The 115,343-nt window shown below is 70.8% G+C and carries 94 protein-coding genes and 4 tRNA genes (1 of these 98 running past the window's edge); 22 read left to right on the top strand and 76 right to left on the bottom strand.

The features are described 5' to 3' along the window. The 4 genes from ACIQPT_RS20115 to ACIQPT_RS20100 form a co-directional block, all read right to left on the bottom strand. Positions 1–113 carry the 5' portion of a hemolysin family protein gene (locus ACIQPT_RS20115; RefSeq protein WP_401157233.1) on the bottom strand. Its footprint begins 1,186 nt before the window's first position, so 113 of the gene's 1,299 nt are visible here — the first part of the coding sequence; the start codon lies at positions 111–113; its stop codon lies beyond the left edge, outside the window. Next, a complete protein-coding gene (gene ybeY, locus ACIQPT_RS20110) occupies positions 110–607 on the bottom strand; it encodes an rRNA maturation RNase YbeY (RefSeq protein WP_003969265.1) in 498 nt (165 codons plus the stop codon). The genes ACIQPT_RS20115 and ybeY overlap by 4 nt, the downstream gene beginning before the upstream one ends. 12 nt (positions 608–619) lie before the next feature. After that, a complete protein-coding gene (locus ACIQPT_RS20105) occupies positions 620–2,764 on the bottom strand; it encodes a PhoH family protein (protein ID WP_401157232.1) in 2,145 nt (714 codons plus the stop codon). A 163-nt stretch (positions 2,765–2,927) separates the two neighbouring features. Next, complete coding sequence (locus ACIQPT_RS20100; RefSeq protein WP_401157231.1) at positions 2,928–4,157, bottom strand: carbohydrate kinase family protein; 1,230 nt, start codon at positions 4,155–4,157, stop codon at positions 2,928–2,930. A gap of 401 nt (positions 4,158–4,558) precedes the next feature. Between ACIQPT_RS20100 and ACIQPT_RS20095 the strand changes: the two genes are divergently transcribed. Next, entirely contained in the window at positions 4,559–5,923 is a 1,365-nt protein-coding gene (locus ACIQPT_RS20095; protein ID WP_401157230.1) for an MFS transporter, read from the top strand. Here the strand turns inward: ACIQPT_RS20095 and ACIQPT_RS20090 are convergent. The 7 genes from ACIQPT_RS20090 to hrcA all read right to left on the bottom strand — a co-directional run bounded on the left by ACIQPT_RS20090 (position 5,887) and on the right by hrcA (position 12,439). After that, positions 5,887–6,879, bottom strand: coding sequence for an adenosine deaminase (locus ACIQPT_RS20090; protein WP_401157229.1), 993 nt, complete (start codon positions 6,877–6,879; stop codon positions 5,887–5,889). The genes ACIQPT_RS20095 and ACIQPT_RS20090 overlap by 37 nt on opposite strands. Before the next feature lie 47 nt (positions 6,880–6,926). Next, positions 6,927–7,841: a ribonuclease Z gene (locus tag ACIQPT_RS20085; RefSeq protein ID WP_401157228.1), complete on the bottom strand. Its 915-nt coding sequence runs from the start codon at positions 7,839–7,841 to the stop codon at positions 6,927–6,929. A gap of 26 nt (positions 7,842–7,867) precedes the next feature. Next, positions 7,868–8,227: a histidine triad nucleotide-binding protein gene (locus tag ACIQPT_RS20080; RefSeq protein WP_401157227.1), complete on the bottom strand. Its 360-nt coding sequence runs from the start codon at positions 8,225–8,227 to the stop codon at positions 7,868–7,870. A 101-nt stretch (positions 8,228–8,328) separates the two neighbouring features. After that, entirely contained in the window at positions 8,329–9,075 is a 747-nt protein-coding gene (locus ACIQPT_RS20075; RefSeq protein ID WP_401157226.1) for a 16S rRNA (uracil(1498)-N(3))-methyltransferase, read from the bottom strand. Then, positions 9,072–10,145: a nitronate monooxygenase gene (locus ACIQPT_RS20070; RefSeq protein WP_401157225.1), complete on the bottom strand. Its 1,074-nt coding sequence runs from the start codon at positions 10,143–10,145 to the stop codon at positions 9,072–9,074. The genes ACIQPT_RS20075 and ACIQPT_RS20070 overlap by 4 nt, the downstream gene beginning before the upstream one ends. 134 nt (positions 10,146–10,279) lie before the next feature. Continuing rightward, positions 10,280–11,422 carry a molecular chaperone DnaJ gene (gene dnaJ / locus ACIQPT_RS20065; protein WP_401157224.1) on the bottom strand — a complete coding sequence of 381 codons (1,143 nt, stop codon included), beginning with the start codon at positions 11,420–11,422 and terminating at the stop codon, positions 10,280–10,282. After that, positions 11,423–12,439, bottom strand: a complete 1,017-nt coding sequence (gene hrcA / locus ACIQPT_RS20060; RefSeq protein WP_361868511.1) for a heat-inducible transcriptional repressor HrcA — start codon at positions 12,437–12,439, stop codon at positions 11,423–11,425. 174 nt (positions 12,440–12,613) lie between these two features. Between hrcA and ACIQPT_RS20055 the strand changes: the two genes are divergently transcribed. The 3 genes from ACIQPT_RS20055 to ACIQPT_RS20045 all read left to right on the top strand — a co-directional run bounded on the left by ACIQPT_RS20055 (position 12,614) and on the right by ACIQPT_RS20045 (position 17,224). Next, on the top strand, positions 12,614–13,345 hold the full coding sequence (locus ACIQPT_RS20055) for an MBL fold metallo-hydrolase (protein ID WP_401157223.1): 732 nt from the start codon (positions 12,614–12,616) through the stop codon (positions 13,343–13,345). A gap of 16 nt (positions 13,346–13,361) precedes the next feature. After that, positions 13,362–14,180, top strand: a complete 819-nt coding sequence (locus ACIQPT_RS20050) for a DUF3097 domain-containing protein (RefSeq protein ID WP_401157222.1) — start codon at positions 13,362–13,364, stop codon at positions 14,178–14,180. A 167-nt stretch (positions 14,181–14,347) separates the two neighbouring features. After that, entirely contained in the window at positions 14,348–17,224 is a 2,877-nt protein-coding gene (locus tag ACIQPT_RS20045; RefSeq protein WP_401157221.1) for a hypothetical protein, read from the top strand. Between the two features lie 18 nt (positions 17,225–17,242). Here the strand turns inward: ACIQPT_RS20045 and hemW are convergent, their stop codons facing one another. Beyond that, positions 17,243–18,484 (bottom strand): radical SAM family heme chaperone HemW, encoded by a 1,242-nt coding sequence (gene hemW / locus ACIQPT_RS20040; protein WP_401157220.1) that lies wholly within the window; start codon positions 18,482–18,484, stop codon positions 17,243–17,245. Between the two features lie 31 nt (positions 18,485–18,515). Continuing rightward, on the bottom strand, positions 18,516–20,492 hold the full coding sequence (locus ACIQPT_RS20035; protein ID WP_401157219.1) for a SpoIIE family protein phosphatase: 1,977 nt from the start codon (positions 20,490–20,492) through the stop codon (positions 18,516–18,518). Positions 20,493–20,725: 233 nt separating this feature from the next. Here ACIQPT_RS20035 and ACIQPT_RS20030 point away from each other — a divergent pair, with 233 nt between their 5' ends. After that, positions 20,726–21,364 (top strand): dihydrofolate reductase family protein, encoded by a 639-nt coding sequence (locus ACIQPT_RS20030; protein ID WP_401157218.1) that lies wholly within the window; start codon positions 20,726–20,728, stop codon positions 21,362–21,364. A 135-nt stretch (positions 21,365–21,499) separates the two neighbouring features. Here ACIQPT_RS20030 and ACIQPT_RS20025 read toward each other — a convergent pair whose 3' ends face one another. Both ACIQPT_RS20025 and lepA read right to left on the bottom strand, forming a co-directional pair. Continuing rightward, positions 21,500–23,389, bottom strand: coding sequence for an AMP-dependent synthetase/ligase (locus ACIQPT_RS20025; RefSeq protein WP_401157217.1), 1,890 nt, complete (start codon positions 23,387–23,389; stop codon positions 21,500–21,502). A gap of 293 nt (positions 23,390–23,682) precedes the next feature. After that, entirely contained in the window at positions 23,683–25,557 is a 1,875-nt protein-coding gene (lepA, locus tag ACIQPT_RS20020) for a translation elongation factor 4 (protein WP_401157216.1), read from the bottom strand. Between the two features lie 228 nt (positions 25,558–25,785). Between lepA and rpsT the strand changes: the two genes are divergently transcribed. Continuing rightward, positions 25,786–26,052, top strand: a complete 267-nt coding sequence (rpsT, locus tag ACIQPT_RS20015; RefSeq protein ID WP_397762877.1) for a 30S ribosomal protein S20 — start codon at positions 25,786–25,788, stop codon at positions 26,050–26,052. Positions 26,053–26,382: 330 nt separating this feature from the next. Here rpsT and holA read toward each other — a convergent pair whose 3' ends face one another. After that, entirely contained in the window at positions 26,383–27,369 is a 987-nt protein-coding gene (gene holA, locus ACIQPT_RS20010; protein WP_401157215.1) for a DNA polymerase III subunit delta, read from the bottom strand. Between the two features lie 102 nt (positions 27,370–27,471). Between holA and ACIQPT_RS20005 the strand changes: the two genes are divergently transcribed. Next, entirely contained in the window at positions 27,472–27,723 is a 252-nt protein-coding gene (locus ACIQPT_RS20005; protein ID WP_401157214.1) for a hypothetical protein, read from the top strand. Positions 27,724–27,756: 33 nt separating this feature from the next. Here the strand turns inward: ACIQPT_RS20005 and ACIQPT_RS20000 are convergent, their stop codons facing one another. Together ACIQPT_RS20000 and ACIQPT_RS19995 are read right to left on the bottom strand one after the other, a co-directional pair. Further along, entirely contained in the window at positions 27,757–28,638 is an 882-nt protein-coding gene (locus tag ACIQPT_RS20000) for a YceI family protein (RefSeq protein WP_401157213.1), read from the bottom strand. 243 nt (positions 28,639–28,881) lie between these two features. Next, complete coding sequence (locus ACIQPT_RS19995; protein ID WP_401157212.1) at positions 28,882–29,760, bottom strand: arylamine N-acetyltransferase; 879 nt, start codon at positions 29,758–29,760, stop codon at positions 28,882–28,884. A gap of 109 nt (positions 29,761–29,869) precedes the next feature. Here ACIQPT_RS19995 and ACIQPT_RS19990 point away from each other — a divergent pair, with 109 nt between their 5' ends. Beyond that, positions 29,870–30,328 (top strand): pyridoxamine 5'-phosphate oxidase family protein, encoded by a 459-nt coding sequence (locus tag ACIQPT_RS19990; RefSeq protein ID WP_401157211.1) that lies wholly within the window; start codon positions 29,870–29,872, stop codon positions 30,326–30,328. Positions 30,329–30,413: 85 nt separating this feature from the next. On the opposite strand, the gene ACIQPT_RS19985 is transcribed toward ACIQPT_RS19990, so the two are convergent. From ACIQPT_RS19985 to leuS, 5 genes are all read right to left on the bottom strand, one after another. Next, positions 30,414–32,981, bottom strand: coding sequence for a ComEC/Rec2 family competence protein (locus ACIQPT_RS19985; protein WP_401157210.1), 2,568 nt, complete (start codon positions 32,979–32,981; stop codon positions 30,414–30,416). Then, complete coding sequence (locus ACIQPT_RS19980; RefSeq protein ID WP_401157209.1) at positions 32,978–33,718, bottom strand: helix-hairpin-helix domain-containing protein; 741 nt, start codon at positions 33,716–33,718, stop codon at positions 32,978–32,980. Before ACIQPT_RS19980 ends, ACIQPT_RS19985 begins: the two co-directional genes overlap by 4 nt. A gap of 623 nt (positions 33,719–34,341) precedes the next feature. Beyond that, on the bottom strand, positions 34,342–35,187 hold the full coding sequence (locus ACIQPT_RS19975; protein ID WP_401157208.1) for a DegV family protein: 846 nt from the start codon (positions 35,185–35,187) through the stop codon (positions 34,342–34,344). A 130-nt stretch (positions 35,188–35,317) separates the two neighbouring features. Next, positions 35,318–36,088 (bottom strand): hypothetical protein, encoded by a 771-nt coding sequence (locus tag ACIQPT_RS19970; protein ID WP_401157207.1) that lies wholly within the window; start codon positions 36,086–36,088, stop codon positions 35,318–35,320. A gap of 136 nt (positions 36,089–36,224) precedes the next feature. Beyond that, on the bottom strand, positions 36,225–39,092 hold the full coding sequence (gene leuS, locus ACIQPT_RS19965; RefSeq protein ID WP_401157206.1) for a leucine--tRNA ligase: 2,868 nt from the start codon (positions 39,090–39,092) through the stop codon (positions 36,225–36,227). 542 nt (positions 39,093–39,634) lie between these two features. Between leuS and ACIQPT_RS19960 the strand changes: the two genes are divergently transcribed. Beyond that, positions 39,635–41,035, top strand: a complete 1,401-nt coding sequence (locus tag ACIQPT_RS19960; RefSeq protein WP_401157205.1) for a hypothetical protein — start codon at positions 39,635–39,637, stop codon at positions 41,033–41,035. Continuing rightward, complete coding sequence (locus ACIQPT_RS19955; protein ID WP_401157204.1) at positions 41,032–42,609, top strand: NADH-ubiquinone oxidoreductase-F iron-sulfur binding region domain-containing protein; 1,578 nt, start codon at positions 41,032–41,034, stop codon at positions 42,607–42,609. Before ACIQPT_RS19960 ends, ACIQPT_RS19955 begins: the two co-directional genes overlap by 4 nt. Positions 42,610–42,711: 102 nt before the next feature. Here the strand turns inward: ACIQPT_RS19955 and ACIQPT_RS19950 are convergent. The 4 genes from ACIQPT_RS19950 to ACIQPT_RS19935 form a co-directional block, all read right to left on the bottom strand. Continuing rightward, positions 42,712–42,784, bottom strand: a tRNA-Ala gene (locus tag ACIQPT_RS19950). A gap of 132 nt (positions 42,785–42,916) precedes the next feature. After that, complete coding sequence (locus ACIQPT_RS19945) at positions 42,917–43,150, bottom strand: hypothetical protein (RefSeq protein ID WP_003969224.1); 234 nt, start codon at positions 43,148–43,150, stop codon at positions 42,917–42,919. A gap of 3 nt (positions 43,151–43,153) precedes the next feature. Then, the gene (locus ACIQPT_RS19940) at positions 43,154–43,342 is read right to left on the bottom strand and encodes a hypothetical protein (RefSeq protein ID WP_401157203.1); all 189 of its coding nucleotides are present in this window, start codon (positions 43,340–43,342) and stop codon (positions 43,154–43,156) included. Between the two features lie 106 nt (positions 43,343–43,448). Beyond that, the gene (locus ACIQPT_RS19935; RefSeq protein ID WP_401157202.1) at positions 43,449–43,826 is read right to left on the bottom strand and encodes a winged helix-turn-helix transcriptional regulator; all 378 of its coding nucleotides are present in this window, start codon (positions 43,824–43,826) and stop codon (positions 43,449–43,451) included. Between the two features lie 102 nt (positions 43,827–43,928). Here ACIQPT_RS19935 and ACIQPT_RS19930 point away from each other — a divergent pair, with 102 nt between their 5' ends. After that, positions 43,929–44,315, top strand: coding sequence for a nuclear transport factor 2 family protein (locus ACIQPT_RS19930; protein ID WP_401157201.1), 387 nt, complete (start codon positions 43,929–43,931; stop codon positions 44,313–44,315). Positions 44,316–44,328: 13 nt separating this feature from the next. Here the strand turns inward: ACIQPT_RS19930 and ACIQPT_RS19925 are convergent, their stop codons facing one another. Next, entirely contained in the window at positions 44,329–44,685 is a 357-nt protein-coding gene (locus ACIQPT_RS19925) for a nuclear transport factor 2 family protein (RefSeq protein ID WP_401157200.1), read from the bottom strand. Between the two features lie 59 nt (positions 44,686–44,744). Next, positions 44,745–45,545 carry an oxidoreductase gene (locus tag ACIQPT_RS19920; RefSeq protein WP_401157199.1) on the bottom strand — a complete coding sequence of 267 codons (801 nt, stop codon included), beginning with the start codon at positions 45,543–45,545 and terminating at the stop codon, positions 44,745–44,747. 87 nt (positions 45,546–45,632) lie between these two features. Here ACIQPT_RS19920 and ACIQPT_RS19915 point away from each other — a divergent pair, with 87 nt between their 5' ends. Continuing rightward, positions 45,633–46,118, top strand: a complete 486-nt coding sequence (locus ACIQPT_RS19915) for a winged helix-turn-helix transcriptional regulator (protein WP_401157198.1) — start codon at positions 45,633–45,635, stop codon at positions 46,116–46,118. A gap of 67 nt (positions 46,119–46,185) precedes the next feature. Here the strand turns inward: ACIQPT_RS19915 and ACIQPT_RS19910 are convergent. From ACIQPT_RS19910 to ACIQPT_RS19880, 7 genes are all read right to left on the bottom strand, one after another. Continuing rightward, positions 46,186–46,258 (bottom strand) — tRNA-Ala (locus ACIQPT_RS19910). A 127-nt stretch (positions 46,259–46,385) separates the two neighbouring features. Next, complete coding sequence (locus ACIQPT_RS19905; RefSeq protein WP_401157345.1) at positions 46,386–47,039, bottom strand: histidine phosphatase family protein; 654 nt, start codon at positions 47,037–47,039, stop codon at positions 46,386–46,388. Next, positions 47,036–47,467, bottom strand: coding sequence for a ribosome silencing factor (gene rsfS / locus ACIQPT_RS19900; RefSeq protein ID WP_050360133.1), 432 nt, complete (start codon positions 47,465–47,467; stop codon positions 47,036–47,038). The genes ACIQPT_RS19905 and rsfS overlap by 4 nt, the downstream gene beginning before the upstream one ends. A 170-nt stretch (positions 47,468–47,637) precedes the next feature. Then, positions 47,638–49,452 carry a LytR C-terminal domain-containing protein gene (locus tag ACIQPT_RS19895; protein WP_401157197.1) on the bottom strand — a complete coding sequence of 605 codons (1,815 nt, stop codon included), beginning with the start codon at positions 49,450–49,452 and terminating at the stop codon, positions 47,638–47,640. Positions 49,453–49,471: 19 nt separating this feature from the next. Further along, entirely contained in the window at positions 49,472–50,089 is a 618-nt protein-coding gene (gene nadD / locus ACIQPT_RS19890) for a nicotinate-nucleotide adenylyltransferase (protein WP_030077827.1), read from the bottom strand. A gap of 37 nt (positions 50,090–50,126) precedes the next feature. After that, positions 50,127–50,288, bottom strand: coding sequence for a hypothetical protein (locus ACIQPT_RS19885; RefSeq protein WP_032786345.1), 162 nt, complete (start codon positions 50,286–50,288; stop codon positions 50,127–50,129). Between the two features lie 84 nt (positions 50,289–50,372). Next, positions 50,373–50,525, bottom strand: a complete 153-nt coding sequence (locus ACIQPT_RS19880; RefSeq protein ID WP_164873493.1) for a hypothetical protein — start codon at positions 50,523–50,525, stop codon at positions 50,373–50,375. A 110-nt stretch (positions 50,526–50,635) separates the two neighbouring features. Between ACIQPT_RS19880 and ACIQPT_RS19875 the strand changes: the two genes are divergently transcribed. Continuing rightward, positions 50,636–51,784 carry a M48 family metallopeptidase gene (locus ACIQPT_RS19875; RefSeq protein ID WP_401157196.1) on the top strand — a complete coding sequence of 383 codons (1,149 nt, stop codon included), beginning with the start codon at positions 50,636–50,638 and terminating at the stop codon, positions 51,782–51,784. Here the strand turns inward: ACIQPT_RS19875 and ACIQPT_RS19870 are convergent. The 12 genes from ACIQPT_RS19870 to rplU form a co-directional block, all read right to left on the bottom strand. Beyond that, entirely contained in the window at positions 51,702–52,847 is a 1,146-nt protein-coding gene (locus ACIQPT_RS19870; protein ID WP_401157195.1) for a hypothetical protein, read from the bottom strand. The two genes, ACIQPT_RS19875 and ACIQPT_RS19870, sit on opposite strands and share 83 nt — an antisense overlap. Before the next feature lie 209 nt (positions 52,848–53,056). Then, positions 53,057–53,644 (bottom strand): hypothetical protein, encoded by a 588-nt coding sequence (locus ACIQPT_RS19865; protein ID WP_401157194.1) that lies wholly within the window; start codon positions 53,642–53,644, stop codon positions 53,057–53,059. 136 nt (positions 53,645–53,780) lie between these two features. After that, positions 53,781–55,064, bottom strand: a complete 1,284-nt coding sequence (locus tag ACIQPT_RS19860) for a glutamate-5-semialdehyde dehydrogenase (protein ID WP_401157193.1) — start codon at positions 55,062–55,064, stop codon at positions 53,781–53,783. Between the two features lie 142 nt (positions 55,065–55,206). Next, positions 55,207–55,698, bottom strand: a complete 492-nt coding sequence (locus ACIQPT_RS19855; RefSeq protein WP_401157192.1) for a hypothetical protein — start codon at positions 55,696–55,698, stop codon at positions 55,207–55,209. Positions 55,699–55,826: 128 nt separating this feature from the next. Beyond that, positions 55,827–56,981 carry a glutamate 5-kinase gene (proB, locus tag ACIQPT_RS19850; protein ID WP_401157191.1) on the bottom strand — a complete coding sequence of 385 codons (1,155 nt, stop codon included), beginning with the start codon at positions 56,979–56,981 and terminating at the stop codon, positions 55,827–55,829. Between the two features lie 136 nt (positions 56,982–57,117). Beyond that, on the bottom strand, positions 57,118–59,886 hold the full coding sequence (locus ACIQPT_RS19845) for a CDP-glycerol glycerophosphotransferase family protein (RefSeq protein WP_401157190.1): 2,769 nt from the start codon (positions 59,884–59,886) through the stop codon (positions 57,118–57,120). A gap of 149 nt (positions 59,887–60,035) precedes the next feature. Then, positions 60,036–61,316 (bottom strand): glycosyltransferase family 2 protein, encoded by a 1,281-nt coding sequence (locus ACIQPT_RS19840; RefSeq protein WP_401157189.1) that lies wholly within the window; start codon positions 61,314–61,316, stop codon positions 60,036–60,038. 165 nt (positions 61,317–61,481) lie between these two features. Then, entirely contained in the window at positions 61,482–63,560 is a 2,079-nt protein-coding gene (locus tag ACIQPT_RS19835; RefSeq protein WP_401157344.1) for a hypothetical protein, read from the bottom strand. A 205-nt stretch (positions 63,561–63,765) separates the two neighbouring features. After that, positions 63,766–65,265 carry an SDR family NAD(P)-dependent oxidoreductase gene (locus ACIQPT_RS19830; RefSeq protein WP_401157188.1) on the bottom strand — a complete coding sequence of 500 codons (1,500 nt, stop codon included), beginning with the start codon at positions 65,263–65,265 and terminating at the stop codon, positions 63,766–63,768. 264 nt (positions 65,266–65,529) lie between these two features. Further along, complete coding sequence (obgE, locus tag ACIQPT_RS19825; protein ID WP_401157187.1) at positions 65,530–66,966, bottom strand: GTPase ObgE; 1,437 nt, start codon at positions 66,964–66,966, stop codon at positions 65,530–65,532. Between the two features lie 144 nt (positions 66,967–67,110). Next, positions 67,111–67,368 (bottom strand): 50S ribosomal protein L27, encoded by a 258-nt coding sequence (rpmA, locus tag ACIQPT_RS19820; protein ID WP_015608479.1) that lies wholly within the window; start codon positions 67,366–67,368, stop codon positions 67,111–67,113. 14 nt (positions 67,369–67,382) lie between these two features. Continuing rightward, a complete protein-coding gene (gene rplU / locus ACIQPT_RS19815) occupies positions 67,383–67,703 on the bottom strand; it encodes a 50S ribosomal protein L21 (protein WP_003969204.1) in 321 nt (106 codons plus the stop codon). Between the two features lie 305 nt (positions 67,704–68,008). Here rplU and ACIQPT_RS19810 point away from each other — a divergent pair, with 305 nt between their 5' ends. After that, the gene (locus tag ACIQPT_RS19810) at positions 68,009–68,611 is read left to right on the top strand and encodes an acyltransferase (RefSeq protein WP_401157186.1); all 603 of its coding nucleotides are present in this window, start codon (positions 68,009–68,011) and stop codon (positions 68,609–68,611) included. Positions 68,612–68,674: 63 nt separating this feature from the next. On the opposite strand, the gene ACIQPT_RS19805 is transcribed toward ACIQPT_RS19810, so the two are convergent. From ACIQPT_RS19805 to ACIQPT_RS19770, 8 genes are all read right to left on the bottom strand, one after another. Next, positions 68,675–69,961, bottom strand: a complete 1,287-nt coding sequence (locus tag ACIQPT_RS19805; RefSeq protein WP_401157185.1) for a nucleotide sugar dehydrogenase — start codon at positions 69,959–69,961, stop codon at positions 68,675–68,677. 4 nt (positions 69,962–69,965) lie between these two features. Then, entirely contained in the window at positions 69,966–71,588 is a 1,623-nt protein-coding gene (locus ACIQPT_RS19800; protein ID WP_401157184.1) for a glycosyltransferase family 2 protein, read from the bottom strand. Beyond that, positions 71,585–73,165: a glycosyltransferase family 4 protein gene (locus tag ACIQPT_RS19795; RefSeq protein WP_401157183.1), complete on the bottom strand. Its 1,581-nt coding sequence runs from the start codon at positions 73,163–73,165 to the stop codon at positions 71,585–71,587. The genes ACIQPT_RS19800 and ACIQPT_RS19795 overlap by 4 nt, the downstream gene beginning before the upstream one ends. Further along, positions 73,155–74,174, bottom strand: coding sequence for a Gfo/Idh/MocA family protein (locus ACIQPT_RS19790; RefSeq protein WP_401157182.1), 1,020 nt, complete (start codon positions 74,172–74,174; stop codon positions 73,155–73,157). Before ACIQPT_RS19790 ends, ACIQPT_RS19795 begins: the two co-directional genes overlap by 11 nt. Beyond that, positions 74,171–75,289, bottom strand: a complete 1,119-nt coding sequence (locus tag ACIQPT_RS19785; protein ID WP_401157181.1) for a DegT/DnrJ/EryC1/StrS family aminotransferase — start codon at positions 75,287–75,289, stop codon at positions 74,171–74,173. The genes ACIQPT_RS19790 and ACIQPT_RS19785 overlap by 4 nt, the downstream gene beginning before the upstream one ends. 350 nt (positions 75,290–75,639) lie before the next feature. Beyond that, positions 75,640–79,926 carry an Rne/Rng family ribonuclease gene (locus ACIQPT_RS19780; RefSeq protein ID WP_401157180.1) on the bottom strand — a complete coding sequence of 1,429 codons (4,287 nt, stop codon included), beginning with the start codon at positions 79,924–79,926 and terminating at the stop codon, positions 75,640–75,642. Positions 79,927–80,154: 228 nt separating this feature from the next. Continuing rightward, positions 80,155–80,937: a TIGR03936 family radical SAM-associated protein gene (locus ACIQPT_RS19775; protein ID WP_401157179.1), complete on the bottom strand. Its 783-nt coding sequence runs from the start codon at positions 80,935–80,937 to the stop codon at positions 80,155–80,157. Positions 80,938–81,060: 123 nt separating this feature from the next. Next, positions 81,061–82,263: a hypothetical protein gene (locus tag ACIQPT_RS19770; protein ID WP_401157178.1), complete on the bottom strand. Its 1,203-nt coding sequence runs from the start codon at positions 82,261–82,263 to the stop codon at positions 81,061–81,063. A gap of 184 nt (positions 82,264–82,447) precedes the next feature. Between ACIQPT_RS19770 and ACIQPT_RS19765 the strand changes: the two genes are divergently transcribed. The 5 genes from ACIQPT_RS19765 (at position 82,448) to ACIQPT_RS19745 (ending at position 88,770) form a co-directional block, all read left to right on the top strand. Further along, on the top strand, positions 82,448–84,022 hold the full coding sequence (locus ACIQPT_RS19765) for a recombinase family protein (protein ID WP_401157177.1): 1,575 nt from the start codon (positions 82,448–82,450) through the stop codon (positions 84,020–84,022). Positions 84,023–84,488: 466 nt separating this feature from the next. Further along, complete coding sequence (locus tag ACIQPT_RS19760) at positions 84,489–85,451, top strand: AAA family ATPase (protein WP_401157176.1); 963 nt, start codon at positions 84,489–84,491, stop codon at positions 85,449–85,451. Between the two features lie 1,142 nt (positions 85,452–86,593). Next, entirely contained in the window at positions 86,594–87,250 is a 657-nt protein-coding gene (locus ACIQPT_RS19755; RefSeq protein WP_401157175.1) for an MBL fold metallo-hydrolase, read from the top strand. Continuing rightward, positions 87,232–87,927, top strand: coding sequence for a recombinase family protein (locus tag ACIQPT_RS19750; RefSeq protein WP_401157174.1), 696 nt, complete (start codon positions 87,232–87,234; stop codon positions 87,925–87,927). Before ACIQPT_RS19755 ends, ACIQPT_RS19750 begins: the two co-directional genes overlap by 19 nt. Positions 87,928–88,272: 345 nt before the next feature. Then, on the top strand, positions 88,273–88,770 hold the full coding sequence (locus ACIQPT_RS19745; protein ID WP_401157173.1) for a hypothetical protein: 498 nt from the start codon (positions 88,273–88,275) through the stop codon (positions 88,768–88,770). 219 nt (positions 88,771–88,989) lie between these two features. Here ACIQPT_RS19745 and ACIQPT_RS19740 read toward each other — a convergent pair whose 3' ends face one another. The 14 genes from ACIQPT_RS19740 to ACIQPT_RS19675 all read right to left on the bottom strand — a co-directional run bounded on the left by ACIQPT_RS19740 (position 88,990) and on the right by ACIQPT_RS19675 (position 106,894). Next, positions 88,990–89,157: a hypothetical protein gene (locus ACIQPT_RS19740; protein ID WP_401157172.1), complete on the bottom strand. Its 168-nt coding sequence runs from the start codon at positions 89,155–89,157 to the stop codon at positions 88,990–88,992. Between the two features lie 356 nt (positions 89,158–89,513). After that, a complete protein-coding gene (locus ACIQPT_RS19735; RefSeq protein ID WP_103516208.1) occupies positions 89,514–90,362 on the bottom strand; it encodes a helix-turn-helix transcriptional regulator in 849 nt (282 codons plus the stop codon). A gap of 18 nt (positions 90,363–90,380) precedes the next feature. After that, complete coding sequence (locus tag ACIQPT_RS19730) at positions 90,381–90,905, bottom strand: DUF6879 family protein (RefSeq protein ID WP_401157171.1); 525 nt, start codon at positions 90,903–90,905, stop codon at positions 90,381–90,383. Between the two features lie 564 nt (positions 90,906–91,469). Further along, a complete protein-coding gene (locus tag ACIQPT_RS19725) occupies positions 91,470–93,398 on the bottom strand; it encodes a TIGR03960 family B12-binding radical SAM protein (RefSeq protein WP_401157170.1) in 1,929 nt (642 codons plus the stop codon). A 52-nt stretch (positions 93,399–93,450) separates the two neighbouring features. Continuing rightward, positions 93,451–94,977 carry a CHAD domain-containing protein gene (locus ACIQPT_RS19720; RefSeq protein WP_401157169.1) on the bottom strand — a complete coding sequence of 509 codons (1,527 nt, stop codon included), beginning with the start codon at positions 94,975–94,977 and terminating at the stop codon, positions 93,451–93,453. A gap of 30 nt (positions 94,978–95,007) precedes the next feature. Next, positions 95,008–96,201 (bottom strand): rod shape-determining protein RodA, encoded by a 1,194-nt coding sequence (rodA, locus tag ACIQPT_RS19715; protein WP_401157168.1) that lies wholly within the window; start codon positions 96,199–96,201, stop codon positions 95,008–95,010. Then, complete coding sequence (mrdA, locus tag ACIQPT_RS19710) at positions 96,201–98,420, bottom strand: penicillin-binding protein 2 (protein ID WP_401157167.1); 2,220 nt, start codon at positions 98,418–98,420, stop codon at positions 96,201–96,203. The genes rodA and mrdA overlap by 1 nt, the downstream gene beginning before the upstream one ends. Before the next feature lie 34 nt (positions 98,421–98,454). Beyond that, the gene (mreD, locus tag ACIQPT_RS19705) at positions 98,455–99,120 is read right to left on the bottom strand and encodes a rod shape-determining protein MreD (protein WP_401157166.1); all 666 of its coding nucleotides are present in this window, start codon (positions 99,118–99,120) and stop codon (positions 98,455–98,457) included. Positions 99,121–99,131: 11 nt separating this feature from the next. Then, positions 99,132–100,181 (bottom strand): rod shape-determining protein MreC, encoded by a 1,050-nt coding sequence (mreC, locus tag ACIQPT_RS19700; protein WP_401157165.1) that lies wholly within the window; start codon positions 100,179–100,181, stop codon positions 99,132–99,134. Positions 100,182–100,358: 177 nt separating this feature from the next. Then, a complete protein-coding gene (locus ACIQPT_RS19695) occupies positions 100,359–101,378 on the bottom strand; it encodes a rod shape-determining protein (protein ID WP_007448937.1) in 1,020 nt (339 codons plus the stop codon). Positions 101,379–101,666: 288 nt separating this feature from the next. Beyond that, complete coding sequence (gene ndk, locus ACIQPT_RS19690; RefSeq protein WP_030077767.1) at positions 101,667–102,080, bottom strand: nucleoside-diphosphate kinase; 414 nt, start codon at positions 102,078–102,080, stop codon at positions 101,667–101,669. 181 nt (positions 102,081–102,261) lie between these two features. Continuing rightward, the gene (locus tag ACIQPT_RS19685; protein ID WP_401157164.1) at positions 102,262–102,615 is read right to left on the bottom strand and encodes a DUF4233 domain-containing protein; all 354 of its coding nucleotides are present in this window, start codon (positions 102,613–102,615) and stop codon (positions 102,262–102,264) included. Positions 102,616–102,623: 8 nt separating this feature from the next. Beyond that, the gene (locus ACIQPT_RS19680; protein ID WP_401157163.1) at positions 102,624–104,147 is read right to left on the bottom strand and encodes a bifunctional folylpolyglutamate synthase/dihydrofolate synthase; all 1,524 of its coding nucleotides are present in this window, start codon (positions 104,145–104,147) and stop codon (positions 102,624–102,626) included. 125 nt (positions 104,148–104,272) lie between these two features. Then, positions 104,273–106,894 (bottom strand): valine--tRNA ligase, encoded by a 2,622-nt coding sequence (locus ACIQPT_RS19675; protein WP_401157162.1) that lies wholly within the window; start codon positions 106,892–106,894, stop codon positions 104,273–104,275. Positions 106,895–107,192: 298 nt separating this feature from the next. Here ACIQPT_RS19675 and ACIQPT_RS19670 point away from each other — a divergent pair, with 298 nt between their 5' ends. Continuing rightward, complete coding sequence (locus tag ACIQPT_RS19670) at positions 107,193–108,203, top strand: hypothetical protein (protein WP_401157161.1); 1,011 nt, start codon at positions 107,193–107,195, stop codon at positions 108,201–108,203. 74 nt (positions 108,204–108,277) lie between these two features. Here ACIQPT_RS19670 and clpX read toward each other — a convergent pair whose 3' ends face one another. The 5 genes from clpX to ACIQPT_RS19645 form a co-directional block, all read right to left on the bottom strand. Then, on the bottom strand, positions 108,278–109,576 hold the full coding sequence (clpX, locus tag ACIQPT_RS19665) for an ATP-dependent Clp protease ATP-binding subunit ClpX (RefSeq protein WP_228922617.1): 1,299 nt from the start codon (positions 109,574–109,576) through the stop codon (positions 108,278–108,280). 156 nt (positions 109,577–109,732) lie between these two features. Further along, positions 109,733–110,416, bottom strand: a complete 684-nt coding sequence (locus ACIQPT_RS19660; RefSeq protein WP_030077756.1) for an ATP-dependent Clp protease proteolytic subunit — start codon at positions 110,414–110,416, stop codon at positions 109,733–109,735. Positions 110,417–110,498: 82 nt separating this feature from the next. Next, a complete protein-coding gene (locus tag ACIQPT_RS19655) occupies positions 110,499–111,104 on the bottom strand; it encodes an ATP-dependent Clp protease proteolytic subunit (RefSeq protein WP_030077754.1) in 606 nt (201 codons plus the stop codon). Positions 111,105–111,370: 266 nt separating this feature from the next. Beyond that, positions 111,371–112,771 carry a trigger factor gene (gene tig, locus ACIQPT_RS19650; protein ID WP_401157160.1) on the bottom strand — a complete coding sequence of 467 codons (1,401 nt, stop codon included), beginning with the start codon at positions 112,769–112,771 and terminating at the stop codon, positions 111,371–111,373. Positions 112,772–112,921: 150 nt separating this feature from the next. After that, positions 112,922–112,998: transfer RNA gene (locus ACIQPT_RS19645), tRNA-Pro, on the bottom strand. Positions 112,999–113,197: 199 nt separating this feature from the next. Here ACIQPT_RS19645 and ACIQPT_RS19640 point away from each other — a divergent pair. Further along, a tRNA-Gly gene (locus ACIQPT_RS19640) sits at positions 113,198–113,271 on the top strand. 61 nt (positions 113,272–113,332) lie between these two features. Here the strand turns inward: ACIQPT_RS19640 and ACIQPT_RS19635 are convergent. Beyond that, a complete protein-coding gene (locus tag ACIQPT_RS19635; RefSeq protein WP_026290750.1) occupies positions 113,333–113,527 on the bottom strand; it encodes a hypothetical protein in 195 nt (64 codons plus the stop codon). A gap of 510 nt (positions 113,528–114,037) precedes the next feature. On the opposite strand from ACIQPT_RS19635, the gene ACIQPT_RS19630 reads away from it, so the two are divergent. Next, positions 114,038–115,216, top strand: a complete 1,179-nt coding sequence (locus ACIQPT_RS19630; RefSeq protein ID WP_401157159.1) for an acyltransferase family protein — start codon at positions 114,038–114,040, stop codon at positions 115,214–115,216. The last annotated feature ends 127 nt before the right edge of the window (positions 115,217–115,343 follow it).

The following is a 115,343-nucleotide window of genomic DNA, read 5'->3' as shown; positions in this document are numbered from 1 at the left end:
ACGGCTTCGTCCGCCCGGAAACTGGAGGTGCGGGCGATGCCGGCCTCCGCGCAGGCGGCCAGCCAGCCGACGACGACCAGCAGGACCGCGCCGACGATCAGGGGCGCGCTCACGAGACGGTGGGAGCGGGGGACGCGCCGGTGAGCCCGTGCTCCCCGCGCCAGCCGTCCACGATGGCGGCCTGGAGACCGAACATCTCGGCCTTCTCGTCCGGCTCCTCGTGGTCGTACCCCAGCAGGTGCAGCACTCCGTGGACGGTCAGGAGCTGGAGCTCCTCGTCCATGGAGTGCTGCGTCGGGGCCTCTTCGCCCTGCTTCTTCGCGACCTCCGGGCAGAGCACGATGTCACCGAGGAGCCCCTGCGGGGGCTCCTCGTCGTCCTTGGCCGGCGGACGCAGCTCGTCCATCGGGAAGGACATGACATCGGTCGGACCGGGAAGGTCCATCCACTGGATGTGCAGCTGCTCCATGGCGTCGGTGTCCACGACGATCACCGAGAGCTCGGACAGCGGGTGGATCCGCATCCGGGCCAGTGCGTAGCGGGCGATGTCGAGGATCGCCTGCTCGTCGACCTCGGTTCCGGACTCGTTGTTGACGTCGATCGACATGGTGCGCTGCGACTACTTCCCTTTACGGCGGTCGCGTCGGCCGTCTGCACGGCCTTCCGCCTGACCGTCCTGCTGACCGTTTCGGCTGTCGTACTTCTCGTACGCGTCGACGATACGGCCGACGAGCTTGTGCCGGACGACATCCTGGGAGGTGAGGCGCGAGAAGTGCACGTCGTCCAGGCCCTCCAGGATGTCCTGGACCTGCCGCAGCCCGCTCTTGGTTCCGCTCGGCAGGTCGACCTGGGTGACGTCACCGGTGATGACGATCTTGGAGTCGAAGCCGAGGCGGGTGAGGAACATCTTCATCTGCTCGGCGCTGGTGTTCTGCGCCTCGTCGAGGATGATGAACGCGTCGTTGAGCGTGTTGTGCGTCAGCAGATAGTCCTGGGTGACATACAGCGAGTCCTCCGCCGCCACCTGGATGCAGACCGCCTCTTCCCGGCCCGCCGGCTCGATGCTGTCGATGAACCGCATCGGACGTCCGCCGCCGCCGGCCGCGTGGTACTTCTCGGCCTTGCGGGTGAGACGGAAGGGCTCGATGCCCTCGGGGAGGCGGATGTCGACGACGTGGGCGTCGTACCGGTGGTGGACCGGCCTGCCCTTGGCGAGGCCCGGGGCCCGTCCTTCCGCGGGCCGACGGCGGGTGTACGCCACGCCTCCGAGCGACTGCACCAGCGCGATCACGTCGTCGCGCAGGACGATCGAAGAGGTCGAGTACTGAACGCGGCAGGTGCGGTCCGACTGCGTGACAGGACCGCCATCGGCATCCAGGAGGCCCTGGAGCACTCCGAGGCGAACCTCGGCGGAGTTGTGCAGATAGTCGTCGGGAACGAACTTCGAGTGGGACCGGGACCCGAGGAGATCCAGCTGTCGCAGGATCGCGGTGACCGGGTTCTCCAGCGTCACCACATCGCCCGGCGCCTTGGTGCGGTTCAGCACGTAGTCCGGCCCGCCCCTGTGCCGAAGGGTGACGCCCGTGAGTGCTCCCTCCAGGGCCTCGGCAAGCTCCTGATCCTCGGTGGCGAACGACGGTGTGGTGGAGCCGGTGAGGCAGCCGTCGCCCAGCAGCAGGCCCAGTGCGTACGGGTCCATCGGGACCTCGCGCTCCGGGAAGCTGACCGGCGCGGTCAGCATCGGCAGCTCGTAGCGGCGCGCGTGCGCCGCCCGGAGATTGCCGATCATCTCCTTGGTCTCCAGGACCCGCCACGGCTTGTCCCGGCGGCGATCGGAGGCAGTCCTGACCGTCCACAGGTGCTCACCGCAACACAGTGTCCATGAGCCGTCCTGGGCACTGACGCGATAGATGTCCTTCTCGCCCTGCGGGTAGACGCCGAGGACGGGAGTCGGCTCGCCGTTGGAGCCGATGACCAGGTCACCCACCTCAAGACTGCCGATGGGTCGCCAGCCGTCGGGGGTCAGCACGTTGGTAAAAACGGGCTGGGCCCTGCCACGCATGTACGCCAGCGGCGCGACCTCGATCGTGCCCGCCGCCATCAGCCGCGGGATCGAATCGGGGTCGAGCATGTCGTGCAGGGCGTCGTAGAGCGGGCGCAGATACGGGTCGATCTTGTCGAACAGGGTGCCCGGCAGGAAGCCGAGCCGCTCGCCCGCCTCGACCGCGGGCCGGGTCAGGATGATCCGGCTGACCTGCTTGGACTGCAGGGCCTGGACGGCCTTGGCCATGGCGAGGTAGGTCTTGCCCGTGCCCGCCGGGCCGATTCCGAAGACGATCGTGTGCTGGTCGATCGCGTCGACGTACCGCTTCTGATTGAGCGTCTTGGGGCGGATGGTGCGGCCGCGGTTGGAGAGGATGTTCTGTGTGAGCACCTCGGCGGGCGTCTCGCCCTGAGGGTCTCCCCCGCCGTTGCCGGCCGCCCTGAGCATGGCGATCGACCGTTCCACTGCGTCCTCCGTCATCGGCGCTCCGGTGCGGAGCACGAGCATCATCTCGTCGAACAGGCGTTGGATGAGAGCGACGTCGGCGGCCTCGCCCGTGGCACTGATCTCGTTGCCCCGGACATGGATGTCGGCCGCCGGGAAAGCCTCTTCGATCACGCGCAACAGCGAGTCACCCGATCCCAGGAGCATCACCATGGGGTGTGCGGCCGGGATCCTGATCTGGGCACGCGCCTGCGGCTGTGTGGGTGTCTGAGTCATGGGCCGGCCCTCGGGCCTGCGCATACCTCCCGTTGCAGGGTTCTCGCTGCTCGACAACCTCTGGATTACCAAGCCTACGACCTGGCGGTGACAACGCAGAGTGCTTTTACCGGCCGTGTGTACGACCCGGGCCGCCACGGTGTACGGCCCGGCCGACGCCCGGTCACTGGCGGAAGCCGATCGTGGGCACCGCGCGCCGCAGCGGCCAGGCGCGGGCCGTGGTGGGCAGGAGGTCGTCCAGGAAGGAGTAGCGCTCCAGGGCGGCGGGGTCCTGGTCCGCGCAGGTGCGGATCCGCTGCCACCAGGCGGCGACCTCGGCCCAGCCGGGGGCGGAGAGCGAGCCGCCGAACTCCTGGACCGAGAGGGCGGCGGTGAGCCCGGCGAAGGCGAGCCGGTCGGCGAGCGGCCAGTCGGCGAGGGTGCCGGTCACGAAGCCGGCGACGAAGACGTCCCCGGCGCCGGTGGGGTCGAGGGCCTCCACCTCGATGGCGGGGACCGCCGCGGCGACGCCGGTGCGGCCGTCCACGGCGTACGCGCCCTCGGCGCCCAGGGTGACCACGGCGAGCGGGACGCGTTCGGCGAGCGCGTGGGCGGCGGCGCGCGGGCAGTCGGTGCGGGTGTAGCGCATCGCCTCCTCGGCGTTGGGCAGGAACGCCTCGCAGTGCGCCAGGTCGGGCAGGGCGTCCAGGTCCCAGCGGCCGGTCTCGTCCCAGCCGACGTCGGCGAAGATCAGCGCGCCGTTCCGGGCGGCGGTGGCCACCCAGGGCTCGGCCCGGCCCGGGGCGAGCGAGGCGATGGCGGCACGGGCGCGCGGCGGGCAGTGCGGGAAGGCCGGGGCGGGGGCGGGGGCAGTGGCAGGGGTTCCGGCGGCGGTACTCCCGCCGGACGCCGGGCTCCCGCCGGACGCCGGGCTCCCGCCGGACGCCGGGCTCCCGCCGGACGCCGGGCTCCCGCCGGACGCCGGGCTTCCGGCGGGTCCAGTAGGGGCCGGGGCCTCGTGGCCGTGGGAGACCATCGTGCGCTCGCCCTCGTACGCCATCGAGACCGTGACCGGCGAGTGCCAGCCGGGGACGGTGTGCGACATCGACAAATCGATTCCCTCGCCCTGTTCGAGGGCGTCCCAGCAGTACTCCCCGTAGTGATCGTCACCGAAGGCGGCGGCGAGCGAGGTGCGCAGGCCGAGCCGGGCGAGGGCGGTGGCCATGTTGGCGACGCCGCCGGGGCTGGAGCCCATCCCCCGGGCCCAGGACTCGGTGCCGCGCACGGGGGCGCTGTCCAGGCCGGTGAAGATGATGTCGAGGAAGACCGGGCCGGTCAGGAAGACGTCGCAGGCGGGGTCGCGGGGGGCGCGCAGCGCCAGCAGCGGGTCGATGCCCGGAGTGTCTGTGCTCACCGTGCGCTCCCGGGGTCGTGCGGCGGATCCCGGCAGGATCCGGACCGTGTGAGATGCGGCCAGTCTGCCCGATCCGCCCGGCGGGAACGCGGTGTCCGCGCCCATGCGTTCGCGCCACCCTGACCTGCATAAACATGCGCTAGTACCCGGGGTTTCCCTGCATAAACGCATAAGTGATCCAGATCACATCGGGGCAGCTTTCGGGGGGCCGGGAGCGCTTGATACAAATTGCCCCGCGAGCACCTTCGGGGGACCTTCTCCGACGAGAGCCGCATTTCTCAGCATCTCGCTGTAAATCACTGCAATACCTCCATGCCTTCGCATGTCTCCGCATGCCCCCGCTCGCTTTCCCCCCTCTCCTCCCCTCCCCTGCCTGCTCAGGCATGTCTTCAGGAACGCCCATGTCCTCGCGCCCCGGTGCCGCGTGGCCCCTGGTTGCCGTGTTCACCGCCGGTTACCTCGCCGCCTATCTGCTCCCCACCGTCGTCGGCCGGCTCAGCGCCCATCTCGGGCTGAGTCCCGCCCAGGCAGGTCTGGTCGGCAGCGCCCTGCTCCTCAGTTCGGCCGGTGCCGGCTTCGCCCTGGCGGGCCGGGTCGAGCGGTACGGGGCGCGTACCCCCGCCCGCGCCGGTCTGCTGCTGGCCGCCGTCGGTTACGGCTGTGCCGCGCTCGCCGGGTCCGTCCCGCTGGTGGTGCTCGGTGTGGTGGTCGGCGGCTTCGGTTCGGGCACGGCGACGGCGGTCGCGGCGGCCGGGATCGCCGCCCGGCGCGACCCGCACCGGACGTCCTCGCTCGGGCTGCTCACCGTGTCCGCCACGGCGGGCGTCCTCTATCTGACGATTCCTCACCTCGGCGGCGGCCACCGGCTCCCGTTCGCCGCGATCGCCCTGGTCGCCCTGCTCGTCTGGCCCGCGACCGCCCGGCTCGGCGGTGCCACGAGGGCGGAGGAGGAGACCGCCTCAGCGGTCACCGGCCGGCTCCCGCACCGCCGTTCCGGGCTCGTCCTGGCGGGCGGCATGCTCGTCTGGTCCATGGCGCAGAACGCGCTGTGGGGCGTGAGCAGCCGCATCGGCCTGGTGCAGGCGGGGCTGTCCGAGGTCACCGTCGGCGCGGTGTTCGCCGCCGCGCTCGGTGCGGGGCTGCTCGGGGTGACGGGCGCCGGGCTGCTCGGCGCGCGGCTCGGCCGGGCGGTGCCGATCGGGCTGGGGACCGTGGTCATCGCGGCGAGCATCGTGCTGAGCTCCTCGGCCCGGGATCTCGGGTCGTTCGCGACCGGCGAGGTGCTGTGGAACACCTTCTATCCGGTGGTCCTCTCCTACCTCATCGGTCTGGCCGCCTCCCTGGACGTACGCGGCCGCTGGGCGGTGCTGGCGGGCTCGGCCTCCTCGGTGGGGGTGGCCTGCGGTCCGCTGCTGGGCAGTGTGCTCTCCGAGGAGGCCGGCTATCCGGTGATGGGGCTGATCCTGGGGGCGGCCACCCTGCTGGTCGCCGTCCCGGTGACCGCGGTGGCGCTGCACACCGGCGGCCGTCCGCTGGTGCCCGGTTCGGTGCGCCGCCGCGGTGGCGCACCGGCCGCCCTGCTCGCCGCCACCACCGGAGGCCTGCCCGGCGCGGTGCCGAAGCTCGGTTCACCCGAGCAGGCCGTCACGGAGCTGCGCGTACCGGCCCTGCGGCGCAGGCGGCTGGTGCGCAGCGCGATCCGGACGGCCGGTCCGGACGGCGGTTCCGGTCAGTCGAACGCGTACGCCTCGACCTCGGACAGGTAGCGCGCCCGGCGCTCCTCGTCGTGGTCGAGGAAGGCCGCCTCGAAGGAGTTGCGGGCCAGGGTGCGCAGTTGCTCCGGTTCCAGGGCGAGGGCGTCCCGTACGGCGTCGAAGTTGTCGCCCGCGTACCCGCCGAAGTAGGCGGGGTCGTCGGAGTTGACCGTGCAGAGCAGGCCCGCCGCCATCATCCGGGGCAGCGGGTGGTCGGTGAGCTTGTCGACCGTGCGCAGCCTGACGTTGGAGAGCGGGCAGAGCGTGAGCGGCACCCGGTCGGCAACCAGCCGGGCCACCAGTTCCGGGTCCTCCATGCAGCGCAGTCCGTGGTCGACGCGCTCGACGCCGAGGATGTCCAGGGCCTCCCGGATGTACTCCGGCGGGCCCTCCTCCCCCGCGTGGGCCACCTTGCGCAGGCCGAGGGCGGTGGCTTCCTCGTACACCGCGCGGAACTTGGCGGGCGGGTGGCCGACCTCGGCGGAGTCCAGGCCGATCGCGGTGATCCGGTGCAGATAGGGCTTGGCCGCGTCCAGGGTGCCGAGGGCCGCTTCGGCGGACAGGTCGCGCAGGAAGCACATGATCAGCTGGGTGGAGATGCCGTGCTTCTCCTCGCTGTGCTCCAGCGCCCGGCCGATCCCTTCGACGACCGTGCCGATCGGGACGCCCCGGGCGGTGTGGGCCTGCGGGTCGAAGAAGATCTCGGCGTGCCGGACGCCCTGGGCGGCGGCGCGGGTGAGGTAGGCGTCGACGAGTTCGGCGAAGTCCTCCTCCGTACGCAGCACGGCCATCAGCGCGTAGTAGAGGTCCAGGAAGGACTGGAGGTCGTCGAACGCGTAGGCGGCGCGCAGTTCGTCGGTGGTGGCGTACGGCAGGGCCACTCCGTTGCGCTCCGCGAGGGCGAAGGCCAGCTCGGGTTCGAGGGTGCCTTCGATGTGGAGGTGGAGTTCGGCCTTGGGGAGGTGCACGGTGTCTCGCAAACGGTGGTGCGGTTGTTGACGGTGGTCCGGTTGTTTCAGTGGTGGTGCCGGGTGGGGACCGGGACCCGGATCAGGTCCTGGGCGACGGTGAGTTCGCCGTCGAACCCGGCGGCGCGGGCCTGGGTCTCGAAGAGTTCCGGGTCGCTGTAGCGCTGGGAGAAGTGGGTCAGCACCAGGTGGCGTACGCCTGACTCCTTCGCCACCCGGGCGGCCTGTCCGGCGGTCAGGTGGCCGTGGTCGGTGGCCAGCTTCTCGTCCTCGTCGAGGAAGGTCGATTCGATGACGAGCATGTCGCAGCCCTCGGCGAGCGCGTACACCCCGTCGCAGAGCCGGGTGTCCATGACGAACGCGAACCGCTGTCCGCGCCGGTGCTCGGAGACCTGCTCCAGGGTGACGCCGCCGAGGGCGCCTTCGCGCTGGAGGCGGCCGACGTCCGGTCCGGCGATGCCGTGCTCCTTCAGGAGGGCGGGCAGCATGCGGCGGGTGTCGGGCTCGGTGAGGCGGTAGCCGTACGACTCGACGGGGTGCGAGAGCTTGTGGCTGTCCAGGGTGTACGCGGGGGTGGTGGCGAGGACACCGCCGGGTCCGGCGACCGGGGCCTGGGTCAGCTCGACGGTCTCGCGGTAGGCGGTGGCGTACCGCAGCCGGTCGAAGAAGTGCTGTCCGCTCGCCGGGTAGTGCGCGGTCACCGGGTGCGGCACCTGGTCGAGGTTGATCCGCTGGATCACCCCGGCGAGGCCGAGGGAGTGGTCGCCGTGGAAGTGGGTGACGCAGATCCGGTGGATGTCGTGCGCGGCGACGCCGGCCCGCAGCATCTGGCGCTGGGTGCCCTCGCCGGGATCGAAGAGGATGCCCTCGCCGTCCCAGCGCAGCAGATAGCCGTTGTGGTTGCGGTGCCGGGTGGGGACCTGGCTGGCGGTGCCGAGCACCACCAGCTCGCGTACGGACATGGGGAAGGGCTCCTACGGGGCGGGCGTTATCCGGGCGGCCACTGGAGGCCGCGGCCGCCCAGGACGTGGGCATGCGCGTGGAAGACGGTCTGGCCGGCGCCGGAGCCCGTGTTGAGGATGATCCGGTAGCCGGTGGAGTCGATCTTCTCGTCGGCGGCGACCGCTCCGGCCTCGCGCAGCACGTCCGCGGCGATCCGCGGTTCGGCGGCGGCGAGGGAGGCGGCGTCCGGGTAGTGGACCTTGGGGATGACCAGGACGTGGGTCGGGGCCTGCGGGTTGATGTCGCGGAAGGCGACGGTGGTCTCGCTCTCACGGACGATGGTCGCCGGGATGTCTGCCGAGACGATCTTGCAGAACAGGCAGTCGGACTGCGGCTCTCCCGCCATGGCCGGGCCTCCTCGTTCGCTGGTGATCAGTACAGGTGCATGCTAACGCCGGGGCCCGGCGCCGACGGCGGGCCGCCCCGGCGGTCCCCCGTCGGGACGGTTCACCCCCAGCGTCCCGTGCGTCCCAGCAGCAGCGCGGTCGCGGCCGTCCCGGCGGTGGAGGTGCGCAGCACGCTGCGGCCGAGGCGGTAGGGGCGGGCGCCCGCCTCGGCGAAGGCGGCCAGTTCCTGCGGGGAGACGCCGCCCTCCGGTCCGACGACGAGCACGATCGTGCCGGTGGCGGGGAGTTCGGCGGTGGCGAGGGGGGTGCTGTCGTGGTCGCGGTCCTCGTGGAGGACCCCGGCGAAGTCGGCGGTGGCGAGCAGGGCGGCGACCTGCTTGGTCGTCATGGCCTCGGTCACCTCGGGGAAGCGCACGCGGCGGGACTGCTTGCCGGCCTCGCGTGCCGTGCTGCGCCACTTCGTCAGGGCCTTGGCGCCCCGGTCGCCCTTCCACTGGGTGATGCAGCGGGCCGCCTGCCAGGGCACGATCGCGTCGACGCCGGTCTCGGTCATCGTCTCGACGGCCAGTTCGCCCCGGTCGCCCTTGGGGAGGGCCTGGACGACGGTGATCCGGGGTGTGGGCTCCGGCTCCTCCTGGACGCCCGCGCGGACGGTGACGGTCAGGCGGTCCTTGCCCTCGGCGGCGTGGACGACGCCGTCCGCCCAGTGGCCGAGGCCGTCGGTGAGGACGACGTCCTCGCCGGGTTGGAGCCGCTTGACGGAGACGGCGTGCCGTCCTTCGGGTCCCTCCAGGACGAACTCCGGCCCGGTGGGCATCCGTTCGACGACGAAGACCGGTGCGGTCACCGGGGGCTCCTCATGCTCAGGGCCGACCGGGCGGCCTCCAGTTCGGCGGCGAGCAGCTCGATCAGCTCGCCCGCGGGCAGTTCGCGGGCCATGCGGTGGCCCTGTCCGGCCCACAGCGCCATGCCCTGGGCGTCCCCGGCCTTGGCGGCGGCCCGGCGCAGCCCGGTGGTGACGTAGTGGACCTGGGGGTAGGCGGCGGGGGCGTACGGACCGTGTTCGCGGACGAAGCGGTTGACCAGGCCGCGGGCGGGCCGCCCGGAGAAGGCGCGGGTCAGTTCGGTGCGGGCGAACAGCGGGTTGGTCAGGGCCTGCTTGTGCAGCAGGTGGGCCCCGGACTCGGGGCAGATCAGGAAGGCGGTGCCGAGCTGGGCGGCGTCGGCGCCCGCCGCGAGGACGGCGGCGATCTGGGCGCCGCGCATCAGGCCACCGGCGGCGACGACCGGGATCTGCACGGTCTCGCGGACCTGGGTGATGAGGGAGAGCAGTCCGGTGCCGGCGTGGCCGGCCTCCGGGTCGTCGCGGTGGGTGGACTGGTGGCCGCCCGCCTCGACGCCCTGGACGCAGAGGGTGTCGGCGCCCGCCCACTGGGCGCTCTGGGCCTCCTCGGCGGAGGTGACCGTGACGATGGTGTGCGTCCCGGCCCTGGCGAAGGCGTCCAGGGTGTCGCGGGTGGGGCAGCCGAAGGTGAAGGAGACCACCGGGACCGGGTCCTCCAGCAGGATCGCGACCTTCGCCTCGTAGCCGTCGTCGCCGCTGCTGTCCGGGTCGCCGAGCGGGGTCTCGTACCAGGTGGCCTCGCCGGCGAGCTGGTGGCGGTAGACCTCGACGGCGCTGGGGTCGGCGAGCGCGGGCTGCGGCATGAAGAGGTTGACGCCGAACGGCCCGCCGGTGAGCCGGCGCAGCTGTTTGATCTCGTTGTACATCCCGTCCGCCGTTTTGTACCCGGCGGCCAGGAACCCGAGCCCGCCGGCATCGGCGACGGCCCCGGCGAGCTGGGGTCCGGACGCGCCGCCCGCCATGGGGGCCTGCACGATCGGATACCGGCAGAGATCGGTCAACTCGGAGGACATGACCGCATCGTGCCACGTGCCCGTGCACGGGGCCGAATCAGCCAGCCGACGTCCTGACCGGTTCTCCCTCCGTACACGGCACCGCCCGCCGGTACGGAACCGGCGGGCGGTGCGGTGAAAGGGGAGGAAGCGGTTCAGCGGCCGTTGAACGCGTCCTTCAGCCGGGAGAAGAGCCCCTGCTGACCTGGCTGAAACTGGCCCAGGGGCCGCTCCTCGCCGCGCAGCTTGGAGAACTCCCGCAGGAGCCGCTCCTGTTCCGCGTCGAGCTTGGAGGGGGTCGTCACCTCGACGTGCACGATCAGGTCGCCCCGGCCGCCACCGCGCAGATGCGTGATCCCGCGCCCATGCAGGGGCACGGACTGGCCGGACTGGGTGCCGGGCCGGATGTCGATCTCCTCCAGGCCGTCCAGCGTCTCCAGCGGGCACTTGGTGCCGAGGGCCGCGGCCGTCATGGGGATGGTGACCGTGCAGTGCAGGTCGTCGCCGCGCCGCTGGAACACGGCGTGCGGCAGCTCGTGGATCTCCACGTACAGATCGCCGGCCGGGCCGCCGCCGGGGCCGACCTCGCCCTCTCCGGCGAGCTGGATGCGGGTGCCGTTGTCGACGCCCGCGGGGATCTTGACCGTGAGCGTGCGCCGCGAGCGGATGCGGCCGTCGCCGGCGCACTCCGGGCAGGGGGTGGGCACGACCGTGCCGAAGCCCTGGCACTGCGGGCAGGGTCGCGAGGTCATGACCTGGCCCAGGAAGGACCGGGTGACCTGCGAGACCTCGCCGCGGCCGCGGCACATGTCACAGGTCTGGGCGGAGGTCCCGGGGGCCGCGCCCTCGCCGCTGCAGGTGTTGCAGACGACGGCCGTGTCGACCTGGATGTCCTTGGTGGTGCCGAAGGCCGCCTCGTTGAGGTCGATCTCCAGCCGGATCATGGCGTCCTGGCCGCGCCGGGTGCGCGAACGGGGCCCGCGCTGCGCGGCGTTGCCGAAGAACGCGTCCATGATGTCGGAGAAGTTGCCGAAGCCGCCGGCTCCGAAACCGCCCGCGCCACCGCCGCCACCGCCACTGGCGGAGAGCGGGTCGCCGCCGAGGTCGTAGACCTGCTTCTTCTGCGGGTCCGAGAGCACCTCGTAAGCGGCGTTGATCTCCTTGAACCGCTCCTGGGTCTTCGGGTCCGGGTTGACATCCGGGTGCAGCTCGCGTGCGAGCCGACGGAATGCCTTCTTGATCTCGTCCTGAGATGCGTCGCGGCGCACGCCGAGTACGGCGTAGTAGTCCGTGGCCACTTACGACTCCGCCAGGATCTGTCCGACGTAACGTGCCACTGCGCGTACCGCTCCCATCGTTCCGGGGTAGTCCATGCGGGTCGGTCCGACCACGCCGAGTTTGGCGACTGCCTCGTCGCCCGAACCGTAGCCGACCGCGACGACGGACGTGGAGTTGAGCCCCTCGTGGGCGTTCTCGTGCCCGATACGTACGGTCATGCCCGAGTCCGTTGCCTCACCGAGCAGCTTCAGCAGGACGACCTGTTCCTCCAGTGCTTCCAGCACCGGCCGGATCATCACCGGGAAGTCGTGTCCGAAGCGTGTGAGGTTGGAGGTGCCGCCGATCATCAGCCGCTCCTCCGTCTCCTCGACCAATGTTTCGAGGAGGGTGGAAAGGACCGTGGAAACCGTCCCCCGGTCCTCGCTGTCGAAGGATTCCGGCAGCTCCTGCACCAGCTGCGGGACATCCGCGAAGCGGCGTCCGACGACCCGGCTGTTGAGCCGGGCCCGCAGATCCGCGAGCGATGCCTCGCCGAACGGTGCAGGGCAGTCGATCATACGCTGTTCGACCCGGCCGGTGTCCGTGATCAGGACGAGCATCAGCCGGGCGGGGGCGAGCGCCAGCAGTTCCACGTGCCGCACCGTCGAGCGGGTCAGCGAGGGGTACTGCACGACGGCGACCTGCCGGGTCAGCTGCGCGAGCAGCCGCACCGTCCGGCCGACCACGTCGTCGAGGTCGACCGCGCCGTCGAGGAAGTTCTGGATGGCCCGGCGCTCGGGCGAGGACAGCGGCTTGACGCCCGCGAGCCTGTCGACGAAGAGGCGGTACCCCTTGTCGGTGGGGATGCGGCCCGCGCTCGTGTGGGGCTGGGCGATGAAGCCCTCGTCCTCCAGCACCGCCATGTCGTTGCGGACGGTGGCCGGGGAGACCCCCAGCCGGTGCCGCTCGGTCAGCGCCTTCGAGCCGACGGGCTCCTCGGTGCCGACGTAGTCCTGGACGATGGCGCGCAGCACTTCGAGTCTGCGTTCGCTGAGCATCGCGCACACCTCCAGCTGTGTTTCTCCGGATTCCTCCGGTGTCCGGCTGGCACTCGGTGTGTTCGAGTGCCAGCAATCCCCCGGTCAGTGTACGGGGGTGGGGTGGGGCCGGGGCAAGGGCGACCGGCCACGCTCCCACGAGACTGCGCAGGTCGTTGCCGATAGCGTCGTTGTATGGACGTCGCTTGGGAAGACTTCGGCTGGGAGCGGTTGGGCAACGGTATCGGCAGGCGGCGGCTCCCGGGCTGGGATGCCACCGCCGGGCTGGTCGCCGGGCCGGACGGCGTATTGCTGTACGACACCGGCGCCACGCTGCGCGAGGGCGTCGAGCTGCGGCGGCAGGCCGAGGCGCTGCTCGGGCGGAGGGTGACGCATATCGCACTGAGCCACCCGCATTTCGATCATGTGCTGGGCACGGCGGCGTTCGCCGGGGCGCAGGTGTACGGGGCGGTGGGCGTCGGGGCTCTGCTGCGGGACGAGGCGGAGGGCCTGTGCGTCTCGTCGGTGCGTCACGGGGTCGCGGAGGACGAGGCGGCCCGGTCGGTGGACACGCTGGTGGTCCCGCACCACGAGGTGTGCGGCGACTGGACGCTCGACCTGGGCGGCGGCCGGCAGGTGCTGCTGGCGAACGTGGGCCCGGGGCACAGCGGCCATGACCTCGCGGTGCTGGTGCCGGGGGTGGACGGCGGGCCTCCGGTGGTGTTCTGCGGTGATCTGGTCGAGGAGTCGGGCGAGCCGCAGGCGGGCCCGGACGCGATCACCTCGCGCTGGCCGGCCGCGCTGGAGCGGCTGCTGGCGCTGGGCGGCGAGGACGCGCTGTACGTGCCGGGGCACGGGGCGGTGGTGGACGCGGGCTTCGTCCGGGCGCAGCGGGCGTCGTTGGAAGAGCGGTTCGCGACAGTGTGACGATTATCGTCGGTCCATGCGCAGCTACCAGCCGGACCTGACCCCGCCGTGGAAGCGGTCCGCCCCCGTGCCCGAGGTGCCCGCCGAACCCGATCTGGTCGTGGAGGAGGTCGGCAGCGGTTTCTGCGGGGCGGTGATCCGCTGCGAGAAGACGGCCCAGGGCCCGACGGTGACCCTGGAGGACCGGTTCGGCAAGCACCGGGTGTTCCCGATGGAGCCGCGCGGCTTCCTGCTGGAGGGCAAGGTCGTCACGCTGGTGCGCCCGGGGACCGGCGGTCCGGTGCGTCCCACCCGTACGGCTTCCGGTTCGGTGGCGGTGCCCGGGGCGCGGGCCCGGGTGGCGCGGGCCGGGCGGATCTATGTGGAGGGCCGGCACGACGCGGAGCTGGTCGAGCGGGTGTGGGGCGACGACCTGCGCATCGAGGGCGTGGTGGTCGAGTATCTGGAGGGCGTCGACGACCTCCCGGCCATCGTGGGCGAGTTCGCGCCGGGGCCGGACGCCCGGCTCGGCGTGCTGGTGGACCACCTGGTGACCGGCTCCAAGGAGTCCCGGATCGCGGCGCGGGTCTCGGACCCGCATGTGCTGGTGGTGGGCCACCCGTACATCGACGTGTGGGAGGCGGTGAAGCCGTCCTCGGTGGGGATCGACGCCTGGCCGGTGGTGCCGAGGGGCCAGGACTGGAAGACGGGTGTGTGCCGGGCGCTGGGGTGGCCGGAGAACACCGGGGCGGCCTGGCAGCACATCCTGTCCAAGGTGCGCAGCTACAAGGACCTGGAACCCCAACTCCTGGGCCGGGTGGAGGAATTGATCGACTTCGTCACTCTTCCGGACTGATGTCCCCCGGCTGATGCCCGTTCGTCCCGGACGATCACGTGCCGATCCCTATGAATGCCTGCGCCCCACACGCACCATCGGTTATTGAGGGGGGAGAACGGGCAGGCGGTTCACGGGCCGAAGGGTTCGAGGGAGCCGAAGGGTCCACGGGGGAAGGACACGGGGCGATGGCGCGCGAGGTCTGGCGGGACAGTGCGGACAACGAGGCGGCCTCGGCCGTCTTCCATCTGATGCAGCAGCTGATCGACCGCTACCGGGTCAACCGGCCCGTGATGCCGCTCGTGGTGGCCCAGGCGGCGGACGCCGGGGCCGGGCCGGAGATCGACGCCCGGGTGGAGCGGGTCGTCCACCAGGTGCACCGGGCCAACGCGTTACGCCGGGTGCCGGTGCGGCTGCTGGACGGCGAGGGCGCCACCCCGTACGAGGCGGCGCTCGCCATGGTGCGCACGCTCTCCGAGAAACCGTGGGAGACCCGCGAGAACACCCAGTACAAGACCTTCTCCTTTCCCCGCTCCCGGCTGCTCGGGGCGATCGAGCAGGCCACCGCGACGGTGGTCGAGCAGTCCGACGGGAACACCTCCGAGGTCCGCGAGGAAAGGATTCTGGAGCAGCTCAGCCGGCTGCGCTGGCGGTCCGGCCGGCCGCGCCGGGGCAGCTGGTGGGAGTCGCTGCGGGATTCGGTGCGGCCCGAGACGTTCGTCGGCGCGCTCTTCATCGCCCTGCTCAGCGTGCTGCTCGGGGAGATCGACTGGCTGCTGACGGCCCTGGTGGCGGCCGTCGCGCTGCTGGGGCTCGCCGTGGTGGGCCTGGCGAGCCGGGCCGCGCCGCCGCTGCTGTGGCTGCGCCGGGCCAGCCGGTGGTTCGCCACCACCTCGTCGCTGGCCGCCTCCAGCACCGGCTATCCGTCGGACGGCTGGTCGTGGTTCTCGCCGAGCGGTTCGTGGCGGGTGATCCGGGCGCGGGCGGCGGCGGTCGCGGAGCGGGTGGCGGACGCGGGGGCGGGCGACGAGCACGCGCGCCAGTTCCATCTGGAGCTGCGGGTGCAGGCGCTGCTGGAGGACCTGCGGCACAACTACCGCCCGCACTCCCTGGACTGGCGGCGCGGCAAGCGCACGGTCCCGCCGGTGGTGTTCCTGCCCCGGGCCACGCAGGACAACGGCGGCATCCTGCTGATCAACGCGATCAACAACGTACGGTCGCGGCGCAGCGAGGTGGATCCGCTGCTGCTGCTCGCCTCGCTGCCGGCCCCGGAGATCATGCGGCACACCCCGCCGCTGCCCCCGGAGCGGCCGGGGCCCGGTGCGCCGGCCGGCTCCTCGGGGGCCCGGGCCCGCTACGAGCGCTGGGTGGACGATCTGAGCCTGGGCCAGTCGCCGGTGGCGGCGGCGACGCTGGCGTGGGTGCTGCTGCTGCCGCTGTCCACCGAGAAGCTGACCCATGAGCACGCGCACGCGCAGCTCGTCACCCACCGGGTGCGGCGGACCTGGGCGTGGTGGGTGATGTCGCGGGCGAGCATCGCCGTGCTCGTCGTGGGCTCGCTGCTGGGGGCGTTCCTGTGGGCCGGGCACTGGCGCGATACGTACTGCCACGGGCCGCTGACCGACCGCAACACGGACGGGATCTGGGCCGGGGAGGGGGACGACCGGGAGTGCGTGGGGGTGGCGACCGCGCCCGAGGTGCTCTTCGCCCGGGGCAACGGCCTGGAGCTGAACGGGGCCGGGAAGGGCATCACGTTCGAGCGGATCGAGCAGGCGATCCGTGAGGAGAACGCCGACATCGAGCCGGGCGACGCGTATGTGACGGTCGTGTACGCCGGGCCGCTGACCGCCACGGGCAAGGACCGGGAGCGGACCCGCAAGGGTCTGGAGGAGCTGACCGGCGTCTACCTCCAGCAGCGGGCGGTGAACAAGACCGTGGGCCGGTCAGTGAAGCTGCGGGTGCTGACCGCCAACGGCGGCGAGGACATGTTGCGGCAGCTCACCGCCGTACGGAAGATCATCGAGGTGGCCCGGCGGGATCCGTCGGTGGTCGGGGTGGTCGGTCTCGGCCGCAACACCGACGAGAGCGACGACGCGACGCGGCTGCTGCGCGATGCCGGGCTGCCGCTGGTGAACACGACGAACTCCAGCGGCGAGCTGCCCCGCCGGTTCCCCAACTACTTCGGGCTCGCGGCGACGGACGAGGAGCAGACGTACGCGCTCGGGCTGGTCGCCCGGCAGATCGCGCAGGGCCTCGACCGCCCGCACGCGATCGTGCTGTCGCGCGGGGACCGCAACGGCGACCTGGACCGGTACACCGCCGAGCAGCGGGCCGCGGGCAAGGAGATGCTGCGGACGTCGGGCTTCTCGCTGGGCCAGGACGTGAGCTACGACCTCGCGGGCGGGGCGAGCCTGAATGACCCGCTGACCACCATCTGCCAGGCCGATCGGGTGCCGGACGCGCTGTATTTCGCGGGGCGGGTCGAGGACGTGCCGACGCTGATGGCGGGCCTGTCGGGCACCACCGGGTGCTCGGACCGGCGGATGACGGTGTTCACGGGGGACGATCTGACGAAGGGCACCTTCGACGACAGCACGTCGATCGCGGCCAACGTCACGCTCTACCACAGCTCCCTCGCCCCGCTGGACCGGGGAAAGAACCTCGGCTTCTACGGGGACGCGTACCGCACGCTGCGGGCGCTGCACCCCGACGGGGAGGTCGCCTCGCTGGCCTCGGGGCGTCCGGCGTACGAGGACGAGCTGTTCGCCAGCGGGCAGACCGTCATCTCCTACAGCGCGACGGCGGCCCTGTACGACGCCGCGGCGCGCGGCGACAAGCGGCGGAGCGCGGCGGAGACGTGGGCGACGCTGCACACGGTGGACCTCAACAACATGCCCACGGGGACGATCTCGTTCAGCCGGGCGAAGTCCTCGGTCTCGGACCATGTGCACGGTCTCAACATCGTCAAGGTGGTCCGGCCGGGGCCGAGCGCCGAGCGGACCCTGGTGTGCGGCAAGCCGGCCGGGGTCGCGCCGCCGCTGACGGCGAAGGAGTGCAAGCCGTGAGGCAGCCGTCCCGGGGACTCAGTCGACCAGGTCGCGGACGACGGCGTCGGCCAGGAGCCGCCCGCGCAGGGTGAGGACCGCACGGCCCTCCTCGTACGGTGCCGGGTCCAGCAGTCCGTCGGTCAGGGCGCGCCGGGAGGCGGCGAGGCCGTCGGGTTTCAGGAGGTCCAGCGGGCAGCCCTCGCGGAGCCGCAGCTCCAGCAGGATGCGCTCGACCCGGCGGTCCTCGTCAGCGAGGATCTCGCGGCCGGCGCCGGGCGAGCGGCCCTCGGAGAGCGCCTGGGCGTACGCGCCGGGGTGCTTCACGTTCCACCAGCGGACCCCGCCGACGTGGCTGTGGGCTCCGGGGCCCGCGCCCCACCAGTCGGCGCCGCGCCAGTACAGCTCGTTGTGGAGGCAGCGGCCGGCCTCGGTGGTGGCCCAGTTGGAGACCTCGTACCAGTCGAAGCCGGCGGCGGCGAAGGCCTCGTCCGCGATGAGATAGCGGTCGGCGTGCGCGTCGTCGTCGGTCATCGGGATCTCGCCGCGCCGGATGCGGCGGGCGAGCTGGGTGCCCTCCTCGACGATCAGGGCGTACGCGGAGACATGGTCGGGGCCCGCGCCGATCGCGGCGTCCAGGGTGGCCCGCCAGTCGTCGTCGGACTCGCCGGGGGTGCCGTAGATCAGGTCGAGGTTGACGTGGTCGAAGCCCGCCGCCCGGGCCTCGGCGACGCAGGCCTCGGGGCGGCCGGGGGTGTGCGTACGGTCCAGGATCTTCAGGACGTGCTGCTTGGCGCTCTGCATGCCGAAGGAGACCCGGTTGAAGCCGCCCTCGCGCAGGGCGGAGAGGTAGGCCGGGTCGACGGACTCCGGATTCGCCTCGGTGGTGATCTCCGCGTCCTCCGCGAGCCCGAACTCATCCCGGATCGACGCCAGCATCCGTACGAGATCGGCGGCGGGCAGCAGGGTGGGCGTGCCGCCGCCGACGAAGACGGTGCGGACCGGGCGCGGATCGTCGCCGAGGACCTTGCGGGCCTGGCGGACCTCCTCGATCAGATGCGCGGCGTAGTTGTCGCGGGAGGCCAGCGCTCCGCCGGAGCCGCGCAGCTCGGTGGCGGTGTAGGTGTTGAAGTCGCAGTAGCCGCAGCGGGTGGCGCAGTACGGCACGTGCAGATAGAAGCCGAGCGGGCGGTCGGCTGCGCCTTCCAGGGCGTGGCGGGGCAGCGCCCCGTCGTCGGGCACGGGCTCACCATCGGGCAGTACGGAAGGCATACCGACCATTGTCGCTCGCCGCGGAGGCGTATTGCTCCGCTCACTCCGCGTGCAGCACCAGCAGGGCCACGTCGTCGTCCGGCGGCTGCTCGGCGAACTCGTGGACCGCCCGTCGGATCCGCTCGGCGGTGGCGTCGGCGGGCAGCCCGGCGCACCCGGCCAGCACCCGGGCCAGCCCGTCCCCGTCGTCGAACATCAGCGGGCCCGACCGCCGCTCGGTCACCCCGTCCGTGACGCAGAGCAGGGTGTCCCCGGGCGCGAGGTCGAAGACCTGGCTCTCGTAGGCCACGTCCTCGACGACCCCGAGCAGCACCTGGGGCTCGGCGGCCGGGCGTACGGAGCCGTCGGGGCGCAGCAGCAGCGGCAGCGGGTGCCCGGCGCTGGCCACCGTGCAGCGGACCCCGCCGTCGGGGAGCGGCACGACCTCCCCGTACAGCAGGGAGAGGAACCGTGACTGGGTGCCGTCGTGGAGCTGCTGGCCCCCGGCGGCGGCGACCATCAGGGCGGCGGCCTCGGCGGCCTCCATGGCGTCGTCGAGGAGCAGCCGGTTCAGCCGGTCCAGGACCTCGCCGACGCCGAAGCCCTCGCGGGAGAGCAGCCGCAGCCAGGGGCGGGCGAGGCCGGTGACGACGGCGGCCTCGGGGCCGGAGCCCTGGACGTCGCCGAGGACGAAGCACCAGCGGTCGCCGGGGCACGGGAAAATGTCGTAGAAGTCACCGCCGACCACGCCGTCGTCGCTCGGTTCGTAGACGAGGGCGCTCGTGACGCCGGGGATCTCGGCGACCTTGCTGGGGAGCAGGCCGCGCTGGAGGATCCGGCTGATGGTGGCCTGCCGGGTGTAGGCGCGGGCGGCGCCGACGGCGAGGCCGAGGCGGCGGACGAAGTCCTCGATGAGCGAGGCGACGGCCTCGGGCACCTGGGTGACGCCCTCACGGCCGACGAGGACGGTCCCGAGCGCCCGGCCACCGGCGGTGATCCGGAACGCGAGCGCGGCCCCGTCGCGGCCGCCGGGGTGCGGGGGCGGGGCGTCCTCGGCCTGCCCGGGCCGGCCGGCGGGGTGGGCCGGCCAGGGCACGGGGACGGGCACGGGGCCGGGGCCGACGCCGGCGGGGAGGCGGAGAGGCTCCCGCTCCAGGGCGGTGCGCAGCGGCTCGGTGCCGGTCTCGTCGCTGTGCCAGACGCGGGCGAGCCGGGGTTCGGCGGCCGGTCCCCCGCCCTCGGTCTCCAGCCAGATCGCGCACCAGTCCGCCAGCCGGGGCACCAGGAGCTGACCCGCTATGGCGGCCACCAGGTCCTCGTCGAGCTGTCCGGCGAGCAGATCGGAGGCCTCGGCGAGGAAGGCCGGGGCGCCCCGGCTGTCCCAGACCGCGTCGTCGCGCTCGGTGCGCCGCGCGGCGGGGGCGAGGATCTCGGCGGCGCGCAGGCCGCGTCGGAGGGCCTCCCCGTCGGGCGGGGCGGGCGGGGCGCTCCAGTCGTCGACGGGCAGGCGGGCCCAGACGGTCTTGAGGCCGGTGCGGTAGGTGATACCCCAGGAGTCGGCGAGGGTGGCGACGAGCTGGAGGCCCCGGCCGTACTCGGCGGGGTCGGGCAGCTCCCCCGCGACCGCGCCGGCCGGTTCGGGGCCCGGGCCCGGCTCGTCGCCGCTCACCGGGCGGGCCGGGTGGTGGTCGGTGACCTCCAGGACGAGGGCGGCCGTCGGCTCGTCGTCGCCGCCCTCCTCCTCCAGTCTGAGGACCAGGTCGACCGTGGTCCCGGCGTGCACGACGGCGTTGGTGACCAGCTCGTTGGTGACGGTCACGGCGTCGTCGGCCAGCCGGTCGCTGAACCCCACGGCGGCGGGCACCCCGAGTCCGGTCCACTCGGCGAGCGCGGCGCGCACGAACCGGCGGGCGGCGGACGGGGCGAGCGGTATGCCGGGCAGGCTGGTGCGGCTGGCCAGGCGCGGGCCGTGCGCGTACCCGGCACGGGTGGTGCCGGGACGCTGCACGGTGTCCCGCTGCAAGGGAATGGGCGCCACGGTGCGGCTCCTACGGTCCGACGACACCGACAGAGTGACAGACCGGCCGCACTCATAAGCACCGAGTTACCGAAGTGAGCAGAAAATCGAGCAGATTCGAACGCAAGGCTTCGGGAAACTTAACGCGGCGATGAGCCTGCGGGCGTCCACGGGTCTACCCCTTGAGAGACGACTCGAAAGACGACTTGAGAGAGACGACTTGAGAGAGACGACCGACTCATCGGGAGCACACCATGGGCCTCATCCACATCGAACTGTTCGCGACCCTCGACCTGGTCGGGCAGGCGCCCGGCGGCCCCGACGAGGACCCGTTGGGGTTCCCGTTCGGCGGCTGGCAGGCACCCCTGCTGGACCAGGTCGCCGAGGCGCAGGTCGGTCAGGCGTACGAGGGTACGGACGCCCTCCTGCTCGGCCGGCGGACGTACGACATCTTCGCCGCCTTCTGGCCGCACCAGGAGAGCGGCGAGGACAGCGACATCGCCACGCTCTTCAACAGCGTTCCGAAGTACGTGGCGTCCCGGGGCACGCCCGACCTCTCGTGGGCCGGGTCCACACAGCTCGGCCCGGACCTCGCCGCCTCGGTGCGCGAGATCCGTGACCGGCACGAACACGTGAAAGTCGTCGGGAGCCTGAACCTCGTGCAGTCTCTCCTGCGCGAGAAGCTCTTCGACCGGCTCGACCTCTGGCTGCATCCGGTCACGCTGGGCGTCGGGAAGAAGGTGTTCGACGGTGGCGCGGTCCCCACCAACCTCACGCTCCTCGCACCCCCGGCGGCCGGCCCGAAGGGCGCCGTGTACCTGCGCTACGGGCTCGCCGGGGGCACTCCCGCCACGGGGGACATGAGCGCACCCGACCGCGGCGCCGGAAGCTAGGGGTTCACGGCAGGACCCGCACGGCACAGCGGGGCGGCCGGACACCTGGGTGTCCGGCCGCCCCGGTCGGCGCGAGAAGGCGTCGCGAGAAGCCCGTCGCGAAAGTGCGTGGCGAGAAGCCGTCGCGAGAGTGCGTTACGCCTCGCGCGAGCCCGCGTACATCTCGTCGATGAGCCCCTGGTACTCGCGCTCGACGACCGGCCGCTTCAGCTTGAGGCTGGGGGTCAGCTCGCCGTGCTCGACGTCCAGGTCGCGCGGCAGGAGGCGGAACTTCTTGATGGTCTGCCAGCGCTGGAGACCCTCGTTGAGGCGCTTGACGTACCCGTCGATCAGCTCGACGGTCTGCGGGGCCGCGACGACCTCCGCGTACGACTTGCCCTCCAGGCCGTTCTCGGCGGCCCAGCCGAGGAGGGTGGGCTCGTCGAGGGCGATGAGCGCGGTGCAGAAGTTACGGTCCGCGCCGTGCACCAGGATGTTGGAGACGAACGGGCAGACCGCCTTGAACTGGCCCTCGACCTCCGCCGGGGCGACGTACTTCCCGCCGGACGTCTTGATCAGGTCCTTCTTGCGGTCGGTGATGCGGAGGTAGCCGTCGACCGACAGCTCGCCGATGTCGCCGGTGTGGATCCAGCCGTCCGACTCCAGGACCTCCGCGGTCTTGTCGGGCAGCTTGTGGTAGCCGTCCATGACGCCCGGGCCGCGCAGCAGGATCTCGCCGTCGTCCGCGATGCGCACCTCGGTGCCGGGGAGCGGCTTGCCGACGGTGCCGGTGCGGTAGGCCTCGCCCGGGTTCACGAAGGACGCGGCGCTGGTCTCGGTGAGGCCGTAGCCCTCCAGGATGTGGACGCCGGCGCCCGCGAAGAAGTAGCCGATGTCCGGGGCGAGGGCGGCGGAGCCGGAGATGCAGGCGCGCAGCCGGCCGCCGAAGGCGTCGCGGATCTTGGAGTAGACGAGGGTGTCGGCGACCTTGTGCTTCGCGCCGAGCGCGAAGGGGACGGACGCCTTGCCGGTACGCCGGAAGTTGTCCTGGGAGACCTTGGCGTACTCGCGGGCGACCCCGGCCGCCCACTGGAAGATCTTGTACTTGGCGCCGCCGCCCGCGCGGGCCTTGGAAGCGACCCCGTTGTAGACCTTCTCGAAGATCCGGGGCACGGCGGCCATGTAGGTCGGCTGGACGACCGGAAGATTCTCGATGATCTTGTCGATGCGGCCGTCGACGGCGGTGACGTGGCCGACCTCGATCTGCCCGGAGGTGAGGACCTTGCCGAAGACGTGGGCGAGCGGCAGCCAGAGGTACTGCACGTCCTCCGACGTGATCAGCCCGGTCGCCACGGTGGCCTTGGCCATGTACGACCAGTTGTCGTGCGGCAGCCGTACGCCCTTGGGGCGGCCGGTGGTGCCCGAGGTGTAGATGAGGGTGGCGAGCTGGTCGGCGGTGATCGCCGCGACCCGCTCGGTGACCGCGTCCGGGGTCTTGGCGAGGAGCTCGGCGCCCTGGGCCTCCAGGTCGGCGAGGGTGATGATCCAGCCCTCGGGGTCGCCCTCGGCGGGCTCGACGCCTGCCGAGTCGATGACCACGACATGGGCGAGCTCCGGCAGCTCGGCACGGGTCTCGCGGGCCTTGGCCAGCTGCTCGGCGTCCTCCGCGATGAGGATCCGGCTCTCGGAGTCGGCCAGGATGAACGCGGACTCCTCGGCGTTCGTGGAGGGGTAGATCGTGGTGGTCGCGGCGCCCGCGCACATCACCCCGAGGTCGATGAGGATCCACTCCACCCGGGTGGCGGAGGAGAGGGCGACCCGCTCCTCCGGCCCCACGCCGAGCGCGATCAGCCCGGCGGCGATCGCGAAGACCCGCTCCGCGGCCTGGCCCCAGCTCAGCGACTTCCAGTCGTCGGGCCCCTCGCCGGAGGCGGAGGGCACCGGATAGCGGTACGCCTCCCCGTCCGGGGTCGCCGCCACGCGGTCGATGAAGAGGGACGCCACGGAGGGCGGCCGGTTATCGATCAAGGTCTGTGTGTCGCTCACGACGTCCTCCGGGCCTGCGGCATTGCTACGACCGGCTTCTTTGATACGGCGACTTGCTCTGTACGCCTTGCTCTGTACGTCCTGCTCTGTACGCCCTGCTCCGCAACCTGCTCGTACGGCTTGTTTAACTGGCCAGTAACCATCGAGTCGTGATCAGAGTAGAGCGCACTTGTCCGCCACGTAAGAGGCAACGGGCCGCCGCTTTCATAACGAAAGGGCCCCCACGCCGATGCTGCGGCACGGGGGCCCTCCGGACGGCTCATCGACAGGCGTCGGCAGGCGTCGGGTCGGGGCTACTTCTTGCCCTTGCTCTCCCCGGCGGACTCGTCGGTCGACAGGACGGAGATGAAGGCGTCCTGCGGGACCTCCACATTGCCGACCATCTTCATCCGCTTCTTGCCCTCCTTCTGCTTCTCCAGCAGCTTCCGCTTACGGGAGATGTCACCGCCGTAGCACTTGGCGAGGACGTCCTTGCGGATGGCGCGGACGGTCTCACGGGCGATGACCCGGGCGCCGATGGCCGCCTGGATCGGCACCTCGAAGTTCTGCCGGGGGATGAGCTTCTGCAGCTTGGCGACGAGCCGTACGCCGTACGCGTACGCCTTGTCCTTGTGGGTGACCGCGGAGAACGCGTCCACCTTGTCGCCGTGCAGCAGGATGTCGACCTTGACGAGCTGCGCCGACTGCTCGCCGGTGGGCTCGTAGTCGAGGGAGGCGTACCCCCGGGTCTTGGACTTCAGCTGGTCGAAGAAGTCGAAGACGATCTCCGCGAGCGGCAGGGTGTAGCGGATCTCGACCCGGTCCTCGGAGAGGTAGTCCATGCCGAGCAGGGTGCCGCGCCGGCCCTGGCACAGCTCCATGATCGCGCCGATGAACTCGCTCGGGGCCAGCACCGTGGCGCGGACGACCGGCTCGTGCACCTTGTCGATCTTGCCCTCGGGGAACTCGCTCGGGTTGGTGACGACGTGCTCGGTGCCGTCCTCCATCTCGACGCGGTAGACCACGTTGGGGGCGGTCGCGATCAGGTCGAGGCCGAACTCGCGCTCGAGGCGCTCGCGGACCACGTCCAGGTGGAGCAGGCCGAGGAAGCCGACGCGGAAGCCGAAGCCGAGCGCGGCGGAGGTCTCCGGCTCGTAGACCAGGGCGGCGTCGTTGAGCTGGAGCTTGTCCAGCGCCTCGCGCAGGTCCGGGTAGTCCGAGCCGTCCAGCGGATACAGCCCCGAGAACACCATCGGCTTCGGGTCCTTGTAGCCGCCCAGCGCCTCGGTCGCCCCGTTGTGCAGGGAGGTGATCGTGTCACCGACCTTGGACTGTCGGACGTCCTTCACACCGGTGATGATGTAGCCGACCTCGCCCACGCCGATGCCGTCGGCCGGGGTCATCTCCGGGGAGGACACCCCGATCTCCAGCAGCTCGTGGGTGGCGCCGGTCGACATCATCCGGATGCGCTCGCGCTTGTTGAGCTGGCCGTCGATGACACGGACGTAGGTGACGACACCGCGGTACGAGTCGTAGACCGAGTCGAAGATCATCGCGCGGGCGGGGGCGTCCGCGACGCCGACCGGGGCCGGCACGTCCCGCACGACCCGGTCGAGCAGCGCGTCCACGCCGATACCGGTCTTGGCGGAGACCTTGAGCACGTCCTCGGGCTGGCAGCCGATGAGGTTGGCCAGCTCCTCGGAGAACTTCTCCGGCTGGGCGGCCGGCAGGTCGATCTTGTTGAGCACCGGGATGATGGTGAGGTCGTTCTCCATCGCGAGATAGAGGTTGGCCAGCGTCTGGGCCTCGATGCCCTGCGCGGCGTCGACCAGCAGGACCGTGCCCTCGCAGGCGGCGAGCGAACGGGAGACCTCGTAGGTGAAGTCCACGTGGCCCGGGGTGTCGATCATGTTGAGGACATGGGTGGTGCCCGTGTCCTCGCCCGTGTTGGGCGCCCAGGGCAGCCGGACCGCCTGGGACTTGATGGTGATGCCGCGCTCGCGCTCGATGTCCATCCGGTCGAGGTACTGAGCACGCATCTGCCGCTGGTCGACCACTCCGGTCAGCTGAAGCATCCGGTCGGCGAGGGTCGACTTGCCGTGGTCGATGTGCGCGATGATGCAGAAATTGCGGATCAGCGCCGGGTCGGTACGGCTCGGCTCGGGCACGTTGGAAGGAATCGCGGGCACGCAGGGTCCTGATTCTTGAGACGCCGAACGCCGTGTCTCGGGTCGATGTCGGGTCGGTCGGATCGTCGGTCGGATCGATACGTAGGCTCCATCGTCCCACGCCTGCGGGACCGCGACCGGTTTGGGCCGGTCGAAGAGTGACTGCTACCGTGGACAGCTGTGCCTCGTGGCTCTCACGAGCGGCGTGGCTCACCTAGTAGATCCAATCGAACCTGAAAAGGCTCTTTCGTGGCGAACATCAAGTCCCAGATCAAGCGGAACAAGACCAACGAGAAGGCGCGCCTGCGCAACAAGGCCGTCAAGTCGTCGCTCAAGACCGCGATCCGCAAGGCCCGCGAGGCCGCCGCTGCCGGTGACGTCGAGAAGGCCACCACGGCCGTCCGCGACGCTTCCCGTCAGCTCGACAAGGCTGTCTCGAAGGGTGTCATCCACAAGAACTCCGCCGCCAACAAGAAGTCGGCGCTGGCGTCCAAGGTTGCCTCCCTGCAGGCCTGAGCTTCTTCCCGAAGCTCACTGATGTGATCGCCGGAACGGATCAGCGGGCCCTCTCTCCCGCCCCGGACCGGCACCCCGCGCCGCACACCGAACCTGCGTTCGCCACGCGGGTGCGGCGCACCCAAAGTGTGACCCGGAAGCCCCGGTCTCCCGATCTCCCCAGATCGATGGCCCGGGGCTTTCGTGCGTGTGCTTCCAGCCCGTTCCGGGGCACATCCAGCCGGGGGCACATCCAGCGCGTCCGGGGGCATATCCAGCCCGTCCGGCGTTTGAGGACGGAACCGGCGACCGCAGGACCCCGCGCCCTGCGGCTCCCCCGGAGGGAAACCCCTACCGCCCCGACCTCGCGGCCCGCGCAACAACGACGACGGCCTTCTCCAGGGCGTACTCCGGATCGTCCCCCCCGCCCTTCACCCCCGCATCCGCCGCAGCCACCGCCCGCAGGGCCACCGCGACCCCGTCCGGCGTCCACCCCCGCATCTGCTGCCGCACCCGGTCGATCTTCCACGGCGGCATCCCCAGCTCCCGGGCCAGATCGGCCGGCCGCCCGCCCCGCGCGGAGGACAGCTTCCCGATCGCCCGCACCCCCTGCGCCAGCGCACTGGTGATCAGGACGGGCGCGACCCCGGTCGACAACGACCACCGCAACGCCTCCAGCGCCTCCGCCGCGCGCCCCTCGACCGCCCGGTCGGCGACGGTGAACGACGAGGCTTCCGCCCGCCCGGTGTAATAGCGTCCGACGACCGCCTCGTCGATCGTGCCCTCGACGTCCGCGATCAGCTGGGACACCGCACTGGCCAGCTCCCGCAGATCGCTGCCGATGGAGTCGACCAGCGCCTGGCAGGCCTCCGGCGTCGCGGATCGCCCGTGCGTCCGGAACTCCGACCGTACGAAGGAGAGCCGCTCGGCGGGCTTGGTGGTCTTCGGGCAGGCGACCTCCCGCGCTCCCGCCTTGCGCGCCGCGTCCAGCAGCCCCTTGCCCTTGGCGCCGCCCGCGTGCAGCAGGACGAGCGTGATCTCCTCGACCGGCGCGCCGAGATACGCCTTGACGTCCTTGACCGTGTCGGCCGAGAGGTCCTGCGCGTTGCGCACGATCACGACCTTGCGCTCGGCGAAGAGCGAGGGACTGGTGAGCTCGGCGAGCGTGCCGGGCTGCAACTGGTCGGACGCCAGATCACGTACGTCCGTGTCGGCGTCGGCAGCACGCGCGGCCGCCACCACCTGCTGCACCGCACGGTCCAGGAGGAGGTCCTCCTGGCCCACGGCGAGGGTGAGGGGGGCGAGCGGATCGTCGGTGGAATTCTTCCTGGTGGCCATCGCGATCCAGCATCCCACGCCCCACTGACAGCCCGGACAGCCCGGACGGCCCGGACCGGCCCGGGGAGTGGGGCACCCACACCCGTACCGGAGAATGACCGGGTGAGCGACGTGAGACATGTACATGTGCTGGTGCTGCCCGACCGCGACTCCGCGGAGGAGGTGGCCGGAGAGCTGGCCGACCGCTTCGGGGTCACCGAGGAGCCCCAGCTCGTACGGGACGCGCTGGCCGGCGAGGACGACGCCGAGGACGCCCAGTGGCTGGTGGTCGTGGAGGACGCGGCCGAACGCCTGGACCCGGCCGCGCTCGACGAATTCGCCGCCGAGTACGAGGGCTGGCTGGAGAAGCCGTAGGAGCGCCGGACCACGATCTCCGACGCGGGCGGCTCAGCCCTTGGGCACGATCTGGATGTCCAGGTCGATGACGATGCTGGGCCCCACCACGGCGATCCCGCGCGCCAGCATGGTCTGCCAGGTGAGGGTGAAGTCCTCGCGGTGCAGTTCGGTGGTGGCCCGGCAGGCGGCGCGCGTCTCGCCCTCCAGGCCGTTGCCGATACCGAGGTACTGGGTGTCCAGCGTCACCGTACGGCTGACGCCGTGCAGGGTCAGCGCACCGGTGACGCCCCAGCGGCTGCCGCCCCGGTGGACGAAGCGCTCGCTGTAGAACTCCAGCGTCGGGTAGCGGCCGACGTCGAGGAAGTCGCCGGAACGCAGGTGGTCGTCGCGCATCTGCACATTGGTGTCGATCGACGCCGCGTCGATGATCACGTGCATGGCGGAGTCCTCCATGCGGTCGGCGATCCGGACCGCCCCGGCGAAGGTGTTGAACCGGCCGTGGATGCGGGCCAGCCCGATGTGCCGGGCCGTGAAGCCGATCTGCGAGTGGTTCGGCTCGATGTCCCAGTCGCCGGGGTCGGGCAGCTGCGGGGGCTGCGCCACCTGGAGGGTCACGTCGCCCAGGGTGGCGTGCGCCCCCTCGGTGACCGTCGCCGCCCCGTGGAACGGGGTGAAGCCCTCGGCCGTGATCGCCAGCCGGTAGTCGCCCGCCGGGACCGTGGCGAGGACACTGCCGAAGGGGTCCGTCTCGCCGCCCGTCACCCTGCGGCCCGCGCTGTCGGTCACGACGAACTCGGCCTGCTGGACCGGCTCGTTGACCGGGTCGAGCACCCGGCAGCTGAGCACGCCCGCGGTACGGGGTACCTGGAATCCGGCGAGGGCCCCACCGCGCCCACCCGCCTGGCCTCTGTTTCCCAGCCAACGGCCGAACATCTCTTACGTACCCCCAGGGGCGCTGCGCACTTCGGGCCCTGACAGGTGGACGTCTTTGTCGAATCAGCGGCCCGCCGACGAGCATGCATTCGATCACTGTTGCGGCGTTCGAGGCAAACGGAGGGCCTAGGAGGGTCTAGGAGGGTCTTGTACGGAGGTGTGCCGAGCTGTGCGCAGGTGTTACCGAAGGTCCGAATTACCGGTTCCGGTGGTACGGGTCACTCGTCCGGGACGTTCGCGGGGTCAGGGGCGGGGGCCGCCGCTCCCCGGCACGGCGACTGCCTCCCGGACCACGGGAACCCGGGAGAGCCGCACCCCGAAGTGGTCCCGGTAGGCGGCGAGCACCTCCTCGTCCGTGGCCAGTTCCGTACGGTGCCGCTCCCCGCCGACCGTGGTGACCAGGGACCGTCCGCTCAGCGTCACCCGCCCGGTATCCGTGTACCGGGAGCACACCAGGGACCGGGTGAAGTGCGAGTCCGGCGAGGTGCGGTGGTACCAGGACCCGCCCCGGAACTCCGGCAGGGTCCGCGGCCTCAGGTCGAGCCGGAACTGCCGCGAGCCGCCGCGCAGCAGATCCAGATCCCCCTGCGGCGCTTCACGGAACCGGAACACGCCCCGGGGGTCCTCCTGCTCCGTCCGGTCGTCGAGCGCCAGCGGCCGCAGCGCGTGGTCGCCGAACCCGACGTCCGCCAGCCAGGGCCCCGTGCCGTCCTCGGTCTCCACCCGCAGCGCCATGTGGTCGTACGGAATGCCCAGCCGGCCGCCGTCGCCGAAGACCCGGGCCTGGAGCAGGGTCACCCGGAAGCCGAGGGCGCGCAGCAAGGCGCCGAACGCGCCGTTCAGTTCGTAGCAGAAGCCGCCGCGCCCGCCGGTCACCTTGTCCATGAGCGCCCGTTCCTCCAGCACGATGTCCTCGCCCAGGTGGACCGAGAGGTTCTCGAAGGGAACGGCGAGCAGATGCCGGTGCTGCAGTTCGCGCAGCTCTTCGATGCCGGCCCGCGCCGGCCGGTCCGCACCGATCCGGGTGAGATAGGCGTCGACGGCGGCGTCGGTGATGCCGCCGTCGCCCCTGTCGGGTTCCGGGACGGAGGCATCGGACGTCGTGGGTGTCTGCGAGGTCATGGGCCCAGTCTGCGCCCGCTCCCGCCGCGAGAACCACCGGTCCTAGGACTCCGGCCCGAGGCCTCTGGCCCGAGGCGCGGCACGGTGATCGCCCTCTAGCGTGTCGCGCATGACCGAACACGCACCCCCGCGCAGCCGCGAACAGCGCAAGCAGGACGTCCTGGACCACCTGCGACAGGACGAGGACGCGTGGGTGGCGACGGCCTCCCCGGACGGCGTGCCCACCCTGGTGCCGCTGTCGTTCCTCTGGGAGGACGACACCGGCACGCTGGTGATGTGCACCCGGCGGACCAATCCGACGGCCGTCAACGTGACTCCGGGCGGCCCGATCCGGGTCACCCTCGGCCCCACCCGCGATGTGGTGCTGATCGAGGGCGACGCGAGGATCCTGGAGGGAACGGACCTTCCCACCGCGACGAAGGAGGCCTTCGCCGCGAAGCTCAGCTGGAACCCGCGCGGCCCTCGCTGGGTGTTCCTCCGCATCACCCCCCACACCGTGCGCGCCTGGCGCGAGTCGAACGAAATCGCCGGCCGCGACCTGATGCTCGCCGGGGAGTGGCTGGCCTGACCCGCGCGAGGCGAATTCCGGGAGCGGCACGGCACGGCACGGCACGGCAACGGGCGGGCGGGCGGGGCGGATTCCGGCGGCGATGTCATGACCGGCCCACCGCCCGCAGCTCCTTCCCGGCGCCCGTCACCGCGATCGACCCGTCGGTGTCGGTGCGCAGGACCCGGGCCCCCGCCGCCCTGAGGGCGTCCACCGTGCGGGCCGACGGGTGGCCGTACGGGTTGTCCGCGCCGCAGGAGATGAGCGCCAGCCTCGGCCGTACGTCGTGGAGCAGCCCGGTGTCCTGGAAGGCCGAGCCGTGGTGGGCCACCTTGAGGACGTCCACCGGGCCCGACGCCTCCCGGCCGCGCAGCAACTCCCGCTGGGCCGGGGGTTCGAGGTCCCCGAGGAGCAGCAGGGTCAGCCCGCCGGCCGCCCGTACGCGCAGGGTGACGCTGGAGTCGTTCGGCTCCAGGGCCGCCGTCGGCCCCGCTCCCCCGGGCCCGGGGCGCGGCCAGAGGACCCGCCAGTCGACCGGACCCGCCCGGCGGTGCTCACCGGCCACGGCCCGCAGGGTCGGGACCCGCGCCGCGGCCGCCGTCCGCCGCACGAACGCGGCCTGCTCGGGCGGCTCGTGAAGGCTCGTCGTCTGGATCGCGCCCACCGCCCTGCCCCGGAGCACGCCCGGCAGCCCGCGCACATGGTCGGCGTGGAAGTGGGTGAGGATCACGAGCGGCACCCGGGTCACCGCGAGGTCGCGCAGGCACCGGTCGACCGCGTGGGGGTCGGGTCCGGCGTCGACGACCACACCCGTGCCCTCCCCCGCCATGAGCACCATCGCATCGCCCTGCCCCACGTCGCAGAGCGCGAACGCCCAGTCGGGCGGCGGCCATCCGGTCATGATCCGGGTCAGCGGGACCGGCCGCAGCACCGCCAGCACGAGAAGCAGCCCGATGGCCGCACAGCCCCAGGGGTGCCGGGCCAGCCTCGGGGCCAGGAGCACGGCCAGAACCGTGAGGCCGGCCAGCAGCGCCGCACCAGGCCACCCTCCGGGCCACTGCGCCTCCGCCCCGGGAAGGCCCGCCCCCGTGCGGGCGACCGTGGCGATCCACTCGACCGGCCAGCTCGCGATCCGGGCCAGCAGCTCGGCCACCGGCGGGGCGACCGGGGCGACGGCGAGGGCCGCGAACCCGAGCACCGTCGCCGGTGCCACCGCGAACTCCGCCAGGAGATTGCACGGGACCGCCACCAGGCTGACCCGCGAGGCCAGGACCACCACCACGGGTGCGCACACGGCCTGCGCGGCCGCCGCCGCGGCCAGCACCTCCGCGAGCCTGCCCGGCACCCGCCGTGCCCGCAGGGCGAGACTCCACCGCGGCGCGAGCGTCAGCAGCGCACCGGTGGCCAGGACCGACAGCAGGAAGCCGTAACTGCGGGCGAGCCAGGGGTCGTAGAGCACCAGGAGGACGACAGCCGCCGCCAGGGCGGGAATCAGGGACCTCCGGCGGCCCGTTCCGATCGCGAGGAGCGTGATGAGACCGCAGGCCGCCGCGCGGAGCACGCTCGGTTCCGGACGGCACACGACGATGAAGGCGAGCGTCAGCGCGCCGCCGATCAGCGCGGTCCCCCGCAGGGAGATCCCCAACAGAGGTGCCAGACCGCGCCGTTCCGCGCTCAGCGCCGCCCCGGGCGGCCCGACGAGGAGAAAGAGCAGCACCGAGAGATTGGCCCCGGAAACGCTCAGCAAGTGCGTCAGGTCGGTCGCCTTGAAGGCGTCGTGGAGTTCGGGCGGGACCCTGGAGGTGTCACCGACCACCAGCCCCGGCAACAGCGCACGCGCGTCCGCGTCCAGTCCGTCCGTCGCCTCCCGCAGTCCGGCGCGCAGCTCCCCCGCCGTGCGCTGGATCCACGTCGGGGGCCCGGTGATCCGGGGCGCCCCCTTGTCGTCCACCCGCAGGACCGCCGCGAGGCGCTCGCCCCCGTGTGCGGGAGGCGACAGCCGGCCGGAGATCCGGAGCCGGGTGGACGGCAACAGCTTCTGCCAGTCCGCCCGATGATCGCCCGCCGCGACCATGAGCAGCACCGGCGTACGGACCCGGGTGCTCGGGCCGCCCCCCGTCCGCACCTCCATGACCTCGGCATCGAGAAGGAGAAGGGCCGGGGCGCTGTGGTTGCCCCGTACCGCAGGGCGGGTCGTCCGGGGATCCGAGGTGACCCGTACGTCGGCGTCGATCCGCGCATGCTCCCGCGCCAGCCCGGGAACGGGGCCGCGCCGCACATCGGCCCCGTGGAGCCCGGCCACGGCCGCGCCCGCCGCCGCGCACAGCAGCACGGCTCCCCCGGCGACGACGACCCGGAACCGTCCGGCGGCGACGACGTCCCGGGACCGTCCGACGGCCCTCGCCCCCCGGGAGATGTGCGCGGCCGCCACCAGCAGAACGAGCGCCGGAACCGCACAGGCGACGGTCACCCCGGCCACCCACCGCCCCGGGAGCCCCAGCGCCACCGCGGCCGCGGCCCAGACCGCCAGGGCGGGCGGAAGGAGCCTTAGGTCCGTGGGCCCCTCCCGACGCGGGCCCGCCCCGCTCCCGGTGGTGTCCCCGTCCCCGTCTCCGGCTCCGTCCGCGCCCGCGCCCGCGGCCCTGGGGGCGAGCCGGGCCTCGCCGCTGCTCATGGGCGTACGAGGGGCTGGAGGTCGGCGAAGCGGCGGTCGCCGATCCCGTTGACCTGCCGGAGCTCGTCGACGGACCGGAATCCGCCGTGCTCCGTGCGGTAGTCGATCAGATGCCGGGCCAGCACGGGCCCGACCCCCGGCAGGGTCTCGAGCTGCTCCGGGGTCGCCGTGTTCAGGCTCAGCGGAGCCGAGGGTCCGGGCCCGCCCGGCGCACCGGCCGGCCCGTCGGCACCGCCTCCTCCGCCACCGGACGCCCCCGAGACCGGCGGGCCGGGCGGAACCCCCACGACGACCTGCTCACCGTCCGTCAGGACCCGCGCCCGGTTGAGCCCGGTCACGTCCGTGCCGGCGCGCACACCGCCCGCCGCCTCCAGCGCGTCCGCCACCCGCGAACCCGCCGGAAGCCGACGGACCCCCGGCCGGCGCACCTTGCCGCTCACATCGACGACGATCTGCCCGCTACCCCCTGCTTCCCCGCCCGGCGGCGCTCCGGCGGCCGGACGGGGCACCGGATCGGGCGCGCCGGACCGTAACGGATCGGGTGGCAACGCGGGCGCCGCCGCCTCGTCCGCGACCGGTTCCGGCGCGCGCACGGTCTGGGGGCGTACGGACCAGAAGTGGAAAGCGGCGAAGGCCACGGCCGTGAGCAGCAGCAGGCCGATCGCCACCGGCGTGCGCGGCGCCATCCCGCACCGGAGCCGCACCCACAACGGCAACCGCTCCCGGACGGCCGACACGACACGGCGCACCGTCGACGGACCACGACCGGACCGCTCCCTCGCAGCCCCGGGTACGAGCTCGGGCGCGGGCGCGGACTCCGGCACCGAGGTGGGCTCATGTACCGGTGCGGGTGCCGGCGCATGTACCGGTGCGGTAGCGGCATCGCTCCCGAGCCCGGAGGCTCCCGCCATCAGCGCATCCGCCCGGCGACGCGCGGCCGCCGCCAGGGCGGAACGCCCCCGCGCGGACCGCCGTCCTCCGTGGCGTACACCGGAACGAGCACCGGGACCCGTACCCGCCCGGCCGCTCGGGCGCGAACCGGAACCGTGCCGCACCCGGACGGCGCGCCGACCCGGCAACGGGTCGGTCGGAGCCGAAAGCGTGGACGTAGACGCGGAAGGGGACAGGGCAGGGGAAGTGGTCGAGGAATCGGGCGACTGGACAGAGGCGGCGAAGGCATCGGGAGCCGACGCCCGAGGAGATCGAAGGGCCATGCCTCACGACGTTAGGCACATCCACCGGAACCCGCTGAGCAGCACCGATTCCTGTGGAAGGACCGGCAGTTGTGGACAACTCGGCCACTCCACGGAGTGAAAATCCGCCGCACCCCACTCAACTCACCGAACTCAACTCACCGAGCTCACCGCAGCGAGATCACCGCGCCGAGCAGCCCCGGCCCCGTGTGCGCCCCGATCACCGCGCCGACTTCGCTGACATGGAGGTCGACCAGCCCGGGAACGCGTTCACGCAGCCGCTCGGCCAGGCGCTCCGCGCGCTCCGGGGCGGCGAGGTGGTGGACGGCGATGTCCACCGGGGCCGAGCCCGCCCGCTCGGCGACGATCTCCTCCAGGCGGGCGATGGCCCTGGACGCCGTCCGTACCTTCTCCAGCATCTCGATCCGCCCCCCGTCGAGCTCCAGGATCGGCTTCACCGCCAGCGCGGATCCCAGCAGGGCCTGTGCCGTGCCGATCCGGCCGCCCCGGCGCAGATAGTCGAGAGTGTCGACATAGAAATACGCCGAGGTACCCGCGGCCCGCTTCTCCGCGGCCGTCACCGCTTCGTCCAGGCCGCCGCCCGCCTCGGCGGTCTCCGCCGCCGCGAGGGCGCAGAACCCCAGGGCCATGGCGACCATGCCGGTGTCCACCACGCGCACCGGGACGGGGGCGTCCTTCGCCGCGAGCAGCGCGGCGTCGTACGTGCCCGAGAACTCCGACGACAGGTGCAGTGACACCACCGCGTCCGCCCCGCCCTCGGCCGCCGCCCGGTAGGCCGCGGCGAAAACCTCGGGGCTGGGGCGGGACGTGGTCACGGAGTGGCGTTTCTGCAGAGCCAGGGCGAGCGAGCGGGCCGAGATCTCCGTGCCCTCCTCCAGCGCCCGGTCGCCCAGGACAACGGTCAGCGGCACCGCGGTGATGCCGTGCCGTTCCATCGTCGGGCGCGGCAGGTAGGCCGTTGAATCGGTGACGATAGCGACATGGCGGGACATGAGCCGGAGGTTACCTGGCGTCGCGGGAGTGCGGCAGCCCGGCCCCGGTCCTCTGATCGTTCGTGGTCGCTTCGGAACGTATCCGGCCGGTTCGTACGGTCGTACGTACGCCGGGAGTCGGCGCAGGTGCTCAGTTCGTCGTCTCGGGCCGGGTCGACTTCTGCCAGGGGTAGGTCGTGCGGGACCGGGGGTCCGGTGCGGTGATCGCCTGCGGGCTCTCCTCGCGGGCCGGTCCGGCCCAGGCCTCGTCCGCCGTGCTGCTGTTCCCGGCCGAGGGGCCCGCCGGGGCGGCCGGCTCGGGCCAGTCCGTCCCGGGGCCGTGGCTCGACGGCGCTCCGGAAGCCTGCGACGGCTCGTCCACGGTCCAGTGCCGCAGCGCGCCGGCCTCGATGTCGATCTGCGCGTTCAACGCGTCCAGGTCGTCGTCGGCGAACTGCCGCGCCCGGTCCCGTGCCGCCCAGCGCAGCGAGTCCGCCGAGTGCGTGATCCGCTGCGTGCGCTCCCTCAGCTTGGGCAGCAGGCCGGCGACCGTCGCCCGGTCCGGCTCGCGCTCCAGCCGCTTCAGCTCGTCGTCCAGCTCCAGGCCGTGCGCGCTCAGCCGCCGGAACAGGCCCACCGACTCCGCCAGGGACGCGTCCTCGGCGACTCCGGCGTGCAGGGCGTCCTGGGTGGCCCGCATCGAGGTCCGCAGGGCAAGCCGCAGCTGGGCCAGCTCCCCCGCGACGCCGGGCTGACCGAAGCTCTTGGCCCGGAGCGTGGTGTCCTCCACATGGCGGCGCGCCTGGGTGATCGTGCGGTCCACGCCGCGCTTGGCGGCGCCGACGGCCTTCACGGTGACGAAGACACCCAACGCGATGAACGCGACGAAGAGCAGCGCCAGGATCGTGATCGCGGCTGTCATGAGTGCCCCTCGGTGTCTCGATGCGGCTGCCGGTACCGGTCGCCCCCTCCACCGTAAACGGAGCGGGCAGGCCGAGGGTTCCTTCGGAACCCCCAACCTGCCCGTAGGGGATGGCCCTGACCGCGTACGAGAGGGGTCACGCGGGGACGATGTTCACCAGCTTCGGCGCGCGCACGATCACCTTGCGGATCCCGGCCCCGCCCAGCGCCGCGACGACCGCCTTGTCGGCCAGCGCCAGCGCTTCCAGCTCCTCGTCGCTGATGGAGGGCGAGATCTCCAGGCGGGCCCGGACCTTGCCCTTGATCTGGACGACGCAGGTGACGGTCTCGTCCACGACGTACGCCGGGTCCGCCACCGGGAAGTCCTGGTGGACGACCGACTCGGTGTGGCCCAGCCGCCGCCACAGCTCCTCCGCGATGTGCGGGGCCAGCGGGGCGATCAGCAGGACCAGTCGTTCGGCGACCGAACGCGACAGCGGGCCGCCGGCCTTCGTCAGGTGGTTGTTCAGCTCGGTGACCTTGGCGATGGCGGTGTTGAACCGCATCCCCGCCATGTCCTGGCCGACGCCGTCGATCGCCTTGTGCAGGGCGCGCAGGGTGTCCTCGCCGGGCTCCGTGTCGACGACGGTGATCTCACCGGTCTCCTCGTCGACCACGTTGCGCCACAGCCGCTGCAGCAGCCGGTACTGGCCGACCACGGCCCGGGTGTCCCAGGGGCGCGACACGTCCAGGGGGCCCATCGCCATCTCGTACAGGCGCAGGGTGTCCGCGCCGTACTCGGCGCAGATCTCGTCCGGCGTGACCGCGTTCTTCAGGGACTTGCCCATCTTGCCCAGGACGCGGCTGACCTTCTCGCCCCCGTAGTAGAACGCGCCGTCGCGCTCCTCCACCTCGGCGGCGGGAACGGCGATGCCCCGGGCGTCGCGGTAGACGAAGGCCTGGATCATGCCCTGGTTGTACAGCTTGTGGAACGGCTCGGCGGAGGAGATGTGGCCCAGGTCGTGCAGCACCTTGGACCAGAAACGCGCGTACAGCAGGTGCAGCACGGCGTGCTCGGCGCCGCCGACGTACAGGTCGACACCACCGGTGGGCTGACCCTCGCGCGGGCCCATCCAGTACTGCTCGATCGACGGGTCGACCAGCTGCCGGTCGTTGGTCGGGTCCAGGTAGCGCAGCTCGTACCAGCAGGAACCGGCCCAGTTGGGCATGGTGTTGGTCTCGCGGCGGTAGCTCTTGGGGCCGTCGCCCAGGTCCAGCGTCACGTTGACCCAGTCGGCGTTGCGCGACAGCGGGGTCTCGGGCTGGGCGGTCGCGTCCTCCGGGTCGAAGGTGCGCGGCGAGTAGTCCTCGACCTCGGGCAGCTCCAGCGGCAGCATCGACTCGGGCAGCGGGTGGGCGATGCCCTCCTCGTCGTACACGATCGGGAAGGGCTCGCCCCAGTAGCGCTGCCGGCTGAACAGCCAGTCGCGCAGCCGGAAGTTGACGGTGCCCTCGCCGACGCCGTGCTCCCGCAGCCAGTCGGTGATCCTCGCCTTGGCCTCGACGACGCCCAGGCCGTCCAGCGAGATGTCCTCGTTCGCGGAGTTGACCAGCTTCGCGTCGTACGAGCCGAAGGCGTCGTCCCACGTGGAGGGGTCGGTTCCGCGTCCGTCGGAGGGCTGGACGACACAGCGCATCGGCAGTTCGAAGGCGCGCGCGAAGGCGAAGTCGCGGGCGTCGTGCGCCGGTACGGCCATGATCGCGCCGGTGCCGTAGCCCATCAGGACGTAGTCGGCGATGAAGACGGGGACCTTCTCGCCGCTGACCGGGTTGGTCGCGTACGCGCCGGTGAAGACCCCGGTCTTGTCCTTGGCCTCGGCCTGCCGCTCGACGTCGGACTTGGCGGCGGCCTGCTTGCGGTACGCGGTGACGGCCTCGGCCGGGTTCGCGTGGCCGCCGGTCCACACCGGGTGGGTGCCCTCGGGCCAGGCGGCCGGGATGATCCGCTCGACCATGTCGTGCTCGGGCGCCAGCACCATGTACGTGGCGCCGAACAGGGTGTCCTGGCGGGTGGTGAAGACGGTGATGCCACCGGCGCTGTCCACCGGGAACTCGACGCGGGCGCCCTCGGAGCGGCCGATCCAGTTGCGCTGCTGCAGCTTGATGGCCTCGGGCCAGTCCAGCCCGTCCAGGTCGTTCAGCAGCCGGTCGGCGTAGGAGGTGATGCGCATGTTCCACTGGCGCAGCTTCGCCTTGAAGACGGGGAAGTTGCCGCGCTCGGAGCGGCCGTCGGCGGTGACCTCCTCGTTGGCCAGGACGGTGCCCAGACCGGGCGACCAGTTCACCGGGGCGTCGGAGGCGTACGCCAGGCGGTACTGGCTCAGCAGGTCGGCGCGCTCGGTGGCGCTCAGCGCGCTCCACTCACGGCCGTCGGGGGTGGCGCGGGTGCCGCTCTCGAACTGCTCGACCAGCTCGGCGATCGGGCGGGCCCGGTCGGCCTCGGTGTCGTACCAGGAGTTGAAGATCTGCAGGAAGATCCACTGCGTCCACTTGTAGTACTCGGCCTCGATCGTCGCGAAGGAGCGGCGGTTGTCGTGGCCCAGACCCAGCCGGCGCAGCTGGACCTTCATGTTCTCCATGTTGGCCTCGGTGGAGACCCGGGGGTGGGTGCCGGTCTGGACGGCGTACTGCTCGGCGGGCAGGCCGAACGCGTCGAAGCCCAGGGTGTGCAGCACGTTGTGGCCGGTCATCCGCTGGTGGCGGGCGTAGACATCGGTGGCGATGTAACCCAGCGGGTGTCCGACGTGCAGGCCCGCACCCGAGGGGTACGGGAACATGTCCATGATGAACTTCTTCGGCTTGGCGGCCAGCTCCGGGTCGCCCGCCAGGTCACCGGTGGGGTTCGGCGCCTCGTACGTCCCCTCGGCGTCCCAGAAGTCCTGCCAGCGTGCCTCGATGTCGGCGGCCATCGCCGCCGTGTAGCGGTGCGGCGCGGCCGTCTCGGCTGCGGAATTCGTCTCGCTCATGATCCTCAAAGCTCCATCGATCGTCATCTGCCGGGAAACGAAAAATCCCCTCGCACAGGAGGGGACGCCGCGCTGACTCCGACCAGGCGTTCTCACCGGTCGGGACTCTTCAGCGCGGCTCGCTAAGCAGAAGGCGTACGGCACGCATGGCGTCAGGGTACCGCACGGACCCGGAAGGGAGCGGGGAGTAACCGGAGGGCGGACATCGCGCGCGCGAGCCGGAAACCTTCCGCCCGAATGTCGCTCTCCGTAGCCGAAACGCGACGCTTCTGTGGGGGCGCGGTGTGCGTTCGGCGGGCTTCCCGTGGGCGTCCGATGGTCATCGCGTGGAGTCCTGGGGCGACCTCCGGGGCGGAGGGAACGCCCGGGAAGCGGGGGTTACTCGGCGTACCGACCTCTTTCGGGGCAACCGAGCAAAGCCCGTACTGGTTGGTATGGGGCGTCCTAGCATGCGGCAACGGGACCGCTTTGCCGAACTATTCGGAGTCGCCCCCATGAACCCTCATCGCAAGATCCGCGTATCCACCGGCATGAGCCCCGGAATGAGTCGGCCGGTACAGGGCGGCCTGACTGTCGCCGCGTTGGTTTTCGTCCCTCTGTTCGCCGTCGCAGGGAGCGACGAGCTGCGCGCCACCCTCGATTTCACCACCGGCGTCCTGTCGCTGGTGTCGCTCAGTGCGGCCGTCGCCTGGGGCCTGCTGGCCACCGACCGGCTGTTCCTCTCCACCCGTCAGCGGATCGTCTGCCAGGGCATCCACCGGGCCACCGCCGTGGCCTCGCTCGGCTTTCTGCTGCTGCACGGAACCGTGAAGGTGGCGCTCGGGCATGTAGCCCTGATCGGCGCCCTCATACCCTTCGGTCTCGGCGTCACCGGCACGGCCGGTCTGATCGGATTCGGCTCGCTGGCCGGGCTGCTGATGGTCGTCTCGGCCACGACCGGCGCTCTGCGCAGCGCCTTCGCGCAGCCCTCTCCCAAGGCCGCCCGGCTCGGTCAGTCGCTGGCGTCGCCCCGGGACACGGGCGGCATCGCGGGCCGGTGGCGCGCCGTGCACGCGCTGGCGTATCCGGCCTGGTGCGCCGCGCTGATCCACGGTCTGTACGCGGGTCGGGCACCTGCCACCTGGGTGGTCGTGATGTACGGCCTCTGCCTCGCGGGAGTCGCCGGCGCGCTGTGCCTGCGGCTGCTGCCGCGCCCGACGAAGCGGCGGATCGCCGACCGGATCGCCGAACTGCTGGGCGAGGGGCCCCCGGCCGCCCCCGATCCCGTCCTGCGGGAGTCCCCCTCGTCCGCCGGGGAGCCCTGGCCCGACCCGGCCGCCTGGAGCGAACCCGACCGGGACTTCAGGGGTACGCCGGTGCGCCCGCGCACCTTGTCGGCGCCGATCCCTCCGGCCTCGCCCCCGCCCACGGCGATCCCCGGCTCGCTGCACGAAGCGCCGACGGAAACGCTGTACGGGTCCGTGTCGCCCCTGTACGAGCCGCCGCCCCGCAGCGCCGACCGCATCGCCTTCGGCCCTCCGGAGGGCATGCCGGACCTCGAGGGCATGCCGGACCGAGGGCGGAGGAACACGCCGGGGCCAGGACCGAGGCCGAGGCCGGGGCCGGGGCCAGGACCGGGGCCGGGCATAGCGGCCGGATACCGCGCCGTCTCGCTCGGCAACGGCCCGACGCTCCCGCCGGAGACCCGCTGGCCCTCGCCGTCCCCCGCGCCGCCCGCTCAGGCGCAGACCGCACAGGAACACACCGCGCAGGAACACACGTACGCGCCGCCTCCCTACGGCGCGCCGGAATACGACAGCGCCTCACCCTCCCCCTCACCCGCTCCCTCGCCCTCTCCGTCCCCCTCCCCCTATGCCGCGCCCCGTGCCGAACCGGCGCCCGGGCCGTTCACCGCGCCCCCGGCCGGTGAACCCTGGCACGCACCCGCAGGAGACCGACCGTGAACGTCCCCCTCCCCGATGTGCCCGAGGTCCGCGTCGTCGGGCTGCCGCAACTGACCACCGGATTCGACCTGGTGGAGCGGCTCGACCTCGCCATGCACCTCAAGGTGCACGGGCCGCTGGAACCGATGACCGGTGAGCGGCTGGCCGAACTGGCCGAAGCGATCTCCCTGCGCGGAAGGGGAGGCGCCGGTTTCCCCTTCGGCAAGAAGCTGCGGGCCGTGGCGAAGGCGTCCATCCGGCGCGGGGTGCGGCCCGTCGTGGTGATCAACGGCAGCGAGGGCGAGCCCGCCTGCCGCAAGGACACCGTCCTGCTCAACCGCGCCCCGCACCTGATCCTGGACGGTGCGCTGCTGGCCGCGGAGGCACTCGGAGCGCGCACGCTGGTCGTCGCCGTCACCCGCAACTCCACGGAGGTCTCCGTACGGGCGGCCCTCGCCGAACGCGGCCTCTCCGACCGGCGCGGCCAGCAGTTGCGCGCCCGCGTGGTCCGCACCCCGGAGCGCATGGTCTCGGGCGAGGCGTCCTCGGTGATCCGGGCGGCGAACGGCGGACCGGCCCTCCCGCCGGGCCGGCGCGAGCGGGCCGCGGAGACCGGGGTGGGCGGCGCCCCGACGCTGCTGTCGAACGCGGAGACGTACGCCCAGCTCGCCGTCGCCGCCCGGATCGGGCCCCGCCGGTACGGGCACACCGGGCTGTCGAGCGAACCGGGCACCGTCCTGCTCACCGTCTCCGGCGCGGTGGCCCGGCCCATGGTCATCGAGGTGCCGACCGGGGTGCCGCTGCGGTACGTCCTGGAACTGGCCGGAGCCCCGCCGCTCCCCCAGGGCGTGCTGACCGGCGGCTATCACGGCAACTGGATCGACGCGGTCTCCTCGCACAACGCCGTGGTCTCCCGCGAGTCCCTCGCCACCGTGGGCGGCGCGCTCGGCGCGGGGGCCATCCTGCCGATCGGGCCGGACACCTGCCCGCTCGGCGAGTCCCTCCGGATAGCCAACTGGCTGGCCGCCGAGACCGCCGGACAGTGCGGGCCGTGCAAGCTGGGGCTCCCCGCCGCCGCGGGCGGGCTCTCCGACCTGCTGAACGGCGGCGGTCCCGCCGCCCTGGAGGCCCTGCGCGAGGTCACCCAGGCCGTGAAGGGCCGCGGGGCGTGCAAACACCCGGACGGTTCCGCCCGGTTCCTGCTCTCGACCCTGTCGGCGTTCACGGACGACCTCGCCGCACACGTCCTGGACGGCGGCTGCGGCCGGGAGACGGTCGGGGTCCTGCCACTGCCCGCACCCGGCTACCAGGACGTGGAGGAGTCGATTCCGAGCGGCGAGAAGCTCGCGGTCGACTGGACGCTCTGCCAGGGGCACGGCCTGTGCGCGGACATCGTCCCCGAGCTCGTCCGGCTGGGCCCGGACGGTTATCCGGCGCTGGCGGACGCCGCCGTTCCGATGCATCTGCGCGGGCGCGCCCAGCGGGCCGTACGCCGTTGCCCCGCCCTGGCGCTCCGCATCGAGCAGCCGCCGGCCGAGCAGCGCCCCGCCCTGCCGGCGGCGGGCCGGCGTGCGCTCGGCAGCGGGCGCGACTGACCGGAGCCGGAGTAGCCGATCCGGACAAAAGAACTGGACAAGAACCGGACAAAGAAGCGGGCCACCCGATCCGGGTGGCCCGCTTCTTCATTATCGATCTTGTGGAGCTAAGGAGAATTGAACTCCTGACCTCCTGCATGCCATGCAGGCGCTCTACCAACTGAGCTATAGCCCCTCGCTGTGTGCCGCCCGGTTTCCCTTGGCGACATCGAGAACATTACACGGTCCCCCCGGTGCTTCACCAAATCGTTTCCGGTCCGCACCGATATGCCCGAATCGTCCCGCACGGCTGACCGTCAGCCGCAGGTCAGGCGGTTGCGAAGGAGTAGAAGCGCTTGAGGGTGCAGTGCTCCTCCAGGAGCCGCCCGTAGATCGGCTCCCCCTCCAGCTCCCGATAGGTCTCGATGGGGTCGCCTTTTATGATCAGCGCCCGCGCGCATTCCTCGCACCAGTACTGGTACTCCGCGTTGACCGGGTCCATGTCCCTGACGATGGGCGTACCGCTGCCGCACCAGTCGCACTTACGCCTGTGTGCACCCATCAGTCAGCTCCAGCTGTGGCCGCAGGCCGTGCACACGTAGGAGACCCCTCCGTTGTCACCCAAAACCTGGGCCACATGGGACGAACCGCAGGACGGACAGCCGAGACGGGATCGATCTTCGGACGGTACGGGACCGGGGGGCGGGGCGGGGACAAGAGGCTGGTCGGGGACGTGTTCGCGACTCGCAGGCATCGCGCTCCCTCCCGATCGGTACGTCGCCCCCTCCGGCGTTCCGATTCTGCCATGACCCCGCAAGGGGGGCAGCCCGCTCGCCGCCTCCCACGGGAGGTTCGCACCCTCAGGGCGCGAGGACCTGGTCATCGACAGCGGCGTCGTACCGATCCTGCGCGTCGAGCACATCCTCGGCATGGGACTCCGCCCAGACCTGCAACGCCCTCAAGGGGGCATGCAGGGTGCGGCCGAGATCGGTGAGCTCGTAGCGGGTGTGACCGTCGCGATGAACGGCGCGGTCGATCATGCCGTCACGTTCCAGGGCCCGGAGCGTGTCGGTGAGGACCTTCTTGGTAATGCCCTCGACCCCTCGGTGCAGTTCGCCGAATCGGAGGGGTTCCTCGTGGAGCAGGATGACGATCATCGCGGTCCATTTGTTGGCGATGCGCGCCAATGACCGGCGTGAGGGACACGTGGCGGAGAACACGGTCCATTCCGGTGTCATGTGCGGCCCTCCTCCGTGGTGACGTTGAGGTAACCGGGCCCCCCACCGGCACACTCGACGCTCAGCCTATCGAGGTCTGTCGAACAGAAACGGAGAAAGAGCATGTCGGCCATTGATGTGGTGGGACGGTACGGAGCCGCTGCGGCGGCCGGGGACATGGCGGCGCTGGCGGCCACGCTGACGAAGGACGTGGTGTGGCATCAGCCCGGCGCGAACCAGCTCTCGGGTGATCATGTGGGGCCCGAGGCCGTGCTGGCGCACCTGGGCAGGTTCATGGAACTCAGCGGTGGCACCTTCGCCCTGGAGACCGAGTCGGCGACCGGGAGCGGCAACCTGGTGGCCACGACCGTGCGGTTCACGGCCGAGCGCGAGGGTGCGGCCGCGCTCGACCAGCACGGGGTGGACGTGTTCCGCGTCGAGGGCGACCTGATCGCGGAGATCTGGCTGATCGGCGAGGACCAGGCCGCCGAGGACCGGTTCTGGGGCTAGGACCGGCGATGGCTCAGACCTCGATCGCCAGATCGGCGATGAGCCCGGCACGGAGTACGAACCGGTAGCGGAGGGTGACAGTGCCGCCGGGGAAGTTCCCGTCCAGCCGCACCCGCACGACCACCTGACCGCCGTCGGCGATCCGCTGGTCGATGCGGGTGCTGGTGTAGGTGTACTCGGTCGAGGACTTCTCACTCCAGGCGCGGATCGCCTCGATGCCCTCGTAGGTCTTCCCGTCGTCGAGGACGGTCGCGTCCGGCGCGAACACGGCCGCGACGTCGGCGTGGCGGTTCTCGTCGTGCGCGTCGAGGTAGGCGACCACCGGCGCGGGCAGGGTCGCGGGGTCGTAGGCGGTGAAGGTGTCGTTCATCAGAGTCTCCGTTTCGAGGGGGTGCCGGGCCGGGGCCAGGGGGTACGTGGTGCGGCCGGTCAGATGGTGCGGATGGTGCCGCCGTCGACGACGATCTCGGCTCCGAGGACGCTGGCCGCGGCGTCCGACGCCAGGAACCCGATGACGCCGGCGACTTCGTCCGGGGTGGCGAAGCGCCCCAGCGGCACCCCGCCCAAGGAGGCGACCAGCGAGTTCCAGGCGGCATCGCGGTCACCGTCGAATCGCTCGGTGAGACGGTCGACGAGCTGGTCGGCGCCCTCGGTCCGGATGCCGCCCGGGGAGACCGTGTTGACGCGGATGCCGTGCGGGGCGAGCTGTCCGGCCAGGCCCTTGCTGTAGGTGCGCAGCGCCGCTTTGGCCGCCGCGTACGCCAGGGTGCCGTCCCACAACGGCATGCGCGCCTGGATGGACGCCACGTGGATGATCGCGCCCCGGCCTCTCTCGATCATCGCCGGGACCAGCTCGCGGTCCAGCCGCACCGCGGACAGCAGGTTCAGGTTCAGCTCCTGGGCCCACTCCTCCTCGCCCAGGACGCCGAAGCCACCGGACGGCGACTGCGACCCGCCCGCGACGTGGACGACCACGTCCGGCGCACCCTCGGCGAGGACGATCCGGGCGGCCTCCCGGGCCGCTACGGGGTCGGTCAGGTCGGCGGGAACGAAACGCGCGGCCTCGGCCTCGCCCGGCGTGCGCGCGACGACGGTGACGTCCATGCCCGCTTCCCGCAGGTGGCGGACCACCGCCGCACCGGTTCCCCGGGTCCCGCCCGTGACCGTCGCTCGCGGCGCCGACGGGGAGCGCTCCGCGCCGGACGTAGTTACTTCTATTTTCGCAGTCATTATGGCTGCTAGATTAGCAGTAAGTGGCTGGAGCGTCGAACGCCGACCGTTCGACTGTCCGACCGGCCGTCCGGAGGAGGAATTCGAGTGCCTGCACGCGTCCGCGTCGAGGACCGGGAGTGCCCGCTGTCGACGGCGATGTCGTACGTCGGGGAGTGGTGGACGATCCTGCTCCTGCACGACTGCTTCGACGGATACACACGCTTCGACCAGTTCCAGGCCAACATCGGCCTGTCCTCCAGCATGCTGACCACCCGGCTCAAGACGCTCGTCGACAACGGCATCCTGACCAAGCGCGTCTACCAGCAGCGTCCGGTACGGCACGAGTACGTGCTCACCGACTTCGGCCGCTCACTGCGGCCGATCCTGGTGGCGATGGCCGCGTGGCGGAACGAGCAGCTGGCGCCGTCCGAGCGCTCGATGGTGCTCGTCGACACCGACACCGGCCGCGAGGTGGAGCCGGTGACGGTCGACCCCGTCACCGGCCTGTCCGTGTCGGACCCTCGTTTCGCGTTCCGGTCCGGCCCGGCGGCGGGCGAGCAGATGCGGGCGCGCTACGCCGCCCCTGGGTGACCCGCGCGATCCGGGCGGGAGAACGAGGAAAGCCGGGCACAAAGTGCCCGGCTTCACCTGTCTTGAGTGGAGCTAAGGAGAATTGAACTCCTGACCTCCTGCATGCCATGCAGGCGCTCTACCAACTGAGCTATAGCCCCGCTGTTCGCTGTGTTTCCCTGCGTTTCCGCGCTGCGAACAAGAAGAACTTTAGCCTGTGACCTGCCGGAAAGTGAAATCCGGCCCGGGCCGCCCGAGGACGGCCCGCGAACGGCCTCCGAACAGCGCCTAGTCGTCGTCGCCGAGCACCGGCTCGGGAAGCGTGCCGGCGTTGTGCTCCAGCAGACGCCAGCCGCGCGCGCCCTCCCCGAGAACGGACCAGCAGCAGTTGGACAGCCCGCCGAGCCCTTCCCAGTGGTGCGCCTCCAGGCCCAGCAGCCGGCCGATCGTCGTCCTGATCGTGCCGCCGTGGCTGACCACGACGAGCGTGCCGTTCTCCGGGAGCTTCTCGGCGTGCTCCAGGACGACCGGGGCCGCCCGGTCGGCGACCTCGGTCTCCAGCTCGCCGCCGCCCCGGCGCACGGGCTCCCCGCGCTTCCACGCCGCGTACTGCTCACCGAAGCGCTCGATGATCTCCTGGTGGGTCAGCCCCTGCCAGGCGCCCGCGTACGTCTCACGGAGTGAGGCGTCGTGGGCGACGGTGAGACCGCTGACGGCGGACAGCTCGGCAGCCGTGGCCGCCGCCCGCCGCAGGTCGGAGGCGACGATGGCGTCCGGCTTCAGCGAGGCGAGCAGCCGGGCGGCGCGCCGGGCCTGCCCGACGCCGGCCTCGGTGAGCTCGATGTCCGTGGAGCCCTGGAAGCGGCGCTCCAGATTCCATGCCGTCTGGCCGTGTCGCCAGAGGACGATCCTGCGGCCCCTGCCGCTGCTGCTGCCGTTCAGCTCTGGTCACCTTCCGTGCCGCCGTTGAGCTGTGCGTGCTCCTCGGCCTTGCCGCGGGTCTTGATCGCGTCCTCGGGGAGGGCGATCTCCGGGCAGTCCTTCCACAGGCGCTCCAGCGCGTAGAACACGCGCTCCTCGCTGTGCTGGACATGGATGACGATGTCGACGTAGTCGAGGAGGATCCAGCGGGCGTCGCGGTCGCCCTCACGGCGCACCGGCTTGACGCCGAGCTCCTTCTGGAGCTGCTCCTCGATCTCGTCGACGATCGACTTGACCTGGCGGTCGTTGGGGGCCGAGGCCAGCAGGAAGGCGTCGGTGATCGACAGCACGTCGCTGACGTCGTAGGCGATGATGTCGTGCGCGAGCCGGTCGGCGGCCGCCTGAGCGGCAGCGTTGATGAGCTCGATGGAGCGGTCCGTGGCGGTCACATGCAGGCTTTCGTCGGCGGTCGGATGCAACCTCTAGGGTCTCACGGACCACCGACAGAGCCTTACTGCGTTGCACCGGCGGGCTTTCACCGCGTTTCACCGGCCGGCTTCCGCCGCGCTCACCGGCCGACGCCGGAGCGTCGGCCGGTGTCCCCGAGCGGGCTGGCGGGCTACTTGACCTCGTAGTCCTGGCCGAGAACCGCGGACACGTCGGCGTTGGCGGCCGGCTCGCCCTTCTTCACATCGCCCGCGGAGAGACCCAGGGTCTTGGCCACCTCGGTGGCCTTCTCCTTGTCCTCGGCGGACCGGTAGAGCACGACGGACGACGCCTCGGCCCCTGCCTTGCCGCTGTCCACGAAGGCGTAGCCGCCGTTGACCAGCTGGACCCGGGCGGCCTCCGCGGCCTTCTCGTTCCCGGTGGCGTTGCGGACGGCGACCCGGAGCGGAGCGCCCGCCTCGGGCGCCTTCACCGTGCCGCCGAGGATGTCCTTGACGACACCGCGGGTGTCCGCCTCGGTGAGCGTGCCGTCCCCCTGGACCGGCAGCACGGCCGTCTTGTAGTCGCCGACCTTGGCACGCGAGGCCAGCTTGGCGAGCGAGGCGCCGAGGTCCTTCTCGGGGAGGGACGGGTCGAGCACCTGGAGCAGCGTCTCGATGGTGACGGTCGCGGCCTTGGGGTCCTCGGAGATCTTGCGCAGGGTGGCCCGCATGACCTCGCCGAACCGCGTCAGCTGCTTGGCCTCGGGCTCGCCCGGCGCGCGGTACGTGGCGTACGCGACGGCCATCGGACCGCTGAGCGTCTGGCCCTCGCCCTTGTCCACCAGGGGCGACTCGCCCTTCTTGGCGCCGGGCACCTCGGTGTCGGTGTCGACCTCGATGTTGCCGACCAGCTCGACGAGGTTCTCCAGGTACGGGGTGTCCAGCCGCCAGGTGCCGGTGATCCGGGTGCCCAGGAGGGTGTCGATCGACTCCCGGGTGCCGGTCCTGCCGTCGTCCTCGACGGACTTGCCGAGCGTGGTGGTGGTCCCGTCGTCGCCCGCGACGGCGAGGGAGTTGGGCAGCAGGACGGTGGTGCCCTGCTTGGTGGTGGCGTTGTCGACGAGCAGCGCCGTCGAGGTGCCGCCCTTCTTCGTGTCGTGCAGGTGCACCACGATCATGTCGCGCTGCTGGGCGCCGGCGGCCACGGCCTTCTTCTCGTCCGATCCGGACAGCCCCGGGATCATGTCGGCGGACCAGAGGTAGCCGGCCCCGCCGACGACGACGAGAACGGCGACGACGATCAGCGCGACCATCCGGTTGCGGCCCTTGCGCCGGGCCTCCTCGCGCCGCTCACTGCGGCTCTCGGTGAACTTCAGCCAGTCGATGACGTCTTCGGAGTCCTCGTCGGGCTCCTCGATGAACGAGAACTGCTCGGTGCGGTAGTCCGGGGTGGGCTTGCGCTGCCCCGGAAGCCCGGGCTCGGCCTCCGCGTCCGCTGCCTCCGGTGACTGCGGCGGAGACGGCTGGTGGTGCTGGTGCTGCTGCTGTACGGGAGCCTGCTGCGGGGACTGTTCCGGTGCGGGGGCCGCGCCCTGTTGCGGGATGCTCCAGTGCTGGCCGGTGTCGACCGCCGTGGGCTGCTGCCCGGTGGCGTAGCCGTAGTCGGTGTAGGAGCCGTAGCCGTACCCCTGGTCGGCGCCCTGGTCCTGCTGCGGCTGGGGCGCCTGGCCCGGGTGCCGGCCGCCGTAGGGGTCGTAACCTTGGGGCTGCTGCTGGGGGTTGCCGTACGCGTCGTAGCCGTAGCCGGCGTCCTGGGTCGGGTGCCCCTGGCCCTGGCCCTGCTGGGCGGCGTAGGGGTCGTAGCCCTGGGGCTGCTGGCCCTGCTGGCCCTGCTGGTCGTACTGCTGCTGCCCCTGCTGCTGGTAGACCGGCTGCCCGTACGCGTCGTAGCCGACGATCTGCGGCTCTTGGTAGTACGGGTCGTACGGGTTCTGTCGGTCGTTCACCGGTGCCCCTCTCCGTGGCTCATTCGCCGCGGTACAGCTGGCGCTTGTCGATGTAGCGGACCACGCCGTCCGGCACCAGGTACCAGACCGGCTCCCCCTGCGCGACCCTCTCACGACAGTCCGTGGACGAGATCGCCAGCGCGGGCACCTCCACGAGGGAGACGCCGCCCTCGGGCAGCCCGTCGTCCGTGAGCACGTGACCCGGGCGGGTCACACCGATGAAGTGGGAGAGCGAGAACAGCTCCTCCGCGTCGCGCCAGGTGAGGATCTGGGACAACGCGTCGGCGCCGGTGATGAAGAAGAGGTCCGCCTCGCCGTGGACCTCGCGCAGGTCCCGCAGCGTATCGATGGTGTACGTCGGTCCGCCACGGTCGATGTCACTGCGGCTGACGGAGAACTGCGGGTTGGACGCGGTGGCGATGACCGTCATCAGATAGCGGTCCTCGGCCGGGGAGACCTTCTTGTGGCTCTTCTGCCACGGCTGCCCGGTGGGGACGAAGACGACCTCGTCGAGATGGAACTGGGCGGCCACTTCACTGGCCGCCACCAGGTGTCCATGGTGGATCGGGTCGAATGTCCCGCCCATCACGCCGATACGGCGCTTGCCGGGGCCGGTAGGCACTTCCTGCTCTCCCATGCGTGCAGAGCCTACTGGCACAGCTGTACGCCCCGACTCAGCGGTCGCGGTTGAAGCGGGTGGTGACCCACAGCAGGAACATCAGCGCGAGGAAGGCCAGGCCGCCGACGAGGTAGGGGTTGAGGCTTTCGTGGTTGCCGCCGCCCTCGCCTCCGGAGGCGAGGGTGGCCAGCTCGTGTGCGGTGCTCGTGAGGCTCATCTTCGGCAGGACCTATCGATCGTGAGGCGGAAGGAAGACGTCAGGCACATCGTATGCGGGACCCTCGGGCACGCTCACGGCGACTCAGTCGTTGTTGTCGTCGTTGCGGTATCCCCGCAGCAGGAACCAGGCGAGCAGCACCGCCCCGAGGATCGAGACGAGCAGCACGATCCGGAGGGTGCCGCCCGGTCCCTGCTCCTGGGACGCGGCGGCGAGCAGTACGGCGGTGTGCGGCATTCGGGCGCTCCTCAAAGTTATCCACAGCCCCCCGCACACCGTAGCGCCAGCGCATACGCTGGGTTTTGTCCGGGGGACGAGCAACGTCTCGTACGAACAGGGGGCCATCCATGACCGACAGCAGTCACGAGAACGTGCCGAGCAGGCAGCGCCGGCGATTCCCCGGGATCTCCTCCCGGGCCTACGAGCATCCCGCCGACCGCTCGGCCCTGGTGGCCCTGCGCAAGCTGACCGGGTTCGACACCGTGTTCAAGGCGCTCAGCGGGCTGCTCCCGGAGCGCAGCCTGCGGCTGCTCTTCCTCTCCGACTCCGTCCGGGTGAGCGACGCGCAGTTCGCCCACCTCAACGACATGCTGCGGGACGCGTGTTACATCCTGGACCTGGAGAAGGTCCCGCCGATGTACGTGAAGCAGGACCCGCAGCCCAACGCCATGTGCATCGGGCTGGACGAGCCGATCATCGTGGTCACCACCGGCCTGGTCGAGCTGCTCGACGAGGAGGAGATGCGGGCGGTGGTGGGCCACGAGGTGGGCCACGCGCTCTCCGGCCACTCGGTGTACCGGACGATACTGCTGTTCCTGACCAACCTCGCCGTGAAGGTCGCCTGGATCCCGCTGGGCAATGTGGCGATCATGGCGATAGTGACGGCGCTGCGCGAGTGGTTCCGCAAGTCGGAGCTGTCCGCGGACCGGGCCGGGCTGCTGGTCGGCCAGGACATCACGGCCTCGATGCGCGGCCTGATGAAGATCGCGGGCGGCAATCACCTCCACGAGATGAACGTGGACGCCTTCCTCGCCCAGGCCGACGAGTACGAGAAGGGCGGCGACCTCCGCGACTCCGTCCTGAAGATCCTCAACGTGCTGCCCCGGACGCACCCGTTCACCACCGTGCGGGCCGCCGAGCTGAAGAAGTGGTCGGAGACCCGCGACTTCCAGCGGATCATGGACGGCCACTACCCGCGGCGCGACGAGGACAAGGACACCTCGGTGACCGACTCGTTCCGGGAGTCCGCCTCGCACTACGCGGACACGGTGCGCACCAGCAAGGACCCGCTGATGAAGCTCGTGGGCGACATCGCCGGCGGCGCGGGAGACCTGGGCGGCAAGCTGCGCGACAAGTTCACCGGAGCCGGGGCCGGGGCTGGATCCGGGGCCGGGGGCGCGAAGGGCGGTTCCGCTACGGACGGGGACGAGACGTCGGGCCGGCCTGAGGACCCTGAGGAGGGGAGCCCGGGGACGTCGGGCCCGTCGGGGAGCTGACGGCCCCCAGGGTCCCGCAGAGCGCCGCCGTGGGCCGGCCCGTGGCGTACGGGTCGGTGGCGGCGGGTCCGCGGGCGTCCGCCCGTTCCCCGGCGAGGAGCGGGCGGAGCATCCCGGTCGCGTCGGCCGAGCAGGACTGCGGCCCTGCCTGGATGTAGGCGGTGCGTACCTCCAGGCGGTGCAGTCGCAGGTCCTCCCGGTCGAAGCGGAAGTGCAGCTCGCGCCGCACGGTGAACAGGGACGCGCCGTCCTCCCGGTGGGGCCCGTCCGCCGGGCGCAGGGCGTAGGTGAAGGTGTGGTCCGAGACGACGCCGAGGGCGCCCGCCGCCTCCTCCTCGTAGCGGAGGGTGCCGTGGACCCGGATCCGCGGGTCCGCGAGCTCCACCTGCTCCGGGTCGAAGCGCACGAGCCAGCCGGTGGCGGCGTGGCTCCCGTCGTCCGCCGGGCTGCTCAGACTCTGTTCGAACTGGGCGCGCTGGTCCGGATCGAGGAGGTGCTCGACCGGCCGGCGTACGGAGCCGGTGAGGACGTCGGGGTTCAGGGACGACTCCACCAGGTAGTCCTTGACCGTGGCGAGAGCGGCGGTGATCTGGCTGTCGGAGAAGTTCTGGGTGCGTTCCACGGCGGGGAAGTTGATGCCGGCCGCGCCCGAGCGGAATCCGGAGACCGGCTCGGTCCGGTACAGCCGCTCGGGTGACCCGCCCGGTACGGCGCCCCGGGGGGCCAGGGGGACGACGGTGGTCCGCAGGGGTTCGGCGCGCCGGACGGCCGGTTGGGGGTAGGGGCTCCGGAATCCGATGTAGACGGCCACGGCGAAGGCCAGGGCGATGAGGACGACCAGGGCTATGGCGGCCCGGGAGCCGCCGCCGCTACGGACGGTGACCTGCGCCTCGGGCAGGGTGCGGACGGCGCGGGCGTGCTCGCCCATCCGTTCCTGCGCCGAGTACTCCTGCATCCGGGCAGCCTGGACGAACGATTCGTCGAAGACGAGCGAGCGGTATTCGTCCTCGCCGCCCGCGGGGTTCTCGGGCGGGCCGTCCGGCGGTTCTGAGCGGCCTGTCATGACTTCTCTCCCGATCTCCACACCGGTCGGTTCGGTGCGCAACGGTCTGCTTCGGACGAGCGGCGTCCGGCAGCGAGAAGCCCCCCTGGGAACGAGGGGTCACATCTTCAGGGTAGGTCGATTGCGGTCCGCGTAAACGCGGAGAACCCCGGGAAGTGCGAGGGCGAAGGGGGCGGTCATCGGCGAACGGGTGACGTGAGGGGGCGGGCTCAGGGCACCCGGGGCTCGGCGGAGACCGCGGGGCGGGAGTAGTCCGCGGAGGCCGACGGGGCGGCCCCGGGCTTGTCCACCCCGCTGGTGGCGGGTGGCGGCACCTGGTCCTGGCCGTTGTTCGAGGCGCCCCGGTAGACCGCGCTGAAGGCGAGGGAGACCATGCCGACGCCCATCAGCACGGCCAGCAGCCAGGCGACCGGGCGGTGCCAGCGGGCGGAGTTGCGGTAGGGGCGCAGGGAGCCGCCGTGGCGGCCGTAGGGGCCCGGGGCGGGGTCGTCGTCGTCCCCGACGCCGTGGTCCGGGTCGTAGTCGAGGTCGTGGGGGTCGTGGTAGCCCCGGGTGCGGCCGTAGAGGCCGTATTCGTCGTCGGCGCGACGGCTCCGGCGGGCGCGGGCCGCGTCGGCCTCGGCGCGGGCCTCGGCGGCGGCGAGCAGGCGCTCCACGGCGGTGGGCTCATGGACGGGCGCCGACCGGACGAAGTCCTCGTCGAACACCACGGAGGCGAAGTCCTCGTCCGCGCCCCCGCGGTCGTCGTCGGGCTCCCAGCCGTCAGGAAACGGCTTGCCCCCCACGTCGTCCGGCACGGATTCAGCGTAGCCCCGTCGGGACCTTTTGGGCAGGGACCCCGCGAACTCCCCCGGATCGACGGGGGCGAACATGCGGTCGGCCCCTCCTGGCGGGAGGGGCCGACCGGAGGGGCCGAGGCGGGTCCGGGCGGGTCTAGCGGATGTGCCCGTCGCCCGTGACGATGTACTTCGTCGAGGTCAGCTCGGGCAGGCCCATCGGACCGCGGGCGTGGAGCTTCTGCGTGGAGATGCCGATCTCGGCGCCGAAGCCGAACTGCCCGCCGTCCGTGAAGCGGGTGGAGGCGTTCACGGCGACCGTGGTCGAATCGACCAATTGGGTGAACCGGCGGGCGGCGGCCTGCGAGGTGGTGACGATCGCCTCGGTGTGGCCGGAGGTCCAGAGCCGGATGTGGGCGACCGCCGCGTCCAGGGAGTCGACGACCGCCGCCGCGATGTCGTAGGAGAGGTATTCGGTCTCCCAGTCCTCCGTCGTCGCCGGGACCACCGTGGCCTTGGTGGAATCGGCGTGGGCGAGCACCCGCTCGTCGCCGTGCACGGTGACCCCGGCATCGGCGAGCGCGTCCAGGGCGAGCGGCAGGAAGGCGTCCGCCACGTCCTTGTGGACGAGCAGGGTCTCGGCGGCGTTGCAGACGCTGGGGCGCTGGGCCTTGGAGTTGATCAGGATATCGACGGCCATGGCCAGGTCCGTCTGCGCGTCGACGTAGACGTGGCAGTTTCCGGTGCCCGTCTCGATGACGGGGACGGTGGACTGCTCGACGACCGTGCGGATCAGGGAGGCGCCTCCGCGCGGGATGAGGACGTCGACCAGGCCGCGGGCCCGCATCAGTTCCGTCACGGAGTCGCGGCTCTCGCCCGGGACGAGCTGCACCGCGTCGGCCGGCAGTCCGGAGCCGCCGACCGCGTCGCGCAGGACCCGGACGAGGGCGGTGTTGGAGGCGTAGGCGGAGGAGGAGCCGCGCAGCAGGACCGCGTTGCCGGACTTCAGGCAGAGGGCGGCGGCGTCGACGGTGACGTTGGGCCGGGCCTCGTAGATGATGCCGACCACGCCGAGCGGGACCCGCACCTGGCGGAGGTCGATGCCGTTGGGCAGGGTCGAGCCGCGCACCACTTCGCCGACCGGGTCGGGCAGGGCCGCCACGTCCCGTACGTCGGCGGCGATGGCGCGGATGCGTTCCGGGGTGAGGGTGAGGCGGTCGATGATGCCTTCGCTCGTCCCGGCCTCGCGGGCGCGCTCGACGTCCTTGGCGTTGGCCTCGACGATCTCGCTCGTACGCACTTCGAGGGCGTCGGCGATGGCCAGCAGCGCGTCGTCCTTGGCCGCGCGCGGAAGTGGCGCGATGTCGGCGGCGGCGGCACGGGCCCGGTAGGCGGTCTGCGCGACCGGGGAGAGGTTGTCGTAGGGCGAGAGCGTGGTCATGCCCGCAGAGTAATGCGCGCTCTGCGGGCATCCGTCACGTATCCCGTGATGCGAGACGGCCGGCCCGAGGTGCGGACGCACCGGGATTGCCCCCGGAATGCCCCGGATCGCCCCCGGGATCGCCTCTTGGATCACCCCCGGGTCAGTAGGGGTGCACGCCCACGGGGGCCGCGGGCGGCGGTCCGTAACCCTCGGCGATCCGCAGGTGGTAGGTCTCGCGGTCGATGACTTCGAGGCCGACGATCTCCCAGGGCGGGAGCCGGGCGCTGGAGCGGTGCTCGCCCCACAGCCGCAGCGCCACCGCGGCCGCGTCGTGCAGATCGCGGGCCTCTTCCCAGTAGCGGATCTCCGCGTGGTCGTTGGCGTAGCGGCTGGTCAGCAGGAAGGGATGGTCGTGGGCGAGCTGTTCCAGGCCGCGTCTGACCTCGCTCAGCGGCGTCTCGGCGCCCGAGACGCTGAGGGTGATGTGCCAGAGCTTCGACTGCGGGGACTCCTCCTTCGCCGTCGTGACCGGCTCCCGTCCGACGGTGTCCGCCGGGAGTGGATTCCGGTCGAAATCCGCCCCCGCTCCGACGCTCGTCAGGGCGCGGTTGGCCGTGCCTCGGGGCGGCGCCCCCGGGCGCGCTCGTCTCACCGGCGGCCTCCTGTGATGTGTTGCTGTGCGGTACCCCTGTTTCCCCACTACAAAGTGGACCAGTCCACAGCCGGGCGTGGGGTGGTTTTGGTAAAGGTCCCTGCCGGAGAGCGGGACTTTCAGCCGATTCAGGAGGTGAGGCGCGGCACGAGGAGGACCAGATCGTCCCTGTGTACGACCTCGCGCTCGTAGGCGGGCCCCAGTTCGCGGGCCAGGTCCCGGGTGGAGCGGCCGAGCAGCTGGGGGATCTCCTTCGCGTCGAAGTTGACGAGGCCGCGGGCGATCGGGGTGCCGTGCGGGTCGCGCAGTTCGACGGGGTCGCCGGCGCTGAACTCGCCCTCGACGGCGGAGATTCCGGCGGGCAGCAGTGAGGTGCGCCGCTCCACCACGGCCCGTACGGCGCCGTCGTCGAGGGTGAGCGCGCCCTGCGGGGTGGAGGCGTGGGCCAGCCACAGGAGCCGGTCGGCGGAGCGGCGGCCGGTGCGGTGGAAGTACGTGCCGGTGTCGCGGCCCGCGAGCGCGTCGGCGGCCCGGCTGGCGGAGGTGAGGACGACGGGGACGCCGGCGGCGGTGGCGATGCGGGCGGCCTCGACCTTGGTGACCATGCCGCCGGTGCCCACGCCCGCCTTCCCGGCGCTGCCGATGGTGACGCCCGCCAGGTCCTCGGGGCCGGTGACCTCGGCGATGCGGGAGGCGCCGGGGGTGCCGGGCGGTCCGTCGTAGAGGCCGTCCACGTCGGAGAGCAGGACGAGCAGGTCGGCGTGGACGAGGTGGGCGACGAGGGCGGCGAGCCGGTCGTTGTCGCCGAAGCGGATCTCGTCGGTGGCGACGGTGTCGTTCTCGTTGACGACGGGGACGGCGCCCATCTCCAGGAGCTTGTCCAGGGTGCTGTAGGCGTTGCGGTAGTGGCCGCGGCGGCTGGTGTCGTCGGCGGTGAGGAGCACCTGGCCGACGCGGACGCCGTAGCGCGCGAACGAGGCGGTGTAGCGGGCCACGAGGAGGCCCTGGCCGACGCTGGCGGCGGCCTGCTGGCGGGCCAGGTCCTTGGGCCTGCGGACGAGGCCGAGCGGGGCGAGTCCGGCGGCGATGGCTCCGCTGGAGACGAGGACGACCTCGCGTTCGCCGCCGTCCCTGACCTTGGCCAGGACGTCCACGAGGGCGTCGACGCGGTCGGCGTCGAGGCCGCCGGATGCGGTGGTGAGCGAGGAGGACCCGATCTTGACGACGACCCTGCGGGCGCCGGTCACCGCCGACTCACGGCCCGACGGCCTCAGCTCTGCCACGTGCTTCCTCGCTCTGGATCGCCCCGGTGTCCGACGGGGGCGCGCGTGCCGCCCCCGGCACAGCACAGTACGCGAGCGGCCGCCCCCGCTGCCTGCCGGTTTCGCTCGGTGGACAGCGGCGGGGCGGCCGGTGGGATCAGCTCTGCCGCTCGTCCTTGACGGCGAGCATCCGGTCGACGACGCGGGCGGCGGCGCGGCCGTCGGAGGGATCGCAGAAGTCGACCCGGAACTGGGCGTACTTCTCCTTGTACTCCTCGCTCACCGCGTCGATGTTCCGGATCGCGGAGACGAGCTCGTCGGAGGTCTTGATCAGCGGCCCGGGGGCGCGGGAGGTGAAGTCGAAGTAGAAGCCGCGCAGGGTGTCGCGGTAGTGCTCCAGGTCGTACGTGAAGAAGAGCATCGGCCGCCCGGAGTGCGCGAAGTCGAACAGCACCGAGGAGTAGTCCGTGATCAGCACGTCGGCGATCAGGTAGAGGTCGGCGATGTCCGGGTAGTACGTGACGTCGTGGACGAAGCCCTGTCCGGCGCCGGGGATGGAGTCGAGGACCTTGTGGTGCTTGCGGTAGAGCAGCACGTGGTCCTCGCCGAGCTCGCGGCGGGCGGCCTCGACGTCGATCCGGTTGTCGAGCTTGAAGCGGCGTCCGCCGTAGCGCTGGTCGTCGCGCCAGGTGGGGGCGTACAGGACGACCTTCTTGCCCGGGGGGATGCCGAGCTTCTCCCGTACGGCCGCGGCGCGCTTGACGCGGTCGGGGGCGTGGAAGACGTCGTTGCGCGGGTAGCCCGCTTCCAGGACCTCGCACTGGAGGCGGAAGGCGTTGGTCATGATCGGGGTGGTGAAGGCGTTCGGCGTGATGAACAGGCTGTACTGGCGCGAGCGCTGCGGGAGGCTCGCGATGTAGGCCAGGTTCGCCTTGGGGGTGCCGAGGAGGTCGGCGCCGATGCGCTTGAGCGGGGTGCCGTGCCAGGTCTGGACGACGACCTGGCCCTTGCGGCGGACGAACCACTCGCGGATGCCGCCGTTGGTGACGACGTACCGGCTGCGGGCCAGTGCCTCGTACCACTCCTCGCTGCCCCACTCGACGCCGCGGACGCCGGGCGGCAGGACGACCTGCTGGTCGTGGACCATCGCGATGTGCTCGACCTCGGTGCCGCGCCGCTTGAGCTCCTCGTAGACCGCGCGGGGCGAGTCGGAGAACTGCTTGCCGCCGAAGCTGTTGTAGAGCACGGCCTCGCGCAGCGGCAGCTCGCGCTGTCCGGGGGTGTAGAGGTCGCGCATGAGGCGTTGGCGGTAGGCGCCGCGCAGCTCCGGGGCGAGGACCGGGCCGGACTCCACGAAGATCCGGTCGAAGTCGAGCCGCTCGACGGTGTACGTGCGGTGCTCGCCCCGGTGGGCCAGCGGCAGCGTGCCGACGAGGTCGGGGCGGATCGTGACGGGCAGGTCGCGGGTGTGGTCCCACTCGGTGCGCAGGCGCAGACGCGGCATCCAGCGGCCGGCGCGCAGCGGCACGGTGCCCTCGTAGGTGGGCATGGTGTCCGGGCGCAGGCGGGCGGTGAAGCGGCCGTCGGCGAATTCGACGGGCAGCGGGCGGTCCTCGTTGCGGCCGGTGTGGCGCAGGACCATCTTCATCTGCTCGGCCGGGCCGGTGTAGACGCCGGAGAGGACCAGCTCGCCCTCGGCGCTCCACTCGACGCGGTCGACGAGGGGCTGGACCGTGCGTACCTGCGGGGTGACGTTCCCCACGCCGTCGGTGAGGATCGCGAACTCGCGTCCCCCGGGCAGCGGGTGGACCCCGGTGACGGGCTCGGCTCCATGGGTGGCGCGGCGGGTGGTGCCGTCGGCGAAGACGATCAGTGCGCGGTACTTGACGGCCTTGCCGGGCCGTACGGCGTCGACGGGCAGGTCCGCGAAGTCCAGGCGGGCGGTGTGGCGGAGCCAGCCGTCGGCGCCGGTCCCGCTCTGCTGGAGCGGGAGGTCGGTGGTGAAGCCGCTGGGCTCGTGGTCGATCCGCAGGGCGGTGGGGTGCGTGCCCGCGGGGGTGGTGCGGCGGGAGCGCAGGGTGACGGTGAGGCTCTCGGCGTCGGCTTCCTGGGCGATGATCTCGGCGGGGACGACGTCCACGGTGAGCTTGAGCCGGTTGCGGTCGAAGCCGGCGACGAGGCGGACGCCGTCGTCGAGGATCCGGGTGGAGCTGTGGCCGGCCGCGCCCGCGTTGTTCTTGGTGATGCTGCCGACCGACATGCCGCCGGGGCGCGGGATGCCGATGCCGAGCCGCCAGGTGCCCGGCTGCCACTGGCCGCGTACGCGCAGCCGGGACGGGTCGATGCCGATCTCGAAGCCGGACCGGTCGTAGTTGTGCAGGGCGCCCTTGGCCTCGGCGGTGGCGCGGGGTTCCAGGACGGTGCGGATCCGCAGCGGGAGGGTGGAGCGGCTGCCCCGGCGGCGGAGCACGGCGACGCGCAGGGAGCGTTTCCCGGTGGCGGAGGGGACGTTGGGGATGTAGGCGTAGCCCTTGACGAGGAGTTTGCCGTCCTCCCAGCCGAGGTCCAGGAGCTTGCCGCGTACGGGCAGTTCGCTGCGGTTGAAGTTGCGCACGGAGGAGGGGAGCGAGGAGCTCTCGACGCCGGGCAGCTCGATGCGGGCGCGCCGCAGGCCGCGCACGGAGAAGACTCCCGGGTTCTCGCGCTCGTAGTGCAGCAGGTCGGCCAGCTCGTCGCCGCGGCCGCTGGCCGCCAGGTGCCACTTGACCCGGGCCATCGGGGAGAACTGCCGTACGACCTTGGGGGCGGCGCGGTCCAGGAATTCCTTGGCCGCTCGGTGGAATTCGGGGCGCTCCTCGACCGGAGTCTCCGGGAAGTACTGCATGAGCCGGCCGAGCTCGTCGGGGATCGCTTCGAGGGACGCCACGGGGGGAGCCTTTCCGAGGGGGCGTGCGCATGGTGAACCCCGGCATAACGGGGCGTGAATGAGACGCAGACAGTATCTCGCTCACGCACGCGTCATGACGTCACATCAGCCGCATTCGGCCCCGGCCGAAAGTCACCGGACCCCCCGTTTCACCTGCTCGACAGCCGCCTTCCGGGCTCGGGGGTCCGAGGTGACCGCACTGTTGTTCGCAGGACCCGACGGGCCCTGCGGACGATGCGTCGGGCCTTGCGGACGGCGCGGCGGGTGACCGGCACGTGCGGCACGGGCTCGGGCGGCTTGACGCGCTTGCCTTCGACCCACTCGGGCACGGTCACCTCGTAGGTGCTGCGCGGCAGCCTCCTCGCCCTGGTGAACTGCGGATACATCAGCTGCATCCGGGGAGGGCTCTGCCTGCGGACCACTTCGGGCTCCTGCTTGTCCCGCAGGACGCGCAGGAAGTCGAGCAGCAGATCGAGCCTGCCTCGGGCCACGCAGGTCAACCTGATCCGCTCGTTGACCTTGAGCAGGGAGGCGAGGCCCGGGGTCCAGTAGGCCTTCATCAGCGGTGCGGCGAGGGCCAGCTTCTCGCGCTGCGCCGAGGCCGGAAGTTTCAGCAGTCCGGGTCCGAACTGAGGAAGCAGCGTGATAACGAACGGACGTACCATCAGGGCGTCCCGCCGGGGTCCGGCCGGCACATGGGCGGCGATCAACCCCGTGAGCGCCCGGGCGGAGTCGAACCGCAGGACGTAACTCCCGCGCTTGGTCGCCTGGTTGCCGTCGGCCCGGCCCACCAGGTAGTAGCAGGTGTAGTCGGCGACCACGGAGACACCGTTGCCGCGCAGATACGCCTCCATGGTGAACAGGGCGTCCTCGCCGGTCTTCAGCGTCTCGTCGAAGGTCATGCCGAGCCGGACGAGAAGGTCGCGCCGGAACAGCTTCTGCGCGCTCAGCGTGAATTTGATGTTGGAGGAGTACAGGTCGGCGCGGTCGACCGTCTTCTTCCACATGGACTTCGGGGCGCCTCGATCGACCCCGACGACCTTCCCCAGGACGACGTCCGTGCCGGCCCGGTCCCCCATCGCCACCATGCGTTCCAGGGCTTCCTCGCCGAAGTAGTCATCGGCGTCGAGGAAGAAGACATAGCGGCCGCGGGCCAGCCCCAGGCCCCGGTTGCGCGGGCCACTGGGACCCCCGGAGTTGGCCTGCCGGACCACCCGGGTGGGGATGGCGGTGCGGGCGGCGAACTCTTCGAGGTACTCGCCCGTGCCATCCGTGGAGCCGTCATCGACCGCGATGATCTCCAGCCGGTCCGCACCGATCGTCTGCGCCTCGACGGACTCCAGACACCGGACCAGGTAGGGCATCGCTTCATATGCTCCGACGATCACACTGACATCGGGCACGTCGTTCGTCCTGGGCATGTCGACCATGTGCACTCTTTGATTTGATCACGAAAGAGGCGAATTGTCCGACCATGCGCTTTTTGCCCACTGCCGCGCCGAACGACCCGTAGATCCCCCTCCTCAAGTGAGATGGACGAGCCGTCGGCCAGGTTGCTTCCTTTTTCGGACAGTATGATTCTGAAAGTTGGCCGATCAGCGTGTCGACGTCGGTTCCGTGACGGCCTCGACGTCGGGCACTCCGTCCGCGTCCGTGACCGCTTCCGGCTCCGGCGCGCCCGCTTCCGGGTCCAACACCGCCAGCCTCTGCTCCTTGAGACGCTGATCGATGTTCGCGTTACGCGCCTCGGCCCTGGCCGCGAGGTCGGCGACCGCGGCGTTGAAACGCTCCATGGAGGTCGGCTCGTCAGGACCGAGAAGGTAGGTCTTGAGCTCGCGCCGGGCCTCGATCAGCGTGTCCGCCGCCGGGTCGGACACCGCGGCGAGCAAGGCGTCCAGCTCCTCGGCCCCGTTGGACAGGATGACCGCGGCACGCACCGCGGTGTTCTGCCGCTTGAACTCCTCGGCGCCGAGTGCGGCGGAGTCGGTGACCGCGTACGGCTTGCCGCTCGCGATGAAGTCGGAAACCACACTGGAAATGTCCGAAACCATGGCGTCGGACTCGTTGAAGCAGTCGTACAGCTTGGGCTGCGCTCCGGTCACCGTGCGGTGCTCCCACCAGCCGAAGGAGCGCCAGTAGGCGTCGTTCCACTGGGCCCGCAGCGCCGCCGTCTCCTTCTCGCGCGCCTCGTCCACGAGGCTGACCCGCGACTCCTGCGCGTCGTCGCCCTTCGACCGGCCCGGTGCGGCCAGCTCGGCGAGCCGGGCCTCGACCCGCTCCAGCTCGGTCCGGGCCGCGCTCTGCTCGGCGCAGGCGGCTGCCGCCTCCCGCGCCCAGCGGGGTTCGGCGGCGCGCTCGGCGGCCGCCGCCTGCAGCATGGCCCTGATCCGGGCATCGGCCGCCTTGGCCTTCGCGCTGCGGATCCCGGTGAAGGGGTGCGGCTTGTAGATGATCCGCACCGGATCCTCGGCGGCCAGCAGCCGCCGGACGATGTTCTCGCCGGCCGACAGCAGGGACGTATTGCCCGGATCGTCGTCCCAGCCCTCCCACGTGGGGGCGTACAGCACGGTCGGGACGGGGTGCTCGGCCGAGCCGCTCCAGCCCTTGATGGGCTCCAGCTGCGGACGTCCGACCTCCACGATGTCCTCGTCCCGGATGCCCACGTCGGCGAGCGCGTACCGGTCGCGACCCGCCCGGCCCGCCGTCCACACCTCGTCGTACACCTTGGAGTACGGGTTGACGCTCGCCAGCTTGTCGCTGTCGCCGTGGCCGATGAACACATGCTTCATCGTCGGCACCCGCAGGATGTGGATGTTCTTGCCCACGTTCGCCGGGTAGAGGCAGACGCGGACGGTGGACAGGTCCAGGTTCATCAGGTGCGTGGCGGCCGGGACGCAGATCACCGGTACGGAGGTCTCGGCCAGCTGCGCCGTCAGAGCCCGCTCCCGCATGATGATCAGCGGCCGGCCCTCCGTACGGGCCATCGCGTCGAGCCACATGTTGCCCTGGTAGGCGGACTCGTTGGATCCGGAGAAGTAGAGGACCGTCGTCGGCCGGTACTCGCGCAGCCAGCCGTCCACGGCCTTGAGCACCGTGGCGGGCGGTGGCACCTGACGGCTGCCGCGCAGATACGGGACGAGCAGCAGGATGTAGACGACGGCGAGCGTCACCGTGAGCCCCGCGCCGAGGTACCCGATCAGATCCACCCCGGTCCGGGCCGCGATCAGCGTGCCCACGAAGGCCGGGATGTCCAGGTGCAGCATCTTCTCGCCGGCGCGGTGCAGCAGCACCCTGGGGGGAGCGTCCGGAATGCGAATGGTGTGCAGGTCCACATTGCGTGTGACGACAGGCATGACACGGCGCAGCCGGATCAGCGTGCTCAGAGCACCGTGCGGGGCCTGCAGACCGTAGAAGACGAGGAAGCACGCGGCCGCCGCGTAGAAGAGCGGCTCCTCCGCCAGATCCAGGCGGGCCAGCAGCAGGAGCAGCATCATCTGGCGGAGCAGGAAGCGGATGGGCAGTCCCGCCCTGACCTTGCTCAGCCGGTTGATCAGATAGCTCCCCCGCTGGTGCAGATACCAGTCGGCGGCATAGGTGGTGGCCGCGGCCGCCACGAAGAACCAGAGCTGAGGAATGAGCGCAGCGATGAGGACGCAGGGATAACCGAGCCCCATCAAGATCGCTGCCGCCAGTTCCGACCTGCTGCCCACACGGGCGAGGCGAATGGCTGTCGAAATCACGAAGAACCTGCTCCAGGGAGGGGGGTGCCTGTTGATTCACGTGTTGCGGAATATGTGAAGGTACCGCTTTACGCAGTCGGGCCCCTGTGTTCGCATGATGCGATCACAGAGGCCCGAAAGGGATGTTTGTCAAGCAGTATTACACATCTTCCTGACGGTCGAGCACGGAAGCCAACGCCTGTTCGAACCCGGAGGCTTCGGAGGCACCGCGCGTCGGGTCCTGCTGCCGTACGTCTATGACATGACCGGTCAGCGCGGAGAGCAGGACGTCCAGCGAGGTGCGCGCCACGGCCTCCGAGGAGAGCAGCGAGCCCTCGGGCTCCTGGCCGAACGCCTTGGTGCGCATCGGCGTCGCGGTGCGCTCCGGGTTCACACAGTTGACCCGGATGCCCTCGCCCGCCCACTCGTCGGCGAGCGCCTGGGTGAGATTCACCATGGCGGCCTTGGTGGAGGAGTAGAGGCTGTACTCGGCGCGGCCCCGGGTGTAGCTGCTGGAGGTGTAGAGCAGCAGCTGGCCCTGGGTCTCGGCGAGGTACTTGTACGAGGCGCGGGCGATCTGGACGGGCGCCAGGTAGTTGACGTTGAGCGCTTCCTGGATCGTCGTGTTGTCGGTCTCGGCCAGCTTGCCGATCCGCAGCACGCCCGCGGTGTTGATGACGTAGTCGACACGGCCGGTCTCGCCGTACGCCTTGGAGAGCGCGTCGTCCACGTGCTCCGGGTTCTCGACGTGCGTACCGGTGGTGGAGCGGCCCAGCGCGTAGACGTTCGCGCCGTAGGCCTCGGCGAGGGACGCGATGTCGGCGCCGATGCCGTACGAACCGCCGAAGACGACGAGGGTCTTGCCGGTGAGGAGCTCCCGGTAGGCGGCCTCGTCGGCCTGGCGCGGGGCGGCGGTGGAGGCCAGCTGGAAGAGCTTGTCGGTGATGAAGACGTCGACCGGCTGGGTGACCTTCATGTTGTACTCGTCGCCCGCGACCACGTAGATCGGCACGTCGGGGAGGTACTTGAGGACGACCGAACAGTCGTCGGTGGCCTGGAAGTTGGGGTCCCCCGCCGCGACCTCGTACGCCCTGCGGATCGTGGAGAGCTTGAAGGCCTGCGGCGTCTGGCCGCGGCGCAGCCGGGAGCGGTCGGGCACATCGGTGATGAACTCGCCGTCGCCGCCGTGCGTGCGGGTCACGATGATGGTGTCCGCGGAGGGGATGGCGACGTCGACGGCCTGGTAACGGCCGAGGGCGTCGACGCAGTCCTTGATCACGCGCTGTGACAGCAGGGGGCGCACCGCGTCATGGAAGAGGACGTTGCGGTCCTCGCCCTCGGCGAGGCCCTCGCCGAGCGCCGCGATGGCACGCTCGGTGGTCTCGTTACGGGTGGTGCCGCCCTCGATGATGCGCGTGACCTTGGTCAGACCGGCCTTGGCAACGATCTTTTCGATCTCGGGCACGAACCCGGGCGCCATCAGCACGATGACGTCGTCGATGTCCTCGGCGTTCTCGAAGATGGTGAGCGTGTGCTCGATGACAGCCTTGCCGGCGATCTTCAGCAGCTGCTTGGGGATCGACAGTCCCACGCGCTGTCCGGTACCACCTGCGAGCACGACGGCTGTGGTCCGGGGCTTGGCTTCATGGTGCACAGACACAGACGACCTACCTTGCTATGACGGGGGAACGGTGTGATGGTCGCACTCTCCGTGACCGCCGCGCAAGGCGAGTGCCATGGTCCGCTTGCCCTGCGGAAACCCGCAGTTCACCATCTGGCCAGGGAGGTTGGGGCGGGCCGGACACCTCCGCGGAGTGATGGAATCCACAGAGGTGTTGCGTAATCCGTACATACGCGGCGGACGGGCCCCGCACCGCCGTCCCGGAGCTGCCTCCGGAACGGCGGTTTCCGGCCAGGTTCGCCCCTAGAAGGGGTCGAACTCGTCGTACTCCTTCTCCGCGTCGTCGCGCTCGGAGTCACGGTCCCGGCGGCGCTGCGCGGCGGGGCGCGGCTCCTCCAGGCGGTGGTCCTCGCCGCGGCGGCCGAGCATCTCGGCGCCGGCGGTCACGGTCGGCTCCCAGTCGAAGACGACCGCGTTCTCCTCGGGACCGATCGCGACGCCGTCGCCGGCCCGGGCGCCCGCCTTCATCAGGGAGGCCTCGACGCCGAGGCGGTTGAGCCGGTCGGCGAGGTAGCCGACGGCCTCGTCGTTGTTGAAGTCGGTCTGGCGCACCCAGCGCTCGGGCTTCTCGCCGCGCACCCGGTAGATGCCCTCGTCGTCCAGGGTGACGGTGAAGCCCGCGTCGTCGACGGCCTTGGGACGGATGACGATGCGGGTCGCCTCCTCCTTCGGCTTGGCGGCACGCGCCTCGGCGATGATCCCGGCGAGCGCGAAGCTCAGCTCCTTGAGGCCCTTGTGCGCGATGGCGGAGACCTCGAAGACCTGGTAGCCGCGGGCCTCCAGGTCGGGGCGGATCATGTCGGCGAGGTCCTGGCCGTCCGGGATGTCGACCTTGTTGAGGGCGACGATGCGCGGCCGGTTCTCCAGCCCGCCGTACAGCCGCAGCTCCTCCTCGATCATGTCGAGGTCGGAGACGGGGTCGCGGTCGGACTCCAGGGTGGCGGTGTCCAGGACGTGCACGAGCACCGAGCAGCGCTCGACGTGCCGCAGGAACTCCAGGCCGAGGCCCTTGCCCTGGCTGGCGCCGGGGATGAGCCCGGGGACGTCCGCGATGGTGTAGACGGTCGAGCCGGCGGTGACGACGCCGAGGTTCGGCACGAGGGTGGTGAACGGGTAGTCCGCGATCTTCGGCTTGGCCGCGGAGAGCACCGAGATCAGCGAGGACTTGCCCGCGCTCGGGTACCCCACGAGGGCCACGTCGGCGACGGTCTTGAGCTCCAGGACGATGTCCCGGCTCTCCCCCGGCTCGCCGAGCAGCGCGAAGCCCGGGGCCTTGCGGCGGGCCGAGGCCAGCGCCGCGTTGCCGAGGCCGCCGCGGCCGCCCTGACCGGCCACGAAGGTCGTGCCCTGGCCGACGAGGTCGGCGAGCACGTTCCCGTCCTTGTCCAGCACCACGGTGCCGTCCGGCACGGGCAGGACCATGTCCTGGCCGTCCTTGCCGGAGCGGTTGTCGCCGGCGCCGGGCTGGCCGTTGGTGGCCTTGCGGTGGGGGCTGTGGTGGTAGTCCAGCAGCGTGGTCACGGACTGCTCGACGACGAGGATCACATCGCCGCCGCGTCCGCCGTTGCCCCCGTCGGGGCCTCCCAGCGGCTTGAACTTCTCACGGTGGACGGAGGCGCAGCCGTGGCCTCCGTTACCCGCGGCGGCATGCAGCTCGACGCGGTCCACGAAGGTGGTCATGGTTGGTGCCTCCAGGTACAGCAGGAAAATACGGAATTGTCTCTGTCGTAACACGCCGAGGGCGGACCCGCTTCCCCGTTCGCCGGGAAAGCTGAGATCCGCCCTCGGAAGGTGCTGTGTGTCGTTCTGCGCGCGTCGGGAAACTCAGACGGCGAGCGGAACGATGTTCACGACCTTGCGGCCACGGTGCGTACCGAACTCCACCGCACCGGCGGTCAGCGCGAACAGCGTGTCGTCGCCGCCACGGCCGACGCCCGTGCCCGGGTGGAAGTGGGTGCCACGCTGGCGGACCAGGATCTCACCGGCGTTGACGGCCTGACCGCCGAAGCGCTTCACGCCGAGCCGCTGAGCATTGGAATCGCGCCCGTTCCGAGTGGACGATGCGCCCTTCTTGTGTGCCATGTGTTCTCAGTCCCTTACTTCGCAGCCGCGGGGATACCGGTGACCTTGATCGCCGTGTACTGCTGGCGGTGACCCTGGCGACGGCGGTAGCCGGTCTTGTTCTTGTAGCGAAGGATGTCGATCTTCGCGCCCTTGTGGTGGTCCACGATCTCGGCCGTGACCTTGATGCCGTCCAGCACCCACGGGTCGCTGGTGACCGCGTCACCGTCGACAACGAGCAGGGTCGAGAGCTCGACCGTGTCGCCAACCTTGGCAGTGGAAATCTTGTCAACCTCAACGATGTCGCCGACAGCTACCTTGTGCTGGCGACCACCGCTGCGCACGATGGCGTACACGCGGATCTCTCTCTCGCTCGGAACGGATCCCCTGATGCCAGCCGCTCGCACGGGCCGGGGCCCGGGACGATCCGGAAGGATGAGCGGCCTCTCCTGGCGGACGGCGCGAACACCGACCGTTACCGGGAGGGATGTGCTCAGGGGTAGGTGCGTACGGAAACACACCGAGGGTCAAGATTACGGGGCAGGGTACGGGCGGTCAAACCGGGTCGGCGGCCCCCGGGCTTCCCGCCCGATTCCCGTCGGAAAATGCCCCGCGAACCCTATGCTTTCCGGTCATATCTGCTCTCCGGAAGGCGCAGCACGTGAATCACAGGGTCCAGCCCACCGCCCAGGTCGACGAGACAGCCGAGATCGGGGCGGGCAGCACCGTCTGGGAGCTGGCGCAGATCCGCGAGGGGGCCCGGCTCGGCAGGGACTGCGTCATCGGCCGCGGCGCGTACATCGGCGCCGGCGTGCGGCTCGGGAACAACGTCAAGGTGCAGAACCTCGCCCTCGTCTACGAGCCGGCCGAGCTGGCCGACGGGGTGTTCGTCGGCCCCGCCGTCGTCCTCACCAACGATCGCCATCCGCGTTCCGTGGACCCCGAGGGCCGGCAGAAGCGCGGCGGCGACTGGGAGGCCGTGGGGGTGAAGGTGGCCGAGGGCGCCTCCCTCGGCGCCCGCTCGGTCTGTGTGGCGCCGGTACGGATCGGCCGCTGGGCGATGGTGGCCGCCGGAGCCGTCGTCACCACGGACGTGCCGGACTTCGGCCTGGTCGTCGGTGTGCCCGCCCGGCGGATCGGCTGGGTCGGCAGGTCCGGGGTGCGGCTCGTCGAGGCGGCGGACGGGCCCGGGGTGTGGGAGTGCCCGCGCAGCGGCGTCCGGTACGAGGAACGGGACGGCCGCCTCGTCGAGCGGGAGGGCTGACCGAGGACGCGGTGGGAGGGCGCTCGGGCCGAGCGCCCTCCCACCGCCCGAAGGGCCCCGGGCTCAGCCGCCGATGACGACGTGGCGTACGCCCGCCCAGTTCGCCGGGTCCGTGGTGCGGCGGCCGTCGACCAGGACGCGGACGTCCGGGAGGTCGGCGGCGGACAGCTCGCGGTACTCCGCGTGGTCGGCCTGGAGGATCGCCGCGGTGACGGCCTGGTGGCTGTCGTACGGGACGAGGCCGAGGGCGGTCAGTTCCTCGGGGGTGTACAGCGGATCCGAGACGAACGGCACCGCGCCGCGCGCCTTGAGGGACTCGACGACGCCGAAGACGCCGGAGAACGCGGCCTCCTTGACGCCGCCGCGGTAGGCCGCGCCCAGCACCAGGACCCCGACGCCGTCCAGGTCGCCGTAGGCGGCGGCCAGCAGGTCGACGGCGTACGCGGGCATCGCGGCGTTGGCCTCGCGGGCCGCGCGCACGACGGTGGCCTCCGGGTCGTTCCACAGATACATCCGGGGGTAGACCGGGATGCAGTGGCCTCCGACGGCGATGCCGGGCCGGTGGATGTGGCTGTAGGGCTGGCTGTTGCAGGCCTCGATGACCTTCTCGACGTCGATGTCGTTCCGGTCGGCGAACCGGGCGAACTGGTTGGCCAGGCCGATGTTGACGTCGCGGTAGGTGGTCTCGGCGAGCTTCGCCAGCTCGGAGGCCTCCGCCGTGCCGAGGTCCCAGACGCCGTTGGGGCGGGGCAGGTCCTCGCGCTCGTCGAAGTCGAGGACGGCCTCGTAGAAGGCGACGCCGCGCTCGGCGGACGCCTCGTCGATGCCGCCGACGAGCTTGGGGTAGCGGCGCAGGTCGGCGAAGACCCGGCCGGTGAGGACCCGCTCCGGGGAGAAGACCAGGTGGAAGTCCTCGCCGGGGGTCAGGCCCGAGCCCTCGGCCAGCATCGGCGCCCAGCGGGTCCGGGTCGTGCCGACCGGCAGCGTGGTCTCGTAGCTGACCAGGGTGCCGGGCCTCAGGCCCGCCGCGATGGCCTTGGTGGCGGCGTCCATCCAGCCGAAGTCCGGGGTGCCCTCGGCGTCCACGAAGAGCGGGACGACGACCACGACGGCGTCGGACGCGGCGACCGCGGACGTGGTGTCCGTCGTGGCGGAGAGCAGACCGGCGCCGACGGTCTCCTTCAGCTTGACGTCGAGGTCGTGCTCGCCGGGGAACGGCTCGGCGGCCGCGTTGACCAGCTCGACGACCTTCTCGTTGACGTCCGCGCCGATGACCCGGTGGCCCTTGGCGGCGAACTGCACGGCGAGCGGAAGCCCGATCTTGCCGAGCGCGACTACACAGATATTCATCGGGTCACTTCCTTCTGGACCGGAACAGCTTGCGGCGCAGTCGTGCGCCTATTCCTCGCCGGGGTTCCCACAGCGGAGCCGTCGTGATGACGAGCCGTCCCTTCGTGTTGGGGTGCGCGGAGGCGCGGTAGGGGTCGGGCGTCCCCCACCGGCGGGCCAGTGGCATCGGCAGCCCCTCGGCGCGTACCGGGATCTCGTACGTCCTGCCCGCGATGTCGGCGTAGACACGGACGCCCCGTTCGGCCCGGACGGCCCGGACCGGCATCCGGGCGGTCAGCAGCGTGCCCTCGCCGTTCCCGGTCTCCTCGGTGGTGAATGCGCCGGCCGGCTGCGGGCGGGCGGCCCGCTCGGGCAGCCGGCGTGCTCCGGGCCGGTCCGCGCTCGGTGGCATCGCCCCTTGGGCCAGGGCCACCACCGCGGACGACAGGTCCCCGGTGAGGCCGAGCCGCACCCGCACCACGAGCGACAGCTCCTGGCCGTCCTGCTGCCAGTCCGCCGACTCCAGCTCCGTACCGGCCGCGAGCCTGCCCGCGACCGTCTCGTCGAGCACCTCGTAGTACCGGTCGTCGAGCCCGACGGCGGGATCGCGGAAGCCCGGATAACGGGCGAAGGCCCGCCCGTTCTCCACCAGGAAGGGCGGCGCCCCGTGCGCGGTCTCCTCCGCGATGGCGCGGGTGAGCTCCTCGACCGCGCCGCGCCGCGCCAGCCCGAAGCGCACCCGGCGCTTCACCCCGGTGGCGTCGCGGAGCCCGTCGGTGAAGTAGGCGTCCAGCAGTGCGGAGATCCCCTCGCACACCTGGCGTCTCACCGGGGCGTCGAGCGTGACGAAGTCCTTCTGCAGGAGTTTGGAGAGCTCCCAGCGGAAATGCCGGGTGAGAACGGCGTCCCGCTGGGGGCCGGGGCCGATGAGACCGGCCGTGTGCTCCATGATCCTCGCGGTGCACCGGAGCCGGGCCAGATGGTCCGCCCGGTAGGTGATGTTGCTCGCGTCCCCGCGCTTGACGGCGTAGTAGTACGTGTAGTCGGCGAGCACGGAGATCCGGCGCGCCCGGACGCACGCCTCGATGGTGAACGGCTGGTCGCTGCCGACCGCCAGGTCCTCGGGGAAGCGCAGGTGGTGCTTCTCCACCAGTTCGCGGCGGAACAGCTTGGTGTTCGCCAGGGTGAACGGCAGGCTCGAACCGTACAGACTGATGTCCGGGTCGTTCTTGGTGTACAGCTCCTGGTGGACGTAGCGGCCGTTGGTCCCCACCATCCTGCCGATCACCACGTCGGACTCGTGGGCGTCGGCGTAGGCGACCATCCGCTGGAGCGCCTCCTCGCCCAGGTGGTCGTCGGAGCCGACGAAGTAGACGAAGCGGCCGGAGGCGATGTCCAGCGCCCGGTTGCTCGGCGCGGCGGGCCCGCCCGAGTTGGCCTGGTGGATGACGTGCACCGTGCCCGGATATTGCTCGGCGAACCGGTCGAGTTCGGCCCCGCTCCCGTCCGTCGACCCGTCGTCGACGGCGATCACCTCCAGCCGGTCCCGCCCGATGCTCTGGCCGACCAGGGAGTTCAGGCACTCGGTGAGGTAGGGCATGGTGTTGTACACGGCGACGATCACGGTGACGTCGGGAGATCCGGTCATGCCATCACCCGGGGGCCCGGCTCCGACGTGCCGGCGCGGTCTTCCCCGGCCAGCCGGGAGTACACACCGTCGAGGACCGCGGCCTGCGCCTCCCAGGTCCACTCCTCCAGCAGGCCCTGCCGGTCGTAGACGGCACGGTATTTCTCCGGGTCGGCCAGGACGGACTTCACCGCCCGTACGTAGTCCGAGACGTCCTCCGCGGTGAACACCTCGCCCTGACCGGTGCTCGCGACCATCTCCCCCATCGTCCGGACATCGCTCACGACGAACGGCAGCCGGGCGTGGGAGTACTCGAAGAACTTCGTGATCAGGGCGATCTCGTGGTTGGGCCAGTGGTGGATCGGGATGACGCCCACGTCCGCCGCGGCCAGGAACGGTACGACCTGGTAGTGCGGGACGTACGGCAGTACGTGCAGCCGGTCCGCCACCTCCAGCTCGGCCGCCCGCCGCTTGAGCTCCTGGAGGTAGGCCGAGTTCACCCGGAGCACCACCAACGCCACATGGGTGCCGGGGAGTTGGGGCAGGGCCTCGATCATGATGTCGAGGCCGCGCTGCGGGGCGGCCGCGCCGCTGTACACGGCCAGGGGCGTCGCCGGGCCGATCCCGCACAGCGCGCGCAGGTCGGGCATCGGCTCGGCCTCCTGCTCCGGGGCGAACTCGGCGTCCGGCGCGTTGAGCACGACCTCGGGCAGCCGGCCCAGCCCGTGCCGCTCGGCGAGCATCTCGGCGAGCGTGGCGGAGACCGTGACCACGGCGTCCGCGTACCGCGCGTACTCGCGCTCGTGCGCGCACTGGGCGATGTGCCAGCGCGGATGGACGCTCCACGGCTTGATGCCGGGCAGGAACTCGTGTGCGTCCCAGACCAGCTTGACCGTACGTCCCTTGCCCTCGGCGCGCAGTTTCGCCCGTGCCCCCACTCCCAGCATCCGGAAGTCGTTCGCGTGCACGAGATCGGGTTCGAGGGCGTCGACGACCTTCCCGTAGGCCAGCTCGAAGTCCCACAGCGCCGGGTCGAGCCGCCGCCACGCCCGGTCCCCCATGGTGCGGGCCCAGAACGCGGTGGTGAGCCGGTCCAGCGGAGCGTCCATGTCCTTGCGCCGCCGGTCGAGCTGGTCGGTGCGCCGGGCCCGGAGCCGTACCCAGCCGCTCATCCCCCTGGCCAGCAGCCGCTGGGGCAGCAGCCGGGCCTCGGCCAGCCGGGACTCCTGCCGCCGGGCCTCGACGAGCCGGATGTTCAGCTCCGCGCGCCAGGCCTTCATCCGCTGCTTGCGGTACGGGGCCAGCGGGCCCGGCGGGTAGGCGAGGGGCGAGCGCAGGACCGCCCGCCGGTACTCGTGCCGCCGGCGGTGCAGGGGACGCGGCACCGGCAGCAGCCGGACCTGGGCCCCGCCCAGCTGCCAGCTGTGATGCCGCTTGTCGGGCGACTTGCCCAGGAGCACGACCTCCCAGCCGGCCGCCGCCGCGGAGCGGGCCTCCTTCTGGACACGGGAGTCGCCGTTCACCCCGTTGTCGACGAGCATGACGATCTTTCCCCGGGTGGAGCGGTGCGGCTCCCCGGTCACGCTGTCAGCGGCCATGGCGGGCGGGCTCTCCTGTCTCGCAGAGGACGGTCCGGCCGCTCCTGGCCGAGTCGAGCAGGGCGGCGGCCACCTCCACGGTGCGCAGCCCCTGCCGCAGGGTGCAGATGTCGGACGAGTCCCCCCGCACGGCGTCCCGGAAGAGCTCGTGCTCGACGAGCAGCGGCTCCCGTTTGGGAATGGCGTAGCGGATCATGTCGCCCTCCGAGACCCCGCGGAACGCGCGCAGCGCCTCCCACTCGGTGGCGACGGAGGCGTTGGAGTGGAAGGTGAGGTCCGCGGTGAGGGTGTCGGCGATGAAGCAGCCGCGCTCGCCGGTGACCGAGGTGAACCGTTCCTTGAGCGGGCTCAGCCAGTTGACCAGATGGTTGACCATCGTGCCGTCGGAGAGCCGGCCCACGGCGGAGACCATGTCCTCGTGCGGGCGGCCGGACTTGGACACGGTGTGGGCCGTGATCGAGGTGTAGCTCTGCCCGGTCACCCAGCTCGTCAGGTCGATGTCGTGGGTGGCCAGGTCCTTGACCACGCCGACGTCCGCGATCCGGTGCGGGAAGGGCCCCTGGCGGCGGGTGACGACCTGGTACACGTCGCCGAGCTCCCCGGCCTCCAGACGGCTGCGCAGCGACCTCAGGGCGGGGTTGCAGCGCTCGATGTGCCCCACCCCGGCCACCAGGTCCCGGGCCTCGAAGGCGTCGACGAAGCGGCGGGCCCCTTCGACGCTGTCCGCGAGGGGCTTCTCGATCAGGGCGCAGACACCGGCGGCGGCCAGCCGCAGCCCGACCTCCTCGTGGAGCGCGGTCGGGCAGGCCACGACCGCGTAGTCGATGCCCAGGGCGAGGAGTTCGTCGAGCCCCGCCAGAACCGGGGCGCCCTGGGCCCGGCCGTCCCGGTCGCCCAGCGGATCGACGATGCCGGCCAGCTCGACCCCGTCCAGCGTGGCGAGCACCCGCGCGTGGTTGCGGCCCATCGAGCCGAGACCGATGAGGCCCGCCCGCAGTACGCCGGTCACAGCGCCTCCCCCAGCGTGTTGACCGCGGCGACGACGCGTTCCAGGTCGGCCCGGGTGAGGGCCGGGTGCACGGGCAGGGAGAGGACCTCGGCCGCGGCCCGCTCGGTCTCCGGCAGCTCCCAGGTGCGGCCGGCCTTCTGGTCGGGCTCCCAGTAGGGCTTGAGCCGGTGGATCGGCGTCGGGTAGTAGACCGCGTTACCGATGCCTGCCCCGGTGAGCTTCGCCATCGCGGCGTCCCGGGCGTCCCGGATGCGCACGGTGTACTGGTGGTAGACGTGCCGGGCGCCCTCGGCCACCTGGGGTCTCACCACCCCCGGCGCCGTGATGTGGGCGTCCAGATGACGGGCGTTGGCGCGGCGCTGCTCGTTCCAGCCGTCCAGCTTGGCCAGTTGCACCCTGCCGATCGCGGCGGCCACGTCCGTCATGCGCATGTTCGCGCCGACGATCTCGTTGGCGTACCGCTGTTCCATGCCCTGGTTGCGCAACAGCCGCAGGGTGCGGGCGAGTCCGGCGTCGGCCGTGGTGACCATGCCGCCTTCCAGGGAGTGCATGTTCTTGGTCGGGTAGAAGCTGAACGCACCGCCGGTGCCGAACGCTCCGACCGGGGTTCCGTGCAGGGCCGCGGCGTGGGCCTGGCAGGCGTCCTCGACCACGGCTAGCCGGTGCCGGTCGGCGATGGGCATGAGCCGGTCCATCGCCGCCGGGTGACCGTAGAGGTGCACGGGCAGGATCGCGGCCGTACGGGGCGTGATCGCGGCCTCGACCGCCTCCGCGGCGAGCCCGAAGCCGCCCGGCTCGATATCGGCGAACACGACATCGGCGCCGGTCAGGCGGACCGCGTTCGCGGAGGCCGCGAACGAGAAGGACGGGACGATCACCTCGTCCCCCGGGCCGATGCCCAGGGCGAGCAGCAGGAGGTGCAGCGCCGAGGTGCCCGAATTGACGGCGACGCAGTGCCGGCCGTCGACCAGGTCCGAGAAGGCCTGTTCGAACGCCTCGACCTCGGGGCCCTGCACCACATGGCCGCTGCGCAGTACGCGTACGGCGGCCTCGATCTCGTCTTCTCCGATGACCGGACGGGCAGCGGGAACCGGCTGCTCGTTGACACTCGTCATGGACGTCCCTCCTTGACACCGCAAGAGCTCGTTACAGGCAGAGCTCCGGGGTGCGGGACGTCTCACGAGGCCGCGCGCGATCCCCCACCGGCGCGATGCCGACGCCCTGCCCAGGAATCTGGGTCCGGCTTGTCCGACACGGAGCCGGTCACCGAACGCGCCGGTCCCGAATCGTGCCATGCCCGACATCGCTCAATGCGCCGTTCTCCGCCCGTTCCGGCCCATCCGTACCCGAAGGAATGAACCGAAGTGCCCTTGAGGCGCTCCGGATTGCCGGGGCACACGCGCGTGGCCCGCCCCGAAGTCTCTCGGGACGGGCCACGGACGTTGAACGACCGGTTACGGATGCATCAGCCGGCCGACGACTCGCCTTCGGCGGAAGCCGTGACGGACGGCGACGACTGCTCGGCGGCGACGGTCTTCTTCGTCGTCTTCTTGGCAGCGGTCTTCGCCGTCGTCTTCTTGGCGGCCGTCTTCTTCGCGACGGTCTTCTTGGCCGCCGCCTTCTTCGCCGGGGCCTTCTTGGCGGCGGCCTTGCGGGCCGTCTTCTTCGCCGGGACCGGCTCCGTGGATGCGGATTCCGTCGCACCGGATTCCGTCGCACCGGATTCCGGGGTCTCCGCCTCGGGAGCCTCGGGAGCCGGGGCGACCACCACGACCTCCGCGTCGTCCGACCCGGTGGGCGAGCCCGCCGGAGCGGTGACCTTGCGGGTCACCCGGCGCCGGGCACGCGGCGGGGCGGCCACGGGGGCCTCGGCCTCGGGGGCCTTCTCCGCCGGAGCCTCGGAGACCTCGGGGGCCGGTGTCCCGTCGGCGGGCGCCTCGACGACCGGGTCCTCGGCCGCGACCGGGTCCGTGGTGGGCTCGGTCGGCCGGACCGGCTCGGCGGCCTCGGCCTGCTTGGGCGAACCCGCCGGGGCGGTCGCCTTACGGGTGGCCCGACGGCGCGTACGCCCCTGGGGCGCGGCCTCGACCGGAGCCTCGGGGGTCTCGGTGACCTCTGCGGCCTCCTCCTTGACCTCCGCGACCGGAGCCTCGGCGACGGGGGCCGGGGCCTCGACGACCGGGGCGGGCGCCTCGGCCTTCGGGGTACCGGCCGGGGCCGACGCCTTGCGGGAGGCCCGACGGCGGCCACGGCCGCGCGTGGCGGCCTCCTCGGCCTCGGCGGGGCTGCTGTAGAACTCCTCGTCGGCGGCCGGCTCCAGGTCCGCCAGGGACACCGGGGCGGCGACCTCGGCGGCCAGCTCGGCCTCGGACTCGGTCTCGGCGGGCTCGGCCGCGTGCTCGTCGTGGCCGTGGTCCTGCTCGTGACCGTGCTCGTGGTCCTGGCCCGCGCCGCCGCGGCCGCGCTTCTTGGACTTCTTGCCACCGCCGCCACCGCCGCCGACGGCCGTCGGCTGCTCCATGTGGACGATGACGCCGCGCCCGTTGCAGTGGACGCAGGTCTCGGAGAAGGACTCCAGCAGACCCTGGCCCACCCGCTTGCGGGTCATCTGGACCAGGCCCAGCGAGGTGACCTCGGCGACCTGGTGCTTGGTGCGGTCGCGGCCCAGGCACTCCAGCAGACGCCGCAGCACCAGGTCCCGGTTGGACTCCAGCACCATGTCGATGAAGTCGACGACGACGATGCCGCCGAGGTCGCGCAGCCGCAACTGGCGCACGATCTCCTCGGCCGCCTCCAGGTTGTTCCTGGTGACGGTCTCCTCCAGGTTGCCGCCCTGGCCGGTGAACTTGCCGGTGTTGACGTCGACGACGATCATCGCCTCGGTCTTGTCGATCACCAGCGAACCGCCGCTGGGCAGATAGACCTTGCGGTCCAGCGCCTTCATCAGCTGCTCGTCGATGCGGTACGTCGCGAAGACGTCGACCTCGGAGGTCCAGCGGGAGAGCCGCTCGGTGAGGTCGGGCGCGACGTGCGAGACGTAGCCGTGGATGGTCTCCCACGCCTCGTCACCGCTGACGATGACCTTGGAGAAGTCCTCGTTGAAGATGTCGCGGACGACCCGGACGGTCATGTCCGGCTCGCCGTAGAGCAGCGTCGGCGCGTTGGAGCCGCTGGTGCCCTTCGCCTTCTTCTGGATGTCCTCCCACTGCCCCTGGAGCCGCTCGACGTCGCGGCGCAGCTCGTCCTCGCTCGCGCCCTCGGCCGCGGTGCGCACGATGACGCCCGCGTCCTCGGGGACGATCTTCTTGAGGATGGTCTTGAGGCGGGAGCGCTCGGTGTCGGGCAGCTTGCGGCTGATCCCGGTCATCGAGCCCTCGGGCACGTAGACGAGGTAGCGGCCGGGCAGCGAGACCTGGCTGGTCAGACGCGCGCCCTTGTGGCCGATCGGGTCCTTGGTCACCTGGACCAGGACCGACTGGCCGGACTTGAGCGCGGTCTCGATGCGGCGCGGCCCGTGGGCCATGCCGAGCGCCTCGAAGTTGACCTCACCGGCGTACAGGACGGCGTTGCGGCCCTTGCCGATGTCGACGAAGGCGGCCTCCATGGACGGCAGCACGTTCTGGACCTTGCCCAGGTAGACGTTGCCGACGTAGCTGGTGGCCTGCTCCTTGTTGACGTAGTGCTCGACGAGCACGTTGTCCTCAAGGACGCCGATCTGGGTGCGCTCGCCGCTCTGGCGGACGACCATCACGCGCTCGACGGCCTCGCGGCGGGCGAGGAACTCCGCCTCGGTGATGATCGGGACCCGGCGGCGGCCCTGCTCGCGGCCCTCGCGGCGGCGCTGCTTCTTGGCCTCCATACGGGTCGAGCCCTTGATGGACTGGACCTCGTCGAAGCCGGTGCCCGGCTCGCGCTCCTCCTTCTTGCGGGGCTCGCGGACCTTGACGACCGTACGCTCCGGGTCGTCGGCGGTGGTGCCGTGGTCGGCCTCGGCCGCGGCGTCACCGCTGCGGCGACGGCGCCGGCGGCGACGGCGACTGCTGCTCGAACCGGAGGCAGAGGAGTCGTCGTCCTCGTCGTTCTCGTCGCCCCCGTCGGCGACGTCCTGGTTCCGGGACCGGCCCCGGTCCTGCTCGTCCTCGGAGCGGGGCTCCTCGGCACGGGCCGGCGCGGGAGCTTCGTCGCCGTTCTGCTCGTCGTCCGTGTCGTTGGCCTCGCCACGACGGCGGCGACGGCCACCACGACGGCGACGGCGGGAGGGGCGGTCGCCGTACTCGTCGGTGTCCTCGCCCTCGTGCTCGTCCGCCTCGGCCTCGGGGGCCTCGTCGGCGGGCTGCTCGGCGGGCGCCTCCACCGGGGCGGCGGGCTCGGCGGCCTGCTGCTCGGCTTCGGCAGCCTCACCACGGCGGCGGCGACGGCGGCGCGAACCGCCCTGCGGCGCGGCCTCGGCGGGCGCGGGGGCCTGCTCGACCTCGGCGGTCTGCTGCTCCTCGGCCTCCTCGACCTCGTCGTACGTGGAGGAGGAACCGACCGCGGCAGCGGCGGCGGCCGCGGTCTCGGGGGTCTGGAACATCGGCTCGGCGAAGACCGGGGCCTGGAAGACGGCGACGGCGGGACGCGACGCACGCCGGCCCTTGCGGGTCGGCTCCTCGGTCTTCGCGGTGAACTCGGGGCGGCCGGCGGCTGCGGTGGCCCGGCGGCGCTGGCGCCCGCGCGGCGCGGCCTCCTCGACCTCCTCCACCTCGGCGGCGAGCTCCTCTGCGACGGCGGCGGGCAGGCTCTCGCCGGCCTCGACGGGCTCCTCGGCGCTCGCGACGGGCTCGGCCGCGGTCTGCGGCGCACCGGCGGGCGCGGAGGCCTTGCGGGACGCGCGGCGACGGGTGCGCGGGGCGAGGGTCTCCTCCGCCGCCTCCGCCTCGGCGGCGGGGGTCTCGGCGACCGGAGCCGGCTCGGTCACCGGCTCGGCGGCGGGCGCGGCGGCCTGCGGCGTACCCGCCGGGGCCGAGGCACGGCGGCGGGTGCGGCCGCGCGGGGCCTCGGCGGGCTCCGGCTCGGCGACGGCGGCGGTCTCGGCCACGACAGCGGCCTTGGCGGGCTCGGCCGCGACGGTGGGCTCGACCACGACGGCCTCGGCGGCGCTCGGGGCGCCCGCGGGGGCGGTGGCCTTGCGGGAGGCACGGCGGCGGCGGGGCGCGGGGGCCTCTTCGGGGATCTCCACGGCGACCACGGTCTCTTCCTCGGGGTCGACGGCCTCGGGGTCGAGGTCGGCGACGGGCTCGGCCACGGTCTCGACGACCGGTGCGGGGGCCTCGGCGGCCTCCGGCGTACCGGCCGGGGCGGTCACCTTGCGGACCGCGCGGCGACGGGTGCGCGGCGCGGGTGCGGCGGGCTCCTCCTCGGCGGCGGACGGCGCGGGGGCCTCCGCGACCGGGGCGGGCTGCTCGGCGGCCGGGGTGCTCTCCACCGGCTCCGGGGCGCCGGCGGGCGCGGTGGCCTTACGCACGGCGCGGCGGCGCGTACGGGCGGGCGGGGCGGTCTCGGCGACCGTCTCGCCGGGTGTGTCGTCCGCGGCCGGGGCGGCGGTTTCCGCGGCCGGTATGGCCGGCGTGACGTCCTCGGCGGCGGCCACGGCTCCGCCGGGCGGGCCCGCCGGGCGGGAAGCGGCGCGGCGCCTGCGGCGCGGCGGCAGCTTGTCGCCGGGGGTGTTCTCTTCGTTGTTCCCGGTCGTGCCGGGTTCGTTCGGCTGAGGCATGCGGGCGGTTCTCCCGTCGTGCTCCCGGGCGCCGCGTCTGATTCCGGTCCGGCACGGTCCGCTGTGGTGCGATACCGCCGTCCGGGGCGCGGGCGCCGCACGGGAACTGATGTCTGGCTCGCCGGTTCCGTATGCGGTGTGCGTACGGCCTGGCGAAAGTCTGGTGGGTCAGTGCGCGGCCCGACCCAGGTGGCTCCCGAGTCGGAGGGCTGCGCTACAACGACCGCCTTACGCGGAACCTGCACCTTCCGGCGCCGTCGCGACGGCTGCCCCGGCGACCGCGGAATGCGCGGTCGGGGCGGCCTCGCGGTCAGGCGCGAGCGGGTCGGTCACCGTGCCGGACTCCTCGTCGAAGAGCCCCTGCGCCAGCCTCGTCACCGCGGCGGGGACGGGCGGCGCCAGGTCGGCCACAGCTCGGAGACCGGACAGGACGTCGTCGGGTCGCACGGCAGGTGTCACGTGCCGAACAACCAGGCGCAGTATCGCACAGGGCCGCTCGCCCGGCCTATCGGCCGGATCGTCGACGACCCGCAGGTCGGCGACGGCGGCACGGGCGTCGAACGTCCGGATGCCGTTCTTGGCCTTGCGCTGGACCTCGACGGCCTCGGCGTCGTTGAAGGCGGCCACGGCCGCCCGGAGCTCCTCGGGGTCGACGCCGTCCAGGCGCAGCTCCCAGACGGAGGCGGTGAGCCGTTCGGCGAGACCCGAGGTGCGGGCCTCCACCGCGTCGATGATGTCGAGGCCGGTCGGCATGGACGCGTCGAGCAGTCCGCGCAGAACCTCGGGGTCCCGTGTCTCGGTGAGGGCGATCTCCAGGAACTCCGCCTCGCTGCCCGTGCCGGTGGGTGCGGCATTGGCGTAGGAGACCTTGGGGTGGGGGGTGAAGCCCGCCGAATACGCCATCGGCACCTCGGAGCGGCGCAGTGCCCGCTCGAAGGCCCGCTGGAAGTCTCGGTGGCTGGTGAACCGGAGGCGGCCGCGCTTGGTGTAGCGCAGGCGGATGCGCTGCACTGCCGGTGCGGGCGGCGGGCCTTCGGGCTGTCGCTTGCCCAGTGGTTCTTCTCCTCGGTGCGGGGCGGGCGCGGTGGCGCACCGCCCACAAAATGCGGGGTGGCCCCGGGGTGCCGCTCCGGCTCACACCCGCTTGACGAATTTCTCGCCGAGCGGGGCGCTCTCGGTTGCCTGCACCGCGCTGGGGACAGTCGTTGTACTACCCAGAGTACGCGCAGGGATCCCCAGCGGTTCCCGGGACCGTGCGCCGTCCGGGGAGCCGACCAGGGCCCGCCAGGCGTCGCGGCGGGCCTGGCGCACGGTTTCCCGGGCGGTCGCGAGGGCCCCGCGGGCGGCCCGGCCCGCCTCGGCGGCGGCGCGCCGGGCCGGGACCCACACGGAGTGGCGCACGAAGTGGCCGACGGGGGTGCACACGGTGCGGTACGCCCAGGAGACGGGCGCGCCGATCAGGTGCCACGCGAGCCAGGCGATGGCCCGTCCGACGGCCCGGGAGAGGTATCCGGCGATCCGCCAGGTGACCTCGAACGCGGCGGCGATCTCGCGGCCGGCCGGGGCGAGGATCCGGCGGTACGTCCAGGAGAGGGGCGCGACGAGCAGCGTCATGACGAGCCACGCCACCGCCGCGCCCAGCCCGCGTGCGGTGGCCGCGATCCCCCGCCAGAGCTTGCCCAGGATCCAGGCGGTGCCCCGCCACAGCGTGCCCAGGACCCAGGCCGTGCCGTGGCCGAGCGGGGTGAGGACGTTCCCGTACAGCCACACCACCGGGACGACCAGGCCGTAGCGCACCGCCGGCACGATCACGTACTGCCACAGACCCGCCGCCGGCCGGACGAGCAGCATGGTGACCAGCCAGGTCAGTCCGGCCCCCAGGCCGCGCGCGGCCGGGGCGATCAGGGCGGTGCCGATCCACCGCAGACCGTGGCCGAGCGGGGTGAGGACGGACTCGTACAGCCACACCGCCGGCGCGGCGATCCCGTAACGGGCGACGGGGACGACGACGTACCGCCACAGGCCGATCCAGGGCCAGATGAGCAGGGCGACGGCCAGCCAGGTGACGGCCTTGCCGAGAGGGGCGACGACCCGGGTGAACAGCCAGGTCAGCGGGGTCAGTACGAGGGTATCGAAGAGCCACGCCAGGGCCCGGCCCAGGGGGCGCAGCAGGACGCGGTCGGCGGCGTGCCAGAGCGCGGTGAGCGCGTCCCAGACCATGCGGACGGGCAGGACGAGCACCAGTACCACGATCCGCACCGGGATTCTGATCAGCGTCGTCAGAATGCCTTCGCCCGGTTCGTACCCCTGAGGGGCCTGGTGCTTGCCGTAGTCCATGTGGTCTAAGACGCCGCAGGCCCGGTCCGGGGTTGCCGGGCCGGGCCTGCGGGTTGTTCGGAGACCGCTACCTGTTCACGACGCTGAGCGGCAGGAGCTCCTTGCCCGTCGGGCCGATCTGGATGTCCAGGTCGAGCTGCGAGCAGATGGACACATGGCTAGATCCATCGCTACCCTCCGAGCCATGAAGACGTACGACATCGACGCCGAGTGGACCGCTTCGGACCTGGCCCTGCTCAAGGAGTCGAAGGAGGCGGAGGCTCTACTTCCTGCGGACGCCCCGCGCGCTCTGCTCTCCATCCGCCTGTCCGTACTAACGGAGGACACCACCTCGCCGGTGCGGCAGGAACTCGACCTTCGCCTACTGGCCAGGGACAAGGGGTACCGAGTCGTCGGCGTCGCCTCCGACCTCAACGTCTCGGCAACGAAGGTTCCGCCGTGGAAGCGTAAGGAACTCGGCGAGTGGCTGAACAACCGAGCGCCCGAGTTCGATGCTCTGCTCTTCTGGAAGCTCGACCGGTTCATCCGCCGCATGTCGGATCTCTCGACCATGATCGAGTGGTGCCAGCGGTACGGAAAGAACCTGGCATCGAAGAACGACTCGATCGACCTCGAATCCACTGTCGGCCGGATGATGGTCACGCTCATCGGGGGTATCGCCGAGATCGAAGCGGCCAACACGTCGACCCGCGTCGCGTCGCTCTGGGACTACACGCGGACTCAGGACGCGTGGCTCGTGGGCAAGCCCGCATACGGCTTCGTCACGACGAAGGTGAACGGAAGATCGGCGCTTGCCATCGACCCTGTCGCACAGAAGGCGTTGCAGTGGGCGCGCCGCATGGCGCTGCGGGGAGTGTCCGCCCGGCGCATGGCTGTGTGTCTCGTCCGGTCCGGGCTCATGTCCGCAGGGCTCACCACGACGACTCTCCTCCGTCGCCTCCGCAACCCGGCACTCATGGGTTACCGAGTGGAGGAGAACAAGAACAAGGGTGTGCGTCGCTCCAAGCTGATCCTCGGACACGATGGCAAGCCGATCAGGGTGGCCGAACCGATCTTCACTGAGGACGAGTACAACGAACTGCAAGAGGCCATCGACCGGCGCGGCAAGAACCAGCCCCAGCGTCAGACGCACGGCGCGACGCAGTTCCTCGGTGTACTGGTCTGCGCCGACTGCACGTCCAACATGACGGTGCACGTCACGTCCAACAAGTTCGGCCAGTACCGATACCTCCGGTGCCAGAAGTGCAAGAGCGGGGGGCTCGGCGCACCGGACCCACAGGGTGTGTACGACGTGCTGGTGGGCGACGTACTGCGGGTGCTCGGCGACTTCCCCGTGCAAGTACGCGAGTACGCCCAGGGCGCTGAGGCTCGCGCCGAAGTGAAGCGGCTCGAAGAGGCCATCGCCTACTACATGAAGGGACTTGAACCGGGAGGCCGCTACACGAAAACGCGGTTCACTCAGGAGCAGGCAGAGAAGACGTTCGACAGGCTCTCGGAGGAACTGAGCGCGATCGATCCTGAGACCACGCAGGACAGATGGACCCTGATCCACAACGGCAAGACGTTCCGTGAAGCATGGGAGTCCGGAGGCATGGAGGTCATGGCCGAGGACCTCCGCCGCGTCGGCATTACATGCGAGGTGACGCGCACCAAGGTCAAGGGCGTGCGTGCACCCTCCGTGCATCTGCGTCTCAAGATTCCCCGTGACGTACGCGAACGGCTCGTCATCAAGAGCGACGACTTTGCAGCGAAGCTCTGACAGCAAGGACAGGGTGGGGCTCGGCTTGACAGCCGAGCAACCCGCCACGTAGGAATACCTCCCCGCTCTTTGACGGAGGCGGGGACCGTAGCTCCCACCGTTCAGCGGTGGTAGAGCTGGCCACTCCGCGAGAGGCCGCGATCCCGAGGGGCTCGCAGGGACGTCGAGGGACTCCCGAAGCGCAGGACGGAACTGCGCGACTTCCAACCGCCGAGCCGTGGCTACGTGCTGCGCTCCACCGACAGGAGTCGCGAACCCTTGAACATCACGAGCGAAATCGTCTGGACCTGCGAGGCGTGCGCGTCGCCCCTCATCGATGGACACGCGCACAACTACGGCACCAACGACGTTCCCGCCTGACCGGCGGCACACCCTCCAGCGCCTCTCAGAGAGGAGTCCATGACCCCCGCTTCGACGGGGACCAAGGGCGGACCAGCATCCGCCGCGCAGGAAAGGCGGCTACCCAGTGGGAGCCATCAAGGACACGGGGCGACAGCTCCACCAGATCGAGCGCGTCCCCTACGAGGATGCGTTCCTCATCGGGGATCTCCTCACTACCCGGACCACCGTCCTGTCCGGGGAACCGAAGGCAGGTAAGACCCTGCTCAGCGCGGGCATGGGCATAGCCCTACTCAACCGTGAGCCCACGTTCCTCGGACTGCCCGTGCTCCGGAAGCTGGACCACATCGTGTTCGGCGTGACCGACGACGGCGCACCGGAGGAACTGAAAGAGCGGCTGCACGGCGCCGTGCCGAACGATGCGGTGACTATCTTCCCCATCGAGGACCCCGGCGACTCCGGTTACTGGGCGGGCATCGCTGCGGACCTGGCAGACATGAGGCCGGGCCTGTTCGTGCTGGACAACATCATCGGGGCTCTCGCCCCCGGCGAGGACATCGCTTCATCCGTCACGGCGCAGCGGATCATGCGGAGCTTGCGGCCGATCAGCGAGGCGGGCATCCCGACCCTGCTCGTCACCCACACCCCGAAAGGGACAGGGGAAGGTATGAGCGTCGCCTCTTCCCCGATCGGCGGACGGGCCATCGGTGCCGGTGCACGTGGGCTGATCGCCCTGCGCAACTCCGGGAAGCACGGCAGGCGACTCCAGACAGCGAGCAACCGGGCCAGGGAAGAACTGGACCTGAGCGTCACCGTCCGCCGCGCCGACGAGTCGAGCGAGGTCCCCATCTGGGAGCGGGCAGAGCCCGGACTCAAGGTCGTCAGCCGTCTCCCGAAGGCACAACCGTGGGATGCCGACCTCATCGCACGAATCGTCGAGGAACAGCCGGAAGAGGCGACGTACGCGCCGCTGTCCAAGCGCTACGCGCGCATCGTAGGCAAGAGTCCCGAGGCCGTACGGGCCAAGCTCAGAGATGCGCTGGAACGCGTCGACGGGCGGTGGGTCAGGAAGCCTGCCGAGACCGCCTGAGTCGTGGTGGTGGTGGGGACGCCCCCTTATAGGAAGAACTACCACCACCAGCTACCTCGCTCCGCTCGGCAAGCCTCGCTCCTCCCTCAGTAAGTACGTCAGCCCTCTGGCACTGGCGGCCTCCGGCCGACCAGCACGCAGACCACTGGAGAACTGCACAGTCTCAAGCCTGTCACTGGCGAAGGGAGGTAGGGCCCGGCAGCGCCCCCATGGAGTAGAGCTACGGCGAAGGAGTAAGCAGCAGTGGGCGGCTCCGCCGCCACAGTCGGAAGCCGCTTCACCAGTGCGGCCCAGAGGGCCGACAAGAGGGAAGCCCCAGGAGTAGGCGGCTAGGGCCTTTCGTTTGGATCAGGTCGGGTCAGGGAGCGGGGTCCGGTGCGTGCAGCTGCAAGGCGGAGGATTGAGGCAACGCGAATGGGGTCTCCCCTGCTCGAGCGAAGCCGAGAGCTTGGGGAAGTTGGTGATTGACGACAACGCCGCAGATGCGCGTGCCGGGGCACGCGAGCCCCGGCATGATCCAAACGAAAGGCCCTAGCTCTCTTGGGCCGCTACGCGGCCACCTGGCGAAGCCTCCAGACGTAGGGCGAAAGGCTTCACTCTCTGCACTGTTCCGCCGTTGCCAGTAGGGCACGAGTAAGCCTGTGACCTGACACTATCCCGCAGTCGACCGGAGGGTCAGGGCCAGCCTGAAAGACCCTGAAACCGTGGCAGGATTTGAGCTGCTAAGACGAGGCGATCCGACCTTGCCCCCTTCGGGGGTCATACCCCCACCCCTTCGCCGTCGCCTGCCCTGCCCCGCCGCCTCCGCCTGCCGTCGACTGACGTACGGCTCTGCGCGCCGACCATGACGCCCGACAGGGCGACTGTCCGCCTGCGGTCGAGCACTGGCCAGCAGGCCGGGAGGCAGGCGCACAGCGGCCGACGCTGGCCAGCACAGGCAGGCTGACGAAGGGTGTCCCGTCTCAGATGATCTGGCCCGAGGCCGTTGTCATGACCTGCAACGACCAGATCATTTGAGACGAGTGGCGAGCCGAAATCTCAACTGATCCAGCCCGTGGCGTGTGAATGTCGCCCTCAGTCTCAATCCATCTGGTCCGCCGTGGCGGAACCCGAGAGAGCGGCAGCTGGCACACTTGCGCGACATGAGCGACTGGTACGAGCAGTTGGAGCTGGGCAGTGATCTGGTTCGGATCTCGGAACCCCGCGTCGGCCCGCTGGTGTCAGCAAAGCTGTGGTGGCTGCGTGGAACCGACCGCGACATCGTCGTCGATGCCGGGCTTGGCGTCGTTGCCCTGCGTGGGGAGATCCCACGCATGTTCGAACGTGACCCGCTGGTAGTTCTCACCCACGCGCACCTGGACCACGTAGGCGGGGCTCACGAGTTCCGTGAGCGGGCCGGCCACCCTGCCGAAGCCGCAACCCTGGCCGAGGGTGTCCCTGCCAGTCTGTACGGTGCCGAGCTCTACGCGAAGCTGGGCATTGACGCGGGGGATGAGCCTGTCCCGGACCTGCTGATCAAGAGTCTTCCCTATCCCGAGTACGACCCGCGGACATATCGGGTTCAAGCGGTGTCACTGAGCCGCCAGCTCGACGACGGGGACCGAATCGACCTGGGCAGCCGTACGCTGACGGTCCTTCACCTACCGGGCCACTCCCCGGGAAGCATCGCCCTGCTGGAGGAGCGTACCGGGGTGCTGTTCTCCGGCGATGCGGTGTACGACGGCTACCTCATCGACGACCTCCCCGACTCCGACGTGCCTGCCGCTTCGCCCTGGTGCCCGTGCTCAAGGCGGAACTGACCGTGAAGACTCCGGCCGACCGCAACCCCGGCAAGTCCTGGACGGCAGGCGCACCCGTGGCACAGGCACCCCACGCCATACCGGGCGCAGCGATCCGGCTTGGCTACGCCCGATGCTCGACCGTGGGGCAGGAACTCCAGTCGCAGTTGGACGCCCTTACCGGGGCGCAGTGCACCCGCGTGTTCTCCGAGAAGATCAGCACCCGCGTGAAGGAACGGCCGGAGCTTGAGAAGGCGCTCACCCTGGCACGGGAGATCAAGGCAGCCGCTCCCAACCAGCCGGTCATCCTGACCGTGGTCGAGATGAAGCGTCTCGCCCGTAGTGCGGCAGAGCTGATGTCCCTGTCGTCCACCCTTCAGGCGGACGGCATCCAACTGGAACTGCTCTCCGGTCCCCTCCAAGGTGTGTACGACCCGAACGGCGCGGGAGCCATCGTGTTCGCCGTCCTGGCCGTGAGTGCAGAGGTGGAGCGGGAAGGCATCCGGGAGAAGACGTTGGAAGGCTTGGACGCTGCGGCCCGTCAGGGCCGACACGGTGGGCGTCCCACGGTCATAGACGACGACAAGCTAGCCGCAGCGCGTGCACGGCACGCCAAGGGAGAAAGCGTCAGCGCCATAGCCAAGGCGCTGGGAGTCTCCCGCGCCACTTTGTACCGGCACCTTGGAGAGAGCGCCTGATGCAGGCGCACGGCAGCACAGCCAGGCCCCGGATGGGCCTCCTTGGATCTCCCCCTGCTCGGGCGAGGGACAGACCTGCTCGCTGAAATTCCTCGATGCAGGCCGCAGTCGGACGGTGATGATCAGGCCCGTCGCGGCACCCTGGTGTGGCCACGCGGCACGGACCGAGCTGGTCAGCGGCATCGTGATCCTGTTCTCACTCCACACCCAGCCCAGTTGGCGAGGTCATAGGGTGCGCTGATGGAAACGGAGCAACCTCGTACCAAACGAGTGACACGACCAGACCTGTCCACGGTCATCGCCACGGGGTGCCTACTCCTCGCCGTCGCTGCGGGCTGGAGCAGCATGTTGCTCGTCGTCCTGGGGCGCGTGATCCCTAGTTGGGCAGTGAGCGCCACCCTGCTCTTCGTGTCGCTGGTCCTCATGCGAGTCGTTGCCGTGCGGCACCGGTTGACGGCTGACCGGACGACATCGCGTCGCCGGACTCTGCCACGATTCATACGTGGCTTGCTGGTGGCCGCAGCCGGACTGGGCAGTGCCTTCGGCGTGTTGGGCGACCTCAGTTCGGACTACCACGTTCTCCACCCCACAGGCCCGTACAGCTGCACAGCCGTTGTGCGGGAGACGTCGTTCTTGTTCGCCGGCCACGGCGAGGTGTACGCAGTGGGCCCGATCGGCATCGCCTGGCGGCCGTCGGGTTCCTGGCGGGCCGATGACGGCTACCGTCCCATTACCGAGGGCGCGTACGAGCTGCGCTGGAGCCAGGACGGCGGCACCCTGCTGGTCAGGGGTACTGAGGTCAATCCGGTCATGGACGGACTGCATAGCGTCGACTGCAACTGACGTAGAGCCTGCGGACGGCCCTCGGCTCGACGCCGGGGGCTTCTGTCATGCAAGGCGCGCACAACGCCGCCTGACGGGCGTAACGATGCCGACCTCCGTCGACTACGGGGGAGTCGACAGAGGCCAGCACAGGGGCGCATGTCGCTCACGCTGCGCCCCTTCCGGCGCACCTCTGGTCATGTGGTGCTCGCCATCCTTCGATGCGCCGGGGGTCTCTGGTTACTCGATGCGCTCGACCATGGCGAACGCCGTACAGAGCCGTCGGAACCCTGCATGGGAGGAGCGCCCCGTGTGGCTCATGCACTCCACATCAACGGCCGCGCCGTCCGTCGAGGGTGCCGCCTTCCAGTCGCAGCCGTGGGTGAGGCACTCCGCCTCGAAGGTCACGTCAGTGTCCGGGTGTTGAGTGATCCGGTGTTTCACGAACCGCATCACGGACCGGCTCACCTTGGCCGCCGCGTCTTGTGCGGGTGGTTGTTGATCTCCACATCGGCATCCGTCGCGGCCGACAGGTCGCCCCTGTCCCGTGCTGCCTGGCGCTGTCCGGCCAGCGCCTCACAGACACCACAGCCAGCCGCCGGTTTCGGGGGTGGATGGGGAAGGGTCAGGTGTACCGGTCCGGTCATGGTCGTCTGCCTCTCGCTCACACCGCACGCCTTCCCGTCCCGCTTCTGATGTCGATGTACAGACCGTAGGGAGCAGCGTTGCGAGGGGTCCACGCTGTTGCACGCGGTTGCACAAGTTCACCCGAGAGCGTCGAGGGCCTTCACGATCAGGGCGCGGGCTTCGGCTCCGCGCACGGCCGATCGGGACAGCTCGGAGAAGGCTCGAAGGTACGTACTGATCTCGCCGGGTGTGGTCAGGTTGATCTCTGCCGTGAGGGTCTCCACCGCTACCTGGTTGTCGTCGAAGGCGTAGAAGGCTTCGAGCGGCCAGACGGTTCGACAAGCACGCGCGGGGATGATGCCGAGGGATACGTTCGGCTGTCTCATCACCGAGAGCACGTGTTCGAGCTGCGCCGCCATCGCGGCATCGTCGCTCACCCGGTAGTAGAGAACCGTCTCTTCGAGTACCAGCGCGAACCGATGATCCCCCTCCCGGATCACGCGGGACCGTTGGGTCCGAGCCTGCACCGCGTCGGCTACGTCGTCCGGGGTTCCCTGGAAGGTCGTGATGGACCGCAGAAGTCCCGTCGCGTAACCGGGTGTCTGGAGCATCCCCGGCATGACGTTCGAGGCGTACACGCGAAAGGAGCGGGTCCGCTGGTACAGCGGGACAGTCTGCTCATGAACTCGCCGCATCCCGTCACGGTGGATCTGCCGCCACTCGACGTACATCGACTCCGCGTTGCGGGACGCAGCGATCAGATCGGCAGCGTGGTCATCGGCCCCGCAGGCAACGCACCAAGCACGGATGTCAGCGTCCGAGGGCGGCGTCTTGCCGCGTGCGATCCGCGACGACTTCGACTTGTGCCATCCGCACCGAGCAGCCAGCTCATGCCCAGTGAGCCCAGCGTCTTGCATGAGCCCCTGCAAGCGGGCAGCCACAGCGGCTCGCGCCGCTTGGGCGCTGGAGAGTGGGGAGGAAGGCATGAGCTGACCGGTCAGGAATCAGACGGCGTACTTCTCGTGCGGGATGGCTCGCTCCCACACCGCTTCGAACGCCGACGCGCACAGCGTGGCTACATCAGGATCTTCCGTCTGGTCGGTGTGAACCCATCGGCCGATCCCGTCGAAGATGTTGAACTGGACCAACCTGCCGTCGAACAGCCAGAAGTCGTTGCCGGGCAAGGCAAGGTCGGACGCACCGCGACGGGGCAGCCAACGGATCTGCTCTCCGGCCGCGACGTTGGTGAAGGTGCCCGAGTGCTCGAAGGCGATGTAATCACTGACCGGCTCCGAGACGATGCGGGCACGTCGGATCACAACGCCCTTAGCGGTGACCTCTTGAACGAGGTCCAGCCAGGGACGCCACCAAGAACCCTTGTCCTCCGGGTTGAGCCGGTGCCCCTGCTTCCATGCGGTGAAGCCTTCGATCTCGTTCTCAACGCCGTACCCATCGCGCATCTCAAGATGCACGGCTGACTCCCGCACTGACCTGATGAGGTCAGAGAAGTCAGTCAGACTCTGCGACACGAAGCTCCTCCCTGAGAAGCGGGATCATCCGCTTCGGAACCCTGATCACCGACTCATGCCCAGGGATCAGCACATCCTGCGAGCTTTCACCCGTGGTCTGCTCGTCTGCTGTCCACCCCTGAATCACAAGATCCTTCGACTCCTGGTCCACCCACACAGCAGGTGATCCGTGATCTCCGGACTCAGGATCTTTGCCAACAAACCGTAAGGCCATGAGGTCCCTCCCTGTCGAGCGCGTTGCGCCTGGTTGCACGACCCTCGCCCTCCGGGGCGGTGCTGGTCAAGAGGGCATGTCCACCACGGTTCGGCCAGAGGCCGGTGATGCCCAGAGAGCGCAAAAGGCGTCCGGCTCTATGTCAGGCCGGACGCCCTTTACCTAGATCCACTCCACGGCAGAGACGATGTGCGCGTCTTGCCGAGGGGCAGGGAGCGGCGTGCGCCGCGATGGGCGAGGAAGCTGCTCACGCCCCTTCGCCCCGAGCCCTCGAAGAATCTCGGCGCGCTCAGCGTCGGCCGTGCTGGCCAGCGCCTCAGCCATCCGCCGGACGGCATCTCCGCTGGTCACTAGGGCTTCTTTACCGTGAGCGGGAGCATCTTCTTACCGCTCTCGCTCAGTTGTGGCCATGTGTCGAACTGCGGGCAGACGCCGCAGTCGAAGCAGGGGGTCCAGCGGCAGTCCTCGACCTCGGTCTCGTCGAGCGCGTCCTGCCAGTCCTCCCAGAGCCAGTCCTTGTCCAGGCCGGAGTCGAGGTGGTCCCAGGGCAGGACCTCTTCGTAGGTGCGCTCGCGGGTGGTGTACCAGTCGACGTCGACACCGAACTCGGGCAGCGTCTTCTCCGCGCAGTTCATCCAGAGGTCGTAGCTGAAGTGCTCGCGCCAGCCGTCGAAGCGGCCGCCGGACTCGTAGACCGCGCGGATGACGGAGCCGACGCGGCGGTCGCCTCGCGAGAGGAGGCCCTCGACGATGCCGGGCTTGCCGTCGTGGTAGCGGAAGCCGATGGAGCGGCCGTACTTCTTGTCGCCCCGGATCTTGTCGCGGAGCTTCTTCAGCCGGGCGTCGGTGTCCTCGGCGCTGAGCTGCGGGGCCCACTGGAAGGGGGTGTGCGGCTTGGGCACGAACCCGCCGATGGAGACCGTGGCGCGGATGTCGTTCTGGCCGGAGACCTCGCGGCCCTTGGCGATGACGTTGACCGCCATGTCGCCGATCTGGAGGACGTCCTCGTCGGTCTCGGTGGGCAGGCCGCACATGAAGTACAGCTTCACCTGGCGCCAGCCGTTGCCGTACGCGGTGGCGACCGTGCGGATCAGGTCCTCCTCCGAGACCATCTTGTTGATGACCTTGCGCATGCGCTCGGAGCCGCCCTCGGGGGCGAAGGTGAGGCCGGAGCGGCGGCCGTTGCGGGTCAGCTCGTTGGCCAGGTCCACATTGAACGCGTCGACGCGTGTCGAGGGCAGCGAGAGGCCGACCTTGTCCTCGGTGTAGCGGTCGGCGAGGCCCTTGGCGATGTCGCCGATCTCGCTGTGGTCGGCGGAGGAGAGCGAGAGGAGGCCGACCTCCTCGAAGCCGGTGGCCTTGAGGCCCTTCTCGACCATTTCGCCGATGCCGGTGATGCTTCGCTCCCGCACGGGGCGCGTGATCATGCCGGCCTGGCAGAAACGGCAGCCGCGGGTGCAGCCGCGGAAGATCTCCACCGACATCCGCTCGTGCACGGTCTCCGCGAGCGGGACGAGGGGCTGCTTGGGGTAGGGCCACTCGTCGAGGTCCATCACCGTGTGCTTGGAGACCCGCCACGGCACGCCGGACCGGTTGGGCACGACACGGCCGATGCGGCCGTCGGGGAGGTACTCGACGTCGTAGAAGCGCGGGACGTAGACGCCGCCGGTCTTCGAGAGCCGGAAGAGCACCTCGTCGCGACCGCCGGGGCGGCCCTCGGCCTTCCAGGCGCGGATGATCTCGGTGATCTCCAGGACGGCCTGCTCGCCGTCGCCGACGACCGCGCAGTCGATGAAGTCGGCGATCGGCTCGGGGTTGAACGCGGCGTGGCCGCCCGCGAGGACGATCGGGTGGTCGACGTCACGGTCCTTGGACTCCAGCGGGATGCCCGCGAGGTCCAGGGCGGTGAGCATGTTGGTGTAGCCGAGCTCGGTGGAGAAGCTCAGCCCGAAGACGTCGAACGCGCCGACGGGGCGGTGGCTGTCCACGGTGAACTGCGGCACGTTGTGCTCGCGCATCAGCGCTTCGAGGTCGGGCCAGACGCTGTACGTGCGCTCGGCGAGGACGCCTTCGCGCTCGTTGAGCACCTCGTAGAGGATCATGACGCCCTGGTTGGGGAGTCCGACCTCGTAGGCGTCGGGGTACATGAGGGTCCAGCGGACGTCGCAGCTGTCCCATTCCTTGACGGTGGAGTTCAGCTCACCGCCGACGTACTGGATGGGCTTCTGCACATGCGGGAGCAGAGCTTCGAGCTGTGGGAAGACCGATGCGGCAGACATCTCGCGAACCTTCGTGAGCCGGCAGGGGTGACCATCCAGCGTACCCCGGTACTCAGTGACTCAGATCCGCGCGCAGTCCGGGGGCCGAGGCGCGGGCCCAGACCTCGGGCAGCTCGCGCTCCCGGGCCTCGGCGGCGGCCTCCTCCTGCCCGTACAGGAGTCCCCAGGTGAACGCGGTCTCGCCCGCCGCGTGCGACTGGATCGCGAGCGCCCGCAGGGCCTCGCGGGCGACGACGCTGTCCTGGTGGTCGCCAAGGACGGTCTGCACGGCCTTCACACGTTTGGCGAAGCGCTTGGCGGGCTTGCCGAGCGCGGGCCGGGCCGCCTCGCCCGCGTACCGGGCGCGCTTGGCGGCCTTGCGGGCCTCGTGCATCGCAGCGTCCCGCTCGGGGCCCGGCGGGTGCTCCAGGGCGTGCTCCATGCGGCGCGCGAGCCTCTCGTAGTCCCCCAGCACCGCCCGGGGCAGGGCCTTCTCCGGTGCCTGGCCGGCGGCGGGGCGCAGGGGCGGGTCGGCGCTCAGCGCGTCGAGGGCGTCGAGGAGGTCCAGATACCGCTTCCCGTCGAGTACGTCGATGATCCTGCGGCGCGATCCGGTGCGGCGGGCGGCGGACCAGGCGCGGAGGCGGCCGCGCACCGGGCCGAGGGTCAGGGTGGCGGGCAGGGCCTCGACGCGGGCGCCGATCCGTCCGTCCAGGACTTCCTGGTCGCGGTCGAGGCCCAGTTCGGCGGCGAGCCACTTCAACTCCGCGCCGAGGGGGTCGGTGGCCTCGCGGTCGAGGAGCTTGCGGTGCGTCTTGAAGGTGCTGCGCAGCCGGCGGGTGGCGACGCGCATCCTGTGCACGGAGTCGGGAAGGCCGCGGCGGACGGCGGGGTCGAGGTCCACGATCGTGCGGATCTGTTCGCGTACGTAGGCGAGGACGTGGTCGCCCGCGGTGCGCGGCGCGTTCTTCTTCGGCCCCTTCCCGTCCCGTACGGGCGACGTCTCCGCCAACGCGCGGGCGAGCTTGGAGGCGGATTTCGCGGGGCGCACCCCGGCCTTGCGGAGGCGCTTCTCGACGGCGTCCAGGACGGCGGGGTCGCCGTCGTCGGCGAGCTCGACCTCGATCTCGGCCCAGGCGGCCGTGGTGCCGGTCCCCTCCCCCGCGAGCCGCTCGGCGCGTACCCGGTCGACGCTGACCTCGGCGAGGAGGGTGCCGTCGGCTGCGGTGAGGTGGTGGACGTCACGGGCGGAGAGCAGCCGGACGACGGGAGCGAGCTCCGCGTGGCGGACGCGGGAGCGGAGCAGGGCGGCCAGCGGGCGCGGCAGGGCGTCGGCGAGGGGTTCGTGGAGCTCGTCCCGGATGCCGGTGGCGACGGGGAACTTCAGGTGCCAGCCCTCGTCGGCCCCGCCGGTCCTGCGGCGCAGGGTGAGGGCGTCGGCGGCGAGGCGGAGATCGGCGGTGTCGTAGTAGACGGCGTCCAGCTCGGTCAGGCCGCGGTGGACGCTCCGGTCGACCCCGGCCGCCCGGGTCAGGTCGGGCAGCCGGGTGTCGTCGGTGGCTTCGTACTTCCGCTCGATCTCGCGCTTGGTGTCCGCCATGTACGGACACCTACCCGCGACCGCCCCGGATCAGGCGGACATCGGCCGTTGCACCCTGATGGACTGGAGCAGGCCGATCGCCACCCAGACGGCGAACATCGAGGATCCTCCGTAGGAGACGAAGGGCAGCGGCAGTCCGGCGACCGGCATGATGCCGAGCGTCATGCCGATGTTCTCGAAGGACTGGAAGGCGAACCAGGCGATGATCCCGGCGGCGACGACCGTGCCGTACAGCTCGGTGGTCTCGCGGGCGATCCGGCAGGCGCGCCACAGGACGACGCCCAGGAGCACGATGATCAGCCCCGCGCCGAGGAAGCCCAGCTCCTCGCCGGCGACGGTGAAGACGAAGTCGGTCTGCTGCTCGGGCACGAACTGACCGGTGGTCTGGGTGCCCTCGAAGAGCCCGGTGCCGGTGAGCCCGCCGGAACCGATCGCGATACGGGCCTGGTTGGTGTTGTAACCGACGCCCGCCGGGTCGAGCGCGGGGTTGGCGAAGGCGGCGAAGCGGGCGATCTGGTAGTCGTCGAGCAGCCCGAGCTGCCAGATGGCGACGGCTCCGCCCGCGCCCGCGCCGAGGAGGCCGAAGACCCAGCGGTTGGAGGCGCCGGAGGCCAGCAGGATGCCGAGGACGATGACGGCCATGACCATCACCGAGCCGAGGTCCGGCATCAGCATGACGATGGCCATGGGGATGGCCGCGAGCCCCAGCGCCTTGGCGACGGTGCGGTGGTCGGGGTGGGCCTGGTCGCCCGCGTCGACACGGGCCGCCAGCAGCATCGCCATCACGAGGATGATGGTGATCTTGGTGAACTCGGACGGCTGGATCGAGAAGCCGGCGGGGAGTTTGATCCACGCGTGGGCGCCGTTGACCGTGGTGCCGAGCGGGGTGAGGACCGCCAGGACCAGCAGCACCGAGATGCCGTAGAGGACCGGGACGGCCCCGCGCAGGGTGCGGTGGCCGAGCCAGATCGTGCCGATCATCAGGGCGAGACCGATGCCGGTGTTGAGGGCGTGCCTCAGGAGGAAGAAGTACGGGTCGCCCTGGGTGAGGTGATCGCGGTTGCGGGTCGCGGACCACACGAGCAGCGAGCCGAGCAGCGAGAGCGCGAGCGCGGCCCCGAGCAGCGGCCAGTCCAGCCGCCGCACGAGGGAGTCGCGGGCGGTCAGCTTGGCCCAGGAGCCCTCGTCGGGGCTGTACCGGGAGACGGAGAATCCACCTGCCATTACGGCTGCCTCCCCGTCGACGCCGGTGACCCGGTGAGTCCGGGCTGGCCACCGGGCTGCAGGGGCAGCTGGGGTTCCTGTCCCCCGGGCTGCTCCTCGGGCGTGACCGGATTGGGGTCGTACGGCTTGACCTTCGGCGCGTAGATCGAGCCGTCGGGCTGGATCTTCGGCAGCGCCTTCTGGGGCTTCGGCAGCAAGGCCCTCTTCTTGTCCTGGTTGCCCTCGGCGTCGAGGCCGTAGAGCGCGTCGTAGATCTTGCGGACGGCGGGCCCGGCGGCGCCGGAGCCGGTGCCGCCCTGGGAGATCGTCATGACGATCGTGTAGTCGTCGGTGTAGGTCGCGAACCACGCGGTGGTCTGCTTGCCGTACACCTGGGCGGTGCCGGTCTTGGCGCGCATCGGGATCTTGTCCTGGGGCCAGCCGCCGAACCGCCAGGCGGCGGTGCCGCCCTCGACCACCGAGCGCAGACCCTTGTCGAGGTCCTTGATGGTCTGGGAGTTGACCGGCAGCTTGCCGCTGACCTTGGGCTTGATCTCCTGGACGTTCTTGCCGTCGGGGCTGATCACGGCCTTGCCGACGGTGGGCTCGTGGAGGGTGCCGCCGTTGCTGATGGCGGCGTAGGCGCTGGCCATCTGGATGGGGGTGACGAGCACGTCGCCCTGGCCGATGGCGTAGTTGATGCTGTCGTAGGCCTTGAGCTGGTTGCCTTCGAGGCAGCTCTCGTACGCGATCTGCTGGACGTAGGTGCCGCCCTTCTTGCCCTCCTTGCACCAGGCGTCCTTGTTGGCCTTCCAGAAGTCCTGCTTCCACTCGCGGTCCGGGATGCGGCCCTTGACCTCGTTGGGCAGGTCGATGCCGGTCTCGGCGCCGAGCCCGAAGTCACGGGCGGTGCGGTAGAACCAGTTCTTGGCGTCCTTCTTGGGCTTTATGCCGCCGTCCTTCACCCACTCGTCGTGGCCGAGGCGGTAGAAGACGGTGTTGCAGGAGTACTTGAGCGCGTCGCCGAGGGTGATGGGGCCGTGGCCCTGGGACTCGAAGTTCGCGAAGGTCTGGTTGCCGAGGCTGTAGGAGCTGCTGCACTCGTAGAGGTCGTTGAAGGCGTGGCCGCCGCGCACGGCGGCGCTCGCCGACACCACCTTGAAGATCGAGCCCGCGGGCGCCTGGCCCTGGATGCCCCGGTTGAGCAGCGGGTAGTTGGACTTCTTGCTGGTGAGCTTGGCGTACTCCTTGCCGGAGATACCGCCGACCCAGGCGTTGGGGTCGTAGTCGGGCTGGGAGGCCATCGACACGACACGGCCGGTCTTCGACTCCATGACGACGACGGCGCCGGAGTCGGCCTCGTACTTCCGGCCGGTGATCTTGTCGGTCTCCTGGCGGACGGTCTTCATCGCCTGGTTGAGCTCGTACTCGGCCACCGCCTGGACGCGGGCGTCGAGGCTGGTGACGAGGCTGGAGCCGGACACTGCCGGGTCGTTCTCCGCCTCGCCCATGACGCGGCCGAGGTTGTCGACCTCGTAGCGGGTGACGCCCGCCTTGCCGCGCAGCTCCTTGTCGTACGTGCGCTCAAGGCCGGAGCGGCCTACCTGGTCGGAGCGCAGATAGGGCGACGGACTGTCCAGCGCCTGCTGGATCTCGTCGTCGGTGACGGGCGAGAGGTAGCCGAGGACCTGTGCGGTCTTCGCCTTGCCCGGTGCGGCGTAGCGGCGTACGGCGGTGGGTTCGGCGGTGATGCCGGGGAAGTCCTCGGCGCGCTCGCGGATCTGGAGGGCCTGCTGGGTGGTGGCCTCGTCGGTGACCGGGATCGGCTGGTAGGGCGATCCGTTCCAGCAGGGCTGGGGGGTCTTGGAGTCGCAGAGGCGGACCTTGTCCCGGACGTCCTGGACCTTCATGTCCAGGACGTCGGCGAGCCGGGTGAGGACGCCGACGCCGTCGTCCTTCATCTTCAGCAGCTCGGTGCGGCTGGCGGAGACGACGAGCCGGGTCTCGTTGTCGGCGAGCGGTACGCCGCGGGCGTCGAGGATCGAGCCGCGCACGGCGGGCTGGACGACCTGCTGCACGCCGTTGCCGGCGGCTTCGGCGGTGTACTCGTCGCCGTTGCGGATCTGGAGGTACCAGAGGCGGCCGCCGAGGGTCAGCAGCAGCGAGAAGACGAGGACCTGAATGACGATGAGCCGGATCTGGACCCGCTGGGTCCGCCCGGTCTCGGGAATGTTGCTCACGCGGTTCCCCCGGCGTCCTCTGTCGCGTACGGCTTCACAGTCGCTTGACCCCCTTGATCCTGCCCGCGCGGGCGGCGCGGTTGCGGGCGGCCTTCACGCGCAGGCCGCCGCGCTGGTTGCCGATCCGCAGCCCGGTGCCGGAGGCGAGCCAGCCGGCGGCGACGTCGCTGCCGCCGGAGGAGGCATCGGCGAGCGGGTCGTTCTCGGTGCGTCTGGCCAGCGCCATGATGAGCGGCACCGTGAAGGGCGCCAGCAGCAGGTCGTAGATCGCGGCCGTGAACAGCAGGCTGCCCAGGCCCACATGGCGGGCGGCGGTGTCGCCGACGAGCGCGCCGACGCCCGCGTACAGCAGGGTCGAGCCGATCGCGGCGGCGACGACCACGGCCATCGGGGCGAACGCAGACTTCAGCTGCCCGTTCTCCGGCCGGGCCAGGCCCGCGAGGTAGCCGATGACGCAGAGCACCAGGGCGTAGCGCCCGGCGGCGTGGTCGGCGGGCGGGGCGAGGTCCGCGAGGAGGCCCGCGCCGAAGCCGATGAGGGAGCCGCTGACCGGCCCGTACACGAAGGCGAGTCCGAGGACGGTGAGGAGCAGCAGGTCGGGGACGGCGCCGGGGAGCTGGAGGCGGGCGAGGACGGAGACCTGGACGACGAGGGCGACGACGACCAGGGCGATGGAGAGCAGAGTCCGGTTGATGCGCATGGGGATCAGCTCTACTCCTGGTCGTTGGCCGCGTTGTCGGGTTGGGCGTTGCCCTGCTGATCGCCTGCCGCGTCACCGGCGGCGGCGCCGCCCGGTTCCTCGTTGATGTTGCCGACGACCTTGCCGGAGCCGTCCACGAGGTCGCCGTTGGGCTGGACCGTGACGGTGACCGTGGGGGTCGGCTTCGGCTTCGTCTTGACGGGCTGCTTGGGCAGGACCGTGTCGCGCGGGTCCTGGCGGGGGGCCTGGACGACGACGCCGACGATGTCGAGCTTGGTGAACCCGACGTACGGCTTCACGTAGACGGTCCGGGTCAGTTCGCCGCCGGAGGGGTCGACGCGGACGACCTCGCCGACCGGGACGCCGGGCACGAAGGGCTTGTCCTTGCTGGAGCCGAAGGTGACCAGCCGGTCGCCGGCCTTCACCTTCGCCTTGCCGTTGAGGAACTGCACCGACAGCGGGCGCGAGCCCTGGCCGGTGGCGAAGCCGAGCTCGTCGGTCTTCTCCATCCGGGTGCCGACGGTGAAGTCGGGGTCGTTGGCGAGCAGGACCGTCGCGGTGCTGGGGCCGACGGTGGTGACCCGGCCGACCAGTCCCTCGCCGTTGAGGACGGTCATGTCGCGGCGGATGCCGTCGTCGGCCCCGGCGTCGATGGTGACCGTCCAGGAGAAGCCCTGGGCCGCTCCTATGGCGATGACCTCGGCGCCCTTGATGCCGTACTGGCCGGCGCCCGCGTTCTTCAGCATGGCGTCGAGCTGGCGGACCCGGCTGTTGGTGCGGTCGTCACTGCCGAGCTTGGCCTTCAGCGCGGCGTTCTCCTGCTCCAGCGTGGAGATCCGGTCGTGCCGGTTGCCGGAGTCCCGTACCGCGCCTATGGCGTTGCCCACCGGGTCGACCGCGGCCGCGACGCCGTTCTCGACCGGCCCGAAGACGGTGGCCGCGGCCTGCCGCGCGCCGTCGACCGGTGACTCCTCGCCGCCTCGGATATCCACCGTGATCAGGGCGAATGCGATGGCGATCAAGAGCACCAGGAGCAGCCGGCTCTCTCGTGTGTCCCTCACGTGCGGCGGCCGTGCCTTCCTCGTCGGAATGTTCGTGCCTGTGTATGCGTGGCTGTCTGTACGTCAGCACCTGCGTACGTCGATACGTGTACAGCAACGATCTATATCAACGATCCGGCGGGCGGAGCCGCAGCGTCCGCGGTCCGCGCGCCGGATCGGGGTGGTGTCCTGCCCGTCTCAGCGACGGGGCTGGGCGTCCAGCACCTGCTGGAGCGCCTCGAACTCCTCGACGCACTTGCCGGAGCCGAGCGCCACCGAGTCCAGGGGGTCCTCGGCGATGTGGATCGGCATGCCGGTCTCGTGGCGCAGCCGCTCGTCCAGACCGCGCAGCAGCGCGCCGCCGCCGGTGAGGACGATGCCGCGGTCCATGACGTCGCCGGACAGCTCGGGCGGGCACTTGTCGAGCGTCGTCTTCACGGCGTCGACGATCGCGTTGACCGGTTCCTCGATGGCCTTGCGGACCTCGGCGGCCGAGATGACGACCGTCTTGGGCAGCCCGGAGACCAGGTCGCGGCCACGGATCTCGGTGTGCTCGTCCTTCTCCAGGTCGAACGCCGAACCGATGGTGATCTTGATCTGTTCGGCGGTCCGCTCACCGAGGAGGAGCGAGTACTCCTTCTTGATGTGCTGGATGATCGCGTTGTCCAGTTCGTCACCGGCGGTGCGGATCGACTGGGCAGTGACGATTCCGCCGAGCGAGATCACGGCGACCTCGGTGGTGCCGCCGCCGATGTCGACGACCATGTTCCCGGTGGCCTCGTGGACCGGGAGGCCGGAGCCGATGGCGGCGGCCATGGGCTCCTCGATGATGTGCACCTGGCGCGCGCCGGCCTGCGTGGACGCCTCGATGACGGCACGGCGCTCGACCCCGGTGATACCGGAGGGCACGCAGACGACGACACGGGGGCGGGCCAGGTAGCGGCGCTTGTGGATCTTGAGGATGAAGTAGCGGAGCATCCGCTCGGTGATCTCGAAGTCGGCGATCACGCCGTCCTTCAGCGGCCGCACGGCAACGATGTTGCCCGGCGTGCGCCCGATCATCTTCTTGGCCTCGGAGCCGACCGCCAGAATCCCGCCGGTGTTGGTGTTGATGGCCACGACGGACGGCTCGTTCAGGACGATGCCGCGCCCCCTGACGTACACCAGCGTGTTGGCAGTCCCGAGGTCGATAGCCATGTCACGGCCGATGAACGACATTGAGTTCCCCTTGTTCCCCATGAGGATGCGTCGGGCCTTCCCAGGTAGCGAAGATGGCTTGTTCTGGTAGGCGAGGTTGGCGCTGCGGGCGTGGAAGCTTCCATCGTAGTGCCGTATGCACGGACACAGCGCGAGGGTCCTTCGCCATTGTGAGCGGAACGGGTGGCCGTTCTACCCATGGTGACGTTACGTCGGAGGGATGCGTTCCCGCGATCCCAAACCCTATGCCGAGGGGCGACCGAATTACTTCGGTCGCCCCAGGCGTACAGCGCTGTTTGGCCGATCGGGTCAGGAAAGTCCCGGAAAGAAAAGCTTCAGTTCTCGCTCTGCGGACTCCTCGGAGTCCGAGGCGTGGATGAGGTTCTCCCGGGTGATCGTGCCGAAGTCACCACGGATCGACCCGGGCGCGGCGGCGATCGGGTCGGTGGGGCCTGCCAGGGTGCGGATGCCCTCAATGACCCGCTCACCTTCGGCCACCAGGGCGACGACGGGGCCGGAGGCCATGAACTCCATGAGCGGCTCGTAGAACGGGCGGCCCTTGTGCTCGCCGTAGTGCTGCTCCAGCGTCTCGTGGTCCAGGGTGCGCAGCTCCAGCGCGGTGATCCGCCAGTCCGCCTTGCGCTCGATGCGGCCGACGATCTCGCCGATCAGGCCACGGCGGACCGCGTCGGGCTTGAGCAGGACGAGAGTGCGCTGAGTCATGTACGGCTCCTTGCAAGGCCAGGCATACGGGTGCGGTGAGGGCGAGATTACAGGGGTACGGAGACGGGTCTGCGCCCGGGTTCACCCAGGGTCACCTTCGGGCCCCGGTTTTCCGGGGCCCGGACGGGCCGGCTTCGGGGCCCGGGCGGGCCGGCCGCGTGTGTCCGGCGGGCTCGCGACCTCAGGCCGTGGCCTCGCCGGCCTCCTGCTGGGCGGCCCAGTTGGCCTTGGCCTCGTCGATCTTGCGGCCGTAGTGGATCGAGGCCCACCACAGGCCGCCGAAGGCCAGCCCCAGGATGAACATCGTCGGGACCACGAAACCGCTGAGGACCAGCGCGATCTGCAGCGCCCAGCCCAGCTGGACACCGCCGGGCCGGGTGATCATTCCGCACAGCAGCACGGACAGGGCCATGCCGATGCCGCACACCGTCCAGACCAGGGCCATGGAGGCGTCGTCCAGCTTCATCGCGACGAGACCGGCGAAGCCGATCACGAAGAACTCGCCGATCAGCGTCGAGGCGCAGAGCGTCCGCATACCGTCCCTCAGCCCCTTCCCAGCAGCAGCCGGGCTTCGCCGACCGTGATCACGGATCCGGTCACCAGCACCCCGGCGCCCGCGTACTCGTCGTCCTCCTCGGCCAGCGTGATCGCCGCCTCCAGCGCGTCGTCGAGACGCGGCTCGACCTGGACCCGGTCGTCGCCGAAGACCTCGACGGCGACGGCGGCCAGCTCGTCCGCGTCCATCGCGCGGCCGGTGGAGTTCTGGGTGACCACGATTTCGGCGAAGATCGGCTCGAAGGCCTCCAGGAGCCCGCGGGCGTCCTTGTCACCGCTCGTGCCGACCACGCCGATCAGCCGGGAGAAGCTGAACGCCTCGGAGATGCCGTCCGCCGCCGCCTTGGCCCCCGCCGGGTTGTGCGCGGCGTCCAGCACGACGGTCGGGCTGGAGCGCACGACCTCCAGACGGCCGGGCGAGAGCACCGAGGCGAACGCCTTGCGGATCGCGTCGATGTCGAGGGAGCGGGCCTGCTCGGCGCCGATACCGAAGAACGCCTCGACCGCGGAGAGCGCGACGGCGGCGTTGTGCGCCTGGTGGGCCCCGTACAGCGGAAGGAAGATGTTGTCGTACTCGCCGCCGAGACCGCGCAGGGTCAGCAGCTGTCCGCCGACCGCGATCTCCCGGGAGGTGACGCCGAACTCCATGCCCTCGCGGGCCACGGTGGCGTCCACCTCGACGGCCTTCTTCAGCATCACCTGCGCGGCGTCCACCGGCTGCTGCGCCAGGATGACCGTGGCGCCCGGCTTGATGACCCCGGCCTTCTCGCCGGCGATCTCGGCCGGCGTGGTGCCGAGCCGGTCGGTGTGGTCCAGCGAGATCGGGGTGACGACGGCGACGGTGGAGTCGATGACGTTGGTGGCGTCCCAGGTGCCGCCCATGCCGACCTCGACGACCGCCACATCGACGGGCGCGTCGGCGAAGGCCGCGTACGCCATGCCGGTGAGGACCTCGAAGAAGGAGAGGCGGTAGGGCTGCTGGGCGTCGACCATCTCGACGTACGGCTTGATGTCCTCGTACGTCTCGATGAACCGCTCGGGCTCGATCGGGGAGCCGTCGAGGCTGATCCGCTCGGTGATCGACTGGACGTGCGGGGAGGTGTAGCGGCCGGTGCGCAGCTCGAAGGCGTTGAGCAGGGCCTCGATCATGCGGGCCGTGCTGGTCTTGCCGTTGGTGCCGGTGATGTGGATGGAGGGGTAGGCGCGCTGCGGCTCGCCGAGGACGTCCATCAGCGCGGCGATGCGCGTGACGGACGGCTCCAGCTTGGTCTCGCCCCAGCGTCCGGCGAGCTCCTGCTCCACCGCGCGCAGTGCCTTGTCGGTCTCGGGGTCGGCCGGGCGGGCCGGGACCGCTTCGCCCTGCGGGTGGCCCGAGTGGGTGCGCAGTGTGCGGCTCCCGGCCTCGATCACCGCCAGGTCGGGGTCGCGCTGGGTCGCTTCGTCGACGATCTCCTCGAAGGTGTCGTCGGGATCGGACGCGTCGTGCCGGTCTGAAGGGCGGGGCTCACTCACGGGCCCCAGTCTACGGATGGGCACCGACATCGCACGCAGCGCCCGGCGAACGGTCCGGAAGACGTACGGGGAAGCCCCCGCATCCCCGGTCGGTCGGGGGTACGGGGGCTTCGTCCAGCAGCAGATCAGGCCTGCGGGAGGCCCGCCAGCTGGGCGCCGATCCGCTCGATGTCGGCCTCGGCCTTGGAGAGCCGGCCGCGGATCTTGTCGACCACGTTGTCCGGGGCCTTGGCCAGGAAGGCCTCGTTGCCGAGCTTCCCGGTGGCCTGGGCCTTCTCCTTCTGCGCGGCCTCCAGGTCCTTCGTGAGGCGCTTGCGCTCGGCGGCCACGTCGATCGTGCCGGAGAGGTCCAGGGCGACGGTGACCCCGGCGACCGGGAGGGACGCGGTGGCGTGGAAGCCGTCGCCGGCGGGCTGGAGCCGGGTGACCTGGCGCATGGCCGCCTCGTGCGGAGCCAGCGCCGTGCCGGTCAGGGTCAGCTCGGCCGGGACCTTCTGGCCGGGCTGGAGGCCCTGGTCGTTGCGGAAGCGGCGGACCTCGGTGACGACCTGCTGGACCAGCTCGATCTCCTTCTCGGCCGCGTCGTCGCGGAAGCCGGAGTCGCCCGGCCACTCGGCGATGACGATCGACTCGCGCCCGGTGAGCGCGGTCCACAGCGCCTCCGTGACGAACGGGACGATCGGGTGCAGCAGCCGCAGCATCACGTCCAGGACCTCGCCGAGGACCCGGCCCGAGACCTCGGCCGGGCGGCCGCCCGCGAAGAACGTGGTCTTGGAGAGCTCGACGTACCAGTCGAAGACCTCGTCCCACGCGAAGTGGCGCAGGGACTCGCTGATCTTGGCGAACTGGAAGTCGTCGTAGAACGCGTCGACGTCCGCGACCGTCTTGTTGAGCCGCGACAGGATCCAGCGGTCGGTGACCGACATCTCCTCGACCGGGGGCAGGTCGCCCTCGATCGTGGCGCCGTTCATCAGGGCGAAACGGGTGGCGTTCCAGATCTTGTTGGAGAACTTCGCCGAGCCCTGGACCCAGTCCTCGCCGATCGGCACGTCGGTGCCCGGGTTGGCGCCGCGCGCGAGGGTGAAGCGCAGGGCGTCGGAGCCGTACTTGTCCATCCAGTCCAGCGGGTTGACCACGTTGCCGAAGGACTTCGACATCTTCTTGCCGTGCTCGTCGCGGACCATGCCGTGCAGGACGATGGTCCCGAACGGCGGGACGCCGTCGTTGACGTACAGGCCGAACATCATCATCCGGGCGACCCAGAAGAAGAGGATGTCGTAGCCGGTGACCAGGACGGAGTTCGGGTAGAACTTCGCGAGGCTGTCGGTCCGTTCGGGCCAGCCGAGCGTGGAGAAGGGCCACAGGCCCGAGGAGAACCAGGTGTCCAGGACGTCGCTGTCCTGGGTCCAGCCCTCACCGCTGGGCGCCTCGTCGTCCGGTCCGACGCAGACGACCTCGCCGTTCGGGCCGTACCAGACGGGGATGCGGTGGCCCCACCAGAGCTGGCGCGAGATGCACCAGTCGTGGAGGTTGTCGACCCAGTCGAAGTACCGCTTCTCCATCTCCTGCGGGTGGATCTTGACCTTGCCGTCGCGGACCGCGTCACCGGCGGCCTCGGCGAGCGGGGCGACCTTGACCCACCACTGGAGGGAGAGGCGCGGCTCGATGGTGGTCTTGCAGCGCGAGCAGTGACCCACCGAGTGGACGTACGGCCGCTTCTCGGCGACGATCCGGCCCTCGGCGCGCAGGGCGGCGACGATGGCGGAGCGGGCCTCCAGCCGGTCCAGGCCCTCGAAGGGGCCGGGGACGGTGATGACCGCGCGCTCGTCGAGGACGGTGATGAACGGCAGGTCGTGGCGGTTGCCGATCTCGAAGTCGTTCGGGTCGTGCGCGGGGGTCACCTTGACCGCGCCGGTGCCGAACTCCGGGTCGACGTGGTGGTCGGCGACGACGGGGATCGTGCGGTCGGTCAGCGGCAGCTTGATCTGCTTGCCGATCAGGTGCTGGTAGCGCTCGTCGTCGGGGTGGACGGCGACGGCGGTGTCACCGAGCATCGTCTCGGCGCGGGTGGTGGCGACGACGATGGTCTCGTCCCCGTCCCCGTACGTCATGGAGACGAGCTCGCCGTCGTCCTCCTGGTACTCGACCTCGATGTCGGAGATCGCGGTGAGACAGCGGGGGCACCAGTTGATGATGCGCTCGGCGCGGTAGATCAGCCCGTCGTCGTACATCTGCTTGAAGACGGTCTGGACGGCCTTGGACAGGCCCTCGTCCATGGTGAAGCGCTCACGGGACCAGGCGACGCCCTCGCCGAGGCGGCGCATCTGGCCGGAGATCTGGCCGCCGGACTCGTTCTTCCACTGCCAGACGCGCTCGACGAAGGCCTCGCGGCCCAGGTCGTGGCGGGACTTGCCCTCCTTGCCGAGCTCGCGCTCGACGACGTTCTGGGTGGCGATGCCGGCGTGGTCCATGCCCGGCTGGTAGAGCGCCTCGAAGCCCTGCATCCGCTTCCGGCGGACGAGGGCGTCGATCAGGGTGTGCTCGAAGGCGTGGCCCAGGTGGAGGGAGCCGGTGACGTTCGGCGGCGGGATGACGATGCTGTAGGGCGGCTTGTCGCTGTGCTCGTCGGCTTCGAAGTAACCACGCTCTACCCAGCGCTCGTACAGCTTCCCCTCTACATCGGCCGGCGCGTACTGGGTCGGCAGTTCGGGGTTGCTGGCTGGCTGCTGCGATGAGTTCTCGGTCACGGGAGACAGTTTAGGGCCGTCACAGGTCTGCACTGAAACGGATTGGTTCAGTAACGGTGTACGACCCGCTCCCCCATGTCAGGGCGGCTTCCGTCAGGATGTTCGCAACGCATAGGACCGACCGGCACGTGGAGGGCGGAAGAAGGAGCGGGGCTGGGTGCGTGCAGCTGCAAGGCGGAGGATTGAGTCAACGCGGAGCGTTGGTGATTGACGACAACGCCGCAGATGCGCGTGCCCAGCCCCGCGACGCCGCCCTCCACGTGTCGGTCGGTCCGAGAATTCTGGAGGGGACACCGCAATGAGCTACAACCAGCCGGGCCCGTACGGTGGGCAGCCGCCGCAGGGCCAGCCCGGACCGTACGGACAGCAGCCGGGCCCGTACGGCGCCCCGCCGCCCCAGGGCCCCCCGCAGGGCCAGCCCGGCTACGGTTACCCGCAGCAGGCCCCGCAGGGTGTCCCCCCGCAGCAGCCGAACCCGTACGGGCAGCCCCAGCAGCCGCCGCAGGGCTACGGCTACCCGCAGGCCCAGCAGCCGGGCCCGTACGGCCAGCAGCCGCCCACGCCTCCGTACGGCGGCCAGCCGGCGTACGGCGCCCAGCCGCCCCCGCAGCCGAAGAAGAAGACCGGGCTGATCATCGGTGGCGCCGTGGTGGCGCTGGCGGTCATCGCGGGCGGGGTGTACTTCTTCACCTCCGGCAACGCGAGCAACAGTGATGTGGCCGACTCCACCAAGGGCTACAAGCTGACGCCCGCCGCCTCGGTGGACGACTACACGAAGGACCCGTCCAAGCCCGCGACGTCCGGCCCGCTGACGGGTCAGTCGAAGGCCGACGCCGAGGCCTCTGGGGTCAAGAATCCGCAGCAGGCGGGCGCCCAGTACAAGGGCGGTTCCGAGGACAACCCGCTCACGCAGAAGATGATCCTGCTCCAGGGCTACTGGGGCGAGGTCGAGGACCCGGCCAAGGTCATCAACAGCTTCTTCGGCGAGGCCGAGAAGAAGATGGGCGCGACCAACAACGGCAACGAGGTCTCGCTCGTCGGCAGCCCCGAGGACGTCAAGCCGTCCGGTTTCGACGGCGCCCTGATGAGATGCCAGGACATCAAGACAATCAACGGCAAGGCCGACGGCACCGCCGCGAAGGGGCCGAAGGAGATCATCACGCCGGTCTGCATCTGGGCCGACTACAGCACCATCGGTATGGTCATCGCCGCCGACGCCAGCACCGCGCTGACCGGCAAGGGCATGGCTCAGGACGATGTCGCGGCCCTCGCCGCCAAGCTCTACAACACCTCCCGCACCAAGATCTGACCGCTCAACGCCGAAGGGGCGCCCGGCCAGATCATCCGGTGGGCGCCCCTTCGGCGTACGCAAGTCGTCTGCCGCTACGCGGACTTCTCGTGCCGGCCGCCGTCGTTCTTGCCGATCGTGCGCGGCTCGCGCGGGACCAGCGTCGGGTTGACGTTGTTGCGGACCACGTCCGGGGTGATGACCACGCGGGCGACGTCCTTGCGGGACGGGACCTCGTACATCACGGACTGGAGGACTTCCTCCATGATCGCCCGCAGACCGCGTGCGCCGGTCTGGCGCAGGATCGCCTGGTCGGCGATGGCCTCCAGCGCCTCGCGCTCGAAGTCCAGCTCCACACCGTCGAGTTCGAAGAGGCGCTGGTACTGCTTGACCAGGGCGTTGCGCGGCTCGATGAGGATCTGGAGCAGGGCCTCGCGGTCCAGGTTGTGGACCGAGGTCAGCACGGGGAGACGGCCGATGAACTCGGGGATCATCCCGAACTTCACCAGGTCCTCCGGCATGACCTCCTGGAACTGGTCGCTCGCCTGGATCTCCAGCTTGGAGCGGATCGTGGCGCCGAAGCCGATGCCCTTGGCGCCGGCCCGGGACTCGATGATCTTCTCCAGGCCGGAGAACGCGCCGCCCACGATGAACAGCACGTTCGTCGTGTCGATCTGGATGAACTCCTGGTGGGGGTGCTTGCGTCCGCCCTGCGGCGGGACGGAGGCGGTGGTGCCCTCCAGGATCTTCAGCAGGGCCTGCTGCACGCCCTCGCCGGAGACATCGCGGGTGATCGACGGGTTCTCGCTCTTGCGGGCGACCTTGTCGATCTCGTCGATGTAGATGATCCCGGTCTCGGCCTTCTTGACGTCGTAGTCGGCCGCCTGGATCAGCTTGAGCAGGATGTTCTCGACGTCCTCGCCGACATAGCCGGCCTCCGTCAGCGCCGTCGCGTCCGCGATGGCGAACGGGACGTTGAGCATGCGGGCCAGCGTCTGCGCGAGCAGCGTCTTACCGGAACCCGTGGGGCCCAGCAGGAGGATGTTCGACTTGGCGAGCTCGATCGCGTCCTCGCGATGGGCGCCGCCGCCGTTCTCCCCGGCCTGGACCCGCTTGTAGTGGTTGTACACCGCGACCGAGAGGGCCTTCTTCGCGGGCTCCTGCCCGACGACGTACCCCTCGAGGAACTCGTAGATCTCGCGAGGCTTGGGAAGCTCTTCCCAGCGCACCTCGCTCGTCTCCGCGAGCTCCTCCTCGATGATCTCGTTGCAGAGATCGATGCACTCGTCGCAGATGTACACACCGGGTCCCGCGATGAGCTTCTTCACCTGCTTCTGGCTCTTTCCGCAGAACGAGCACTTGAGCAGGTCGCCGCCATCACCGATGCGTGCCACGAGGTGCTTCCCCTTCGCCTGGGAGACGCCTGGTTCAGCGGCTCCTGGTGCCTCTATCCGACGGTACCTTGCCTGGGCCCCCGTTCGGGCCCCCCTTGGCACGGTTCACACGGCCGTGGTCGTGCAAACGGAATGTGCCAAGGGGAAAGACCGACGTCAGAGCGATGCGCCCGCGGTGGTCTTGCGGGTGCTAACGATCTGGTCGACCAGACCGTACGCGAGGGCGTCCTCGGCCGTGAGGATCTTGTCGCGCTCGATGTCCTCGCTGATCTTCTCCAGCGGGGTCGTCGAGTGCCGGGCCAGCATCTCCTCCAGCTGCGTACGCATACGGAGGATCTCGTTGGCCGCGATCTCCAGGTCGGAGAGCTGCTCGCGGCCCGTCTGCGAGGACGGCTGGTGGATGAGCACCCGGGCGTGCGGGAGCGCCATGCGCTTGCCCGGGGTGCCCGCGGCGAGCAGGACGGCGGCGGCGGAGGCCGCCTGGCCCATGCAGACCGTCTGGATGTCCGGCTTCACGAACTGCATCGTGTCGTAGATCGCGGTGAGCGCGGTGAACGAGCCGCCGGGGCTGTTGATGTAGATCGAGATGTCGCGGTCGGGGTCCATCGACTCCAGGCACAGCAGCTGCGCCATGACGTCGTTGGCCGAGGCGTCGTCGATCTGGACGCCCAGGAAGATCACGCGCTCCTCGAAGAGCTTCGCGTACGGGTCGTACTCGCGCACGCCCTGCGAGGTGCGCTCCACGAAGCGCGGGACGACGTAGCGGTTGTCCACCTGCGGGCCGGTGTAGAGGCCGCTCGCGGAGGCGCCGGTGTAGTTGTTCATGTGGGTCTTCACCATCCTGGTGGCGTTCTGGGGCTGGAGGTCTCGGCGTACGAGAGGGTCGTGCGGGAGCGGTGCCGACGGTCCGGTGGGAACCGGATCAGGCACCGGTGCCGCCGCCGCCCGGGATGCCCGACGCGAACGTGATGATCTCGTCGATGAGGCCGTACTCCTTGGCCTCCTCCGCCGTGTACCAGCGGTCGCGGTCGCCGTCACGGATGATCGTCTCGACGGTCTGGCCGGAGTGACGGGCGGTGATCTCCGCCATCCGCGTCTTGGTGCGGAGCAGGTACTCGGCCTGGATCTTGATGTCCGAGGCCGTGCCACCGATGCCGGCCGAGCCCTGGTGCATGAGGATGTCGGTGTTCGGGAGCGCGAAGCGCTTGCCCGCGGCGCCGCCGGTGAGCAGGAACTGGCCCATGGAGGCGGCCATGCCCATGCCGATGGTGACGACGTCGTTGGGGATGTACTGCATGGTGTCGTAGACCGCCATGCCGGCCGTCACCGAACCACCGGGGCTGTTGATGTAGAGGTAGATGTCCTTGTCCGGATCAGCGGCAAGGAGGAGAAGCTGTGCGGTGATCTTGTTGGCGATGTCATCGTCGACCTGCTGACCGAGGAAGATGATGCGCTCGCCGAGCAGTCGGCTGTAGACCTGGTCACCGAGGCCTCCACCGAGGGACGGCTCTCCGGCGGCGTAGGGCATCAGATTCGTCACGTATCCACCTGCTCGTCTCTGACGGCTCCGGCCGTCTCAGCGTCTTCGTACCGGGCGGGTGAAGTCACTGCCCCACCCTTCCTCTTCATGGACCCTAACGCGCAGGTGGGACAACGCCATCCCGCTTCCGCAACTGTTCGCTGGGAGCGCAAGGTCCGCAGTGGGCACAAGGGTTCCGGCGCCGCACGGCCATACGACGACGGGCCCCGAACACAGGAAGCGTTCGGGGCCCGTCGTGCGGATCAGGGCGAGGCTCAGGCCTCGTTCTTCTCCTCGGCCTTCTCCTCCGCCTTGTCCTCGGTGGCGGCCTCGACCGTCTCCGTGGCCCCGGCGGCGGCCTCGTCCTCGTCCTCGAGGTCGACGACCTCACCGTTGGTGTCGACGACCTTGGCGGCCTCGACGACGACGGCGAGCGCCTTGCCGCGGGCGACCTCGCCGACGAGCATCGGCACCTGGCCACCCTCGACGACGGCCTGGGCGAACTGGTCGGGGCTCATGCCGGAGGAAGCAGCGCGCCGCATGAGGTGCTCGGTGAGCTCCTCCTGGTTGACGTTCAGCTTCTCCTTGTTGACGAGCTCGTCCAGGATGAACTGGGTCTTGATGCCCTTGATGGCCTGCTCGGAGGTCTCGTTCTCGAACTCCTCCAGGGTCTTGCCCTGGATCTCGAGGTACTTCTCGAGGTCGAGACCCATCTGACCGAGCTGGTGGTGCTCCAGGTTGTGCTTGCGGGTCTGGACCTCGTCCGCGAGCAGCTTCTCCGGGATCGGGACCTCGGCGAGCTTCAGCAGCTCCTCCAGGACCCGCTCCTGGGCCTGGGTGGCCTGGTCGTACTGCTTGGTGGTCTCCAGGCGCTTGCGGCTGTCGGCCTTCAGCTCCTCCAGCGTGTCGAACTCGCTGGCCATCTGGGCGAAGTCGTCGTCCAGCTCGGGAAGCTCACGGGCGGCGACGGCGGTGACCTTGACGGTGACCTCCGCGGCCTTGCCCTCGGCGGAGCCGCCCTTCAGCTCAGAGGTGAAGGTGGCCTCGCCACCGGCCTCCAGGCCGGTCACGGCCTCGTCGATGCCGTCGAGGAGCTCGCCGGAACCGATGGTGTACGAGACACCGTCGGCCACGCCGTCCTCCAGGATCTCGCCGTCGACCTTGGCCTCCAGGTCGATGGTGACGACGTCGCCGTCGGCGGCGGCGCGCTCGACCGGGTTGGTGGCGGCGAAGCGCTCGCGGAGCTGCTCCACGGCCTTCTCGACCTCTTCGTCGGTGACCTCAAGGGCGTCGACGGTGACCTCGATGCCGGAGTAGTCCGGGATCTCGATCTCGGGGCGTACGTCAACCTCGGCGGTGAAGGCCAGCAGCTCGCCGTCCTTCAGCTCGGTGATGTCGACCTCGGGCTGGCCGAGGACGTTCAGCTCACCCTCGTTGACCGCCTCGGTGTAGAACTTCGGGAGGGCGTCGTTGACGGCCTCCTCCAGCACCGCACCGCGGCCGAACCGCTGGTCGATGACCCGGGCGGGGATCTTGCCCTTGCGGAAGCCCTTCACCGTGACCTGCTGGTTGATCTTCTTGTACGCCGCGTCGAGGCTGTCCTTGAGCTCCTCGAAGGGCACCTCAATGCTGAGCCGAACCCGGGTCGGGTTCAGGGTCTCCACGGCGCTCTTCACGGTTCGGTCTCCTTGGTGGCTGACTTCTTGGGGTTCTGCTGGGCCGCCGATTGGCGGCTTCGCGGACCGAGCCCGGTACATCAGACACACGGGCACGCATTTTGCATAGTAACGGCAAGGGGGAGGACTCCCACAATGCGATCTTGCTGGTGGTCGGGGTGGCCGGATTCGAACCGACGACCTTCCGCTCCCAAAGCGGACGCGCTACCAAGCTGCGCCACACCCCGTCGGTGCGACACGTAGGGTACATGCACGGGGGCCGTGATTCCGCCGCTTTACGGAGCGGTGGCGGGGCCCCGTCCGGTGTTCGGTCCGGGATCGGGTCGGGTTCGGTCCGGCGGCCGGCACAACAGGTGTGCGGGCACCGCCGCCGACCCGCTACGATGCTCTTCGTGCCGCGGTCCACAGACCTGCGGTGCGACGCTTGCGGGCGTAGCTCAATGGTAGAGCCCTAGTCTTCCAAACTAGCTACGCGGGTTCGATTCCCGTCGCCCGCTCCACGCAGTCGAGGGCCGGGCCGGAGGATCATCCTCCGGCCCGGCCCTCGCGCGTCGGCGGGCCTCAGAAGCTGATCTGGTTGATGGTGTCGGCTATCGAGTTCATGAACCTGTTGATCGACGGGGCCATGCCGGTCGATGCCAGGAAGAAGCCGAAGAGGACGGCGACGATCGCGGGACCGGCCTTGATGGAGCCGCCACGGATCATTACCACCAGGATGACCGCGAACAGCAGCACCATAGACAGTGAAATAGCCACGTCTGATCACACCCTCGGTCGGTCCGCCTTGCCGGCCCGGAAGCGTGCACCACCGCGCGCCCCGTCACCCCCATCGTGCCACCAACTCCCCCGTGGTTGCTGCCGGGTGACGGAACGGACTGACGGGATCCCGCCATCCTTCACGGGTATGCGTCGGCGCGGTGGTGGCACCGCCCGGCGCCCGGTCCCGCCCCGTGCGCCGGGGTGCGCGGGAAGCGCCCGGGACCCGCGCCGTCCGCGCGCTCCCTGTGTGTCCGCTGTGAAATCCCCGCGGCCGAATATCCACCGCATCGATCGTTTCCGCATCACCACACTTCATTCACAGTCAATTGACGGCGTGGATGCGACGTAATTCACTCCGCCCAACATCCTTCCGATATGCCCCATTTAAGAGGGATCAAGGGTGTCATAGCGGGCGGTGTTCGACGGTTTCACATTCGAATAGAGGGGAACACGCGATATCTCCCGGCAGTTTTACGGGAGGCAATCGACCGGTCTAAGGTGCCTTAGATGTTCCAAGCTCCGAGCGCATTTCAGAGGGCCCCGCTCCCCCCGGCGGCCCGGGAGTCGACCCGGGAGTCGGAGCCCAGACACGAGCAGACGCTCGCCGCCACGGCCACCCGGCCCGCCCCTGAGCCCGGTGCGTCGGGCGCCGCCGCTCCGGCGCCCGCGGCGGCGCGGAAGCGCGATCCCTACTTCGACAATGTGAAGTATCTGGCCATCGTTCTCGTCGCGGTGGCGCATGCCTGGGAACCCGTGATGGACGGCAGCCGCGCCACCCGGGCGTTGTACATGATCGTGTACATGTTCCACATGCCGGCCTTCATCCTGATCTCCGGCTATTTCTCGCGGTCGTTCGACATGACGCCGCCCAAGGTGAAGCGGCTGATCACCTCGGTCGCGGTGCCGTACGTGCTGTTCGAGACGGCCTATTCGCTCTTCAAGCGGTACGCGGACGATTCGCCCGACATGGCGATCAGCCTGATCGACCCGTTCTACCTGACCTGGTTCCTGATCGCCCTGTTCATCTGGCGGGTGACCACGCCGATCTGGCGCACGCTGCGCCATCCGCTGCCGGTGGCGCTCGCCATCGCCATGCTCGCCTCCATCTCCCCCGACATCGGCGACGACCTCGATCTTCAGCGGGTCCTGCAGTTCCTGCCGTTCTTCGTGCTCGGTCTGCTGATGAAGCCCGAGCACTTCCAGCTGGTCAGGCGGCGCGAGGTGCGGCTGCTGTCCCTGCCGCTGTTCGCGGGCGCGCTGCTCTTCGCGTACTGGATCGCCCCGCGCCTGCAGCTGGGCTGGCTCTACCGCGCCAACAGCGCGCAGGAGATGGACGCCCCGTGGTGGTCGGGCGCGGTGATGACGCTCGCGATGTTCGGCTGCGCCCTGGCGCTGACGATCGGCTTCCTGGCCTGGGTGCCCGGCCGGGCCAGGTGGTTCACGGTGCTCGGCGCCGGCACGATCTGCGGCTATCTGCTGCACGGCTTCCTGATCAAGGGGGCCGAGTACGCGGGTCTGTTCGACCGCTACACCTGGCTCTCCGACCCGGTCGGACTGGTCGTCGTCTCCCTCACGGCGGCGGTGGCCGTGACGCTCCTGTGCACCCCGCTGGTGGGCCGCGCCCTGAAGTGGGCCACCGAGCCGGACATGGCGTGGGCGTTCCGGAAGGACCCCGCGAAGCGCTGAGCCCCGGCGGGGGGGGCGGGGGGGGGGCCGCCGCCCCCCCCCCCCCCCCCCCCCCCCCCCCAAACACCCCCCCCCCCCCCCCCCGCCCGCACCCCCCCCCCCCCCCCCCCCCCCCCCCCCCCCCGGC

The sequence above is a fragment of the Streptomyces sp. NPDC091289 genome (assembly GCF_044757365.1).
Taxonomy (GTDB): Bacteria; Actinomycetota; Actinomycetes; order Streptomycetales; family Streptomycetaceae; genus Streptomyces.
Note: the sequence above shows the minus strand (reverse complement) of the source record. Positions and strands in the feature narration are given on the sequence as shown.

Excerpts from the sequence above, each read along its gene's own strand:
- ybeY (WP_003969265.1), bottom strand. The coding sequence starts at position 607 with ATGTCGATCGACGTCAACAACGAGTCCGGAACCGAGGTCGACGAGCAG.
- ACIQPT_RS20105 (WP_401157232.1), bottom strand. The coding sequence starts at position 2,764 with ATGACTCAGACACCCACACAGCCGCAGGCGCGTGCCCAGATCAGGATC.
- ACIQPT_RS20095 (WP_401157230.1), top strand. The coding sequence starts at position 4,559 with ATGTCCTCGCGCCCCGGTGCCGCGTGGCCCCTGGTTGCCGTGTTCACC.
- ACIQPT_RS20085 (WP_401157228.1), bottom strand. The coding sequence starts at position 7,841 with ATGTCCGTACGCGAGCTGGTGGTGCTCGGCACCGCCAGCCAGGTCCCC.
- ACIQPT_RS20080 (WP_401157227.1), bottom strand. The coding sequence starts at position 8,227 with ATGGCGGGAGAGCCGCAGTCCGACTGCCTGTTCTGCAAGATCGTCTCG.
- ACIQPT_RS20070 (WP_401157225.1), bottom strand. The coding sequence starts at position 10,145 with ATGTCCTCCGAGTTGACCGATCTCTGCCGGTATCCGATCGTGCAGGCC.
- hrcA (WP_361868511.1), bottom strand. The coding sequence starts at position 12,439 with ATGCTCAGCGAACGCAGACTCGAAGTGCTGCGCGCCATCGTCCAGGAC.
- ACIQPT_RS20055 (WP_401157223.1), top strand. The coding sequence starts at position 12,614 with ATGGACGTCGCTTGGGAAGACTTCGGCTGGGAGCGGTTGGGCAACGGT.
- ACIQPT_RS20050 (WP_401157222.1), top strand. The coding sequence starts at position 13,362 with ATGCGCAGCTACCAGCCGGACCTGACCCCGCCGTGGAAGCGGTCCGCC.
- ACIQPT_RS20045 (WP_401157221.1), top strand. The coding sequence starts at position 14,348 with ATGGCGCGCGAGGTCTGGCGGGACAGTGCGGACAACGAGGCGGCCTCG.
- hemW (WP_401157220.1), bottom strand. The coding sequence starts at position 18,484 with ATGGTCGGTATGCCTTCCGTACTGCCCGATGGTGAGCCCGTGCCCGAC.
- ACIQPT_RS20030 (WP_401157218.1), top strand. The coding sequence starts at position 20,726 with ATGGGCCTCATCCACATCGAACTGTTCGCGACCCTCGACCTGGTCGGG.
- holA (WP_401157215.1), bottom strand. The coding sequence starts at position 27,369 with ATGGCCACCAGGAAGAATTCCACCGACGATCCGCTCGCCCCCCTCACC.
- ACIQPT_RS20000 (WP_401157213.1), bottom strand. The coding sequence starts at position 28,638 with ATGTTCGGCCGTTGGCTGGGAAACAGAGGCCAGGCGGGTGGGCGCGGT.
- ACIQPT_RS19995 (WP_401157212.1), bottom strand. The coding sequence starts at position 29,760 with ATGACCTCGCAGACACCCACGACGTCCGATGCCTCCGTCCCGGAACCC.
- ACIQPT_RS19990 (WP_401157211.1), top strand. The coding sequence starts at position 29,870 with ATGACCGAACACGCACCCCCGCGCAGCCGCGAACAGCGCAAGCAGGAC.
- ACIQPT_RS19985 (WP_401157210.1), bottom strand. The coding sequence starts at position 32,981 with ATGAGCAGCGGCGAGGCCCGGCTCGCCCCCAGGGCCGCGGGCGCGGGC.
- ACIQPT_RS19975 (WP_401157208.1), bottom strand. The coding sequence starts at position 35,187 with ATGTCCCGCCATGTCGCTATCGTCACCGATTCAACGGCCTACCTGCCG.
- ACIQPT_RS19970 (WP_401157207.1), bottom strand. The coding sequence starts at position 36,088 with ATGACAGCCGCGATCACGATCCTGGCGCTGCTCTTCGTCGCGTTCATC.
- leuS (WP_401157206.1), bottom strand. The coding sequence starts at position 39,092 with ATGAGCGAGACGAATTCCGCAGCCGAGACGGCCGCGCCGCACCGCTAC.
- ACIQPT_RS19960 (WP_401157205.1), top strand. The coding sequence starts at position 39,635 with ATGAGTCGGCCGGTACAGGGCGGCCTGACTGTCGCCGCGTTGGTTTTC.
- ACIQPT_RS19945 (WP_003969224.1), bottom strand. The coding sequence starts at position 43,150 with ATGGGTGCACACAGGCGTAAGTGCGACTGGTGCGGCAGCGGTACGCCC.
- ACIQPT_RS19940 (WP_401157203.1), bottom strand. The coding sequence starts at position 43,342 with ATGCCTGCGAGTCGCGAACACGTCCCCGACCAGCCTCTTGTCCCCGCC.
- ACIQPT_RS19935 (WP_401157202.1), bottom strand. The coding sequence starts at position 43,826 with ATGACACCGGAATGGACCGTGTTCTCCGCCACGTGTCCCTCACGCCGG.
- ACIQPT_RS19930 (WP_401157201.1), top strand. The coding sequence starts at position 43,929 with ATGTCGGCCATTGATGTGGTGGGACGGTACGGAGCCGCTGCGGCGGCC.
- ACIQPT_RS19925 (WP_401157200.1), bottom strand. The coding sequence starts at position 44,685 with ATGAACGACACCTTCACCGCCTACGACCCCGCGACCCTGCCCGCGCCG.
- ACIQPT_RS19920 (WP_401157199.1), bottom strand. The coding sequence starts at position 45,545 with ATGACTGCGAAAATAGAAGTAACTACGTCCGGCGCGGAGCGCTCCCCG.
- nadD (WP_030077827.1), bottom strand. The coding sequence starts at position 50,089 with ATGGGAGAGCAGGAAGTGCCTACCGGCCCCGGCAAGCGCCGTATCGGC.
- ACIQPT_RS19885 (WP_032786345.1), bottom strand. The coding sequence starts at position 50,288 with ATGAGCCTCACGAGCACCGCACACGAGCTGGCCACCCTCGCCTCCGGA.
- ACIQPT_RS19880 (WP_164873493.1), bottom strand. The coding sequence starts at position 50,525 with ATGCCGCACACCGCCGTACTGCTCGCCGCCGCGTCCCAGGAGCAGGGA.
- ACIQPT_RS19875 (WP_401157196.1), top strand. The coding sequence starts at position 50,636 with ATGACCGACAGCAGTCACGAGAACGTGCCGAGCAGGCAGCGCCGGCGA.
- ACIQPT_RS19870 (WP_401157195.1), bottom strand. The coding sequence starts at position 52,847 with ATGACAGGCCGCTCAGAACCGCCGGACGGCCCGCCCGAGAACCCCGCG.
- ACIQPT_RS19860 (WP_401157193.1), bottom strand. The coding sequence starts at position 55,064 with ATGACCACGCTCTCGCCCTACGACAACCTCTCCCCGGTCGCGCAGACC.
- ACIQPT_RS19840 (WP_401157189.1), bottom strand. The coding sequence starts at position 61,316 with ATGGTCGACATGCCCAGGACGAACGACGTGCCCGATGTCAGTGTGATC.
- ACIQPT_RS19835 (WP_401157344.1), bottom strand. The coding sequence starts at position 63,560 with ATGGGGCTCGGTTATCCCTGCGTCCTCATCGCTGCGCTCATTCCTCAG.
- obgE (WP_401157187.1), bottom strand. The coding sequence starts at position 66,966 with ATGACCACCTTCGTGGACCGCGTCGAGCTGCATGCCGCCGCGGGTAAC.
- rpmA (WP_015608479.1), bottom strand. The coding sequence starts at position 67,368 with ATGGCACACAAGAAGGGCGCATCGTCCACTCGGAACGGGCGCGATTCC.
- ACIQPT_RS19805 (WP_401157185.1), bottom strand. The coding sequence starts at position 69,961 with ATGAATATCTGTGTAGTCGCGCTCGGCAAGATCGGGCTTCCGCTCGCC.
- ACIQPT_RS19800 (WP_401157184.1), bottom strand. The coding sequence starts at position 71,588 with ATGACCGGATCTCCCGACGTCACCGTGATCGTCGCCGTGTACAACACC.
- ACIQPT_RS19795 (WP_401157183.1), bottom strand. The coding sequence starts at position 73,165 with ATGGCCGCTGACAGCGTGACCGGGGAGCCGCACCGCTCCACCCGGGGA.
- ACIQPT_RS19785 (WP_401157181.1), bottom strand. The coding sequence starts at position 75,289 with ATGACGAGTGTCAACGAGCAGCCGGTTCCCGCTGCCCGTCCGGTCATC.
- ACIQPT_RS19780 (WP_401157180.1), bottom strand. The coding sequence starts at position 79,926 with ATGCCTCAGCCGAACGAACCCGGCACGACCGGGAACAACGAAGAGAAC.
- ACIQPT_RS19770 (WP_401157178.1), bottom strand. The coding sequence starts at position 82,263 with ATGGACTACGGCAAGCACCAGGCCCCTCAGGGGTACGAACCGGGCGAA.
- ACIQPT_RS19765 (WP_401157177.1), top strand. The coding sequence starts at position 82,448 with ATGAAGACGTACGACATCGACGCCGAGTGGACCGCTTCGGACCTGGCC.
- ACIQPT_RS19755 (WP_401157175.1), top strand. The coding sequence starts at position 86,594 with ATGAGCGACTGGTACGAGCAGTTGGAGCTGGGCAGTGATCTGGTTCGG.
- ACIQPT_RS19745 (WP_401157173.1), top strand. The coding sequence starts at position 88,273 with ATGTTGCTCGTCGTCCTGGGGCGCGTGATCCCTAGTTGGGCAGTGAGC.
- ACIQPT_RS19735 (WP_103516208.1), bottom strand. The coding sequence starts at position 90,362 with ATGCCTTCCTCCCCACTCTCCAGCGCCCAAGCGGCGCGAGCCGCTGTG.
- ACIQPT_RS19725 (WP_401157170.1), bottom strand. The coding sequence starts at position 93,398 with ATGTCTGCCGCATCGGTCTTCCCACAGCTCGAAGCTCTGCTCCCGCAT.
- ACIQPT_RS19720 (WP_401157169.1), bottom strand. The coding sequence starts at position 94,977 with ATGGCGGACACCAAGCGCGAGATCGAGCGGAAGTACGAAGCCACCGAC.
- rodA (WP_401157168.1), bottom strand. The coding sequence starts at position 96,201 with ATGGCAGGTGGATTCTCCGTCTCCCGGTACAGCCCCGACGAGGGCTCC.
- mreD (WP_401157166.1), bottom strand. The coding sequence starts at position 99,120 with ATGCGCATCAACCGGACTCTGCTCTCCATCGCCCTGGTCGTCGTCGCC.
- ACIQPT_RS19695 (WP_007448937.1), bottom strand. The coding sequence starts at position 101,378 with ATGTCGTTCATCGGCCGTGACATGGCTATCGACCTCGGGACTGCCAAC.
- ndk (WP_030077767.1), bottom strand. The coding sequence starts at position 102,080 with ATGACTCAGCGCACTCTCGTCCTGCTCAAGCCCGACGCGGTCCGCCGT.
- ACIQPT_RS19685 (WP_401157164.1), bottom strand. The coding sequence starts at position 102,615 with ATGCGGACGCTCTGCGCCTCGACGCTGATCGGCGAGTTCTTCGTGATC.
- ACIQPT_RS19670 (WP_401157161.1), top strand. The coding sequence starts at position 107,193 with ATGAGCTACAACCAGCCGGGCCCGTACGGTGGGCAGCCGCCGCAGGGC.
- ACIQPT_RS19660 (WP_030077756.1), bottom strand. The coding sequence starts at position 110,416 with ATGGTGAAGACCCACATGAACAACTACACCGGCGCCTCCGCGAGCGGC.
- ACIQPT_RS19655 (WP_030077754.1), bottom strand. The coding sequence starts at position 111,104 with ATGCCCTACGCCGCCGGAGAGCCGTCCCTCGGTGGAGGCCTCGGTGAC.
- ACIQPT_RS19630 (WP_401157159.1), top strand. The coding sequence starts at position 114,038 with ATGTTCCAAGCTCCGAGCGCATTTCAGAGGGCCCCGCTCCCCCCGGCG.